Here is a 94,263-nt window from a genome sequence, read left to right on the forward strand (position 1 = left end):
GGTTCATGGATCGCATACAATTGGCTGCTCGGTTCTCATAGGAATTGGCAAAACACATCGTCTGCCTGCGTAGTGCAGATGATTATGGACACATGGCGCCCGCGTGGATCAAGCTCGTGGTAGTGCGTGCCATACAACTAATGTTACGTCGACTTCTAGCCGATTGCCGCCCTTCACGAGAGACCGCTATGGGTCGAAAGCGGTCTGTCGCGAATGGCAGCTTTCGACCCATAGCTGCCCTTCGTGGAGGACAGCTAACGGCCAATTGCGGACATCAGCAATTAGCCTCACAGCGCGATATTCAACAGCCCGCCCAGGACGCCGCTGCCGAGTACAATCAGCCACGGCGGCAACTTCCAGAACATCAACGCAACTAGTGCCACAAGGGCCAGACCAAAGTCCTGTGGGGCGTGAATTGCACTCGTCCATACCGGCTGATATAGAGCGGCAAGCAACAGACCCACCACAGCCGCGTTGATGCCCAGCAGTGCCGCTTGGGTGCGGCTGTTGCGGCGCAGATGCTCCCAGAACGGCAAGGCGCCCATCACCAGCAGGAAAGAAGGCGCGAAAATCGCCAACAAGCAGATCAGGCCTCCAAGCCAACCGCTAGGCGCCTGGTTCATCGAGGCGCCAAGAAATGCTGCGAAGGTGAATAGCGGCCCAGGGACGGCCTGAGCTGCGCCATAGCCAGCCAAGAATGCATCGTTGTCGACCCATCCAGAAGGCACGACTTCAGCCTGTAATAGAGGCAGCACCACATGTCCGCCACCGAAGACAAGCGAGCCGGTACGGTAGAAAGCGTCCACCATCGACAGCATCTGACTTGGGAACAGCTTTACTAGGAGCGGCAGCCCGAGTAGCAAGGCAAAGAACAGGGCCAACCAGAATAGGCCAGCGCGACGCCGGATGCTAATGGGCAGTGGATCATAGGATTCGTCCGGTTGGGGCTTAAACAGCAACAGACCAATGATCGCGGCAATAAAAATGACTCCCACTTGCCCTAAAGCGGACGGCATGAGCAGCACGAAGCAGGTCGCTGCCGCCATGATGGATGTACGCGGCGCATCGGGGCACAAATTACGCGCCATACCCCATACCGCCTGTGCGACCACCGCCACGGCTACCACCTTCAAACCGTGCAACACGCCAGTGGGCACGGCATCGCCATAGCTGGCGATGCCCAAAGCGAAGAGGATCAGGGCAATCGCGGAAGGTAAGGTGAATCCCATCCACGCAGCCAGTGCGCCGCCATAGCCTGAGCGAGACAGCCCAAGCGCGATGCCAACCTGACTGCTAGCAGGCCCCGGTAGAAACTGGCAAAGGGCGACCAAATCCGCATAACTGCGCTCGCTTAGCCACTGTCGACGCACAACGAATTCATCCCGGAAGTACCCTAGGTGAGCGATTGGGCCACCAAAAGAAGTCAGGCCCAATCGCAGAAAGATTAAGAAAACAGTCCAGTGGCTGCGGTCAGCCTGGGGGGTATCGCTCATGTTCGTTTGATCCATCATTGGCAAATTCACCAGACGATAATCGAAAATCGTAACGGAATATGATGAACCTAGCTGCGCAACCTAATGATGCAGAGTTCTACTGCACCTTGACGCGTAGCGGGTTGAGTCCCACCGCATCAACCGCTTAGAGAAAGCTCCAATAGCTCATCAGCTTTGACAAGTGACCGATTCCAACCGATAGCTGCCTGTCGCGAAGGACAGCTTTGGGTCGTTAGCTGCCCGTGGTGAAGGGCAGCTTTGGGTCCAGGCTGTGTGAAAACCCTCGAGGCTGTCTAACCTTCTGTTCGTCGTGATCGTGGCGGGGATAATCATGAAGCGATTCATCGAGGGTGAGGCTCGGACGCAAGTCACTTTGCTGCCGGAGTGCCTGGACGACTACGTCACTGATGAAAATCCAGTGCGTGTGGTCGACGTCTTCGTCGACGAACTCGACCTGAGTGCGCTCGGTTTCGCAGGCGTCGATCCAGCAGTAACAGGCCGCCCGGCCTACCATCCAGCGGTCTTGCTGAAGATCTTTATCTACGGCTACCTCAACCGCATTCAGTCCAGCCGCCGACTTGAGCGTGAAACCGAGCGCAACGTCGAATTGATGTGGCTCACAGGACGTCTGGCTCCAGATTTCAAAACCATTGCCGACTTTCGCAAAGACAACGGTAAAGCCATTCGCAGCGTCTGCCGTCAGTTCGTGATCCTCTGCCGTAACCTCAATCTTTTTTCTGAGTCGGTCATCGCCATCGACGGCAGCAAATTCAAAGCAGTGAACAATCGCGACCGTAACTTCACCCAGGCCAAGGTGAAGGCTCGCATGCAGCAAATCGAGCAGAGCATTGAGCGCTACCTGGCAGCGATGGATTCGGCAGACCGAGCAATGCCGGAGGTGGCCATGGCCAAGGCCGAGCGGCTGAAAGAGAAGATCGAAAAGCTGAAACAACAGATGCAGAAGCTCAAAGATGTCGAAGCGCAACTACTCCAAAGCCCAGACAAACAAATTTCTCTCACAGATCCCGATGCTCGCTCGATGTCGGCTGGCGGTCGGGGCAGCGGGACAGTTGGCTATAACGTACAAACTGCCGTTGACGACAAGCACCATCTGATCATTGCGCATGAGGTGACGAATGTCGGTCATGATCGCGGGCAACTGAGCAACATGGCGAAGCAAGCACGCGACCAAATCGGTGCTGAGTCGCTGACGGTCGTTGCTGACCGAGGCTATTACACAGGCACGGAAATTGTTGCATGTGAGCAAGCTGGAATCTCGGCCTTCGTACCGAAACCGCTGACCTCTAGCAGTAAAGCCGAAGGTCGATTTGGCAAGCAGGACTTCCTGTACGTCGCGACCTCGGATGAGTATCGATGCCCTGCGGGAGAATTACTGACCAAGCGTTACTCGACGCTGGAGGATGACATGCTGATGCATGTCTATTGGTTCTCGGGTTGCCAATCCTGCGCAATGCAGAAGCAATGCACGACGGGTAAAGAGCGGCGGTTGAAGCGCTGGGAGCATGAAGCGATCGTTGACGCGATGCAGGTTCAACTGGAGCACGATCCAGGGAAAATGAAAATCCGCCGCCAAACCGTTGAACACCCATTTGGAACGCTCAAGTACTGGATGGGAGCTACCCACTTTCTGACCAGAACTCTGCCAATGGTCAGTACAGAAATGAGCCTTCATGTGCTCGCTTACAACCTCAAGCGAATGATGAGTCATCTTGGGCATCAGGGGGCTGCTCGACGTGATCAGGGCGTGACCTGGCCTACTTAGGCGCCGGCATGCGTGCCCAAAAGGCCTCAGGAACCGCTCATAACGCCACATGGGCCTTAGCAAGGCCAATTGGGCTAATCCGCACAATCTCTTGCCAGCGTTGCAAGCAGCGTTGCCTCCCCCCAGCCCCTGCAACATATTCAGCGCGTTTTCACACAGCCTGGGTCGATAACAGCCATTCATCAAACCCCAAACCCATCCTGGCCAGACCTTCTGGTTTCAAATCCGTACACCCGCCTAGCCACAGCCCCGATTCCCCCTTACCATACGCCCAACTCGTATTACCGCGGCTGCTGAACCCGGTACTCACGAGGAAATGAACATGGAAAGAACCCGCGCCTGGAGACGTTCACAGGCCCGTAAAAACGGCAGGAGCAAAGCGGTGCATCCGCTGCAGTTCAAGCCGCAAAAGAACTGGAAGCTGCTGTATACCCGAGGTGACAAGCTGATAAGGGCACGCCAGCTCGGCATGAACTATCCCATTCGCTCCACCCGCCAACTGTTGGATCAAGAGTGACAAACCTTCTGTTCGTCTGCAGCCGCAACCAATGGCGCAGCCCTACTGCGGAAACGATCTGGCGCCGTCGTCCTGGCTTCACTGCCCGTTCGGCGGGTACCAGCCCGAACGCCCGCAAACCCATCGGCCCAGCGGACATTCGCTGGGCCGACGTGATCTTTGTCATGGAACGTAAACACCAGCAGCGGCTGCAGGCGCAATATGCACGCCTGCTCGAACACAAACAGCTTCATGTGCTGGAAATTCCCGACGATTTCCACTACATGGACCCGGAGCTTGTGGCCATGCTCGAAGACACCGTGACGCCCTACCTTACGAGCGACGCCACCGATTCAGCAGCACCTGGCCGATAGAATGAGCCGAATCGCCGAGTGCCCGTCGATCATCGAAGTACTTCGTCGCATCACCCTCGGCGGCCCGGAATGGGCCCATCGTAACGTCACCCTGAGGTTTCCCGGCCCATCCAGTGCCTGGGTTCTGGTCTATCCACTTGAGGACGCCAGCACCCGCTACTTTGACTTCATGTACACCCGCACCGAGCCGCCTCAACAAGCCCTTGGCGCACTGCTGACAAAATACCCCGCGTGCAGCGTTATCGACTGGTCGCCCGGCCGCCTGGCCTGCATCAGTGCCCCAGGTGTGGATGTTGAAACACTGGCCGACATCATCCGCGAGGTCGCTGAAACTGCTTGGGACGAACCTGTCACGGTAGTCGAAGCCTCGTACGAGGAAATGGGCCGCGCGTAACTTTGTAGCGACCAGCCGCAATACCAAGATCAACCCGGGAACGGAAGTTGCGCCAGGATCCCGACGATCACGTCGGCGTATCGTCCATCAGGGTCAAGGTCCGGATCAAACACCGTAACCGTCATGCCCCGGCAGCGTCGATCTGCCACGAAGGGCGTGATGATGCTCACCAGGTCGTCAGGCGCGATACCCGGCGACCCTGGGCAATCCACAGCCGGCATGATGGCCTGGTCCAGCACATCGACGTCTAGATGAATCCAGAAACCTTGCTCAGGGACCTGATCGAGGGTGTCGCTGATACGCTGAACAACAGCCGCAGGACCAATCGCCAGCGCCTGGAAGACATCGATCCGGTTGATGGCCGTGTGGTTGATGTCAGGCCATGCAAAATCCTCGTCGAAGCATTCGCGCTCACCCAGTTGGACAACCTGGGCGTCGGCAACGAGCGGTGCATCTACACCGGGCCAGTCCGTTGCCAGTGACTCGCCACGGCCGGTCGCCAGGGCAAGGTCCATGCCCGCCACTGCGCCCAGTGCCTGCCCTGGGTCATAGTTGCCGGGATGGCGGAAATCGCTGTGCCCATCGATATGAATCAGTGAAAGCGCACCGCTGTGGCGCGCGCCTGCAAGGGCACCCAGTAGAATCGAGCAGTCTCCGCCGATCACAAGTGCAAACTCGCCTTGCTGCCGGGCTTGTTTGACCAGGTCTGCCAGGGCGAGGTTGAACGAACGCATGGCGTGGCCATTACGCAAACCTGTACCGACTTGCGCCTCTGGCGAATAGGTCGGGCGCGGCAATTGCGTGAAAGACCTTGCGGTGATCGCATCCAGCAAACCGGCAGTCAGCAATGCCGCTGGGGCACGCCATGTACCGGGCTCGTGATCAGGCCGCAGAGGGCTGAGCCCGAGGTTCGAAGGTGCCGCGATTACCTGCATGGGAAAGTGTTTTGCATTCGTCGTTTACCTTTCAATGCCCAGGCTCCGGGCTATCGGTTTAGCAGAGTAGCACTGGTTCGTTCGAAGGCTGAGCGCACATCAACCCGCGTCCGCCTCATCCCCTGTGAAAGCGTATGATGGCCGGCCGCCAATGCCGAGAAGGAAATCACCATGTCCCCCAACAAGGCTTGCCCCGTAGTGCTCTGCGGCTCGTCGGCGCCCAGGATTCTGCTATTCCGGCATCCTCTGGCAGGGGTGCAACTGGTCAAGGGCACGATCGAGAACGGCGAAACACCCGGCCAGGCGGCCTTGCGCGAGTTGATGGAGGAGTCGGGTATCAGCACTGCCACGATCCAGGACGACCTGGGCTGTTGGGATGCCGGCCATCTCGCCCAGGTCTGGTCGTTCCAGCTGTGCCAGGTGCAGGGCACCCTACCCGAGCACTGGTCTCACCAGACCCTCGATGACCATGGCCACCTTTTCGAGTTCTTCTGGGCCTCGCTCGAGCAGTTGCCTGTTGTCGAGTGTCACCCGGTCTTCCAGCGAGCACTGGTCTTTTTGTGTGAGGCCCTGCAAGCACGTGGTCACTGGCCAGTCGAGCCTTGCCGAAATTGACGAGCGCCATACGCCTTACTCCCACCACTTGCAGAACAACGCATTTGTCCAGGTGCGTGGGCCAACACCCAGGCCCACGGCGATCACCTGTGACCGGGAAAGGATCTTCTTGACCTCTGGATAGATGTTCATGGCGCACAAGTCCTGCATCTCTATGCCGAACTCGGCATCTGCCCCGATGTTTGCGCGCATCGTCTCCTTGAAGGTGTCATAGATCGCATACCCCTCCTCACCGGTACCATTGACGGGGTCAAAGGTGGTCATGAAGAACGAATTCATGAACATTTGCGCATGGCTGCCCTGCTCCATGAACTCAAGGTAGGGCTCGGCATAGTTGCCACAATCGATACACGCACTGGCAATACGTAACTCGGGTGCATTGCAACCACTGCAGTCTGCCGTCGGCTCGACCATCCGCATCGCGTCGGCAACCGTCAGGTTGGCATTGTCGGTACGCGTGGGGCGGCCATCCAGACTAAACAGCTGATCAAGGGAAAAATTACACGGCCTCCTTTGCCCAGGCGCCAGAGCATCCTTGTCTTTGTCTCCCGCACTTTCTACCCATTTGAACAAGTCCGCAGACAAATACGAGACGGCATCGTCGGTGTATTCCACCCTTACGCCACACCCCTCCAGTTCATACACAAACTGGCCATGTTCCTTTCTCGTCGCCGGGGCGACCTTGGCGTCTATCAAGTCTTTGGGTTTGCCGATGGTGTCTCTGTTGACGAGGTCCTTGAGTGCCCAACAAGGCGCCTTGGCACAGGCTGCAAATGTCGCCTCGGAAATAGCCTCCACACCTTTGCCCGTGCGATCGATCGCCTCGATGTTGCGTTCCATCTGCCGGGTGTTTTCGACCGAACTCTCTCGGTCCTGCTCATAGGTGTAGATAGAGAATAAAAATCCGATAAGGCCGGTGATCGCCAGTATCCCGGTAACCAGTGGATGTCGGCCGACCAGCTCGATCGCGTTCTTCGCGAAGTTGCCCCAGTCTCGAATGTTCACTGCATGTCCCCCTGCATTGCAAGGCGCTTGGCTTACTACTCGGACGTTCCCGCTCAACTATTCAACATAATCATTCTGGCGGGTTTTGCAAACGCAGCCAGCCTCCGTAGTTCTTTGGATAAACCTTCCTCGGGATGCGATCAAAACTGCTTTTGGTTCTTCCGCAAAACCTGCACAATCGCCGGCTTTTTTTCCCGACAAGGTAGTCCTGCATGCAACGGATCGTCATTCTCGGCAACGCCGGCAGCGGTAAATCCACCCTCGCCCGTGCCCTGGGCAAACGCCTGGACCTGCCGGTGGTGCACCTGGACAGGCTGTTCTGGGAACCCGGCTGGGTCGAACCCGATGCCGAACAGTACCGCACCCGCGTGCGCCAAGCGGTGTCGCAAGAGACCTGGGTGTGTGAAGGCAACTATGCCCGGCGCACGTTCGACCTGCGTCTGCCGCGGGCGGACCTGGTGATCTGGCTGGACACACCGCGCCTGACCTGTTTTCTTCGGGTCATCAAGCGCAGTGTCTTGAACCGCCCTCGGCCTGACCTGCCGGACGGTTGCAGTGAGAAACTTGACCGGGCGTTTTTGACATTCTTGAAGTTTGTGTGGGGTTTCGACCGTGGCTATCGCCCGGGGATCGAAGCGGTGCGCGTTGCTATCGGGCCGCAGGTGCCGGTGGTGCATTTGCGTGGTAGCCGGCAGATTGCGGCGTTTGTCGAAAACCTGGCCCCTGGCAAGCTAACGCCAGGTTCGTTCTGATCTCCTATGCTCAAAGCTCGCCTTCAGCAGGGTATTGCCCCTGTCCCTGAAGTCGAACCAGCAGCAACCACACCACAGAGGAGCAGCGAACATGGCATTCGTTACCACCAACGATGGCGTTGATATCTTCTACAAAGACTGGGGGCCGCGCGATGCCCAGGTGATTTTTTTTCACCACGGCTGGCCGTTGAGCAGCGACGACTGGGATGCACAGATGCTGTTCTTTCTTGCCAAGGGTTACCGGGTCGTCGCACACGATCGACGGGGCCACGGGCGTTCGGGCCAGGTCTGGGATGGCCACGACATGGACCACTATGCCGATGACGTATTGACGCTGGTCAAGCACCTGGGTGTGCAGCAGGCCGTGCATGTCGGGCATTCGACCGGTGGCGGCGAGGTGATTCGCTACATCAGCCGTTACCACCAGGAGCGGGTGGCCAAGGCGGCAATTATCGGCGCAGTGCCACCGCTGATGGTCCAGACCGCAAGCAACCCCAACGGCCTGCCCAAATCAGTGTTCGATGGCATGCAAGCGCAGCTGGCAGCCAATCGCGCGCAGTTCTATCACGACATCCCCTCCGGGCCGTTCTACGGCTACAACCGCCCTGGGGCGACGCCTTCGCAAGGGGTGATCCTGAATTGGTGGCGCCAGGGCATGATGGGCAGCGCCAAAGCCCACTACGACGGGATCGTCGCCTTCTCACAGACTGACTTCACCGAAGACTTGAAGCGAGTCACCGTGCCGGTGCTGGTGATGCACGGCGATGATGACCAGATTGTGCCCTACGAGAACTCGGGGCCGCTGTCGGCCAAGTTGCTCAGCAACGGCATCCTGAAGACCTACAAGGGCTACCCCCACGGCATGACCACGACCCATGCCGATACCATCAATGCCGATCTGCTGGCCTTCATACTCACCTGAGCCAACTGAGCAATCAAGGCTCAAGACCGATGCCGCGCAGGATCACACTGGTCACCGTCTGTACCGCCCGCTCGAACTGCAGCTCCGACAGCGGCTGGTGATCATTGAGCAGCCCCACCTGATGGCTGAAGTCCGCGTAGTGCTGGGTCGAGGCCCAGATCATGTACAGCAGGCCTGACGGCTCCACCGGCAAAATCCGCCCGGCCTCGATCCACTGGCGGATTTTTGCCTCCTTCATTTTCGCCCAGTCGTACAGCGGGGCATCCAGCGCCGCCCCCAGGTTCGGCGCGCCATGGATGATCTCGTTGGCCCAGACCTTGGAGCCATGGGGCCGCGTACGCGAGTGGTTCATCTTGGCGCGGATGTAGCTGCTCAGCACGATGCGCGGGTCGTCATACAGCTCGAAGCACAAGGCATCTTGTTTCCACACATCGAGCAGGCCGAACAGCACCGCCTGATACAACTCGGCTTTGGTGCTGAAGTAGTAATGCACGTTGCTGCGCGGAAGCTGCGCGGCCTCGGCAATGTCGGCCATGGCCGTGCCGGCGAAGCCTTTTTCGGCGAACACCTGTTCCGCCGCCAGAAGGATGTTGTCAACGTTGCGTTGACGAATGCTGAGCTTGTGCTGGGCCATGGGCGAATCCGTTGCGACTGACCCTTGCAAGGCTACCACTGCCCGGGTGTTCGTGCGCTGTGGGATCAACGACGCTGATTACGGTAATCTGGGCAACAGACCACCGCCTGCAGACATACCCCACCATGGAACTGCATATCAGCCTGCAAGGGCGCAAGGGCCTGGCCGAGCAGCTTTACCAGCAACTGCGCGACGGCATCGACAGCGGTCGCCTGGCCGCCGGCACGCAGCTGCCGCCTAGCCGCCTGCTGGCCGAGCAACTGGGGGTGTCACGCAAGACCGTGGCCGAAGCCTATTCACGCCTGACCTACGACAACCTGCTCAGCGGCCAGGTCGGCAAGGGCAGCTTCATCACGCCTGCCCCCCACCCACAGCCCTGCACCCGCCGCCAGCATTGCCCTGGCCAGCGCCGCGACCCTGGCCAAATGGCGGGCCCGCGCCAACCCGCTGGCCGACCTGGCGCTGCCGACTTTGCGTTACGACTTCATCGGCGGCGCCTCTAGCAAGGTGCAATTTCCTTTCGATGACTGGCGTCGCTGCAACCAGTATGCCCTGCGCCAGATCCGCCACAGCAGCGCCCGCTACAGTGCCCATCAGGGCCTGCCGGAGTTGCGCGAAGCCATCGCCCGGCATATCGCCTTCGCCCGCGGCGTGCGTTGCAGCAGCCAGGATGTAGTGGTGTGCAACGGTGCCCAGCAAGCCCTGGACCTGATCGCCCGGGTGCTGATCGAACCCGGCTGCCAGGTGGCCATGGAAGACCCCGGCTACACCCCGGCGCGCCAGTTGTTCCTGGCCCAGGGCGCTGAGCTGCAGTACGTGCCCGTGGACGCGCAAGGGATGTGTGTTGAACAGATCGGCGCAGGCACGCGGCTGATCTACGTCACCCCCTCGCACCAGTTTCCGTTGGGCATGCCGATGAGCCCGGCGCGGCGCCAGGCCCTGCTGGAGCGTGCCGCGCAGCTGGGGGCGATCATCATCGAGGACGACTACGACAGCGAATTTCGCTACGAAGGGCGGCCCACCGACTCGCTGCAAAGCCTCGACCAGCATGGCCTGGTGGCCTACGTCGGGACCTTCTCCAAGACCCTGCTGCCGGAGTTGCGCCTGGGCTACTGCATCGTCCCGCAGGCACTGCGCGAAGCGGTGTGCATCGCCAAGCAACTGACCGACTGGCACACCCCGACCCTCAACCAATGGGCCCTGGCGCAGTTCATCAGCGAGGGCGCGCTGCTCAAGCACATCCGCCGCGTACACGAGGTGTATGCCGCACGCCGCGAACGCATCCTGAGGCGCCTGCACGGAGATCTTGCGCCCTGGTTCGAAGCCGTGCCGGCCACCGCCGGCTACCACCTCAGCGCCCTGGCCCGGAGCGACCTGGACGTGGAATTTATCATCAGCATGGCGCGCAAGGTCGAGGTCGGCTTGTATTCTCTGGCGCCCTTCCATGCCCGGGTGCCGGTGCGCCAGGGCCTGCTGCTGGGCTTTGGTGCCATCGAGTTGCTGGATATCGACCCGGCCCTGGACCGGCTGCGCGACATCCTCCAGGCCCTGGGCTGATTGGCCTCCTGAGAAACCGCCGAATTGGCTATTCGGGCCCACCCGGCCCGGGGGTAAGGTAGTGCCATCGCCGCCTGCCGCGGACCTTACCGGAGAGCAACAATGAACAACCGTATAGAATGGGCCAAACACTCACCAGAAGCCTACAAAGCCATGGTCGGCCTGGAAATGGCCCTGGGCAAGTCGGGTCTGGAGAACTCGCTGCTGGAGCTGGTGCGCCTGCGCGCCTCGCAGATCAACGGCTGCGCCTACTGCGTCAACATGCACGCGAACGATGCGCGCAAAGCCGGCGAAACCGAAGCGCGCCTGCAGACGTTGAGCGTTTGGGAAGAAACCAGCTTCTTCACCCCACGCGAACGCGCAGCCCTGGCCTGGGTCGAAAGCCTGACCCGGCTGCCCGAGCGACATGCGCCCGAGCATCAGTACCGTGCCCTGCTTGAACACTTCAGTGAAACCGAAGTGGTCAACCTGACTCTGGCCATCGCCACCATCAATGCCTGGAACCGCTTTGGCGTCGGCTTTGCCATGGTCCCAAGCGCTGTCTGAGTTCAGATAACTATCTACCGCCTTGCATCCGGAAATGGCCGTTAACTTGAAGCTTCCATAGACAAACGAGACACTCCGATGCCTACCGACCGCCAGCTTTCCTTTGTTGCCAATGTACGCCTGACAACAGAAAACAAAGCACTCTGCGCCGCCGAAACCTATTTCGGTCGCCCGTTCATGTCGAAAATCACCCGCAGTAGCGGCGTTGTCAGCAAAGTCAAGAACCTGTCCAACCTGGTCTCCATCTGGGACAACTCCAGCAAGTTCCTTTCACTGTACTTGCGCCACACCAACGGCGGCTATCACCTGTACGTCCGCAGTGCCGATCAGCGCGGCCATGGCCTGTACTTGAACAGCGAGGGGATGTTGTTCCTGAGAGAAGTCGACCGATCACCGGATGTGTTCCAGCTGTCCGATGGCAAAACCCACAATCTGCTAATAGACCCTGACGCGACAGGAGGTACGTCTCAACTTTACCTCTATCATCGAACGCTCAAACAGTTGATCGGCTCGAAAACCTACCGGCAGTCCGCCAGTACCTTCACGGCCGTACAAGCCGGTGGAACGCCATTGCCGCTGGACATCGAGGTCATCGAAGTCAACTCTCCCTACCTTGGCAATCCCAACGAAGTCTGACTGCATACCGACATCGCCCCGAGCCCCCCGGGGCGGCGTCCTGAGTGTGTTGCTCAAGGCATCACCGGCGGCGTGTACTGCAAGGTGGTGCCCAGGATCCACAGCAGGAACAGCACCAGGGGCACGTGCACCAGCAACTGCACGAACGAAAAACCAATCAAATCACGCGCTTTGAGCCCCAGCACGCCCAGCAGCGGCAGCATGTAAAACGGGTTGATCAGGTTCGGCAGCGCCTCGGCGGCGTTGTAGATCTGTACTGCCCAGCCCAGGTGATACTGCAGATCGTTAGCCACCAGCATTACGTACGGCGCTTCGATGATCCACTTGCCACCGCCCGAGGGGATGAAGAAGCCGAGCACCGCCGAGTACACGCCCATCAGCAAGGCGTAGGTGTCATGGGTGGCGATCTGTACGAAGAAGGTCGAGATGTGGTGCGCTAGGCTCTGGGCATCGGCGCCCTGGACCTGGGTCAGAATCGCCGCGATCGAGCCGTACAACGGAAACTGGATCAGCACCCCGGTGGTGGTCGGCACCGCGCGGGCCACCGCATCGAGGAAGCTGCGCGGGCGCCAGTGCAGCAAGGCACCGGCCATGATGAACAACAGATTGTAGGTGTTCAGCCCGGAAATCGCGGTGATCGCAGGCTTGGTCGAGAACTCGTTGTACAGCCAGCCGGCCGCCAGTGCCACCAGCAACAGAATCAGGATCGGGCTGTACTCCAGCCACTCGCCCGGGCGGGTACGCTGGGGCGTGGGCGGTGCCGAGAAGCTTGGGTCAACGCCACAGGCTTCGGCGCTGCGCGCGCTGTTCGGGCCCGGCGCGGTGGCGTAGGCCACCACCAGCGACACCACCACCAGGGCGGCGAGCATCACCCCCGATTGCCAGAGGAAGATGGTCTCGGTGAACGGGATCACCCCGGTGATCGCCAGGATTGATGGTGGCAGGCTGTCCGGGTTGGCCTGCAACTGCGCGGCCGAAGACGACAGGCCCAGGGCCCAGACCGCGCCCAGGCCCAGATAGGCGGCAGCACCGGCAGCGCGGTAGTCCATTTTCAGGTCGGTGCGCCGTGCCAGGGCACGCACCAGCAAACCGCCGAACACCAGCGACAGGCCCCAGTTGAGCAACGAGGCGACCATCGAGATCAGCGCTACCCAACATACCGCCGAACGACCATTCTTCGGGAGGCGCGCCAGACGGTCGATCAGCTTGACCGCAGGTGGCGAACTGGCCACCACATAGCCGCCGATGACCACGAAAGCCATCTGCATGGTGAACGGGATCAGGCTCCAGAAACCATCGCCAAAGGCCTTGGCGGTGTCGGTGGGCTTGCCGCCCATGGCCATGGCTGCGACCGACACCAGCACCACGGCCAGAGCGGCGAACACCCAGGAGTCGGGGAACCAGCGTTCGGCCCAGTTCGAGCAACGCAGGGCAAAACGGGCAGAGCGGCTGTCTTGGATATCAGCGGCCACGGGATTTTCCTTTTATTGGTTTTATCAGAACGGCACAAAGCCCCATCGCTGGCAAGCCAGCTCCCACAAGGTCCTCTGTACAACGAACCCGTGGGAGCTGGCTTGCCAGCGATGAGGCCAGCAAGGTCTACAAGAAACTCAATTCAGAAGGTCATTTCTTTAACATCATCCGCCACGATCAGTTTGCCTGCGGTCTTCTCGATGATCTCTTCAACCGTCACCCCCGGCGCTGTCTCACGCAGGATGAACGCGCCGTTCTCGATTTCCAGGTAAGCCAGGTCGGTGAGCACCTTGCGGATGCAACCGGCACCGGTCAGCGGCAGGCTGCAGCGCGGCAGCAGCTTGGACTCGCCATCCTTGGAGGCATGGGTCATGGTGACGATGATGTTGTCGGCGCCAGCCACCAGGTCCATGGCCCCGCCCATACCCTTGACCAGCTTGCCGGGGATCATCCACGAGGCGATGTTGCCTTCCACGTCCACTTCAAAGGCACCAAGTACCGTGAGGTCGACGTGCCCGCCACGGATCATGGCGAAGGATTCGGCCGAGTTGAAAATCGAGGCGCCAATACGGGCGGTGACGGTCTGTTTGCCAGCGTTGATCATGTCGGCGTCCAGCTGCGCTTCGGTGGGAAATTCGCCCATGCCCAGCAGGCCGTTTTCCGATTGCAGCATCACCTCCATGTCGGCCGGGACGTAGTTGGCCACCAGGGTCGGGATGCCGATGCCGAGGTTGACGTAATAGCCGTCCTTGAGTTCACGGGCGACACGTTGGGCCATTTGTTCGCGGGTAAGTGCCATGCTCAGGTTCTCTTTGTTGTTCTGGGGGCCGGGTCAGGCTTTGACGGTGCGTTTTTCGATACGCTTTTCGAACGTGCCGACGATGACCCGGTCGACATAGATGCCCGGGGTATGGATTTCAGTCGGCAGCAGCACACCCGGCTCGACGATCTCTTCGACCTCGACCACGGTGATCTTGCCGGCGGTGGCGGCCAGCGGGTTGAAGTTCTGCGCAGTGTTGCGATACACCACGTTGCCGTAGTGGTCAGCCTTCCAACCCTTGACGATGGCGAAGTCGCCGGTGATGGCTTCTTCAAGGATGTATTTGCGGCCGTTGAACTCGCGCACTTCCTTGCCTTCGGCGACCGGGGTGCCGTAGCCGGTGGCGGTGAAGAAGGCCGGGATGCCGGCGCCGCCAGCGCGCATTTTTTCGGCCAGGGTACCTTGCGGAGTGAGTTCGACTTCCAGCTCGCCACTGAGCAACTGGCGCTCGAACTCGGCGTTCTCGCCAACATACGAGGCGACCATCTTGCGGATCTGGTGGTCTTCGAGCAGCACGCCCAGGCCAAAGCCGTCGACACCGCAGTTGTTGGAGACCACGGTCAGGCCCTTGACACCACGGCGCTTGATTTCGGCGATGAGGTTTTCCGGGATGCCGCACAAGCCGAATCCACCGGCCAGTACCGTCATGTTGTCGGTCAGGCCTTCAAGGGCCTGTTCATAGGTTGCTACACGCTTGTCCAGTCCGGCCATGCTGATCCGCCTTTTGTAGTTGTTGAACCGACGGGGTGTCGGTGAGCGTTTGCCTCATCTTCACCCCTGAGCACTTATTTGTTAATTTTGTTTTTATGATGATTTAATTAGTTTTTCAAAAGAATGAATTCACCCGATGAACCTCAAACAGCTGCGCGCCTTCGTCACTGTCGCCAAGTACCAGAGCTTTGCCCAGGCCGGTGAACACCTGCACCTGTCGCAGCCGGCCCTGAGCCTGACGATCAAGGCCCTTGAGGACAACCTCGGCGGCGCCCTGCTCAGCCGCACCACCCGCAGCGTCAGCCTGACCCCGGAGGGCGAGGTGCTGCTGCCGCTGGCCCGGCAACTGCTGGCTGACTGGGACAACACCGAAGAGCTGCTGCGCCAGCGATTTACCCTGCAGCTTGGACGGGTGTCGATTGCCGCCATGCCAGCCTTTGCCGGCAACCTGCTGCCGGCGGCGCTGAAGGTGTTCCGCCAGCGCTACCCGCGGGTCAACGTCACCGTCCACGACGTTATCAATGAACAGGTGCTGGAACTGGTCCGCCACCGGCGCGTCGAATTGGGCATCGGTTTCGAACCTGAAGCCAGTGCGCCCCTGCGTTTCGAGGCGCTGTACCTGGACCGCTTCGTCGCGGTGGTGCCAGCCGACTCGCCCCTGGCGCAACAGCCGCAGGTGAGCTGGCGCGACTTGCTCGCCGAAGACTTCATTGCCCTGCAACGGCCCTCGGCAGTGCGGCTGTTGCTGGAACAGCACCTGGCCGCCGAACACGGCAAGCTGGCGGTGGCCTTTGAAAGCCATCAGCTGTCGACCGTCGGCCGCATGGTCGCCAATGGCCTGGGCGTCAGCGCCGTGCCAGCCTTGTGCATCGGCCAGATGCAGGAGCTCGGCGCACGTTGCGTGGCGCTGGTGGAACCGAGTATAGAACGGCGTATCGGCGTAACCGTGCTGGCCGACCATAAACTCTCGGCAGCGGCTCAGGCGCTGCTGGAGGTACTGCTGGAGTGCAGCGCCGACAATCCGCCGGGCTCGGCAGGTTCACTCAAGGCAAGTCGGCGACATAGGTCACCTGAGTGACGCCGCTGACGATGCTCGCCGGCGAGTAACCGCCGGCCTTGATGCGCGCATCGACCGATTCATGTACCAACAGAGCGCTTGGCAACACCCTGGGGAACGGCTGGCGAATCGGCGGCATGGCGCCAATCACCAGCTTGCGCCGGCCTTTGCTCCATACCAGCCGCGGCACCCATTCGGCGACCCGCCAGGCCGGCTTCATCGAGTCATGGGCATCGGCCAGAGGGTCGGGGGCAACGCCGGCCAGCGGGTTCAATTGTGCCTGGCAAGCCTGGGTATCCAGCGCCAAACCGGCCGCGCCGGCTTGGGCGAACATCCAGCGCAGGGGCACCAGGGCCAGTTGCGATTCGCTCACTGCATAGCCGCCGCCGACATCGCAGTGCACGCCGCGAAAAAACACCTCTTTGACATCTGTCGGATCCGTTGGCTTGGCGCGCCACAAATGCTGACGGAAGAAACAGCGCCGCTCATCGAGCGACACCGCGTGACGCACCTTCAACACACTGGGGTTGCTGGCGGTGTAGGGAATACTGACCGGGTCATAGATCCAGCCCAGGGATTTCACCGTATCGAACAGGCCCAGGAAGTTGATCTCCAACGTGCGTCCGAAGGTCTGCTTGAACTGGTGCTGCAAGGCAAAATCGGGGCGCTTGTCCTTGTCCCGGGCCAGGAGCATGGACCAGGCATAATCGAAAAGATGGACTTGATGGGCCGCGACCAACCCCAGCCCATGCACCAGTGCAGCCAGGGCCCTGGCCGCATAGGCGCCGCGCGAGAAGCCGAAAATAAACACCTGGTCGCCTGGCCGATACTGTTCGGCAAGAAAACGGTAGGCACCCTCGACATTGCGCTTGAGCCCCCAGCCGAAAGCCAGGCCAAAGATCCGCGCCGGCAACTTTTGCCATTCGAACAGGGTTTCCTTGAGGCCAAATGTGCCGACACCCTGGTCATAGTAAGACAGGACGTGCTGCGGGTCAGGATCGAGCGCCCGGACCAGTCGCAGAATGTGAGTCGGTTGCAGACTGAAACGGTTGTTCGTCCCATCCAGGCATATCACCAGTTGCCGCGCCATTTACACAACCTCCTGTGCTGAGGCTTTGACTATAGGTCAATGATGCTTTATCGCCATCAGTGCCGTTTCAACGGCTATAGTCAGGAGATTATGCACAGCAGTCGCCCCCACCTCACTGGAGCCTAGCCAGATGATCAGGATTGAACGCGGGCCAATGCCAGAGGTGTTTTCTTCTGCGGCGTTTATCCGGTTACGCAGTGATGCCGAGGCGTTCTACCGCCAGCCTGCGGCGAAAAGGGCCCAGGCGCGCTTTGGTTTCCAGCGCATTGCCGCACGCCTGCACCCGGATATTCGTCTGCTCTGGAGCGAGCGCCAGGTCAACAAATGTGCTTATTGCGAACAATTGGTAAGCCGCCCGGAAATCGAACTGTTCAGACCACGCTACGGCAGCACCGACTTCAGTGGCGGCGTGTCCGATGACCACTATTGGTGGTTGACGTTCGAGTGGAGCAATTATCTGCCCAGCTGCGCCGAATGCAACGCACTCAAGGGGCCACGTTTCCCGGTGCTAGGGCCACGGGCCAAAGTGGGTAGCACCGGGGAGGCCCTGCGCCAGGAAAAGAACTTGCTGCTTGATCCCACAGAAGATGACCTTGATGGCGTGTTCCTGTTTCTGAGCGACGGCAAAATCACCAGTGAAACCGAGCGCGGCCAGGCCACCATCGATGTACTGGGCTTGAACCGCAGCACCCTGATCAAGGCCAGGTCCGATGACCTGCGCAACCTTGAGCATCTGCAAGCGCTGATGAAGAACAAGCGCCCCGACTCAAAGAGCCTGGAATACCTGGCGCAAATGGTCAGGCCGCAGAGCCCGTTCTGCGCCATGCGGCGCCAGTTTGTCAGAGCTTGGGCTGAAAAAACGGTTGTGCAGTTCCCCAGCAGCCAAAAGCGCATGGCTGAGTTCCTAACATTCAACACAGCACTTGCCTCGAACAATGCCGACAGCAGTAAAGCACTGCGCGATGCGTCCAGAAACCTCACACAAAGAACCAAAGCGCTGGAGTCATTCTCGATCGAGCAATCGCAGCCGCCCGAACAACTGTATCGAATGTCCCAGTACATCGAGCGCGTGGAGTTCAAGCATATTCGCGCCATTGACCACCTTCAACTCGAGCCCTCGTTCAGCGATGGCAAGGTTGGCTCCTGGTACATGCTGCTCGGCGAGAACGGCACGGGCAAGAGCACCTTGCTCCAGGCATTGGCGTGTGCACTGATCGGGCAAAGTGGCGTAGAACGGTTGGGCGTACAGGCCACCGACCTGCTGCAAAAGGGCGCGGCCCGTGGTGAGGTGCGAGTCGAGTTGTCGGGCATGTCGGAACCTATCGTCATGACCCTGACCCGACGCGGCAACAAAATCAGCATCACGCCACCGGAGCCTAAAGTCATGGTGCTGGCTTATGGCGCAACGCGCTTGATGGGTAAACCGCAACCTACCGACCCGTCTGCTGCGGCCAGGAGCAAAGTGGAGAATCTGTTCGACCCGACACGCTTCCTGGACAACGGAGTCCCTTGGCTCAATACCGCCACTTCAGCAGCGTTCAACCGCTTCGCCCGCTCACTGACATCGTTGCTGCCCAGCGCCGACGGCGTCGAACTGGTTCGCCGCAATCATCAGATCATCGTCAAAAGCCCCTCCGGACAAGATACCCTGACCGCCGTCAGCAGTGGCTACCAAGCCGTGCTGGCACTGGCCATGGACATCATGAGCATCATGCGCCTGGGCTGGCAGGATATGTCTTCGGCTGAAGGCATTGTGCTGATCGACGAAGTCGACGCCCACCTGCATCCACGTTGGCGGATGCGCATCGTGCAGCGCTTGCGCGAAGTGTTTCCGCGGGTCCAGTTCATTGCCACCAGCCATGAGCCGCTCACCCTCAGGGGGCTGGACAGCAGTGAAATCGCCGTACTGATCCGCACGCTCGATGGCCCGGTCACGGCCATGACCTCAAAGAACACTGAACTGCCCTCCCCGCGTTTCATGCGCGTCGATCAGTTGCTGGCCTCAGAGTATTTCGGCCTGCATTCGACCGAGGACGTGGAGATCGATCGGCTGTTCGAGGAATACTACCGCCTGTTGGCCATGGAGCAACGCAGCCCAGGCCAGCAAGATCGCCTGCAGGCCATCAGCGAGCAGTTGCAGGGCAATAACAAGATGGGCCTGACGCCACGGGAACACATGGTTTTCGAGGCGGCCGACAAATTTCTGGCTGAGCGCATGGCAAGCGCCCGCAAGCTGCCGGCCGAGGATGAGCATGACGCGCTGATTGAGCTCCGGAGCCTGTGGGAGGAAATCCAGCTTGAACCCGCCCAGCTTGCGGCAAACGGCGGAAAAGGGCCTGAATCATGATCCGGGTACAACGCGGCGCCCCTCCGTCTGTGCTCAACGGGGAGCAATCCGCCGGCCAGGATGAGACCCGCCGCGCCATCGCGCATGTGCTCAACACCTTGCCTGGAGCCCCGTCCACACCCTTCGAGTTCAGCGTCTACAAGGACCCGCAAATCGTCGAAGCCCTGCGCACGCTGTTCCACAAGAAATGCGCCTACTGCGAATTCAATTACGCTGCCGGTGGGCCGGAAGACATCGAGCACTTTCGCCCCAAAGGCGCAGTGATAATCAATGGCAAGATGAGCAAACCCGGCTACTACTGGCTCGCCGCCGACTGGGACAACCTGCTACCGTCGTGTATCGATTGCAACCGTAAACGCGGCAAGACCTTTGCCGATGACAGCACGGGCATGTCCGGCAAAGCCAATTTGTTCCCTGTAGCCAATGAAACACTGCGCTGGCGCAACCACGCCGCGCAAAAAAATGAAATAGCGCTGCTGCTCAATCCTTGCATGGATACCCCCGAGCAGCACCTGGAGTTTCTTGCCCAGGGCCTGGTCCGCCCCAGGACAATCCAGATAGCGACCAACCTGGTACCCAGCCCGCAGGGACAAGTCTCCATCGAAGTGTACGGTTTGTTGCGTCGCGACCTCGTCGAACAACGCCAGCTCAAGGAAAAGCGCGTCAAGGCGGCCCTGGAACGAGTGCTCAAAGCCATTGAAATGATGCGCCAGGCTGATGATCCGGCGCTCAAGCAAGATCTAAAAGAGCACGCTCGGCAACTGCTCGAAGATGCCAGGAGCCACCTGGCACCACACGAGCCTTTTCTGGCCGTTGCCCGCACCATTTTCAAGAACTACGGACTCGATTGCTGATGACTGCAAATATGCTGTAAGGCTTGTTGCGTTCTTGAGATCGAGCGCGCAGCGGTCGTCATTCAGGCAACACCTGAGGTGCTGGCTGTACCGGCCTCATCGCCGGCCCACCTTTAGTGGAAATCCCGGCTCCGCACATCCAGCCCCTGTAACAGCGGGCTCAGGTCCTCCAGGCGCTGGGCAATCAGGTGCCGCACCCCACTCTCGCATTCCAGTCGCCCACTCACCCGCATCAACTGCGAGCCCACCAGCACCCGGCGCTGACGCTCGGCCAAATCGCGCCAGACCACCACGTTGACGTTGCCGAACTCGTCTTCAAGGGTCACGAAGGTCACCCCGCTGGCCGTCCCCGGGCGCTGACGCCCGGTCACCAACCCCGCCACGCTGACCCGGTCGCCATGCCCGGCCTGTTCCAGCGCCTGTGAGCTACGGCAACCCAGGGCATTGAGACGGCGGCGCAGCAAGGTCAGCGGATGCGGGCCCAGGGTGGTGCCAACGCTGGCGTAGTCGGCGAACATGTCTTCGCTCAATGACGGTTGAGGCAAGCCCACCGGTGCTTCCAGCGGTGCCTCGATGCCGGCGAACAACGGCAGTTGCGCCTGCACCGCCGCAACGCTCCAGCGCGCCCGATAGCGGTCGCTGGCAAGGCCGCGCAAGGCCCCGGCATCGGCCAGCAGCTCACGGGCGCGGGTATCCAGGTGCGCCCGCTCGCACACATCACTGACATCACGCCAGCCGCGCTCGGCCCGGGCCTGTTCGATGCGCAGGCCATCCTGCTGGCGAAAACCACGCACCTGACGCAGCCCCAGGCGAATGGCCAGGGCCTGCCCTGCTCCCGGCTCCAGGCTGCAGTCCCAGTCGCTGTGGCAGACATCCACCGGGCGGATCTCGATACGATGCCGGCGGGCGTCCTGGAGGATCTGGTCGGGGCTGTAAAACCCCATGGGCCAGCTGTTGATCAGCGCGCAGGCGAAGATCGCCGGCTCATGGCACTTGAGCCAGCAACTGGCGTAGGTCAGCAAGGCGAGGCTGGCAGCGTGGGACTCGGGGAAGCCATAACTGCCAAAGCCCTTGATCTGCTCGAAGATACGTTCGGCAAATTCTGCGCTGTAGCCGTTGTCGAGCATGCCCCGGGTCAGCCGTTCGCGGTGCGGTTCAAGGCCGCCGTGGCGCTTCCAGGCGGCCATGGCCCGGCGCAACTGGTCGGCCTCGCCCGCCGAGTAACCGCCAGCGACCATGGCCAGTTCCATCACCTGCTCCTGGAACAACGGCACGCCGAGGGTGCGCTCGAAGACTTTTTTCAGCGCCTCGGACGGATAGCTCACCGGCTCAAGCTTCTGGCGCCTGCGCAGGTACGGGTGAACCATGTCGCCCTGGATCGGCCCGGGGCGCACGATGGCCACCTCGATCACCAGGTCGTAGAAATTCTGCGGTTTGAGCCGTGGCAGCATGGCCATCTGCGCCCGCGACTCGATCTGGAACACCCCGACAGTATCGGCGCGGCCGATCATTGCGTAAGTCGCCGCGCAGTCGGCCGGGATGCTGGCCAGGGTCAACTCGCGACCACGGTGGCGATACAGCAGGTCAAAACAGCGGCGCAAGGCGCTGAGCATGCCCAGGGCGAGGATGTCGACCTTGAGCAGGCCGACCAGGTCGAGGTCGTCCTTGTCCCACTGGATCACCGTGCGCTCTTCCATGGCGGCGTTTTCCACCGGCACCAGGCTGTCCAGTGGCTGCTCGGAAATCACGAAACCACCCGGGTGCTGGGACAGGTGGCGGGGAAAACCGATCAGCTCGCCGGTCAAGGCCAGCACCCGGCGCAGCAACGGGCTGTGGGGGTCGAAACCGGCTTCGCGCAGCTGCTCGGGCGGCGGCAGGCGGTCGCTCCAGCGCCCGCAACAGTCGGCCAGGGCGTTGATCTGTTGCACCGGCAAGCCCAGCACCCGGGCGATATCGCGCACCGCGCCGGCGGCGTGGTAGGTACTGGCCACTGCCGTGAGCGCCGCGCGATGACGGCCATAGCGACGAAACACGTACTGCAGCACCTCTTCGCGGCGCTCGTGCTCAAAATCGACGTCGATGTCCGGCGGCTCGTCGCGCTCGCGGGACAAAAAGCGCTCGAACAGCAGGTGGCTTTTCATCGGGTCGAGTTCGGTGATACCGAGCACGTAACACACCACCGAGTTGGCCGCCGAGCCGCGCCCCTGGCAGAGGATGCCCTGACCCCGAGCGAAGTTGACGATGTCATGGACGGTGAGGAAGTAGCTTTCATAATTGAGCTCGGCAATCAGTTCCAGCTCATGCTCAAGAGACTGGCGAGCCTTGTCGCCGATACCTTCAGGCCAACGCCAGCGCTGGCCCTGCTCGCACAGGTGACGCAGCCAGGTGCTGGCGCTCTGGCCGTCGGGCACCAGTTCACGGGGATACTGGTAGCGCAACTGGCCAAGGTCGAACTGACAGCGCGCGGCAATGCGCAGGCTTTCTTCGAGCAATGCCGGCGGATACAGCTCGGCCAGTTGCGCCAGCGGGCGCAGATGCCGCTCGCCGTTGGCGAACAGGCGCTGGCCGGCCTCGGCAACGCTGCAGTGATGACGGATGGCGGTCATGCTGTCCTGCAGGGCGCGGCGACCACGGGCATGCATGTGCACATCGCCGCTGGCCACAGCGGCGATGCCCAGACGCTCAGCCAGGGCCAGCAGCTGCTGCAGGCGCTGCGGGTCGTCCGGGCCGCGGTGCAACTCCACCGCCAGCCACAAGCGCTCGGCAAACACTGCGCGTAACCAGTGGCCGGTGGCCAGGTCGTCTTCGCCGCCGTCCGGCACCCACAACGCCAACAGGCCTTCCAGGGGCCTGGCGAAGTCCTCGCGCAGCAACTGGTATTCGCCCTTCTTCGCCCGCCGCCGGCCCAGGGTGATGAGCTTGCACAGGTGCTGGTAGCCCGCGAGGTTCTCCGCCAGCAGCACCAGCTTGGGGCCATCGTGCAGGCGGATTTCGCTGCCGACGATCAGCGCCAGTTGCACAGCCCGGGCCGCCTGCCAGGCACGGACGATACCGGCCAGGGTGCACTCGTCGGTGATCGCCAGGGCCTGGTAGCCATGCTGGCGGGCGCGCTGAAACAGCTCCTGGGCACTGGAAGCGCCACGCTGAAAACTGAAGTTGGACAGGCAATGCAGCTCGGCGTAACCCGGCGCGCTCATGCGAACCAGCCCTGCAGCCACAGCGGGCCCTCTTCACCGAGGGTGCGGTAGGCCCAGCCCTGCAGGCCGCTGGCAGTGCGCACCCGATAGTAGTCGCGGCGCACATCGCCGCCGTCCCACCAACCGGACTCGATACACTCGGCGCCCGTCAGCAGTTGCACGCCGATGCCGGGCAAGGCCTGGGGCTCGGCCAGCAGCCAGCCCGGGCGCGGCGCACTCGTCAACAGCGGCGCCTGGCGCGGCGCCTCGCCACGCTGCCAGGCGCATTCGGGGCGGTGATCGGCCTGGGCCGCAAGACCGCCCACCGCCTCGTCGCCAAGGCGCGCGCGCAGGCGTTCGCGCAGTTGCTCCCAGGGCTGGTTCTGCTGCGGGCGTGGGTCAAACAATTCGCTGCGTTGCGGCACGAAGGCCGGCAGGTCTTCGGCCAGCAGGCGCAGGTTGCGCACCGGCGCGCCAATCTGCAGTTGCTCAAGACGGCCACGGGCCAGCTCGAAGAGCATCGACGGGTCGCGCCCGGCCGCCAGCAGGCCGACCGGCACACAGGTGTCGGGGCCCTGGGCATGTTCCAGGTGCAGGGCAAAACGCTGCACGCCACTGTCGCGCCCGGCGAGGAAGGCGGCAAGGTCGTTGATCAGCCGGCGCAAGGGGAACAGCAAGGCCTGATGGGACTCGACATCGAAGTTCAGCTCCAGCCGCGCATCGAAGCGGTCCGGCGGCAGGTAGAACGCCAGGGCCATGGGCCGGCGCCCGAGCAGGCGGTCCAGGTGCAGTTGCACCGGCGCGGCAAAGCGCCGGGCCAGGGCCTCACGCGGCAAGGCCAGGACCTGGCCAAGCTGGCGCAGACCCATGCGGGCAAAAGCACTGGCGGCCTCGACAGGCAGGCCGACGCGTTCGATGGGCATCTGCTCCAGCGCCGCACGGGTTTGCTGCGGGCAGTCAAGGGCCAGGCCATCGTGGGCATTGGCAAGCATGCGCGCCGCCACCGGGTTGCTGGCCAGGACGATGCGGTGACGAAAACCCAGCGCCCTCAGCTCGGCGCGCAGCCGCGCCTCGAAGGCCGGCCAGGGCCCGAACAGGCCAAGGCTGGATTCGACCTCAAGCAGCAGTACCCGTGGGTAATGCAGGCTGACCTGGGAGCTGAAGCGGTAAGCCCAGGCGGCCAGGAACTGCTGCAACTGCTCGATGGCGGCCGGGTCGTGCTCGACACAGGTGAAACTGCCGGCCAGGGCCTGGGCGGTGGTCAGCGTCTGCCCGGCACGCAAACCCAAGGCAGTCGCTGGCGGGTTGACCGCCTGCAGCACCCGGCGCTGGGCCGGGCCGCTGAGCAGCACCAGCGGCGTGTCGGGGTCATCGCGGTGGCGCAGCACCGCGTCGAGTGCCAGTTGCGGCAGCAGGATACAGGCCCAGAGCATGATCCATCAGCCTCGCCCGGGGCAGGCAATGGCCGTGGCCGGGGCCAGGCCGCCACGGCACTTGAGCACCCGCCATTGCGCCGGCTGGGCATCGACGGCAATGCGCAGCGCCGCCGGTGACGGGTTGAGCGCGGCCTGTTGCGCTCGACAGGCGAAGGCCAGGGTCTGGCCGCTTTCGGCAGCCACCTGCAAGCGGCGCAAGGCGCGGTCATCGGCTTTATGCGGCCAGCACAGCACAGCGCCACAGCTGCCCGAGCGCAAACACTGCTCGGCAGCCCACAGCACCTCGCCGGCAGTGGCCTGGACCACCGTCAGCCAGTGCAGGTCGACCCCGGCCGCCTGCCAGGCCGGTGGGTAGGGAATCAATGGCGGGGCAATCAGCACCACCCGCTCGCCGGCCTGGGTCAGGCGCGCCAGGCTCGGCCACAGCAGTTGCAACTCGCCACAGCCCTCGGCCGCCAGCAGCAGCTCGGTCAGCGCCCCGGCCGGCCAGCCACCACCGGGCAGCACCGCATCCAGGGCGGCATGGCCAGTGGGCTGCAGGCCCTGGGGTTGAGCCTGCGGCCGGCCCTTCCAGAGCCGTTGCTGGTCGAGCAGGCCGTCGAGGCTGACCACCGCGCCCATCAGCCGCGCCTCACCAGGCCACAGAACACCCCTTCGATGACGAAGTCGTGCTCCGGGCCCACCTCGATGGGGGCATACGCCGGGTTGCGCGGCAGCAGGCGGTAATGCCCGCCGGCCCGCTCGAAGCGCTTGATGGTCACCTCGCCGTCCAGGCGCGCGACGATGATCTGCCCGTCACGGGCGTCGGCCTGCTGCTTGATGCCGACCAGGTCGCCGTCGAGGATGCCGTCGTCGATCATCGAGTCGCCACGGACCTTGAGCAGGTAGTCGGGGGAACGGCTGAACAGGTGCGCGTCGAGCATCAACTGCTCGTGGATATCCACGTCCGGGCCGATCGGCCGGCCGGCGGCCACCTGGCCGAGCACCGGGATTTCCAGAACCTCGGGGCGGCGCAAGGCACCGGCCAGACGAATGCCACGGGCCTGGTTGGGGGTCACCTCGATGAAGCCGGCCTCGGTCAGCGCCTGGATATGCTTGCGCGCAACACTGCGCGAGGCAAAACCGAAGGCCGTGGCGATATCGGCCAGGCTTGGCGGCTGGGCCTGATCGGCAATGCGCTGGCGAATGAAATCGAGGATAGCGCGGCGTTTGGGCGATAGTGTATTCATGGAGTACATTTGTACTCTTTTCCTGCGAGTCTGACCAGCCCCGCTGATCCGGTTATCATGTGCGGCCACTGCAGCGGATGCCGACCATGCTTGATGCCCTGTTGTTCGACCTCGACGGTACCCTCACCGACACCGACAAACTCCACCTGCTGGCCATGCAACAACTGTTGCTCGAAGAAGGCCGGGTACTCACCCAAGCGCAGTTCGACGCCCACGTCAGCGGCCGGGCCAATGCCGACCTGTGCCGTTACCTGTTCCCCGACCGGCCGCTGAGCGAGCACCAGGCCTTTGCCGACCGTAAAGAAGCTCGCTTTCGTGCCCTGTCGCCGACCTTGCAGCCCACCGCCGGCTTGCTGAAGCTGCTCGAGCATGCCGAGCGCCTGCGCATCGGCGTTGCCGTGGTCACCAATGCGCCACGGACCAATGCCGTGCACATGCTCGGCGCCATGGGCCTGAACCAGCGTTTCGAACATGTGCTGGTGGCCGAGGAACTGGCCCGGGCCAAGCCCGACCCGCTGCCCTACCTCACCGGCCTTGAGCGCCTGCAGGCGCGGGCGGCGCACTCGCTGGCGTTCGAGGACTCGGTGCCGGGGGTAAAGGCGGCCAGTGGCGCGGGGATCTTTACCGTCGGGCTGTCCACCAGCCAGCGACCTGAAGCACTGCTGGCCGCAGGTGCTCAACTGGTGGTGAAGGATTTCGAGGATGAGCAACTGTGGGCGTTGATCGAGCAGATGTCTGCCTGAGGACCGCGTCGCCCCCATCGCTGGCAAGGCCAGCTCCCACAGGTTCCGGTGTATGCAGATCTATAGTGGGAGCCGGCCTTGCCGGCGATGAATTCACCACCGTTCATCGCCCTGCCCCCATCCCTGTCGAATCCCCACCCCGGCAATCGACCATGAGTACATCCCCCAGCGGAGCGTACTCCATGGACAACTATCAGAACCCCCAGGTGGTCACGCGCAGCGAATGGCTCAGCGCCCGCCGCCAGTTGTGGCTGCATGAAAAGGCCCTGACCCACCAGCGCGATGAACTGAGCAAAGCCCGCCGCGCCCTACCCTGGGTACGCGTCGAGCAGGACTACCGCTTCGAAGGCGCCAACGGGCACCTGAGCCTGGCCGAGCTGTTCGCCGGGCGCAGCCAGTTGCTGGTCTATCACTTCATGTTCGGCGAAGGCTGGGAAGAAGGCTGCCCCGGCTGCTCGTTCCTGGCCGATCATTTCGACGGCGCCAACCTGCACCTGGCCCATCACGATGTATCGCTGGTGGCCGTCTCCCGCGCGCCTTACGCCCAGTTCCAGGCGTTCAGGCACCGCATGGGCTGGAAATTCCCCTGGGTCTCATCCCATGCCAGCAGTTTCAACCAGGACTTCGGTGTTGGCGGCAAAGGCAGCGATCAATACAACTATGAGCCGTATTCGGGCGATGAAACCGAGCTGCCAGGCCTCAGCGTGTTTTACCGCGACGCCACCGGCACGCTGTTCCACACCTACTCCAGCTACGCCCGCGGCCTCGACATCCTGGTCGGCGCCTACAACTTCCTCGACCTGATGCCCAAGGGTCGCAACGAGGACGGCACCATGGACTGGGTGCGCCACCATGACCGCTATGAAGGCACCAGCCAGGTACCTGCGCACTGCTGCCACGACTAGCACAGCCGGACTGTATCCTGGCCAGACTTTGCCCTACAGTAGCGCGCACAAAGCCCCGCGCTACTGTACAGGTTCGCCTTGCATGATCATCCAGCCGCAAAAACCTTCCATCCGCGTCCTGCTGTTCTCGCTCAAGGGCTCGATCATCCCGGCGATCTGGCGCAAGGTGCTGTACACCGTGTTGATCAGTTCGGCAGTGGTGGCCACCCACGGCACGCTGTTCGAGTACAAGGTAATCCTCACCGCCACACCCTTTACCCTCTGGGGCCTGACCCTGGCGATCTTCCTCGGCTTTCGCAACACCGTGGCCTACCAGCGTTTCTGGGAGGCGCGCACGCTGTGGGGCGAATTGCTGATCGTCAGCCGCAACCTGACCCGCCAGACCCTGAGCTTGCTGCCCAGCCTCGACGCCAGCCAGCGCCGCGCCCTGCTCGACCCGCTGATTGGCTTCGCCTACGTGCTGCGTGACCAGTTGCGTGGCACCCCGGCCAGCGCCGATCGCCAGCGCCTGCTCGACACCCCGACGCGCACCGCCCTGGCCAGCAGCGATGCGCCGGCCAGCCGCCTGCTCGGCCTGCTCGGCCAACGCTTCATGGCCCAAGCCCGCGAAGCCGGCGCTGGCGAGGTGATCCAGGCCAACTTCGATCAGCAGCTCAACCGCCTGTCCTACGTGCTGGGTGGCTGCGAGCGGATCAAAAACACGCCCATCCCTTACCCCTACATCCTCATGCTGCACCGCATCGTCCACGTCTACTGCTTCTTGCTGCCGTTCTGCCTGGTCGACAGCATCGGCTGGTTCACGCCGTTTGCCGTGTGCGTACTGGCTTATACCTTCTTCGGCCTGGATGCCCTGGGCGACCAGATTGCCGACCCGTTCGACACCCAGCCCAACGACCTGGCCCTGGATGCCATGTGCCGCAACCTGGAAATCGCCGTGCGCGAGCTCGAAGGCGAAGCGGCGCCGGCGCCCTTGCAACCGGTCAAGGGCGTGCTGCTGTAAAACCCTGTACATCGAAATTCCCTGGCCGGCCTGATACCCTTGCGCCCATCTGTTTTGCCTCTTGCCAGAAAAGGAGTTCCCATGGCAACGCTCACCGTCCGCGACGAGTCGGTCTCGGGCGAAGTCTTCGACGATTTCGCCCTGCACTTTGCCACCGACACCATCACTGTGCGCCAGTTGATCCGCGAGCGGGTTCATCAGGAAGTCCTGCAGCGCAGCAGCGATACCGCCCCCCACAGCCGACGCCAGCGCCTGGTCAGCCCCGAGCCGCTGGAAGCTGCGCTCAATGGCGAGCGCCCCAGCGAACGCCCGACCATCGACTGGCGCAAGCAGGTCGAGGTTGCCTACGACGCCTTCGTGCGCAATGGCTTTTTCATCCTTCTCGACGAGCGTCAGGCCGAAAGCCTCGACGAAGTCCTGACCATCCGCCACGACAGCGTGGTCAATTTCATCAAACTGGCCCCGCTGGTAGGAGGCTGAACCATGGCACTGGAACAACTTCAGGCGTTTCGCCACGACCGTCCGCAAACCGAACTGGGCCCGGTCGAACACATCGGCCCCGATGGCTACCCGCTGCTGGCCGGCTCCGAGTTGCGCCACGAGCATGGGTTGATCAGCGAACTGCTGCCGCTGCTGCAAAACATTCATGGCCGCCCCGATGCCATGGTCTTCGCCTTGAGCAAACTGCCTGCGGTCATCGCCCTGGATGCTGACCCGGCGTCTCGCACCCGGCTGGTGCTGGCTTTGATCGAACGGGTGGTGGCCTACAACGGTGAGCTGAGCACAGCCAGTGCCGGCCATGCTTTTTCCCACGTCTTCGACTATGGCGTGCTGCCGGCATTGATGTCCTGGCTGATGGAGAACGGCGCCCAGGTCGGCCCGTTGGCCGAACCGGTGCTGCAGTGGTTCACCAGCTACCGCTTCGCCTATTACGGCACCCTGCCGACCTTGACCGTGGCCGACTGGGTCATCGCACAAAACTTCCCGAAAGTACCCGACGACCTGCGTGAGCTGCTGATTCTGCTGCGCAGCCAGTGTTCCGACTTGGGCCACTACGGCAACTTCGGCGAGCAACTGCTGGCCAAGCTCGACCCGCTGCTGGGCAGCGGTGCCTGGCAGGTACTGGCGCCGTGCGAGCACTGGACCCAACTGGCCCTGCAAGACCTCGAACAACTGGGCCCCGAGGTACGCGAAGACTGGTTGGCTTTGTTGCGTCAGGCCGCTGGGGCGACCTCGGCGCGGCCATCGGCGAAATGGTTGAAGAACGCCCAGGCGCTGCTGCTCAAGGTCGGCGAGGCGCCACTGCGGGCAGCCCTGCTGCGCTGGTTTGCACGGGTCGATGCCGGGCGCAGCGGCGCCTTGCTCAACGTCGGCTGGGAAAGCAGCGATGACCGCGCGCGCATGCACGATGGCAACGCTACGGTGCTGCGCGGCCTGCTCTGGATCAGCGCCGCGCTGGCCGACAGCGAACTGACCCGGGCCATCGCCCGCCTGGCCCTGAGCGCCTACCGCAAGGTCCGCGGCATCGGCCCGCGCGCGCCGAAGGTCGGCAACGCAGCGGTGTTCGCCCTGTCGTCGATTCCCAGCCACGAGGCAGTCGGGCAACTGGCCCTGCTCAAGGTGCGGGTCAAGTTCGGGACCGCGCAGAAGGAAATCGAAAAAGCCTTCACCAGCGCCGCCCAGGCCCTGCAATTGCCCCGCGACCAGATCGAAGAGCTCGGGGTGCCGACCTATGGCCTGGAGCAGGTTGGCCTGCGTCGGGAAAGCTTCGTTGACGGCGCCTTTGTCGCCGAGCTCAAAGTCGATGGCAAGAGCGCTGCCCTGAGCTGGTTCCGCGCCGACGGTACGCCGCAAAAATCGGTGCCGGCCAAGGTCAAGGCCGAGCACAAGGACGAACTCAAGGAGCTGCAAGGCGCGGTCAAGGATATTGGCGCCATGTTGCCAGCCCAGGCCGAGCGCCTGGACAGCCTGTTCCTGCTGGAAAAGCACTGGCCGTACGATCAATGGCAGGAGCGCTACCTTGATCACCCGCTGATTGGCACCCTGGCGCGGCGGCTGATCTGGCTGATCAGCGAAGGCGGCCAGCAGCACGCCGTGGTGTTCACCGAGAACAGCCTGCAAACCCTCGACGGCAAAACCGTGACACCGTCCAGCGAAGCCGAAGTCCGCCTCTGGCATCCGATCGGCCGTGCCCTGGAAGAGGTCCTGGCCTGGCGCGAGCGTATTGAAGCGTTGCAGATCACCCAGCCGTTCAAGCAGGCCCACCGCGAGGTCTATCTGCTGACCGAAGCCGAGCGCAATACCGCCATCTACTCCAACCGCTTCGCCGCGCACATTCTGCGCCAGCATCAGTTCCACGCCCTGGCCGCCGCCCGCGGCTGGCGTAACAAACTGCGGCTGATGGTCGATGACAGCTACCCGCCGGCCACGCGTGATCTGCCGGCCTGGGGCCTGCGCGCCGAGTTCTGGATCGAAGGCATGGGCGATGACTATGGCGTCGACACCAACGAAGCCGGCGCCTTCCTGCGCCTGAGCACCGACCAGGTGCGCTTCTATGCTATCGACGCCGCACAGCGTTACTCCCATGCGGGCGGCGGCGGTTATGCCCCGGAGCACTGGCGTGACGGCGAAGATGCCACGCCCCTGGCCCTGGATCAGGTGCCAGCGCTGGTGCTCAGTGAAGTGATGCGCGATGTCGACCTGTTCGTCGGTGTCGCCTCGCTGGCCAACGACCCGCAATGGGCCGACGGCGGGCCGGATGGCCGTTACCGCGATTACTGGCACAAGCACTCGTTTGGCGAGCTGGGCGCCACCGCGCAAACGCGCAAGCAACTGCTGGAAAAACTGCTGCCGCGCATGACCCGCCTCAAGGACAAATGGACCCTGCACGGGCGCTTCCTGGAAGTCACCGGCAAGCTGCGCAGCTACAAGATCCACCTGGGCTCAGGCAACATCCTCATGCTGCCCAACGATCAGTACCTGTGCATCGTCCCCGACGCCAAGGCGCGCCAACAGACCACACCGCAGTACCTGCCGTTCGAGGGCGATGGCCTGCTGTCGATCATCCTCTCCAAGGCCTTGTTGCTGATCGATGACGACAAGATCAGTGACCCGACCATTACTCGGCAGTTGGTGTTGAAGTGACCGGCAGCTCAGCTCGGATGACCAAGGAAGGAATGCGAATGACGTATACCCATTACGCGATGATCGAAGATATTCTGTTCGATGGACCTGATGCCATGGTCATCCTCGATTGCATCACTGCTTCTGCCGCCGCACAACTGCGTACCCGCAAGTGGGCACAGACCCAGCCCGAAGATCAGTACCTTGAACAGACAATGCTGCTGTCTGTCCGCCTGAAAGACCTGATGTACGCCATGCGAACTGATCTGAAGCAAATCTACGATGCACCAAAGTCATGGATCAGCTTCGACCTGCAAGACAGCTATCCGCCTTTTAAGGAAGGTTCGATCGGCGCCACGTTTTTCAGCCTTGGCGATCAGAACCAGGAAGCATCGCCCAGCTTCGCCATGGCCAATGTCCAACTTGCATCCCCACAGTTGCAACAACTGGCATTCCTCGGTGGCCTTTCGGTGCGCCAGACGCAAATTTTCGACACCCTCGAAGCCGCCGCTAGCCAAGCGGGTCAATCACGGTGGGTAGTGGCCTACGATGTTGGCCAGGGTAACGCCAATGCCCTGATCGACGATAACGGCCACCCCTGTCTGTTTTTTGACCTCGGCTGGCCGACCCGTCCGAACACCCGCACCCGACCATCGCCCCGGCCTGCATTGTTAGCCGCTGAAAGCTGTTGCCGCCGCCGATTTACTGCTCCCGTGGTGCTGTCTCATTGGGACTTCGATCACTGGGCCTATGCTGTAAGCAACATGAACTACAGCACCAAAAACAGGGCCGCAAATATAAGGTTCGACCCGAATGCAGTGAATCGGCCATGGATCATTCCGCGGCCACCCGCGCGCCTGAGAGGCAAAGGTCTGGGTCCAACGCATTTACGTTTCATTGCCCAATTACGCCAACGGTTGGTCTGGCCAAACAGGCTCCGGCGCGTCGCCTTCAGTGCTGGCGTCATCACCCGTACCGACCCAGCCAGGGACCCACATGATCGCAACAACCAAGGACTGGCTTGGTTCGTGATGCAAAACGCCTCCCACACACTGGCGACCCTACTGCCGGGCGACGTTGAATACAGCAAACTCCATTGGCCTACGTTTACGCCTGAACTGGTGTCGCTGGTGGCCAGTCACCATGGTGGATGGGCAGGAATGCCCCCGGCAGCGACAAAATGCACTCCCGCTCACCTGATACTGTCGGTCGGCTACGACAATGTTCATAGCCACCCCAGTGCGGCAGCCATTGGCAACCATTGGATCATGGGCTGGCCCGACCCTCTTCTTACCAGCACTCGCCCGACATCCCCAGGCTCGCCACTGACCAATGGTTCGGTACTGATCCCTTTGGACCCTTCAGCACCCAGGCCCACATTCAGTTGCCCGACACTGATTGCCAGCCAGCTGGTTCCAACCCAATAACGCTCCATCAGCAAAAGGACCGCCCATGATCGCCCAACTGCTGATCTGCGCCAGTGCCGCCATCGTCCTGCTGCTGGGGACCCTGCATCTGGTCTATACCTTCGCCAGCAACAAGTTCCAGCCGCGCGACCCGGCGTTGGGCGAACAGATGCAAAAAGTCGCCCCGGTGATTTCCCGGCAAACCACGGTGTGGCGCGCCTGGGTGGGCTTTAACGCCAGCCATAGTCTGGGCGCCATGCTGTTTGGCCTGGTGTATGGCTACCTGGCCCTGGCCGCGCCCATGGCGTTGCTGCGTGACGGCTTTCTACTGGGCCTGGGCGTGCTGTTTCTGGCGAGCATGGCGGTTCTGGCCTGGCGTTACTGGTTCCGGATTCCACTGATCGGCATCAGTTTGTCGCTGCTGTTGTTTGTCACTGCGGTGGTGCTGCAGGCGTTGCCGCTATGAGGCTTTTGCTGCTGAGTCTGTTGCTGGTCGGCACGGTTTGCGTGGCCGATGATGAAGACTATCCGGACCCGCTGTACGGCTTTGTGGTTGGGCCTTACGCGCTGGTCGGCAAAGAACCGGACAACGGCGCCACTTATTCCGCTCGAGCCACCCTGCGTTATCTGGATGGCCAACTGGTGCTGGCAAAAACCATCGACGGCAAGACCCTGACCGCCATCGGCAAAGTCGAGGTCGCGACCATTGCCCAGGCCAAAGTACTGCGTTTTACCTGGCCCGGGCACCACTCGACCTGCCTGATCCACGGGGACCTGGACAACTACGCGCGGCTGACTTGCTACTGGCAGCGCGAAGGTGTCGAGCACAAGGAACCGGGTATGGAAAGCTACTTCCCGACCGCCAGCTGGCCGGAGAATCGCCAATAGTCACCGGGCTGCAAGGCTGCCAGCCTTCGCGCTGCAGCCCGTAACCGCCTTCAGCAACCAGACCTTGAACGCTGTCATCGCCGGGCTTTCGGCCTTCGATTGCAGGCGCGTCAGCCAGTAGCTGCCGGTGCTGATATTCAAGTCAAACGGCTGGCGAATGGCATCGCTGGCCAACAATCGTTCAAACATCAGCGGCGGTGCCAGGGCGACGCCCGCGCCCTGCACGGCGGCTTCCATCATTCCCAAAGACGAATCGAAGACCATGGTCCTCGAAGGCTGCAGCGCGCCCGGCAGCCCTGCGGCCTGGAACCATTCGGCCCACTCATCGCTGCGATAAGAGCGCAACAGGGTTTGCTGCAAAAGATCGGCAGGTGTATGCAGTTGCCCGGCAATCGCTGGCACACACAACACCGACAACGGCGCCTCCAGCAGTGGCTGCGCATCGATGCCATGCCAGGCGCCGGTGCCAAAGCGGATAGCGTAATCCAGGCCTTCGGCAGCTATATCGACACGGTTGTTGTTGGTCGACAGGCGCAGGTCGATAAACGGGTGCAGGGCCTGAAACTCGGGCAGGCGCGGCAACAGCCAGCCAACGGCAAAGGTGCCCACCGCGCCCACCGTCAGCACCTCGCGGTAATGGCCGCCGTCAAAGCAGTCGAGGGTGTGGGCGATGCGGTCGAAGCACTCGCGCAACACCGGCAGCAAAGTCTCGCCCTCGCTGGTAAGCATCAGCCCGCGCGGCAGGCGCTTGAACAGGGTGACTTTGAGCTGGGCCTCGAGGCTTTTGACCTGGTGGCTGACTGCCGCCTGGGTCACGCACAACTCGATGGCCGCGCGAGTAAAGCTCAGGTGCCGGGCCGAGGCCTCGAAGGCGCGCAGGGCGTTCAAGGGCAGGTGCGGTCGAATCATGCAGACTCCCAAATTTTTCTAATGGCTGCTGCGAAATATCATCGTTTGTCGTGCCTGGGCAAAACGCCTAAATTGGCGCTCCCTGCTGCAGCCAGGCCCACAACAGTCCACTTATGGAAAGGTTGCCGATCATGCACCAAAAAACCAACCTCAAGCCAGGGATTCTGGCCGCCTTCACCCTTAGCCTGGCCTCCGGCTACAGCTTCGCCCAGGCGCCGCTTGAATCAACAGTGAGCGCTGCCATCCGCCCGCTGATGCAACAACAGGCGATCCCCGGCATGGCCGTGGCCATCAGCGTTGACGGCCAGCAGCACTACTTTAACTACGGGGTAGCGTCGAAACAGAGCGGCCAGGCGGTGAACGCCGACACCCTGTTCGAAATCGGCTCGGTGAGCAAGACCTTCACCGCAACCCTCGCAGGCTTTGCCCAGGCCAACGGCAAGCTGAGCCTGGGCGATGCGGCCAGCAAGCACTGGCCCGCGCTCAAGGGCACGGCGTTTGATGGTATTACCCTGCTCAACCTTGGCACCTACAGCGCCGGCGGCCTCCCCTTGCAGTTCCCGAATGAGGTCAAGGGTGAAGCCGACCTGCCCGGCTACTACACGCACTGGAAAGCCGACTACGCGCCAGGCACCCGCCGGTTGTACTCCAACCCCAGCTTGGGCCTGTTCGGCTACCTTGCGGCAAAAAGCCTGGATCAACCCTTTGCCCCTCTGATGGAAAAGCAGCTGCTGGCGCAAATGGGCCTGCAGCACAGCTACCTGCAGGTGCCTGCCACGCAGATGGGCAATTACGCCCAGGGTTACAACAAGCAGGATCAACCGGTGCGCGTCAGCCCCGGGCCGCTGGACGCCGAAGCCTACGGCTTGAAAGTGACGGCCATGGACCTGTTGCACTACCTGGACCTGAACATGCAGCCGCACAGCCTGAGCAAGCCCTTGCAACAGGCCATCGCCACCACCCAGACCGGCTACTACCAGGTGGGCGAAATGACCCAGGGCCTGGGTTGGGAGCAGTATGCCTACCCGGTCAGCCTGGAACAGTTGCAGGCCGGCAATGCTCCAACGATGGTGCTGGAGCCGCAACCTGTGACGTGGCTTAAACCGGCGCGGCCGCTGCCGGCCAACACCCTGCTGAACAAGACCGGTTCGACTGAAGGGTTTGGTGCCTATGTCGCGTTCGTGCCGTCAAAACGCATTGCCATTGTCTTGTTGGCGAACAAGAACTACCCGATTGCCGAGCGGGTGAAGGTGGCGCATCAGATCCTGACGGTTTTGGATCAGTAAGATCGCGGGGCAAGCCCGCTCCCACAGGGGTGGTGGAAATCCAGTGGGAGCGGGCTTACCCCGCGATGAGACCTCACGGCAATCCATTGCGCCCATGCAAACGATAGCCCTCGCGCTCGCTCAAACGATCGTAGTACGCCTCGACCGCCGGCAACGCCGGGCGCTCAAGCGGGGTCTGCAACCAGCGGTTGACCGACAGGCCGATGGGAATGTCGGCCAGGGAGAAGTCCGCGCCACTCACAAAGGCCCCGGTACGCTCCAGTTGCCGCTCAAGAATGGTCATGTTCCTCGCCCAGTTGCGGCACCCCGCCGCCAGCGCGTCAAGGTCCTGGTGGGTCGGCGCCTTGCGCACCAGCGAAACAAAAGCGTAGCTCCACGCACCGTTGAGGTCGGTGGCCTGCCAATCCATCCATTGATCGACCCGCGCCCGCACCTTGGGCTCGGCCGGGTACAGGTGCTGGCCGCAGTACTGCGAAGCCAGGTAGCGGATGATGCTGTTGGATTCCCACAACACAAAATCGCCGTCTTCAATCACCGGCACCATGGCGTTGGGATTCAGCGCCAGAAACGCCTCATCCGCAGTCGAGCGAAAACCCGAGCCCCAGTCCTCGCGCTCGAACGGCAGTTGCAGTTCGGCACAGGTCCACAGCACCTTGCGCACGTTGATCGATGAAGCCTTGCCCAGTATCCGCAGCATCACTCACTCCTGTTGGTCGTGTTGTCCCAGGTGTTGCAAAAACAGGCTGAACAGCTCCGATTGGGACGAAACCCCAAGCTTGCTGTACAGGTTGCGCCGGTGCACCTTGACCGTCTCCTGGGAAATGTCCAGGCGCTTGGCGATGGCCTTGCTGGAGTTGCCGCGCAGCACCAGGCGGGCGGTTTCCAGCTCGCGGGCCGACAGGGTGTCGCTGCCAAAATGCTCCAGGGCACGCTCCACCGGTGTCGAATGTTCTGTGACCTGCTGTGGATGCTGCTGGTGCCAGTGCTGGCGCATCAACGCCAGCAGCCACGGTGCCAGCAGGGTCAGCTGGCCGATGGTCGCACTCTGGTAACGCTGGTTGGCGCCCAGGGAGATGGCCAAGACCTTGCCCGCCTCAAGGTTGAGGATCAACTGCAGCTCATCCTCGCCGACCAGGGCGCGAAAGTAGTTGTTGAAGTAGTCGCTCTTGCGAAACTCGTCCGGTGCCACCTCTTCCATGCGGTACACGCCATCGGCCAGGCCATCGCGCATGGCCTGGATAAACGGGTCGAGCAGGTACAGGCCACCCAGGTACATCGGCGCGGCTGCAGGCGCATCGCGAAAACCGCGGTCGAACTCCTCCAGCACCGTCGGCGCGTCGTCGCGCTCGACCAGCAGGGCCAGGGCCGTGTCGCAGGGCACCAGTTGTTCGAGCAACACGATCAGTTGATGCCAGAACCCCGGCTTGCCCAACTGCTCGATGGCCCGGGCCAGGGCATGGTGATGGGCGACGGCTTCGAATAGCAGGTTCACCGGTAACTCCTAGGGGGTAACGATTGGGGGGAATCGCCAGCGGCAGGCCGAGTTTCTAGACTCTGTTCACCGGCACGCAGTATTGCGGTTGCTCGAACACTTGTCATGCTGTGCGAGCAACGGCCATCGCGGACCCTTCAAAACCTTAAGCAGGAGTTGTGAATCAATGCGTGTACGTGATCTGGGCATTCGTATCGGCACCGGCACCCCTGGCGCGTTCAACGCCATCACCGATGTACCAGGGGTGCGCGTCGGCCATCACACCGTACAGCGCGGCAGCGGTGAAAACGCGGTCAATACCGGCGTCACGGTGATCGAGCCGCGGGCCCAGGCCGCCAGCTTGCAGCCGTGTTTTGCCGGCGTGCACGTGCTCAATGGCAATGGCGATGCCACCGGCCTTGAGTGGATTCGCGAAGCCGGCCTGCTGACTACGCCGATTGCCTATACCAACACCCACAGCGTCGGCGTGGTTCGCGATGCGCTGGTAGCGGCCGAGCGCGAGTTGGGCAAGGCCCGTACCTACTGGTGCATGCCCACGGTGCTGGAAACCTACGACGGTGTGCTCAACGATATCTGGGGCCAGCACGTCACTGCCGAGCATGTCCATGCAGCGCTTGCCGCAACGCAGTCGGGACCGGTGGCCGAAGGCTGCGTCGGTGGCGGCACCGGGATGATCTGCCATGAATTCAAGGGCGGTATCGGGACTTCTTCGCGGGTACTGCACAGCGATGCCGGTGGCTGGACCGTTGGCGTGCTGGTACAGGCCAACTATGGCGTGCGCGGCGCCCTGCGCGTGGCCGGCTACCCCGTCGGCCAGGTGCTGGGCGAGGTGCATTCGCCGTTCAGCGCTGCGCGCAATGTCGGCGAGCCGGGCATGGGTTCGATCGTCATCACCCTGGCCACCGACGCGCCGCTGCTACCCCACCAGTGCACGCGCCTGGCGCAACGGGCCAGCGTCGGCCTGGCGCGGGTCGGCGGTGGCACCGAAGACTCCAGCGGCGACATCTTCATCGCCTTCTCCACCGGCAACGCGCGGCCTGCAGCCAACTTCGGCCATCCCGGGGTGCCGACCAGCACGGTACAGATGGTCAATAACGACCATATCTCGGCGCTGTTCAGCGCTGCGGCCGACGCGGTGGAGGAAGCCATCGTCAATGCCCTGCTGGCCGCCACCGACCTTGAGGCCCATGGCAGCAAGGTCCTGGCGCTCACGCCCGAGCGCTTGCGTGAAGCCCTGCAGGCGGTCGGCTGGAAGGCCTGACAGCGAAAGGCACTCGTTGCTGCGACAATTTGCCGGTATGGTGGTGTTCTGAAGATGGACGTTTACCCGCTCACAGGAAACCCAGAATGCCCCAACGTGAAGTTATCAATGCATCTGTCAGCCCAAAAGGCAGCCTGGAAACACTGTCTCAACGTGAAGTACAGCAACTGAGTGAAGCCGGTTCCGGCAGCCTGTACACCCTGTTCCGCCAGTGCGCGCTGGCAATCCTCAACACCGGCGCGCACGTCGACAACGCCAAGACCATCCTCGAAGCCTACAAGGACTTCGAAGTGCGCATCCACCAGCAGGACCGCGGCGTGCGCCTGGAACTGCTGAACGCACCAGCGGATGCCTTCGTCGATGGCGAAATGATCGCCAGCACCCGCGAAATGCTCTTCAGCGCCCTGCGCGATATCGTCTACACCGAAAGCGAACTGGCCAGCCAGCGCATCGACCTGGAAAGCTCCCAGGGCATCACCGACTACGTCTTCCACCTGCTGCGCAACGCCCGCACCCTGCGCCCAGGTGTCGAGCCGAAGATGGTCGTGTGCTGGGGCGGTCACTCGATCAGCACCGAGGAATATCAATACACCAAGAAGGTCGGCCACGAGCTGGGCCTGCGCAAACTGGACGTCTGCACCGGCTGCGGCCCGGGTGTGATGAAGGGCCCGATGAAAGGCGCGACCATCGCCCACGCCAAGCAACGCATGAGCGGCAGCCGTTACCTGGGCCTGACCGAGCCTGGCATCATCGCCGCCGAGGCGCCGAACCCGATCGTCAACGAGCTGGTGATCCTGCCGGACATCGAAAAACGCCTGGAGGCCTTCGTCCGCGTCGGCCACGGCATCATTATCTTCCCCGGTGGCGCCGGTACCGCCGAGGAGTTCCTCTACCTGCTGGGCATCCTCATGCACCCGGACAACCGCGGCCTGCCGTTCCCGGTCATTCTTACCGGGCCCAAGAGCGCCGCGCCGTACCTGCAGCAGTTGCATGCATTCGTGCGCGCCACCCTCGGCGACGAGGCGCAGGCGCACTACCAGATCATCATCGATGACCCGGCCGAAGTCTCCCGGCAGATGGTCGAGGGGCTCAAGCAGGTCAAGCAGTTCCGCCGCGAGCGCAACGACGCCTTCCACTTCAACTGGCTGCTGAAGATCGAAGAAGGCTTCCAGCGCCCCTTCGACCCAACCCACGAGAACATGGCCGGGCTCAAGCTCAGCCGCGCGCTGCCGGCCCACGAGCTGGCTGCCAACCTGCGTCGGGCGTTCTCCGGGATTGTCGCCGGCAACGTCAAGGACAAGGGTATCCGCCTGATCGAAGAGAAAGGCCCGTACGAAATCAAGGGTGACAGCGCCGTGCTCGAACCGCTGGGCCACCTGCTCCAAGCCTTCGTCGACCAGCACCGGATGAAGCTGCCGGGCGGCGCCGAATATGTGCCCTGCTACCGCGTCGTGAGCTGATTCAGCTACACCTCCCCGCTTGCGGGCACACCCTGTGCCCGCAACATTTCCTGCCATTTTCCTACGTCACTCAGTGAACCAGCCTATAGAAATATGGTCTTTCTGCAGGCGACCTACGCGCACGCTCATCTTCACCGGCCCAATCATCGGGCTTTTTCTGTTTATTTCACGCGAAGACCATCATGCCTATCACCCGTCCTGTTTGCGCGACGCCAGCGCTGTTTTCCTCCTCGAACCCAGGCGCACGCCGCGTGCTGGCCGGTGGCCTGATAGGCGCTTTGCTGGTTCTTGCCTCCCCGCTGCACGCCGAAGAAGCCGCTCCCAGCAGCGAGCGCTGGGTCAGTGACAGCCTGAGCACCTACGTGCGCAGCGGCCCGACCGATGGCCACCGCATCGTCGGCAACCTCAAGTCCGGGCAGAAGGTCACCCTGCTGACCACCCAGGGCAACTACAGCCAAGTGCGCGGCGAGTCCGGCGACACCGTATGGATCACCAGCAGCGACCTGCAGGCCGTACCCGGCCAGCTCGAACGTCTGCCGCAACTGAGCGAGCAGGTAGCCCAGCTCAGTGAGCAACTGAAAACCATCGACGACAGTTGGAAAACCCGCGTGCAAGGCATGCAGGAAACCCTGGACTCGCGCAAGGCGCTGATCGAAGAGCTTGAAGCACGCAGCAAGGCGTTGAATGCCGAACTCAGCGATACCCAGTCGGAACTGCGCAGCACCCAGGCGCGCCTGGGGGACGAGAACAAGCAGGTGCTGATGCGCTACATGGTTTACGGTGGCGCCATCGCCGGCGCCGGGCTGCTGGCCGGTTTGATCCTGCCGGCCTTGAGCCGTGGGCGCAAACGCAACGATCGCTGGTTCTGACCGGCACCTGTGGGGCAACTGGGCAATCCGATCACTCAAGCCGGGCGCTGCATCAACACCAAGCGCAGCGCCAGCAACGCCAGCACACTGGCCAGTAAACGCGGCTGCAACCTGGCCATGCCCCCCTGGCCACTGAAACACCGGCTGATCACCCCGCCACAAGCCCCCAGCAGCACATGAAACAGCAGGGCAATCACGCTCAGCACCAGCCCCAGCAACAACAGCTGCTCGGCGACCGCGCCCTTGGCCGGCACCACGAACTGCGGCAAGAACACGATAAAGAACAACAACGCCTTGGGGTTGAGCAGGCTGTTCAGGGTGGCCGCAACGAACACCGCCGCCAGTGACGTTTCCCGCCGACCTTGGCCCTCGCCCGCCTTGCGCGGCTGCAGCAGCTTGAAGGCCATCCACAACAGATACAGCGCACCGCTGTAGCGGATGATGTCGAACGACGGCGGCCAGGCGGCGATCAGCGCGGTGACGCCGGTGGCGGTCAGCACGGTCAGGATCAGATCGGCAACGCTGATCCCCAGTGCTGCAGCCAGACCTCCGCGCCAACCCATGGACAGCCCGTGGCTGATGACAAAGGCCATATTCGGCCCGGGCGACAGCAGCAACAGGATCACCGCACCGGAAAAGATCAGCAGCGTTTGCATGTCGAGCATCGCAGGCCTCCTGGCTGGGTTGCGAGTGTCGACAGTAGCGGGTTTGCCGCCGGGGAAAACGCTACAGCGTGGTGAATTTATTGCGCAACAGTTCGGCACAAGGTAGATCGCATCGCGAGGCAAGCTCGCTCCCACCAGGGTGTAGGCCGTCCAAAGTGGGAGCGGGCTTGCCCCGCGATCAGGCGTGCACCCACCGCCGATGCAGGCCACGGGCCAGGGCATCGAGCATAAAGCCCAGCACGCCGATCAACAGCACCATCGCCATCAGCTCCGAGTACGCCAGGCGGTCGCGGGTGTCGAGGATGAAATAGCCCAGGCCGGCACTGACCCCGAGCATTTCGCACGGCACCAGCACGATCCACAGGATGCCAATGGCCAGGCGTACGCCGGTCAGCACATGGCCGATGACCCCGTGGATGATCACCTTGCACAGGGTTTCCCAGCGGGTCGCGCTCAAACTGCGGCTCAACTGCAACCAGCGTGGATCAAGCTGGCGCACACCGGCGGCGGTGTTGAGCAAAATCGGCCACAAGGCGGCAAAGGCCAGCAGAAAATAAATCGGCTGGTCGCCGACGCCCATCAGCATCACCACCACCGGCATCCACGACAGCGGCGAGATCATCCGCAAGAACTGGAACGCCGGAGTGGTCGCCGCTTCCAGATGCCGGTAGCTGCCCACCAGCAGGCCCAATGGCACGCCGATGAGCAGGGCCAGCAGCAAGCCGATCAGAATGCGCTTGAGGCTGACCCAGATATGCTCGTAGACCTCGGCCTGGCCGAGCAACTCGATCAGGCTGCTGAAGGTGGCCTGGGGCGAAAAACGCGCCGACAGGCCATCGGTCGCGCCAAACAACTGCACGCCCAACCACCAGAGCAACAACAAACCGAACAGGCCGGCAACGCCCAGGGCGCCATGTACTGCATGCTTACCCATCAGATCGCGAACTCCTCGCTACGCTCGAAACTGTCGGGCAAACCGAAAGCCTTGAGCCCTCCCACTGCTTCGATACTGTTGCGTACGAAGCGGTCGTCGACCAGGTCGCGGGCGGTCTGCTGCGGGTCGAGGCTGGCGAGAAAGCCTTTGTCGCCTTCGATCAGGGTGTTCTGCAGGCGGCGCACCAGTTCTTCGGTGTAACTGGGGAACGGATACGGCTGAAAATCGATGCGTTGCTCGTCCCACTGCCCATGCTGGATGGCGCCACTGGCGATGTAGGCGTCGCGGGCCGAGGCTGCGGGCGCCAGCACCTGGCTGAGCACCTGCGGGGAGTGCGGGGTGTATCTGTTCGGCCCGCTCTTGGACAGCAGCGCGGCGGCTTCGGCACGGTGATCGCAAGTCCACAGCTGGGCCTTGACGATGGCGTTGACCACTTTCTGTGACCACTCTGGGCGGTTGTTGAGGTCATGCTCGTGCATGAACACCACGCAGCAGGCATGGTTGCGCCAGATGTCGCCGGTAAAGCGCTGCACGCGGCCGACCTTGAGGTCTTCGGCCAGGGCGTTGAACGGCTCGGCGACGATGTAGCCGGCGATGCGCTTGCTGGCCAGGGCCGGCGGCATGTCCGACGGCGGCAGCACCACCAGGTTGACCTCGTTGGCGGCGAGCTGGGCCGTGGTGGCTTTGGACACCGGAGTCAGGCCGTGATCGCGGAACAGTTGCTGGACCACCACATTATGGATCGAATACCAGAACGGAATCGCCACACTCTGCCCACCCAGCTGCTTGACCTCGGTGATGCCTGGGGCCACGGTCAGGCCCGAGCCGCCGACGTGGTTCCAGGCCACTACCTTGGCCGGCACCTTACTGCCGTAACGGGCCCAGACGGTCATCGGCGACAGCAGGTGAATGACGTTGACCTGCCCGGAGATGAACGCCTCGATCACCTGCGCCCAACTGCGCAACAGCACCGGGCGCTCGGCCTTGATGCCCTCGGCCTCGAACAGGCCATTGTTGTGCGCCACCAGCAGCGGCGTGGCGTCGGTGATCGGCAGGTAGCCGATGCGCACCGGCGCATCCGGCTCGCTGGCCGCGCGCGCTTGCAGGCTGCTGAGCAGCGGCATGGCGCCGCCAGCCGTCAGCAAGGCGCTGAGTTTGATGAAGTCACGACGAGTGTGAGTGAAGTCGTCCAGGCACATGGGCAGTCTCCGGCGGCAGCGGCATAGGTTGGGAATCAGGTTCGGGTGTGCGGCTGGCCCGCCGAAGGGTTTTGAGTATGTCGATGCGCAGCGCGCCCAGTTCCTCGACCTGCTGCTCGCGGGGCTGCGGCAGGTCGATGTGCCATTGGCCGAGGGTGCGCGCTGGGTGGTTGCCCAGTAGCAGCACGCGATCGGACAACAGCAGGGCTTCGTCGATATCGTGGGTAATCAGGATGGCCGCGGTGTTGTGCCGGGCGATCAGTTGCAGCAGCAGTTGCTGCATGTCGGCGCGGGTCACTTCATCCAGCGCGCCAAACGGTTCATCGAGTAGCAGCACCTGGGGCTGGCGAGCCAGGCAGCGGGCCAACGCGGTGCGCTGCGCCATGCCACCGGAGAGCTGCGCCGGGTACTGTTCACGGGCGTGCTGCAGGCCCACCGCCTCGATCGCCTGATCGATGCGCGCACGCCGTTCGCTGGCAGCCAGCTTGGGCTGGCGGGCGAAATCCAGGCCGAAGGCGACGTTGCTCTCCAGGCTCAGCCATGGCAGCAGGCTGGGGTCCTGAAAGGCCACTGCCAGGCGCGGATGCGGGCCTTGCAGCGGCTCGCCGAGCAGGCTCACGCTACCGCTGCGCGGCTGTTGCAAACCGGCCAGCACCCGCAGCAGGCTGGACTTGCCGACGCCGCTGGGGCCGAGGATGGTGATGACCTCCCCCGGCGCCAGTTGCAGGTCAAAGTCTTCCAGTACGCTGTGCCAGCCTTGCTCGCGTGGGTAGCCAAGGCTGATACCGCAGGCGTGAAGTAACACCTCGCTCATGCTGCTGGCGCCTGGCGTTGCAGCTCAGCGCGCAGTTGCACCAGGCTCGGGGTGACGATCGGCACGAAGGCCGACTCACGCCAGCGCCGGGCAAAACCTGCGCCATGCGCGCTTAGGTAGGCCTTGCCACCACTGGCCTGCAACTCCAGCTGCACGGCATCGGCGGCGGTTTCCGCCAAGGTGATGCGCAACTTGAACAAGTCCGCCGGTTGGGTCAGAAAGCGCCCGTCGAGCAGGCCCTTTTTCAATTCGCTGACAGTATTTTCCAGGCGTTCGCGCAGCACTTGCAGCGCCTCACCGAGGAACGAGCGCATACCTTGCAGGTGCGCCTCGACCTCGCTCAGGGCACGGCGCGCCAGGCCTATGGCCATGCCGCATTGCAGGCCCAGGAACGACGGCCGCACGGCCGGCAGAAACTGCTTGGCGTTGTCATGCAGCAGCCAGTCGCGGCTGATCGACACTTGGTCGAAATTCAAGGCAGCGGTGTTGCTCGACTGCAGGCCCATCAGTTGCAGGTCATCGGAACGGCTCAGCCCACTGGCGTTGTCCGGGATGGCCAGGACGAACGGCGCAGCACCCTCTTCTTCGATCGCAGCAGCGACCACAAAACCACCCTGGCGCAGGTTGGTGACCCAGTGCAGGCGACCGGCGAGGGTCCAGCCCTGATCATCACGCAGGCCTTTGACCTGCAGCGCTTCGATGCCCGACAGGTACTTCATGGCGTTGGACAGCCCCGTGGCACCGGCCAGTTTGCCGCTGAGCAGGTCGGCCAGCAGGCGCTCGCGCAGCCCGGCGTTGGGGCTGTGCAGCAGGTATTCGATAAAGGCGCGCTGGCCCCAGAACACGAAGGCGGCGGCCAGGGAATGGCTGGCAACCTGGGCCAGCGTCTCGACCGCGTCGGCAACCGTGCCGCCGCTGCCGCCCTGGGCCGGGTCGATGCCCACGCGCAGTACCTGCGCCGCCGCCAGTTGCCCTAGCACCGCCTGCGGGTCGCAGTGGCCCTGGTCAAGGGCTTCGGCCTGAGCATCCAGCCACGTGACCAATGCGGGATCGAGCATAGCGTTACTCCTTTAAAAAATGCGCCAGCACAGGCTGGCGCCAAGGGTCATCAGGCCGAAGGCTGCCAGCGGTACTTGCTCAGCTCGTCATTGAGCGGCGTTTGGGCGAACACATTAGCAAAATTGCACAGGGTAGCGAGACTCACGCCGAGGATCACTTCAAGGGCGTGGCCTTCGCTGTAGCCCGCCTCGCGGAACGCGCCGTAGCCGGCTTCGCTGACATTGCCACGAGTGGCGATCACTTCGCGGGTGAACGCGGCCAGAGCTTCGAGCTTGTCTTGCGGCAGTTCGCCCTTGGCACGCAGGGCATCGACCACCTCCTGCGGCAGCTTGGCCTTGTTCAAGGCCACGGCGGTGTGGCCGGCCACGCAGAAGTCGCAGCCGTGATTGGTGGCGGCCACCAGTTGCACCACCTCGCGCTCAGCCAGGCTCAGCTCGGCCTTGCCGTTGAGGGCCGACACCGTGACGTAGGTTTCCAGCGCCGCCGGGGCGTTGGCCAGCACGCCGAGCAGGTTGGGAATGAAGCCTGAGGCCTTCTGGGCGTTTTCCAGGTAAGGACGGGCAGCCTCTGGGGCGCTTTGCAGTGTATGGACAGTGACACGCGACATGGAGTGGACTCCTGCTGACTAAGGGTGTGCCACAAGTCTGTTGGTTATAAGAATTACCTGCCATATTCTGCAGTCGCTATTACTTGCTCCTGAGTCTTTTCATTAGATGATTTCATCCAGCCCCCTCGTCGATTGGTTATTAGAAAGCCTTGAGCTAGACGCCAGCCTGTTCCATGTCGGGCGTTATTGCGGCGGCTGGCACGCCAGCACCCACGGCCTGGCCCGAGCCAGTTTTCACCTGGTGGTCCAGGGCCATTGCTGGCTGCATATCGACGGTCAGGCCGAGGCCATTCGCCTGCAAGCTGGCGATGCGGTGTTCCTGCTGCGCGACTTCAACTATCGGCTGTCCAACGCCGCAGAGTGCGAACTGGCCCAACAACAACCGCGCCAGGTCATGCAGCCACTGGACAGTGACGCCAGCGACGGTGTGGGCCTGGTTTGCGGGTTCTTCCACTTTCAGCCGGGCTTGTCGTCGCTGATCATCGAAGGCCTGGACGACTGGATCATCCTGCGCGCCGGTGACCCGGCGCTCAGTGCTGCGCGGGCGCTGTTCGAGCTGATCCTTGCCGAGTGCCAGCGCCTGCCGGCGCCCTCCTCGGCCTTGCTCGAACGCTTAAGCCATCTGCTGTTTTTGTATGTGCTGCGCCAGCGCGTCAGTGATGACCAAGGCATTCGTGGCCTGGTGGCACTGGCACGTCACAGCAACTTTGCCAGCCTGCTCGAGCAGTTGATCGAGCAGCCCGAGCAGCCCTGGTCGCTTGAAAGCATGGCGGCATGCACCGGGCTGTCTCGTTCGGCGTTCTTCAAGCGCTTCAGTGAACTGGCCGGGCAGTCCCCGGGGCAGGTACTGCTGGCCCTGCGCATGCGCCATGCCTGCCAGTTGCTCAAGGCCAACAACACCGTCGAACAGGTATGCGCGGCCGTGGGGTATCAGTCGATTGCCGCCTTCACCCGCGCCTTCAGCAAGGCCGTCGGGGTGCAGCCGGGAGCGTATCGGCGCCAGCATGAGGGGCGCTGAGGTAAACGACGCGGCACAGATCATCGCGGGGCAAGCCCGCTTCCACCGGGCCTGTGGGAGCGGGCTTGCCCCGCGATCAACCTAAACATCCACCAAAATCCTGAAGCCACCGAAAATCATCCGCATGCCATCAAACGGCATCGGATTCTTGTCCGGCTGCAAGCGCGGATCCTGCATCATCTTCTGCATCCCCGCATCGCGCACCTCGCGCGACGGCCAGAGGATCCAGGAGAACACCACCGTCTCGTCGTCCTTGAGCTTCACGGCCATGGGAAACGAGGTGATCTTGCCGTCCGGCACATCATCGCCCCAGCACTCGATCACCTTCAGCGCGCCGCACTCCTTGAACACCACGGCGGCGGCCTCGGCGTGCGTTTTGAACGTATCGCGGTTGGCGGTAGGGACTGCGAGGACGAAACCGTCTACATAGGACATGGGAATGCTCCTGCCTTGGGGGTGTGCAGGATGGTCGATTGGGCAGGGGGAGGATCGACAGGCCTGCGTGCAGGTCCGACCGGTGGTTATCAGGTTTACGACCTCAACACACGCTCTCGCCATGCACCAAGGCTCACGACGCCGCTCTAACAGGCCATGGCACGTTGCAACAAATGTGGGAGCCGGCCTTGCCCGCGATGCGCCGCGCGGGCGGCGCTCGATCTCAAGGGCGCTACAAACCTTGCGGCGTACACCGGGTAGGCTTTACCCCATCTCAAGTCATGCGCCTTGACGCCTACACATCCTCGACAGATGTGTAGATACCTATGCCGCAATGAGGCCAGTGCAGCGAGCACACCAGGTGGCGGTTGGATTGCGACCGCTTCGCGCACGAATCGTGGGGCAAGCCCACAGTTAATAATGGTTCATACGGTAGACACTCACCGATCAAGATCGGCCAGAATCTCTGCCCTTGTCGTAACCTGACGAAAATGATGCTTCCACAGATCGATGCCCAGACGGCCCGACCTGTCCAGCGACGAGCCCACCGTCAGGTCGGTCACCAGCGTTGGTGATAGCCCTGCATCGAACAGCGCAAAGCCTGCGGCGAGCACGCAAGTTTCGGTCTGGATGCCACACACCAGCACGCGCTCAACGCCCAGCTGCTTGATGTACTCGATCGTTTCCACGCTCTGCCCGTAGCCGTGCTTGATAAACACCCTGTCGGCCTCGACCAGGCTCTCGTCTTCGGCCGCCGGATGCCAGCCGAGTTGTTTTTCAAACGGGGTTACCCGCTCATCATGCAACTCGACCGAGGCAATGGTCAGGATCCTCTCTGACAAGGCCCGCACACCATCGACCAGCCACTCGGGCGGGCTGAACGTGGACTGGACATCAACGATAAGCAAAACCTGGCGCATAAACCTCTCTCTCGCACTGACCAATGGCGCTGAGTATATCGACTTGGTACGGATGATTGGTCCTTTGCCTTGCATCTCATGGCCTGGATCACCGCTGGCACGATCGTCGCTAGTCTAACGGGGCTTGCCACCTGCCTTGACCAGCAGCCATGATCCAGCAAAACAACGCGGACCCCTGGCCTATGCCCGTAGACCTGCAAACGCTCTACCCCAAATTGATCCACCTGATGCTGGACACGGTGTTCGTGGTCGACCGGGACAACCAGATTGTGTTTGTCAGCGATGCCTGCGAAACGCTGCTTGGCTACCGTGCCGACGAGCTGACCGGCACACCGATCACCGACTACATCCACCCTGACGACCTGGCGGTTACCCGGACCTCGATTGTCCGGGTCATGAATGGCCAATCCCACGTCGACTTCCGCAACCGCTACATCCGCAAGGATGGCAGTGTCGTGCACATACTCTGGGCGGCGTTCTGGTCCGAGGAGGTGGAGGCGCGAATCGGCGTCGCGCGGGATGTGACGGCCTTGAGGCAAGCTGAGGAAGAATTACACTTCCTGGCCCATCACGACCCCTTGACCGCCCTGACCAACCGCTCGCTGTTCAACCATCGACTGGAGTCGGCCCTGCACACGGCGCACCGCCAGCAAAGTAGCCTGGCGTTGCTGTTTCTGGATATCAACGACTTCAAGGGGATCAATGATATCCACGGGCATGCCATGGGGGATCGTATCCTCTGCATGATTGCGCGGCGCCTGGAAGGCTGCGTGCGTGAGACCGACACGGTGGCGCGCATAGGTGGCGATGAGTTCACTGTGCTGTTGCCGGGTATCCATTCGCAGGAGGCCGTTCATGCGAAGATCGAACAGATTCGCGCAGTCCTGGCCGAGCCGCTGGGTGCTGAATTTGGCGGGATCAAGATGCCATCCTGCAGTGTCGGCGTAGCCTTTTATCCCATCGATGCCGAGGATGCCGACACGCTGCTCAGCCATGCCGATAGCGATATGTACCGGATCAAGAAACATCGCTCCGCGTAGCTGATATCATTCCGGCTTTTACAATTCCGAGTAAAAAAGTGAACCGTCAAAAGAAAATCAAGCATCTGTTGAAGGCCCACGCCAAAAAGGCCAGTGCCAAATTGGCGCCCAAGAGCAAGCCTAAATACATTTGCAAGGCTGACCGGCTGAAAGTGGACGCTGAAGCCAGTCCTGACGCCATCATTGCACCGAGCGCTTGACGATACATCAACCGGCCTGTTGCTCCGCTACGCACTGTGCATAGCCATCGGCGAACGCCGCATCGAAGCGCAGCTTCACCGGCTCTTCAAGGTCCGCCGAGGTGTTGAGCAATTCGCGGGTAGCCGGGGTGTATTTGATCCAGCCGATGGTGCCGGTGCCATCGGTGTCATACAACAGCTTGGCTTGCACGGTTTTGCCGTCGTCCTCGTCAATCAACAGGTTGACCTTGTCCTTGCCGACATAACGAAAATAGACCCCGTCATTGCTACGCGGCAAGTTCGATGTAGCTCGACTCCCCGCCCCCCGTCGCACCCGACAACCAACCCCAGACGAAGCTCAGCGTGGTGCGCCCTGCCTGATCAACACCGAGCGTGCCGCGCGACCAGCCGCAGAGCAGTTCGTCATCGGTGGTCAGGCAGTGGAACAGCAGTTCGATGGTATCGGGGCCCGTTGCGCGCCCGACCTGATGACCCAGGCGGATGCGGCCGCCCTGGTAGGTGCTGGAAATGGCATTGCCCTCGACCTGGTAGTGGAAGACCGTACCTGCACCGGAGAGCCCATGGGCATTGTTGGCAACTGCGAACCGGCGATTATGCAAGCGCTCGCTTACTTGAGAGAAGTGACTATCCATCGATGTCGGGTCCTTGAGGTCGGATGATCCATTGCAGTTGGGGACGATCCTATCCCACTTTCTTCGGGTAACAATAGGTATTGCCGGACTACGAGCGGACGGAACTGCCCGGATCGCGGGCAAGCCCGCGCCCACACACTCAAGCTTGGCAATCCGCCGCCGATACCTTTGAACAAGTATGGATACTACGGGTAACGACCATGACTCCAATCAGCGCAGGATTGCGCATTGCCCCTGCCTACACGGCCGTCCAGCCGACACCGGCGGTTGTGAGCACCGCTGCCAAGCCACTCGCACCGATTGCCAGTAGCACCGTCAGCCTGGGCCAGAGCCCCCGTGAAGAGGACACCAGCACCTATTCGTCCCGCGGGGTCATCACAGTACCCCTACGCTACGCGCTGGAACATGACAGCCAGACCAAGCTCAGCACGAAGCTTCTAGTCGGCGTCCAGTCTTCGGCTATCGGCTCGCGTTTGCATGGCCTCGGCGCTGCCTTGCTCAATGAATTAGTGGCCAATGGTGGGCAGTCATTCACCCAATCGGTGTTCGCCTTCGCCGAGGGTAGCCAGCCAAGTGCCGAGGCCCTGAAGCTTCAAGGCAACAACTTGCGCCAACACCCGGCCAATGCCGTGAACCTGAGCCTGACCACCGCGTCTGGTACCTCCATTGCCCTGACCCTGGCCAGCAATGAGCAAGGCCTGGCAGTCAGCGCCGAGGTGCAGGGAGGCCAGCTCACGAGCGATGAGCTCAACGGCCTGGCGTCGCTGGCCGACAGTTTTCAGGCAGCCATCACCGGCCTGAGCGAGGAGCCACCGCGCCTGCAACTAGGCAAGCTGGCGACACTCGACCCGGCCCTGTTCAGCTCGCTGCAGATGCGAACCAAGCTGGACACGGCAAATGGTGAGCCGTTGTCCTTCGACCTGAAACTGGACGACAGCACGCGCAAACTCAGCCTGCAGGGCCCTGCCGGCAATGTGCAGTTGAACCTCGATACCCGCGACAGCTCACTGCTGGGAAAAAGCGCCCAGCGCCAGGCCGCGATCAGCAATTACCTGAGCCAGTTCGATGCGGCGCAGAGCCGCGGCAAAGGTGACAAGAACCTGGTGAGCCTGCTCAAGGACGCCTTCGTTCAGCTCAATAGCGCGGACGACATCGGCAGGCCATCGACCGGCCGTATCCCATTGCTGGCTGCCAAAGACACCGTTCTGCTCAGTGGTCTGGCAGACTTCAGCGCATCGATCAGCCAGACCAGCCAGCAGCCAAACTCGCTGCGGCCGACAGAGATGGACCACTTCGACTACCAGGTGTCCCAGTCCACCAAAGCCAGTGGTGCGTCCCCGGCGAACCGTTCGGTGCAACAGGATCAGCAGGCGCAGCTCACCGCCGCCTACCACACCAGCCTCTACCCACAGGAGTCGCTGGCCAACGCTCTGTTGTCGCAGAACTACCGTTACCACCAGATCAGCGACCAATCGAGCAGTAGCACGCGCCTGAGCTACGACAACAATGTCCTGGTGCAAGCCAGCGCCACTCAGCAGGCGAGCCAGAACGAGCGTGTGCGCACTTACGCCAATGGCGCGCTGCAAAGCGACCTGAGCACACCACGCTCCGTCTCCGAATCGCGCAATCTGCTGGGCCTGCTCACCGACCTGTTCGAGCGCGAACGCATCTCCCTGCGCGATCGCGGCCTATCGATCCTGGAAGCACAGCTGCAGTCGCAACGCAGCCAGTGGCAATTGCAGTCCGATCCAGCGCAGCTTCGCCAGCAACCAGCCCAGCAATAAACCGGCCTACGCCAGCAGCTCGGTAATCCACCGAGCTTGCCGGGCGACTTGCTGAACCTTGTCCTCGGGCACGGCCTGGCGCGCGCGGGCGAAGTTGGCCAGGGTCTGCTGCTTGCGCTGCAGAATGCTTTGCCACTTGGCCAGGAAGGCCGGGCTGCGGGCCTGCATCTGCAACGGGCCGAAGTACAGTTGCTCTTCGGTATAGGCCACCGGCCCGGCCCGCTCGGCGACGATGACTTCATAGTCAAAGCGATTTTCCCGCAGGATCTCCTCGTGCAGGATGCGGTAGCCGTTGTCCATCAGCCACTGGCGCAACGGTTGTTCGCCGCCGTTGGGCTGCAGGATCAGCCGCTCTCGGCCGCTCAGCCGGGCCTTGCCGCTGTCGAGGATGTCACGAATGCTCTCGCCGCCCATGCCGCAGATGCTGATCGCGTCGATCGCATCCGCAGGCTCGATCGCCGCCAGGCCATCGGCCAGGCGCACCCTGACCTGCTGCTCAAGGCCCTGGTCACGGACGGTGCGGCAGGCGGCGTTGAACGGCGTCAACGCCACCTCGCCGGCTACCGCTGCGGCGATCGCGCCACGGCGCAGCAATGCCACCGGCAGGTAGGCGTGATCTGAGCCGATATCGGCCAGGCGCGCACCGGCCGGCACTTGCGCGGCCACACGCTGAAGGCGCATGGACAAAGTCTGTTGGTTCAACGGCAGCCTCTTTGAGCACGAACGTCCGGCACCGTTGGCCGGATCGGGGCGCGATTCTGGCGGGCATTGCGCGCTAATTCAACTTTATCGGCCGCGCGGACACCTGTTTACAGATAGGTAAACAGTGACTGCGCAGGCAACCTCGACTTGGGCAGGCCGGCGTTGAAGTCTTCGCTGCTGCGGTAGCCGAGGCTGACCAGCACCAAACTGGTGAAACCCTGCTCACGCAAGCCCAGTTCGGCATCCAGCACCTTGCTGTCAAAACCTTCCATGGGCGTTGCATCAACGCCCAGCGAGGCCGCCCCGAGCAACAGCGTGCCAAGCGCCAGGTAGGTCTGCTTCTCCATCCAGTGCTGCAAGTCTTTTTGCTCGTAGCGGTGCAGATCGACATAGCCACGTCGGCTGCCGTCCTGCCCTGCCCTGGCCTGGTCGGTATGAAAACGTCCGTCGCAAGCCTCCTGGGCCAACACCGCCTGCAAGTGCTCCTCAGGCATGTGGGTGCGTGTGCAAAAGACAATGACGTGGGAGGCATTGAGGATTTTTGCCTGGTTGTAGGCAAAGCCGTTCTCGGTGCCCTTGGCAATACGCGCACGGTCCTGGTCGGTTTGGGCTATGACGAAATGCCAGGGCTGCGAGTTCACCGAGGACGGGCTGTTGCGCAGTTGTTCGAGCAAGGCCTGCAGCGTGGCGGCCGGGACTTTGCGGGTGGCATCGAAGGCCTTGGTGGTGTAGCGGTGTTGAGCCAGGCTGACGAGATCCATGGGTGCATTCCTGATTGAAGAAGTAAGGTCGAGGCATAGTTTTACTTTCCCCGTGGTAAAGAAAAACCGGCAAAATGCGCCAACACTTTCACTGCAGGAGTGAAAATGATCCGTATTGATGATCTGGGGATGTTTGTCCGCAGCGCCGCCCTGGGCAGTTTCACCGCTGCGGCGCTTGAGGCCGACCTGCTACCGGGCCAGGTGGCGGCAGCGATCAAGCGCCTTGAGCACGAACTCGACGTGCGCCTGTTTGCCCGCACCACCCGCAGCCTGCGCCTGACGGCGCAAGGTGAGCAGTACCTGCCGACCGCCGTGTCGGTGCTGCAAACCCTCGAGCAAGGGCGCGACAGCCTGCGCGGTGACAACGCCCCGCTGCAAGGCGTGCTGCAAGTCGCCGCGCCCTCGGATCTTGGGCGCAACATTCTGCTGCCTTGGCTCTCGGCGTTTCGACGCGAACACCCGCAACTGAATCTGCGTCTGTTTCTCTCCGACCAGATCGCCGATCTGTTTCGCGACCCAGTGGACATCGCCATTCGCTATGGGCTCAACGCCGAGGCCAACTATGTGGCGCTGCCGCTGGCACCGTGGAATCGGCGGGTGCTGGTGGCCTCGCCAGCTTACCTTGAACGCCATGGCCGTCCATCGGCCCCAAAGGACCTGCTCGCCCACGACTGTTTGCTGTACCTGCAACACGGCCGCGTCTACGACAAGTGGCGGGTGGGTTCGCAGACCCTTCAGGTTTCAGGGCCACTGTTCAGCGACGACGCCGAGGTTGCTCGCCGCTGGGCGATCGAGGGCGAAGGTATCGCGTTCAAGTCCTGGCTGGATGTCAGCGCCGATGTGCTGGCCGGGCGTCTTGAGCTGGTGCTGCCCGACTGCCCTGGCGAGGTGCTGCCCTTGAGCCTGGTCTGCCCGCATCGCAAACAGCTCTCGCCGGCGGTGTCGCAGTTGCATGCCTGGCTCGTCGAGCAGTTCAGGACGTTGCAGCCGATGTGAGGCTTTGCAGAAACCCGGCCTGGCTTTATCCTGCGCCTCTTTGCCCAACGGCCCTGGGAAGTTCCAATGTACATTGATGTACCGCGCCGCCTGGTGTTCTTCGACAAACACGACAGCATCCGCCCGACCCGCCTGAGCCAATACGATCCGGACAGCGGCGCCGTTAGCTACCCGCTTGGCCCGCAGGCCGACGATAGTGTCAGTGACATCAGCGCCGATGGCCGGCGCATGGCCCTGCAAGGGATCGACTGGCTGGTGCTGCGCGGCGCCAGTCGCTCACGCTTGAGCTTTATCCAGGACGGTGCGCCGCTGCAGGCAACCGACAGGTTCCTGTCGTACTGGGCGCGTTTCGACCCCAGCGCCAAGTACGCGCTGGTCAGTGTCGGCAACGGTAAAAAACGCCCCGTGGTCATCGACCTGGACAGCGGCGAATGCAGCGAGCCTATCGCTCGCGATGTCGACGCCAGGTTCGGCAGCATCGACCCCGTGCAGGGTAAACTCTGGGCCCCCGATGAGCGCGCCAGCAACAGCGTACTGGTCGTTGACTGCGCCAGCGGCGAGATCAGCAAGGTGGCGGTGTCGCTTGCGGCCAAGGTGAAAAACCTGCGTTTTTCTCGCGATGGCGAATACCTGTTCGTCGTCGGCGAAAACCACCGCCTGCTTTGCTGCGACCGCGACGGCGCGGTGCGCTGGGCCAGGGACATGAGTGAGTACGGCCAGACCGGCTCCGGGCAGATCTTCTTCAATGAGTCTGGCAGCCACCTGTGCCTGCCCCTCTCAGCAACCCAGCGCTCCGACTGGGGCGAAGACATCATCATTGCGACGGACAGCGGCCAGGTCGAAAACGCCGTTGTGCGGCAAAACGGCCCACCTGCCCGGCTTGCGGCCGACTGGTTTGGCGATCGGTTGTTGACCCATCGCCTGGAGGTCGTGGACTTCTTTACCGGCGCAGTCATCGACACGATACATCTGTAGGAGCGGGCTTGCCCCGCGATAGCGGTCTGTCAGTCACATCGCTTCGCGGGGCAAGTCGGGTCGCCGCATCGCCGCTCCCACAGAGATCGCGCAAGCTTTTTAGATTTTCATCAAGACAGTTGCTCCCACCTAAATTGCTCAGCGGCGAGTGATAACGACTTCCAGGTACTCGCTGGGCACCACCAGCGAACCTTGCGCCACATTGCTGTCGTTCAACAGTTGGCTCAGATCGCTTTCCAGGGCGCTGGCCTTGTCACCCTCCAACGATGCGAATGCCTTGTGCACCGGTCCATACCAGGTCCTGAACACGTCGATGAAATGCGCTGGCGAACGATAGCGGAAGTTGAAGTGTTCCCGGTTTACCTTGATCGAGCCGATAGCATCGGCAAACAGAGTGTGCAGCTGTTCCTCATCGCCCCAGCGCGACGGCGGTAGCGCACCAGCCGGTGGCGGGACGTGGCGACCGAGGGTCTTGAACATTTGCCCGACAAAACCTTGTGGGGTCCAGTTCGCCAGGCCAATACGACCGCCCGAGCGGCACACACGCCCCAGCTCCCTGGCCGCCTGGGCCTGGTCGGGGGCGAACATAACACCGAAAGTCGAGACCACTGCGTCGAACGCTCCCGCCTGGAACGGCAAGGCTTCAACATCGGCGACCTGAAACACAACATTGCTCAGATGTTCGGCCCGCGCGCGCTCTTCGCCACGCTTGAGCAGCTCGCCGACATAGTCAGTAGAGGTGACCTGGCAGCCACGCCGGGCGGCGGCCAGGGTGGCGTTGCCGTTGCCGGCGGCGACATCCAGCACCTGTTCATCCCAGCGCAAGTCGCAGGCTTCGGCCAGGCGTTCGCCAACCAACTGCAAGGTGGTGCCAATCACCGCGTAATCGCCACTGGCCCAAGCCGCCTGCTGGCGGGCCTTCAAGGCATTCATATCCAGAGGTGTGCTCATGGTCTGCACCTGATGAGGTTGTTCACACGAACGCTCAGCTAAACGCCAACCTGATGATCCGGCAAGCGGCGCCGTTTCAGTGGCAAGATTCGTTGGTTACAGGGCTATAACCTGGATGCATAAACACAAAAAAAGCACCCGAAGGTGCTATTCTTGTTTACGCGTCTTACCGAGACAGGTTGGCCACCTTGGCCCGCGCCGCGTGCAGCTTTTTGTAGCTGTCGACCAGGCGCTGGTGACGCTCGAGGCCCTCGAGCTTCATGCTGGTCGGCGTCAGGCCGTAGAAGCGTACGCTGCCGTCCACCGAACCGAGCACCGCGTCCATGCGCGGGTTGCCGAACATGCGGCGGAAGTTGACCTCGTAATCGGCCAGTTCCAGCTCATCGTCCAGCGCCACTTCGAGCACCACATTCACCGCCTGATAGAACAGACCGCGCTCAACGGTGTTGTCGTTGAACTGCAGGAAGGTTTCGACCAGCTCTTTGGCGGGCTCGAATTGCTGCAGGGCAAGGTGAATCAGCAGTTTCAATTCGAGGATGGTCAACTGGCCCCAGGCGGTGTTGTCGTCAAACTCGATGCCGATCAGGGTGGTGATGTCGGTGTAGTCATCCAGCTCGCTTTCTTCCAGGCGCTCGACCAGCGCATGCAGTTGCTCATCCTCCAGACGGTGCAGGTTGAGGATGTCTTCACGGAAGAACAGCGCTTTGTTGGTGTTGTCCCAGATCAGGTCATCTACCGGATAGATTTCCGAATAGTCCGGTACCAGGATACGACACGCCGTGGCGCCCAGGTGCTCGTACACCGCCATGTACACTTCTTTGCCCATGTCCTGGAGAATGCCGAACAGCGCTGCGGCTTCTTCGGCGTTGGCGTGTTCGCCCTCGGCGCTGAAGTCCCACTCGACGAACTCGAAGTCTGCCTTGGCACTGAAGAAGCGCCACGACACCACGCCGCTGGAGTCGATGAAGTGCTCGACAAAGTTGTTCGGCTCGGTCACCGCGTGGCTTTCGAAGGTTGGCTGCGGCAGGTCGTTCAGGCCTTCAAAACTGCGGCCCTGGAGCAATTCGGTGAGGCTGCGCTCCAGCGCCACTTCAAAGCTTGGGTGCGCGCCGAACGAGGCGAACACGCCGCCCGTGCGTGGGTTCATCAAAGTCACGCACATCACCGGGAAGGCACCGCCCAGCGAGGCGTCCTTGACCAGCACCGGGAAGCCCTGCTCTTCCAGGCCCTGGATGCCGGCAAGAATGGCCGGGTACTTGGCCAGCACTGCTTGCGGCACATCCGGCAGGGCCAGTTCGCCTTCGAGAATCTCGCGCTTCACCGCCCGCTCGAAAATCTCCGACAGGCACTGCACCTGGGCTTCGGCCAGGGTGTTGCCGGCGCTCATGCCGTTGCTCAGGTAGAGGTTTTCAATCAGGTTGGAGGGGAAGTACACCACCTCGCCATCGGACTGGCGCACGAACGGCAGCGAGCAGATACCGCGCTCGATATTGCCCGAGTTGGTGTCGTACAGGTGCGAGCCACACAACTCGCCATCGGGGTTGTAAATCTCGCGGCAGTACTCGTCGAGGATTTCCTTCGGCAGTGCATCTTTGCGCCCAGGCTTGAACCAGCGCTCGTCCGGGTAGTGGACAAACTCTGCAGTGGCGATGTCTTCGCCCCAGAACTGGTCGTTGTAGAAGAAGTTGCAGTTCAGCCGCTCGATGAATTCGCCCAGTGCCGAGGCCAGCGCGCCCTCTTTGGTCGCCCCCTTGCCGTTGGTAAAGCACATCGGCGACTGTGCATCACGGATATGCAGCGACCAGACGTTGGGCACGATGTTGCGCCACGAGGCGATCTCGATCTTCATCCCCAGGCCTGCGAGAATCGCCGACATGTTGGCGATGGTCTGCTCCAGCGGCAGGTCCTTGCCGGCGATGTAGGTGCTGGTGTCCGAGGCCGGGTCGAGCATCAGCAGGGCCTGGGCATTGGCATCGAGGTTTTCCACCTCTTCGATGACAAAATCGGGGCCGGTCTGCACCACCTTCTTCACCGTGCAACGGTCGATGGAGCGCAGGATGCCCTGGCGGTCCTTCTCGCTGATATCAGCCGGCAGCTCGACCTGGATCTTGAAGATCTGCTTGTAGCGGTTCTCCGGGTCAACGATGTTGTTCTGCGACAGGCGAATGTTATCGGTGGGGATGTCACGGGTCTGGCAGTACAGCTTGACGAAGTACGCCGCGCACAGCGCCGAGGAGGCCAGGAAGTAGTCGAACGGGCCTGGCGCCGAGCCATCGCCCTTGTAGCGGATAGGTTGGTCGGCCACCACCGTGAAGTCATCGAACTTGGCTTCAAGTCGAAGGTTGTCGAGAAAGTTAACCTTGATTTCCATGGGGGATTACCATACCGAGCAAAACGATTTGGCCGCCATTATCCGGGTTTTCGCTGGGATGTCTTGTCCTTCAAACCGGTAAGGCGACGCTCCCCTGGCCGAGCGATGTTTATAGAGAGAGAGAAAGACAACCCGGTCACCCCGGGCTGCCCTCCTGTTACGCCGGTTTACACGCTTTCCAGCTCGGCAATCGCCGTCCGCAGACGGTTTCGGCTGTGCTCGCCGAGATCCTTGTGGCTCTGGTGAGTCTCGGTCGGTGCCTGGCGCACCTTGGCGTGGGGCACCACGTGCCAATCTCCACCATCCAGGCGCAGGTAGCGGTAGGTGGCGGTCCCCCTGGCCCAGTCAGCGTCGAGGATCCCGTGCAGGTGGAAGGTCTGCTCAAGGGTACTGAACGGGCCGCTCGGGCTGCCAGTGAGGTTAAGGACGATATGGCCCTCGCCTTTGAGGCCGAGCTTGAGGTCTGAGTAGTCACCCCAGACATCGGCGTGGAAGTTCAGCGGCGGGTACGTAGCAGTGAAGATGCTGGCTACGCCGCTGATCCTCTTCTGCACGGTATTGACCAGCAGATCGAGGGTCAGGACCGGCGCGCCGAGCAGGCCGGTGCGCACGTTGAGGCGAGTGTGGAACAGTCCGATTGCAGGCATGGTACGACTCCTTGTCTGGTCAGGCGCGGCTGGACTTGCCGGCTTTGCCGGAAGCGCTGTTGGTCGAATCGATGGCGGTATTCAGCGCCTGGCCGGCGTCACCGGCGGCCAGGGCCTTGAGGTGCTCGACATCGCCTGTGGCAATCACCGCGTCCAGGGTAGTGGCGTGCAGCGGTGCCTGGATGTCGAGGTTGCCGAAAGTTTGGATACGGGTTTCTTCCCGGTGCGCGGGGGCTTCGACCACGATCCTTTGCCCTTGGCTGTTCAGGTAGCTATAACCCGCCAGGCCTTTTTGCCAGTCGGTGCCGACCGCAAGATTGAGGTAGAAGGTGATCGGTGAATTGGCCGTCTTGCCGCCATGGTTGCCTTGCAGGGTAATAAGGATTTTGCTCGAGCTCGGTGGCAGGAGCGGCTGATAGCTGAAGGTGCCCCAGACGTCCAAGTGCTGGTCCAGCGGTGGGTTGGTCGCCTGGGTGAGCTGGGCGACGCCGCGCAGGGTGCGGTCGGCTGGATGAACCAGCAGGTCGAGTACCAGGCGCTGGGCGCCGGATGCCTCGGTGCCAATAACATAAGACAGTGGGAACAGTCCGATTACAGGTGCTTGTAGTGAGTCAGTCATGGTGCCTCCATTGCAATCAATGAGTGGAAACAAGCGCGTAGGCTGTTTCTGGCCGGTGACTTCCTTGGCGCACAGTTGGAGATAGGCGAATGGCGTTGCGACCTCCGTGATGGCGTCACGCGCAGATTGCCTGCGGCGAAGACGCTGCGGTCCGGTACAACCCTGCCGGCGATGGGCAAGGCTTGCCGAGGTGCGACGGTATTGAGCCCTCCCTGGGCGCATAGCTGCCTGCCTGGCAGCCCCTTGCAGTTAAGCAGGGAAAACCGGGGTGGCCAGGGGATGGTGGCGAAAGTGCAGTATGGGCGACGGACGGTTGAGGCACAGCTATCTGTTATTGGAGTGGGCTTGCCAGCGATCGTAAACCAGGCAACAAATTAATCACTCAACACTGATAACCTGCGCGCCATTCAAAACACTCGGCACGGCAGATTATGGACGATCCACGCTACTACCCCTTCCACCTCTTCGCCGCCACCTTCCAGAGCGAAGACCAAGCACGACAATTTGCATTCGAGCAGTGGCAGCCCGAGCCGCCCGAAGATGCGAGCCCGGCTCAATACACGGCATGGGAGAATAACAACCCGAGCTGGCTCCTGGTCCAGGAGCTTGAGTTCTTTTTGGATTCGGACTTTGTCGAGCTGGATGAGTCGCTGGCGTACGTACAGAGCCTGGTAGCCAGCGAGGCGCAGAAAGCGCTGCTGTGTTCCCGGTCTCTGGAGGCTTTCAGTCATTTCATCATCGTCGGCGACAACGCGATCAATGGGGATCGCCGTGCGCCTGATCACGCGCCTCTACGACAGCCGCAAAGCACGACCACACTCACCTACCTCGGGCATTTCAATTGAACCGCCTGCAAGTTGTAGTGATTGACCTGAACAAGGTGACAAGCGCCGAGGACCTGCACTACCTGTTAAAAGATGCCCTCGCCTTCCCCGATTGGTATGGCTGTAACTGGGATGCGTTCTGGGATGCCATTACCGGGCTTGTACAGATGCCTCTACAGTTGCAGATCAGTGGTTGGGACGCATTCTCCAGGCGGTTGCCCAGAGATGCCGAACTGATGCAAAAATGCCTGGCCAATATGCAGGTTGAGTATCCGCAACTGGCTGCGGATTTGTTGTTCGAGTGATCCAGGCGATTATCGCGCTCCCCATTTCAAAGGAATGAAGATGCACACGCTACTCTCCGTCTACGCCCTGTGCGTGGTCGCGCTGTTTGTGAAGATGTTGGCGATCTCCTGCTATCAGGGCTTCTATCGCATCAGCCGGCTGACCTTCAAGAACCCTGAAGACGCAAGCCTGGTCGGCCGCGAAGCCAGTGCCCAGGAGTTGCCGCAAGTGCGCCGCGCAGCCCAGGCCTGGGCTAACGATCTGGAGAACATTCCGCTGTTTTTTGTGTTGGGCGCGCTGTGCCTGGTGTTCAACCCGCCGTTCATGCTGACGGCCGGGCTGATGGTGCTGTTCACCGCTGCACGCCTGGTGCACACCCTGGCCTACCTGGCGCGCTGGCAACCCTGGCGCACCCTTGCCTACGTCGTAGGCATCATCTGCCTGCTGGGGCTGGCGGCCATGGCCGGCATGGGCGCCGTGCGGTATCTGTGAACGAGCGTTTTATACCGCCCGAGCACTCAACAAGCGCACACCCAGGCCGATGAACAGCGCGCCAGTGGCACGCTTGAGCGCCGCCACCAGGCGCGAGGCTTTCACGTGTTTGCTAAAGCGCATGGCACTGAAGCTGTAGAACGAGTGCACGCCGCAGACGATGGCGGCGCTGGTCAGGTACATGACCGTGAACTGCTCGGCGATCGGCCGGCCATGGTCGAGGAACTGCGGCAGGAAGGCGCAGAAGAAGATCAGGGTCTTCGGGTTGCTGGCAGAGACCAGGAAAGCCTCGCTGCCAATGCGCCACTTCGATTGTGTCAGGTGCTCGGGGGCCTGGGTTGCGGCCACCGCTGACGCTTTGCGGGCGAACAGTTGACGTGCACCGAGGTAGATCAGGTAGCCCGCGCCGATAACCTTCAAGGCCAGGAATGCTGTCGGCAAGGCTAGCAGCATTGCCCCCACACCCCAGGCCACGGCGCTGATCACCAGTAATTGCGCCAGCAGGTTGCCGAACAAAGTCACGCCCATGCCCGCCGGGCCATGGCGCAAGGCGTTGCGCACGGTGAGCAATACGTTGGGGCCAGGGGTCAGGGAGGTCAGCAGGTATGCGAAGGAAAAAGTGAGCCAGAGGTGCAATGCCATGGACGGCAGTCCTTGCCAGGGAGAAGAAGTGGCAACGATGACAGTAAATTGGCAGGAAGCCAATGGGCATTTCGAGTTGAGGTTATCGCGGGGCAAGCCCGCTCCCACGGAGCCAAAATCACAACCGGTGGGGAGGATACAACGAGAGAATGGCAGGGGCGGCTGGATTCGAACCAACGCATGGCAGGATCAAAACCTGCTGCCTTACCGCTTGGCGACGCCCCTGTAACTGTAGCGATGAGTGCCTGGCACTCACTTGCGAACTGGGCGCTAATTTAACAAACATCGATGCTTCTGGGAAGCCCCCTACTGCACAAATTGTTGTTAAAACAGCTACTTACTTTGAATCGAGGCGCCAGCAAGGCGCCTCGACCCTTTACCGCAGGGTGAAACTCAGTTCCACGGACGGTCGCCGTTCTCGTCCTTGACCCGCGTCGGCAGGCCCATCACGTCCAGCGCCTTGAGGAACGGCTCGGCCGGCAGCTCCTCGACGTTGACCATGCGCTGCACATCCCACTCGCCACGGGCAACCAGCAGCGCCGCCGCTACAGGCGGCACGCCTGCGGTGTAGGAAATGCCCTGGCTGTCGGTTTCGGCGTAAGCCTCTTCGTGATCCGCTACGTTGTAGATGAACACTTCTCGCGGCTGGCCGTCCTTGGTGCCTTTGACCAGGTCGCCGATGCAGGTCTTGCCGGTGTAACCCGGTGCCAGCGAGGACGGATCAGGCAATACGGCCTTGACCAGTTTGAGCGGTACCACTTCCAGGCCTTCGGCAGTCTTGACCGGTTGCTCGGACAGCAGGCCAAGGTTCTTCAGCACAGTGAACACATTGATGTAGTGCTCGCCAAAGCTCATCCAGAAGCGCACGTTCGGCACGTCGAGGTTCTTCGACAGCGAGTGCACTTCGTCGTGACCGGTCAGGTACAGGTTTTGCGAACCGACTACCGGCAAGTCGTCAGTGCGCTTGACTTCGAACATGGTGTTGCTGGTCCACTGGCTGTTCTGCCAGCTCCATACCTGCCCGGTGAACTCGCGGAAGTTGATTTCCGGGTCGAAGTTGGTGGCAAAGTACTTGCCATGGGATCCAGCATTGACGTCGAGAATATCGATCGACTCAATGCTGTCGAAATACTGTTGCTTGGCCAGGGCTGCATAGGCGTTGACCACGCCCGGATCGAAGCCCACGCCAAGAATGGCGGTAACGTTCTTTTGTTGGCATTCCTCGAGGTGTTTCCACTCGTAGTTGCCATACCAGGGCGGCGTCTCGCAGATCTTGCCCGGTTCTTCGTGAATGGCGGTGTCCAGGTAGGCCACGCCAGTATCGATGCAGGCACGCAGCACCGACATGTTGAGGAACGCAGAACCGACGTTGATGACGATTTGCGATTCGGTTTCGCGGATCAGCGCCTTGGTCGCTTCAACGTCCAGCGCATTCAGCGAGAAAGCCTTGATTTCTGCGGGTTGCTTGAGGCTACCCTTGGCCTTGACGCTGTCGATGATGGCCTGGCATTTGGAGATGTTGCGCGACGCGATAGCAATACGACCGAGTTCGTCGTTGTGCTGCGCGCACTTGTGGGCCACCACCTTGGCGACACCTCCTGCACCAATGATAAGAACGTTCTTCTTCAATTTCTCTTTCTCTCCTTTACTGCCAGCTTACGACAGGCTGGACACGTAGTCTTCGAACCCGAACTCGCGAACCACCTCGACACTACCGTCGAGTTGTTTCACTACGATGGACGGCATTTTCAGGCCGTTGAACCAGTTTTTCTTGACCATGGTGTAACCCGCTGCGTCAACAAACGACAGCCGATCGCCGATGGCCAGCGGACGATCGAATGGGTATTCGCCGAAAATATCGCCGGCCAGGCAAGATTTTCCGCAGATCATGTAGGTGTGTTCGCCCTCGCTTGGCGCAAGCTTGGCGTTGAGGCGGTAGATCAGCAGGTCAAGCATGTGCGCTTCGATCGAGCTGTCGACCACGGCCAGGTGCTTGCCGTTGTAGAGGGTGTCGAGCACGGTCACTTCCAGCGACGCGCTCTGGGTGATCGCCGCTTCGCCCGGCTCCAGGTAAACCTGCACGCCATACTTCTCGGAGAATGCCTTGAGGCGCGCGCAGAAAGCGTCCACGGCGTAGTCTTCACCGGTGAAATGGATGCCGCCACCGAGGCTGACCCACTCGACCTTGTGCAGCAGGTGGCCGAAGCGCTCTTCGATGGTGCACAACATCTGGTCGAACAGGCCGAAGTCGCCGTTCTCGCAGTTGTTGTGGAACATGAAGCCGGAGATCATCTCGATGACTTCTTCAACTTTCACCGGGTCCCACTCGCCCAGGCGGCTGAACGGGCGCGCCGGGTCGGCCAGCAGGTAGTCGGAGCTGCTCACCTGCGGGTTGACACGCAGGCCGCGGACCTTGCCTTCAGACGCTTGGGCGAAGCGCTGCATCTGGCCGATGGAGTTGAAGATGATCTTGTCGCAATTGTCGAGCATCTCTTCGACTTCATCGTCGGCCCAGGCCACGCTGTAGGCGTGGGCTTCGCCGGCGAACTTCTGGCGGCCAAGCTTGAGCTCGTATAGCGAGGACGAGGTGGTGCCGTCCATGTACTGCTGCATCAGGTCGAACACCGACCAGGTGGCAAAGCACTTGAGTGCCAGCAGGGCCTTGGCCCCGGACTGTTCGCGCACGTAGGCGATCTTCTGCATGTTGTGCAGCAGCTTGGTTTTGTCGATGAGGTAGTACGGCGTTTTGATCATTTCGAGGCCCCCGGCCAGGCCGGCCAAAAAAAGGACACGCATTGTGCCCTCCCTTGCCCCAAGTCGAAAGAGCGAAAAGCGCTTTTCCCTCAGTCAGTGGTCACTTTGCCGTCAAACCACCCGGTTTTGCTGGGTTAGTCGCGCAGTCTTGGGCAAACACCGGGCGAAAGAACGAACGCTCGTAACTGAGAATGCAGCGGGTGTCCTGGGCGTACTGGAAGGCGGCCAGGCACTCGGGGTCGTTCATCGAGTCCTGGCGATAGCGTTCGTACTCGGCAAGGCTGGGGAAGCTGAACATCGCCAGGGCGATATTGTTGGCGCCTTCGGACGGCAGAAAGTAGCCGTGGTGCTGGCCGCCGAAGCGCTCCACCAGCGGGATCCAGAGTTTGCCGTAATACTCGAACTCGGCGAGTTTGCAGGGGTCCAGGACGTAGCGCAGGTAGCAAGTGATCATCGGTGGTTCTCGCTCAGGTTGCTCGGCCCCCGAGCATGCACGAATCCTGCAGTACCCGCATCAGTCTTGAGGGCCGCTGATTTCGTCCATGAAGCCTTCAACGAACAGCTCCAGGCGCCGGTGCCGCTCGGCCGCCAGGCGTGCGCCCTCCTCGGTCTGAAAGCCCGAGGCCAGCTTCAGCAGCTTGGTGTGGAAGTGTTCGAGGCTGAATTGACGGTCCTGGTACTCGCGCCCGGCTGCAGTGGGATTACTGAAATCGTACAGGGCAGAGCCCATACGCCCACCAACGTAAAAGCAACGGGCCACGCCGACCATGCCGATAGCGTCCAGGCGGTCACTGTCCTGGAGGATTTTTGCTTCCAGGGTTTCAGGCTGCAGGCCGGCAGAAAAACTGTGGGTGGCGACGGCATGGGCGACGGCGCTGATGCGTTCACCCGCCCAGCCCAGTTCAGCCAGTATCCGCTCGGCCCTTTGCGCAGACAGGGTCGACGCCTTTGCGCGTAACGGCGAGCTCTTTTCGACCGCGACGCAATCGTGCAGCAGCGCGGCGGCCAAGAGGATGTGCAGATCGCCGCCCTCCTGGGCCTGAATCCGCCGGGCATTGCTCCAGACCCGATGGATGTGGGCCAGATCGTGTGAGCCATCGCCATTGTCCGCAGGCAAGTGCGGCAACAGAACGTCGGCGAGGTCTTGGCAGGGGTGAAAGGGCTGGGCTGGCATCGGCAATGGCGTCTTGAGGCTGGGTATCGAAAATACGCCAGCGGCGCCCGGATTGCGACCGCATTCAGCGACGAAGGGTGGCAGAGCGCCCATAAACCAGCAACTCGCCACTGGTGGCGATCACCAGGCTCAAACCGGTATAGGAAAAACCGAACGCCCGCACCTCGGTCTCGATCGCCAGGGTATGAAACTGCCAGGGCCGGTTATAGCGGGCGCCATGCAGCCACGAGCCCGGCTCGACCAGCAGCAGGTGCTGTTCGGGCCAGGCCAGGGTGATGTTCTCGACCACCCAGCCATCGCAGGTACTGATCGGCAGGCTGCCACCCTGGATACCGGCCATGCGGATCACCCGGCCTTGTAGCGGGCCGATACCGCGGGTTTCCAGGTAATGATCGCTGCCCAGATTGTCGGTACGGTCGCGGGCGATTTTCTCACCGGTACGGCAGTCGACCACACTACGGCCTGAGCTTGAAGCCACCAGCAGTCGCTCACTGTCGCGGTCAAAGCCGATTTCCAGCAAGCCGGCGATGGTGAAATGCCCGGTCAGTTTCCATGGCACAGGCGCAGGCGCAACCGATTGTTGGCCAATGGCCTGGCGCAAAGGGTCGAGGTGTCTGCTGGTCATGGCGCCTTCCACTGCTGCTGCGTCAGCCGGTACACACGCACGGGCCGGTCGTGAAACTGCACGGTATCAAAGCGATTGAAACCGGCTTTTTGTACCACGCGCAAGGAGGCGACGTTGGCAGGTTCGATGATAGCGATGACGGCAGGCTGCAATTGCTGACTGAACACATGCTGCAGCACGCCTTTCACCGCTTCGCTCGCGAGCCCCTGACGCCAATAACGCGTAGCCAACCGATAGCCCAGGCCGGGTTCCTCAACGCCTGCGACCTGCTCGGGGCTGACCCCGCAGAACCCGACCAGCGCGCCGCTGGCCTTCTCCTCCAGGGCCCATTGCCCCATGCCGTAGCTTGCGTAGCACTGCACGCACCAGTCGATGAAATCGCCCGTGACCTGCTCGTCGCAGACGCCCCGCAATGAGTACTTCATGACCTCAGGATCGCTGAGGATGGCGGTCAGGGCCGACCGGTCCTGGCGCGAGAGTTCACGGACCAGCAAACGTGGGGTTTCGAACAGCGGCATGGGCACTTTCCTTGTACTGATGCAGGCGCAACGCTCTGTGGTGAAAGCAGTGTCGTTACTACAATTGCTGCCTGCGACTGCCCCGTCAACCTGATTGCCATTGCCGGCCCGACAATATCTGGCATGATCGCCACATCCTGCCAGATCGCGGAGTCGACCTTGCCCACCCCACGCCAGTTCAGCAAGAAATCCAGCACCAGCAACATGCTCAGCCTCAAACACCCCGAAGCTGCCTCGACCACGGTGTGCCAGGTAGGCTTCCTGTTGCTGGAGAACTTCTCCATGGCCAGTTTCACCGTGGCCATGGACGTGCTGGTAACGGCCAATCTGCTCCAGAGCCAGCGGTATGCAAGCACGCCGTTCTCCCTGGGCGGCGAGCGCGTGGTCAGTGACCTTGGCCTGGAGATTTATGCCGCGCCTATCGACCGCGCAACCCTGGGCAACCTCGATATCCTGATCGTCTGCGGCGGCTTGCGCACCCCGCTCAAGTATCCGCAACTGGACAAGCTGCTGTGTGACGCCGCCGCGCTCGAGCTGGCCCTGGGCGGGCTGTGGAATGGCGCCTGGTTTCTGGGGCGCGCCGGGGTACTGGAGGGCTACAACTGCACCATCCACCCCGAACAGCGCGCCAGCCTGGCCGAGCGCAGCCCGCAGTGCACCATCATCCCGGCAAGCTTTGTACTCGACCGTGAGCGCCTGACGGCCGCCAGCCCCAACGGCGCCCTGGAGTTGATGCTAGCGCTGCTCAAGTTGCAGCACGGCGAAGCGCTGGCCGAGGGTGTCGAAGAGATCCTGGCGTTTTCCAGTGCGCGTTTTCGTCGGGTCGACAGCAGCCAGAAAAAAACCATGAGTGCGCCGCTGCGCACCATCGTCGAGCTGATGGAAAGCAACTTGGAAGAAACCCTCAGCCTCGATCAGCTGGCTGCCTACAGTGGCCGTTCGCGACGGCAGATCGACCGCCTGTTTCAGGCCCAGCTCGGCACCTCGCCGAGCCGCTATTACATGGAGCTGCGCATCACCAAGAGCCGGCGTCTGTTGCAGTACTCCGACCTGCCGTTGATGGATGTGGCAATTGCTTGCGGTTTTGTCTCGGTCTCGCACTTCAGCAAATGCTATTGCGCCTACTTTGGCTATCCGCCTTCGCGCGAGCAGCGGCTGGGCGAGTAACTGCGGCGGTTGCCGTTGAGGCTCAAACCGCCCTCCACCACCAGCACCAGCACTGCCAGCCAGATCGCCAGGTAGGTCGGCCACTGCGCCGGGGCGATGCTGTCGCCCAGCAGCACCGCAGCGACCACCAGCAGTACCGGCTCGACATAGATCAGCAAGCCGAACAGGGTCAGGTTCAGCCGCGGCGCCGACAACGCCTGCAAACCCAGGGCCGCAGCACTGATCGCGCCCAGGCCGAGCACCAGCCAGGGCAGGTTCGAGGCCAGCCCGCCCACGCCAAGCAGCACCCCGCCCTTGAACACGAAGTACAAGCTCACCGGCAGGCTCAGGCTCATGTCAAACCACAGCCCACCCATGTTGTTGGTGTCGGTGACTCGGCGCAGCCAGAAGTACAGCGGGTAGCCCAGGGACACCACCAGCACCGGCCAGGAGATCGCCTTGGCGATGGCGATCTGGTTGATGATACCCAGCGCCGCCAGCGCGCAGGCCAGCAGTTGCAGGCGGCTAATCGAATCCTTGAACGCCAGGCGGCCGACAATCACCATCACCAGCGGCATCAGGAAGTAACCCAGCGACACATCCAGGCCATAGCCGTTGATTGGTGCCCACATGAACAGCCATAGCTGCACGCCGAGCAACGCCGCCGAGACCAGACGAATCGCCCAAAACCCGCGCTCCTCGAACAACCGCTGGAAGATCCGCCGCACCTGCGGCCAGTGCCCGCTGGCAATCACCATCAGGGTCAGGCAGGGCACGGTCAGCAGGATCCGCCAGCCATAAATCTCGGCGCCATCCAAGGGCGCGAGCAGGCTGGTGTAGGCGTACATCACCGCGAACAGCACCGAGGCAAGGACATTGAGCACTACGCCCAACGTGGAATTATGCGCGGTCATGGGAAATACCTTAATCAGGGTCAACAGAGGGTGATAATTTATTCCGCAGCCGCTGATAAGTGCCCTCGTTTTTACCGCTCACGATGAGAAATTTTTGCATATGGACCTGGATGAATTCGACCTTGCCCTGCTCGCCGCCTTGCAGCGAGACAACAGCCAGCCCCTGCGCGAGCTGGCCGAACAGGTGCATTTATCCACCGCCTCGGTGCAGCGGCGGATTCAGCGCTTGAAAAAGACCGGAGTGATTCAGGCCAATACGGCGGTCATCAACCCGGACAAAGTCGGCCAGGTGATTACCCTGATGGTCGAGGTGCATGCCGACCGCACCCAGTCGGCGGACCTTGAGGTAATGAAGCGCGCCTTTTCCGGGCCGGAAATTCAGCAGTGCTACTACGTCACGGGCGATGCCGATTTTTTGCTGGTGCTCACCGTGGCCAGCATGACCGTGTTCCAGGACATCGCCCAGCGGCTGTTTCACGATAACCCTAATGTGAAATGGTTCCGGACCATTGTGGTGCTGGATCGGGTCAAGACGACGCTGCAGGTGCCGCTCACCCACAGTGAACGCTGAACATGCAGGAGCGAATTCATTCGCGGATAAATCCGCTCCCACCAGCGCTCTATCCAGCAGATTTGGTCAAAGCGTCCAACGCCGCCGTCAGTTCCTCGGCACTGGCATACTCCTTCTGCGCCACCACCTTGCCCTGTTCCAGCTCGATCCACAGCACCTTGTCCTCAGCCCCCGGATACCGCGCAACCACCTTGCCGTCACGGTCCAGCACCACCCGGTAGCTGTAATCGCGCATGGCCGGAATCGCGAACAGTTTGCTGATCAGCGCCGGCATGCGCTGGATATCAGCGACGAACACCGCATCACGCGCCTCCAGGTAGCCTTTGGGCTGCTCGCCCACTGCGGCGCTGACCAGCTTGGCGCCGTCCATGTTGCGCGCCACCAGCAGCACACGGGTCTGCTCGTTGAGGCTGTAGGCCTGGTCGTGCTGGTCGAGCAAGGTAAACGGCGCCAGGCGTTCGCCGACTTCGGCGGCGCTGGCCAGCAGCGGCATCAGGCTCATTAACAGGGCAATGGCATATTTCACAGGTGACCTCGTTGTCAGTGCAGGACTGTTGATCCTAGCGTGGATGACGGAGCTACAGTACCTTTTACGCTCGTATCAAGGCAGCCAAGCGCTGCTCAGTTGCACGTACCAGCGCATCACGATCTGCCAGGGCGTATGCCTCATCAGCCTGATAACTCAGCACTGACGAGCGCACACCAAACTGAATCACCAGCACATCACGCTCAAGCCTGCTGCGATTGGGCGCGCCTCCATGCAGCACTTCGCAATGGAGTGCCAGACCGGCGCCAACAGGTACATGCGGGCACAGGGCGTGTTCAATAGCTGCCTCCTGGCACCGATGCGAGCCTGGCACCACCGCCGTACCAGCATTTTCAGCGGACATTGCCTGCAGCGGTATCAACAGGCGCAAGGTTCGTTTGTCTCGGCTGGCGAAGTAGCGGTTGTCAGCATCCCGATGCCAGCCAACCGCTGGCCCTGTGCTCTGCGGCTTGCGCGTGAGGTTGCAGAAATGCAGGACAACCTCTTCGGTTTCACAACCCAGAAGTGCAGCGACGCTGGTCCACACCGATGCAGCACTCAGAACGCTGGTAAAACGCGGCTCAAGCGTCATCAGGTCACCAATGATAAAGGGCTCGAGCATCCAGTCTTGCCCTTGCACTCCCGGGTTGCGCTCAGGGTGCTGCTGACTGACCGAAGCGATGTTCACAGATGCTGCCAGCACCGTTGCTTCACCCGCGCGATGGCGCTCGACCAACTGTTGGGCCAGTTGCTGGAGCAAGGTCTGCAGTTTGACATCGAGCAGGTCATAAATGACCGCATAGCCGTGCTGGGTGAAGTTTGCGGGTGTGTCCATGTAATGTCCTTCCTGGATATCAGCTCAACCGGCGCGCGACTGTTTGGTTTTACTGATCATCCCTGTTGGCTACCGGCACCGCAAGTTACAGCCGCAGCTCCGCCAGGGGCGACGAACGACCAGGAACAGGAATAGACTGGCCTGCCAATTCAGGAAAATTTCATAAGTCACGGCAGACCACATGACAACCCGCTTCGAGCTTGAAACCCTGAAGATACGTATCAACGACATCGAGTTCGCGGCGCTGGACCTGCACCAGCGCATCCAGCGGGCCCTGCGCGGGCTGATTCTGGAAGGCGCACTGGCCGGCGGCATCAAGCTGCCCGCCAGCCGCGCGCTTGCCACCTCATTGGGGGTTGCCCGCGACACTGTCGAGAATGCCTATGTGCAGTTGCAGCGCGATGGCTACATCCTGCGCCGCAAGGGTTCGGGCAGCTATGTGGCGGACCGCCTTGGCGCAGAATTGCGCGGCACTGCCCAGCGGCGGATCAGGGCCCAGGCACAAAAGCGCGGCAACCCGGAGCCCGGCGAGGGGCTGAGCCTGCGCGGGCGAACGCTGTTCGACAACGGCGGGGTCAGCGATCAGCAGGCGATCAAGGCCTTCGCCACCGGCCTGCCGGAAACCCGCTCGTTCCCGCTGCAAGTCTGGGAACGCCTGCAGCGCCAGGCGCTGAAGGAGCACCGTGGCAACGTCCTGCTGCACGGCGACCCGCAAGGCAGCGAGGCCCTGCGCAAGGCGATCGCCACCTACCTGAACCTGGAGCGCGGAGCCAAGGTGGCGCCCGAGCAGGTGCTGGTGCTCAGCAGTACCCGCCAGGCCTTGTTCCTGTGCGCACAGATGCTGGTGGATGCCGGCAAGCCGATCCTAATGGAGAACCCTGGCTACTTTGGTGCAAAGAAGGCCTTTGAAGCGGCGCAGGCGCGGATCGCACCGATCGATGTCGATGCCCACGGCATCCGCACCGACCTGCTGCGCGCCGACCGCAGCGGCGCCAGTTGTCTGTACCTCACCCCTTCCCATCAATACCCGACCGGCGCGACCTTGAGCCTTGAGCGGCGCCTGGAACTGATCCATTGGGCTGCAGAAAACGGCAAGTGGATCATCGAGGACGACTACGACAGCGAGTTCCACTACGACGGTCTGCCGACCGCCTGTGTGCAGGGCCTGGACCCAAACCGGCGTACCCTCTACATCGGCACCTTCAGCAAGACCCTGTTCCCTGGCCTGCGCATCGGCTACATGGTGCTGCCACCCGAGCTGGTGGCGCCCTTCAGTGCCGCGCGCAGCATCATCGACGGGCACACCCCGCAAACCCTGCAACTGACCCTGGCGCGCTTCATGGGCGACGGTCACTACAACGCCCATGTGCGTGCCATGCGCAAACTCTACGCCGGGCGCCGGGCGTGCCTGCTCGAAGCGATTGGCACGCATCTGGCGGGCATCGTTACCGCCCTGCGCCCGCCAGGTGGCCTGCAGATCCCCTGCGTGCTCGAGCCTGGCTGGTCAGAGCAACAGACCCAGCGCCTGGCCGCCCGCGCCGGTATACAGCTACCCGGGCTCAGCCGCCTGTATGCGGGCGAGTACAAGCAACAAGGTTGGTTGCTGGGCTATTCCTCGTTGACGACCAGTGAAATCGAAGCGGCGATCCGCCAGCTGGCCAAGGCCCTGAAGTAAAGCAGGACTGCTACGCAGCCCATCGCCGGCAAGGCCGGCTCCCACAATGGCCCGGTGCACACTGCACCTGTGGGAGCCGGCCTTGCCGGCGATCGAGCGCAAAGCGCTCGCTAAAAAGCCCGCCGCAACCGCTCGATCACCTGTCCGACCGAAGGCCCTTCAACCGCAGGTGGTGTCGGGCTCTCACCAAACTCGCGCCAGATGAACAAGGTCAACTCGGCGCCATCGGTGGCCGTTGCCGGGCAGTCAGTGCCGGCAAATGCCTGCAACAGCCGATAACGCTCATCCTGCCAGAACAACGCCTCGACCCAGGGGTATACCGGGATGAAGTGAAAGTGCAGCGGCAAGCCCGGCATATGGCCGTAGCGGCTGATATACAGCCACTTCGGTTCGAGCATTGCCTCCATTACCCGCTGGGTGCTGGCAAGCAAGCCCCCCAGTTCGGCCAGGGCCGCAGGCGCCAGGTCGGCCAGCGAACTGGCACCGCATGTTGGGCCGAGCATCAAGTAACCGGGCAAGGCCGAGGCTAGATGATGATTGAGAACCCAGTGCTCGGTCTGCTGGATGATATGCGACGACGGTATTTCCATGAGGGCATCCCTGCAAGTGCAGTGCGCAGGATAACAAGCCCGCTGCCCGCCATCACCCCGCCTGCCCGTCACGCTCCTTGAGCAGTTGCTGGATCACCTGCTCCTGGGTGTCATAGGCGCCCTCGCCAAAGTGCACGTAGCGCACCTGGCCGTTGCCATCGACGATGTAGTGCGCCGGCCAGAACTGGTTGCCGAAGGCGTTCCAGATCGCATAGTCGTTGTCGATGGCCACCGGGTAGCCGATATCCAGCTTCGCCACTTGCTCACGTACATTGGCCACCACCCGCTCTTCAGGGTATTCGGGGGTATGCACGCCGATCACCACCAGGCCCTGGTCCGCGTAACGCTTGGCCCACGTATTGACGTGCGGCAGGCTGCGGCGGCAGTTGATGCACTCGTAGGTCCAGAAGTCCACCAGCACCACCTTGCCCTTGAGTGCTTGACGGTCCAGCGGTGGCGAGTTCAGCCATTGCACGGCGCCGCTCAGTTCCGGCATCGGTCCCAATGTTTCCAGGCTTGAAGGCGTACCGGCGAGCAGGCGATTGCCCAGGCCTGCCGCCGCCAGCAGCACTGCAAACAATGCGGCGATACCCAGGGCCCGGCGGCGGTTTGTGTTGAAACTGATACTCATGGACGAACCTCCCTGATCGATGACTCAACTGCCGTCATGGCAGTCGCTGGCGAATTTCTGGTACTGCAGGCGGTGTTCCTTGCCCTGGGAATCAAGGTAGTCCATTTGCGCATTGACCACGCCGCAGCCAATGCGGCTGTCCTCGCGCAGGGCGAGGACCTTGTGTACGTCCAGGTGCTGGCCATAGCGATATTGCTGCACCGGCACCTCGTCGTTGGCCTGGGCAGCGACGGCGCCGAGGCTGAGCAGGGTTAACAGACTGGCAATGGCAAGGGTTTTGATGTTCATGGCGGTACTCCTGAAGCGGTGTGCAAGGAGGTGGAGACCTCCACCCCGTTGCCGGCTATTTCAGACCCGCCAGGTATCGTCGATGTGTCCGGATCAGCCCGCTTTGCTTCCCCAGGTATCTACGGCCACAACAGATACACTGCAATACAAAGCCCGGCAGGCAAGCACTACCGGGCTCGGTACACTCGCCCCACCACCACACTGGGAGCCGGACGATGGAGCATGTCGATCACATCCTGGTCGTCGATGACGATCGCGAGATCAGAGAGCTGGTAGGCAACTATCTGAAGAAGAACGGTCTGCGCACGACCATCGTCGCCGATGGCCGGCAGATGCGTGCCTTTCTCGACGCCGATGTGGCCGATCTGATCGTGCTCGATATCATGATGCCCGGTGACGATGGCCTGCTGCTGTGCCGCGAACTGCGCGCCGGCAAGCACAAGGCCACGCCGGTACTGATGCTGACCGCCCGCAACGACGAAACCGACCGCATCATCGGCCTGGAAATGGGCGCCGACGACTACCTGACCAAACCCTTCTCGGCCCGCGAGCTGCTGGCGCGGATCAACGCCGTACTGCGCCGCACGCGCATGCTGCCACCGAACCTGACCATCAGCGAAAGCAGCCGCCTGATCGCCTTCGGCCATTGGCGGCTGGATACCACCGCGCGCCACCTGCTCGACGCCGACGGCACCCTGGTGGCCTTGAGCGGCGCCGAATACCGCCTGCTGCGGGTGTTCCTCGATCACCCGCAACAGGTGCTCAGCCGCGAGCAACTGCTCAACCTCACCCAGGGCCGCGAGGCAGATATCTTCGACCGTTCCATCGACCTGCTGGTCAGTCGCCTGCGCCAGCGCCTGCAGGATGACGCCCGCGAGCCGGCCTACATAAAAACGGTACGCAGCGAGGGCTATGTGCTTTCCTTGCCCGTGCAACTGGTCGAGGCCTGAACATGGGCACGCTGCTGCGCTGGCCGCGCACCCTCGCTTCGCGCCTGGCGCTGATCTTCTTCACCGGCCTGGTACTGGCCTACGGGCTGTCGTTCAGCTTCCAGTTCTACGAGCGTTACCAAAGCTCGCGCTCGATGATGCTCAACAATCTGGAGCTGGATGTCGCCACTTCCGTGGCCATCCTCGACCGCCTGCCCGCCGCCGAGCGCGCCGCCTGGCTGCCACGCCTGGAACGACGCACCTACCGCTATCGGCTGGATGACGGGGCCTCGGGGCTGCGCCTGAACATGGATGAAGCGCCCATGGCGGCGCTGTCGATCAGCAAGGCCCTGGGCACGCATTACGCCCTGAACTACCAGAATATCCCCGGGCCCAACCCGCATTTTCAAGTGCACTTGCGCCTGGCCGATGGCCAACCGCTGACTGTCGACGTGACACCGGCACCGGTGCCGATGTCCAGCTGGTTGCCCGTGGTGCTGCTGGTGCAATTGGCGCTGCTGTTGCTGTGCACTTGGCTGGCAGTGAAAACCGCGATCCGCCCACTGACCCGCCTGGCTGAAGCAGTCGATAAACTGGACCCCAACGCGCCGGGGCCACAACTGGATGAAAGCGGGCCGCGCGAAGTGGTGTACGCCGCTGCAGCCTTCAACACCCTGCAGGCGCGCATCGGTGCTTACCTCAAAGAGCGCATGCAACTGCTGGCGGCGATCTCCCATGACCTGCAAACGCCCATCACACGCATGAAACTGCGAGTCGAAGCCATGGACAGCAGCAGTGACAAGGACAAGCTCTGGCACGACCTGGAAGCCATGGAGCACCTGGTGCGCGAAGGCGTCGCCTATGCCCGCAGCATCGATGGCAACAGCGAGGCACCCTGCCGGGTCAACCTCGATGCTTTTCTCGACAGCCTGGTCTGCGACTACCAGGACAGCGGCCAGCAGGTCGAGCTGCAAGGCAACAACGGCGCACTGATCCAGACCCGCCCGCAAGCCTTGCGCCGGGTGCTGGTGAACCTGATCGACAATGCCCTGAAGTTCGCTGGCGCCGCACAACTGGTAGTGCGCCGCGGGGCCAAGGGCAGCACGCTGATCAGTGTGCTGGACCAGGGCCCGGGGATCCCCAGCGCAGAGCTGGCTGCTGTGCTGCAACCCTTCTACCGTGTCGAGAACTCGCGCAACCGCACCACCGGCGGTACCGGCCTGGGTCTGGCCATCGCCGCGCAACTGACCCAGGCCATCGGTGGCCGCCTGACCTTGAGCAACCGCGACGGTGGCGGCCTGTGCGCGCAGATCGAACTGCCTTGAAGGCCGGCTCAGCCTTGATCCACTGCGCCAGCCCTGCGGCGAGCGGGTGACGGCACGGCGGTGATGCTGGCGAAGGGAATGTAGCGGCACTCGTCGTCACAGGCGAAGTACAGTTTCAATTGGCAACTGCACCAATCGATGCTGCGCACGATGCCGGATTGGGTTTCCATCACCCCGTACTCGGCGGCAAAGCAGCCGTAGAGCACGACGCTATCTCCAGGTTGATACAGGCGAAGGCGCGCTTTGTTGTTTTCGTCCATGACGGCATGGCTCCGGCCCTTGAGTCGGCATCATCACCAACGGCAAGCCGCTGCGCTACTGGCAAAAATGTCAGGTCCAGCGCAGCGCCCTTCACGCCGTTTTTTGTTGCGCCACCAGGGTGACCCAGTAACGGCTGCGCGCCTGCACTGCCAATGGCAGGCTGGCAGCCAGCAAGGCCAGGACCCGGTCAGTGTCATCCAGGCGAAAGGTACCGGTGACCTTCAATGATTCGAGCGCCGGCTCCCAGCGCAACCAGCCCGGACGGTAGCGCGACAGCTCACGCAAAAACTGCCCCAGTGGCTGGTTGTCGACGCTCAGCACACCATCGCGCCAATCTGGCTGGCGCGGATCGAAACGGTCCATGGCGCCACTGCCGTCGACGTTGACGGTCAATTGATCGCCAACATGCAAGGCCAGTTGCGCGCCGTGCAGCGGTTGCACCTGCACGGTCCCCTGGAGCACGGCGATTCGGCACTGCTCGGCATCGCGACGCAAGCAGACCTGGGCCTGACCGACGCTCACCTGCGCCATGCCCAGGTCGACGTGCAAGGCTTGCGCGCGGCTGACGCTCAGGGCGATCTCGCCGGTAACCAGGGTCAGGCGCTGTCGCGCCAGGTCGAGGTCGACGGCGCTTGCAGTGTTCAGTTGCAACAGGCTGCCATCGGCCAGGCGCAGGCCACGGCGCTCGCCCACCGCAGTGCGCAAGTCGGCGCGCAAGGCCAGCAGCGGCGCCTGCTGGCTCAGCAGCCAGCCTGCGGGCACTACCAATGCCAGTGCCAGGCCACGCTTGAGCAAGGTACGCCGCTGGCCGTCGGGCCGATCCAGGCTGGCCATGGCCAAGGCCGCTGGCACCTCATGAAAACGCTGGCGCAAGCCTTCGGCGCGCTGCCAGATTTGCTCGTGTTGCGGGTTGGCGGCGCGCCAATGCTGCAATTGCACAAGATCGTCGGCGCTGGCACGGCCCGAATCGAGCAAGGCCAGCCAGCGCGCCGCCGTGCGCGCCAGTTGCCGGGACTCGCGGGTATAGGTGTTCATGCCGCAACCAGCAGGCAATGCTCATAGGCCTGGGCCATGTAGCGTTTGACCGTGCGCTCGCTGACCGCCAGGCGCTCGGCGATCTGCGCGTAGTTCAAACCCTCGAGCTGCGCCCAGAGAAATGACCGACGCACGGCCGTCGGCAATCCATCGAGCAGTTCGTCCAGAGCCTGCAGGGTTTCCAGCAGCAACCAGCACTGCTCCGGCGAAGGCACCAGTGCTTCGGGCAGCTTGGCCAGGGCCTCGAGGTAGGCACGCTCCAGGCTACGGCGCTTGTGGAAGTTGACCAGCAAACGCTTGCCCACGGTCAGCAGATAGGCCCGCGGCTCGCGCAACTCGCTGAGTACCTGAGGGCTGGCCAGTACCCGCAAAAACGTATCCTGGCTGAGATCGGCGGCATCCCAGCGGTTGCCCAGGCGCTGGTACAACCAACCTTCGAGCCAGCTGCGATGCTGCCGGTAAAGGCCATGCAGAGTCTGCTCGTTAGGGCCCGCCGCTTCGCTCATATCAACGCACCTGGGTTAACCGGAACCAAATGAGATTGATTCTAATTAATACCCTGATGCAAACCAAGTGCTATTGCAGGGCTTTTTAATCTGCCGGCGCTGGCACAAACAGGACTCGCATGGGCTCATGAGCAGGATTACTCGCTGCGACGCGCCAGGCCAGAGACAATGGCTACCATCAACAGGCTGATACCCCAACCGATCAGAATTTCGAGCCAGATCACCAAACGTACAAAGTGCTTCCAGCCAAACGACGTGAACTCGTCCCAATAGCCTTGCTTGGGGGTCGGCACCAGCGGGGCCCAATCCGACTCCTGTTGCAGGTCGACCAGTGGCATTAGCACGTCCAGAGAGTAAGCCAGCGGGCTGAAACCGGTGTACTCCTCACGCAGGCTGTCGCACAGGTACCAGTTGCCGTGGCCAATGTAGTTCGCTGGCAGTTCCTTGCCTGGGTTCAACTTGCGCCAGGCATCTGCACGGTCGGGGCGGCACTCAAGGTAACTATCGCTCTGGAACACGATCGGGTTACTGGGTGCAAACACCCCTTTTTGCGAAGCCGCGTACCAGTAAACTGCACCGCAGAACAACCAAATGCCGGCAAACCAGATCAGCAACTGCATGGGCCGGTATCCAAATCCGGTCAGCTTTCCATAAAGAAAATGCAAGCCTCTGCTGGTGTTGGAGTACACAGAACGCACCCAAGGCCACCAGTTGGTCGGGGGTTGGCCAACATGCCCGATTTCTCGCAATTTATGTTCGTAGGCGATACCCAAGTCCCGCGCTTGCGCGGAATGCCCCATCTCTTCCAGAACTTTCTGCAAGTGCCGCCAGGGCTGCGGGCGAAAATCGTTATCGGCATCGATGACATCATCAGGTCCTTTCAGAGAGGGAATTTGGCGACCCAACCATGCTGCCCTGAACGCAGGGCAAACCGGCGCCCGCGCAGAAAGGGCTTTATAGACCAAACCGTTGAGCGCTATCTCTTCACCCCAACTGTTCTCGTCATCATCCAACTCCCCTACTCGCGCCCCCACGAAAGAGGAACTGCTCAGCTTCTTCTCGATGTTACGCAATGCCAAGGTGCCATCTATCTGCGCACCATCGAGGACTAGCGCTCGCCCTCGCTCTCCAGTCAGGCAGGCACCTGCACAGTTGAAGTCACCGGCAATTCTGGAACGAGCAAAGTTTACCGAGTGCCATGCATCAAACCCTTCCCTAAGCCTAACTGTCCCGGTAATCACGGCACCGGTGGCCATGAGTGAATGGCGCGCATCACCTTCAAGAACGGCATCTTTGCCGATCAGGTCACCTTCAATCTGTGCACCATTGAAGCGGACCTGACCTTTAGCCCTGAATCCACCCGTGAGCAATGCATTTCCCGTCAGCACAAGACTACTGGCCGTCAGCGCGATGCCTGCGTTGCCCTCAAACTCAGCCCCCCGGCAGTTGAATTGCCCGGTGATGCGCGCGGCAATAAACCGTACCTGCCCCTGTATCAAGCATTCATCGACCAGAAAAACCCCTCCGCGGACGACGATTCCGTCCGCAGACAGCGCTGCGCCCTCGCTAACCTTCAGGTGCCCCCTGCAAACCAGTTGCCCTTCAACACGAGCACAGACGAGACGGACAGCGCCCTTGGCCGTGAACCCCTCACCGAAATTGATATCGCCTTTAACCTGCAATCCGTCGGCACCCAGGGCAGACTCGCCGCGGCCGTCCAGCCGGGCTCCTGCGAGTTTGAACTGGCCATCGATCCGGGCCCCGAGACAGCGGACGGTTCCTTTGGTGTGAGCTGCTCCTGACAGATAGAGGCTACCGTTGATATGTGCAGAGTCCAGGATCAGTGCCTCACTACCCTTGCCATCAAACTTTGCATCAGAGCAATAGAGGGCACCTTGCGTTTTCATCGAAACGCACCTGACCGTTCCTTTAGCGCGAAAGCCTGCGCTTAAGTAGACGTCCGCATTCACTGCAACCTGATCGAGGATCAGAGCGATTTCGCCCTTGCCATTGAATCGTGCTCCTCGACAATTGATCTGCCCAGAGACACGCGCACCTTCAAATGACACGCAGCCGCGGCTTCTGAACCCGTCGGCCATCAACAGCGCCCCCCGGATTTCCACTCTATCGGCCAGCAAGGCATCACCACCATTGCCATCCAGGTCGGCACCGCTCAGGTACAGGCCGCCACCTATCTGGGCATCTTCAAGATCGACTCTGTCGCTGGATCGAAAACTGCTCAGGTCCAAGGCACCGCGGGTGACGAGACGGTCCGCCAACAGGCCCGGGCTTTGACAGTTGGCCAACACCAGCGTCCCTGAAACCTTGGCATCGGTGAGGTTCGGAGCGTACTCAAACAAGCAATCCACCAGGCTCAGTGGGTGTGACAGTGTTGTCCCGCTCAGATCCAACTGCCCTTCGATACAGACACCTTCAAGGCGAACACCGCGTTCATGAACCGGGGCAGCCGCATCCCCGCCCAGTAACAGAAATCTCAATAAATCTGCGCGCACGCACTCGCCAGCTTCACTACTGTCAGGACAACGCTCGTGAATGCGAACCACCTCACCCTTGCGACACGCGGCCAACAAGGCGTCTTCCACATCGTTCAAATCGACGAAATCGCTCAGCGACCTCCCTGTGGCTCCCATGAACTTTCTCTCTACGTCGGTCAAAATAGGCAGATGGTAGAGAAGCCTTCGCGCGCTATCAATATGACACCAATGAAGGTGCGGGCCTGCACCTAATGTGGCGCAGCGGCGATCCCTCGCCGCTGCCAAGGCGTGTTATCGCGTTGACTGAAAACGCGAACACTGGCCTTCGAGCCGATAACGCATCGTCACCAGCTGGCCGCTGGAATCCTCGAAGGTCATCAACATTGGCGCGGCGTCACAGCCGCGGGCCAGGGGGGTCTGCTCGATCAGAAGGGCGACATCCATGGATTTGCCGTAGGCAAAATCCTGGATTGCGGGGACGGTCTTGCCGGTTCTTGCTGCATAGGCCTGCACTGCCTGCTCATGGGCAACCAGACGCGCATCCTTTACCGCTGGTGCCGAAGCCTGCACGCTTTGGCCGGCCAGCAGAACCACTGCTGCCATTACCAAACCTTGCATGCGCTTCATTGGCGGGTACCTCGAATGAAGTGAATTAACAACGGGGACAACGGTTTCGAGCTTACGCCCCTAATGGCATTTCAGCTACAAAGTGATATCGAGCGCCCGACGCAGTTGCTCACCCCGGCTGTCGGATGCGGCGCTGACCAGGGCGTAGTTGTAGTCACCGTGCGACCAGTAGCGTGCCTGCAGTTGGCCGTCGACTCGTTCACCGCTGGGCATGCGCGCATAGTGCTCGCCCGGCGAGCGCAGGAACAGGCTGACCCGCTGGCCCTGGGCGTCCTCGAACAGCACCAGCGCCGCCGGCCCTTGCTCGTTGCTCAGCAGCCGCGCCCCCACCGGGGTGAAGCCGTAGGCCGAGAGGTCTGGCAGGTTGTCGACGTGGGCGAAGTGCTGGCCCAACCAGGCTTGCAGACGCGCCGGGTCCTGGGCGCTGAGGTCCAGGGCCTTGCTGTCGGCAAACAAGCGATGGGCCTGCACGGCATCGGCCATTGGCGGGTTGTTGGCCAACAGGCTTGCCTCGCGCACCTGCCAGCCGCCCAGGCCACCAATGCCCAGGGTTACCAGCAGCACGGCAGCACTGGCCCAACGCCGTTGCCGCCGACGGCGCAGCGCGCGGCGCACATTGAGCGGGTCCAGGCGCGGGTTGGGCGCAAGCCCGGCAAAGCCGGACAACGCCGCGCGCAATTGTCGGGCATCGTTGCGCCAGGCCTCGACCCGCGCCGCCTGCTCGGGGTTGGCGGCCAGGTACAGCTCAACCGCCCGGCGCCGTTCGGGGTCCAGACGCTCATCGACATAAGCGTGCAGTTCGTGTTCAGACGGGATCAAGCTCATTTCAACCTCCGCAAGGCCGGGGGCGGCGTATTGCCCTCGGCCAGTTCGCGCATGGCCGCGCGAGCGCGCGACAAACGTGACATTACCGTACCGATCGGCACATCCAGGGCCTGGGCGGCCTCTTTGTAGCTCAAGCCTTCCACGCTGACCAGCAACAGCAAGGCGCGCTGCTCGCTGGGGAGTTGCGCGAACGCGGCCAGGCCAGACTGGGCAAGCACAATGTCTTCGGTGTTGCTGCCCACTTCCTCAACGCGGCCGAACCAGGCCAGCCAGCGTGCCTGACGGCGCTCGCGACGTTTGCCATCGATAAACTGCCGGTACAGGATCGAGAACAGCCAGGCGCGCAGGCTGGCGTCCTCGCGCTGCTGGCCGCGACGGCTCAAGGCCCGCTCGATCGTGGCCTGGACCAAGTCGTCCGCACTGCTGGCGTCGCGCGTCAGCCACAGGGCGAAGCGGCGCAAGCGCTGCAGCATCTCTCGCAATTGCTCGTCATCTAGCTCGTTCATTGGCGCAGTCTTGGCCTGTAGGCGATCAGTGTACGAGGCAGACGCTCGAGATGAAGATTTATTCCAAGGCGTTGGAATAAACCTTTGCCCCAGGCGTCGTACCAGCTCATTCACTGACCCGGATCAGCGCCATGACCACTCCGTTACACGGCCGTCCCCGCGCCTTGCGCCTGGCTGCCATCGGCCTTGGGCTGACCGCCCTGGCCGCAGGTTTTGCCTATACCGCCGGCTGGATCGGCAACGAACGGCTGACGCCAAAACGCATTATCGACACCTTCGAAGCGCAGGCCGGACACCACCCCGGTTACCGTAAGAATCACGCCAAGGGCCTGTGTGTCAGCGGCTATTTCCAGAGCAGCGGCGAGGCGGCGGGACTTTCCAGCGCACGAGTATTCAGCCAGGCCAGGGTGCCAGTGATCGGCCGCTTCGCCATCGGTGGCGCCAACCCGCACAGCCCGGATGCCAGTGTGCCGACCCGCAGCCTGGCGCTGCAACTGAGCAGCGACGATGGCCAGCAGTGGCGCACCGGCATGAACACCCCTCCGGTACTCGCGGTCGGGACCCCTGAAGCCTTCTACCAACAGGTGCTGGCGATGACGCCGGACCCGGCCACCGGCAAACCGGACCCGTCGCGCCTGCAAGCATTTTTCGCCGCACACCCGGAAAGCGCAGCCTTTCGTCAATGGGCCAAGGACTACAAAGCCTCGGACAGTTTCGCCAACTCAAGCTACAACAGCATCAACGCCTTTGCCTTGATCGATGCCGAGGGCAAAGCCCGCTATGTACGCTGGAGCCTATTGCCACAAACACCCTTCGCCGCCTTGCCCACCCAGGTCGAGGACAACGACTACCTGCAGCATGACCTGCGCCAACGCCTGAGCCTGGGGCCGTTGCGCTGGACCTTGCAATTGACCCTGGCCGCAGCCGGTGATGCCGTCAATGACCCCAGCCAGCCCTGGCCCGGGCAACGTCCCACAGTTGACGCCGGCACCCTGGTGATCGACCAGGTCGATGCCGCGCAACAAGGCGCCTGCCGCGACCTCAACTTCGACCCATTGATCCTGCCGACCGGTATCAAGCCTTCGGCCGACCCAATCCTCGCCGCACGTTCGGCGGCCTATTCGGAATCCTTCAACCGCCGCAGCCGTGAAGCCGCGCAGCTGGGAGCTCGCCCATGAAACCTGTTGCCTTTCACCCCCTGGCCCGCCTGCTGCACTGGCTGATGGCGGTGCTGATCCTGGCCATGCTGTTCATCGGCGTGAGCATGGTCAACGACCTGTCGCCGCGCCATACCTGGCTGGTCAGCCTGCACAAGGCCATTGGCCTGGCCCTGTTGCTGCTGGTCCTGGTGCGCATCGGCCTGCGCCTGCTGCTACCGCAACCGCCGTTGCCCAACGACCTGCCGTCGCTGCAGCGCCGGGCCGCGAAGGCTTCGCACCTGCTGCTGTACGGCTTGATGCTGGCCATGCCGCTGCTCGGCTGGGGCATGCTTTCGGCCGGAGGTTACCCGTTGCCGCTGCAACTGCCGGCGCTGCTGCCCCATGACCTGCAGCTGTATGCCCTGCTGCGCCAGGCCCATGGCTGGCTGGCCTATGTCCTGTTCGCCATTGTACTGGTGCACTTGGGGGCGGCGCTGGTACATGGCCTGGTGCGCCGTGACGGTGTGCTGCGCAGTATGTGGCCGGGGCCGTTGCGCAAGGATTAATATCTTCATTATTTTTTAGCAAATATATTTCAGTCAGAAATGGGGCTATTCATAAATAAAGATAATATGTTAACAATATAGGCAGAGACACCTGGCACCCGCCGCCCACAACAACAAAAAAAGGTAGCCCCATGCTTCTGCCCCGTTCCCTGACGGTGAGTGCCGGCCTGTGCGCCGCACTCACCCCGCACATCGCCCAGGCCGAATTCATCAAAGACAGCAAGGCCAGCCTGGAAACGCGAAATTTCTACTTCAGCCGCGACTTTCGTCAGAGCGGCGCGCCGCAGAGCCAGGCACGTGAATGGGCCCAAGGCTTCATCCTGAAAATGGAGTCGGGCTTTACCGAAGGCACCGTCGGTTTCGGCCTCGATGCCCTCGGTGAACTGGGGGTCAAGCTCGACTCCAGCCGCGACCGCCGCGGCACCGGCCTGCTGCCGTTTGGCGCGAGCCAAGAGCCGGTGGACGACTACAGCGAACTGGGCCTGACCGCCAAGCTGCGGATCAGCAAAACCACCCTCAAGCTGGGCACCCTGCAACCGACGCTGCCGGTGGCGGCCATCAACGACGTGCGCCTGCTGCCCTCGACCTACAGCGGTGGTCTGCTGACGTCGCAAGACATCGACAGCCTGACCCTGAACCTTGGCCGCCTGGAAAAACAGAACCTGCGCGACTCCTCCAGCAACGACGACATGAGCTACGCCGGGGTCCAGAGCAATCACCTGGACCTGGCCGGCGGCACCTACGCGCTCAATCCGCGCCTGGCCGTCAGCTACTACTACGCGCAGATGCAGGACATCTACCGCCAGCACTACGCCGGGCTGGTCCACGACCTGCCCCTGGCCGAAGGCATCAACCTGCGCAGCGACCTGCGCTACTTCGACACCCGCGAACAGGGCAGCCATGACCTGCGCAGCGCCTCGCGGGTCGACGGCGGCAAGATCGACAACCGCTTCTTCAACGGCATGCTGACCCTGGGCGTGGGCGGGCACAAGTTCGGCCTCGGTTACCAGAACCTTTCCGGCGATGGTGATTTTGCCTACCCGGGCCTGGATCCTTACTCGGTCAACCTGGTGACCGTGAACGTCTTCACCAAGGCGCAAACCGATGCCTGGCAGTCACGCTACGACTACAACTTCGCCGCCCTCGGCCTGCCCGGCTTGAGCTTCATGACCCGTTACGTCAATGGCAGCCATATCGAAACCGCCAGCGTCAGTGGCGGCAAGGAATGGGAGCGCGACACCGACATTGCCTACGTGGTGCAAAGCGGGCCCCTAAAAAATGTCAGCGTGCGCTTGCGCAACGCCACCTTCCGCTCCAGTAGTGGCCTGACCACTGATATCGATGAAAACCGGCTGATCGTCGGTTACACCCTGGCACTCTGGTAAGCCGTTGTGCGGCGCGGTGAAATCAGTCCTTTATTAGTTTTTTGGGAATGCTTATCATCTGCATCATTTTTTCGGGATGCAGCCAGGATGAGCGCACCGCCGTCACCGCCCAATGCCGAGCTCGGCCAGCTCTACCAGCACCATCATCTGTGGCTGCAACACTGGCTGCGCCGCCGCTTGAGCTGCCCGCAGCGGGCGGCGGACCTGATGCAAGACACCTTCGTGCGTATCCTCGCCTCTTCCGAGGCACTGGAGCTGGTGCGCCTGCTGCGTGAACCGCGCAACTACCTGGCGACCGTGGCGCGGCGGGTGATGATCGATCATTTCCGCCGTCAGCAACTGGAACGTGCATACCTCGAAGCCCTGGCAGCACAACCGGAGGCCGAACAGATCTCCACCGAAGAGCAAATAGTGATTCTGCAAACCCTGCGTGAAATCGACCAGTTGCTCGCCGGCTGTGGCGCCAAGGCGCGCAAGGCGTTTCTGATGGCCAACTGGCTGGGCATGACCTATGTGGAAATCGCCGCCGCCCTGGGCGTGTCGCTGACCACGGTGAAAAAATACCTGATCAAGACCACCGAGCGCTGCCTGCTGCTCGCCTACGATGCCCAGCCATGACTGACCGCGAACGCCAGCGCCTGGCCTTGAAGGCTGCGGCCCGCTGGCATGTGCAACTGGCCGCCGGCGATGCCCCGGCCGACCTGCAACAGGCCTGGCACGCCTGGCTGGCCAGCGCCGCCGAGCACCGTTGGGCCTGGGAACGGGTCGAGCAGTTGCAAGGGCGCCTGGCCAGCGTGCCCGGCGCCCTTGCCTTCGACACCTTGCAGCGCAGCGACAGCGACGGCCTGCCCCGGCGCAGCGTGCTCAAGGGCCTGCTGCTGGCCACCGGCCTTGGCTTCGGTGGCTGGGCCAGTTACCGCAGCCAGTCGGCGCAGCACTGGCTGGCCGATGTCCGCAGTGCCACCGGCGAAATCCGCCACCTGAGCCTCGCCGATGGCAGCCTGCTGGTGCTCGATACCGCCAGTGCCGCCGACATCTGCTTTGACCGGCAACAACGGCTGATTCGCCTGCGCCACGGGCGGTTGTTCCTGACCAGCGCCAAGGACAGCCAGCAACGCCCGCTGCGAGTCGAAACCAGCCAGGGCGTGATCGAGGCACTGGGCACCCGCTTCAGCGTCGATCAGCGCGCTGCCGGCAGCCAGGTCGAGGTGTTCGAGCATGCGGTGCGCATCAACCCGTACCAGGCACCGGCACGACGGCTCGAGGCGGGCCAGCGCTGCCAGTTCGACAGCCATGGAGTGCATGCCCCGCAGCGCCTGATGGCCAGCGAGTCGGCCTGGACCGGTGGGCACCTGATCGTCGAGGACTGGCGTCTGGGTGATCTGCTCGACGAGCTTGGCCGCTACCGACCGGGGTTGTTGGCCTATGCAAGCGAGCTTAACGGGCTACGGGTTTCGGGGACCTTCTCGCTCACCGACAGTGATGCAGCGCTGTCCGCCCTGGCCACCTCGTTCAAGCTCCAGGTACGCCGCTACAACCGTTATTGGGTCAGCATTGACCTGAGTTGAAATTTTCTTCACCCCCGGGGTGCCTGTTTTTTTCCGTTCGTCCGCCTCTGTAGGAAATAATCTTATTTGCGAACGAAGAGGATCTCCATGCAACCCCGCTTCCCCCGTGCCCTCCTGCCCCAACTGATTGGCCGCCACCTGCTGGCCGCTGCCCTGGGCCTGCCCCTGCTGCCCGTCGCCGTTGCCCAGGCGGCAGAGACCGACAGCGCCAGTTACGGCCAGGTATTTACCCTCGAAGCGGGCTCCCTGAGCCGGGTGCTGGGCAGCTTTGCCGCAGCGGCCGGGGTCAACTTGTCGTATGACGCACAACTGACCGCCAGCCTGCAGAGCCCTGGCCTGCAGGGCCGCTTCGGGGTGCTCGAAGGTTTGAGCCGGATCCTTGCCGGCAGTGGCCTGCAGGCCTATCGCCAGGCCGACGGCAGCTACTCGATCCGCCCGCTGCCGGCCAGCAACGGCGCCCTGGAACTGGGCGCCACCACCATTGGCGCCAGCACCCTGAGCAGCAGCACCGACACCACCGACAGTTTCACCGTGCGCCAGGTCAGCATTGCCAAGGGCGAACACTCGCTGCGCGAGACGCCGCAGTCGGTCACGGTAATTACCCGCAAGATGATGGATGAGCAGAACCTCAATACCCTGGAACAGGTGATGGAGAAAACCCCGGGGATCACCGTGCACGACTCGCCCATGGGCGGTAAGTACTTCTACTCGCGTGGCTTCATGCTTGCCGGCCAGTACCAGTACGACGGCGTGCCGCTGGACCTGGGAGGCAACTACGTACAGGCCAACAGCTTTGCCAGCGACATGGCCTACTACGACCGAGTCGAAGTGTTGCGCGGCGCCGCAGGCATGCTCAAGGGTTCGGGCAGTTCCGCCGGCGGCGTCAACTTCATCCGCAAGCGTGGGCAGGAAAAGGCTGCTACCAGCGTCAGTCTCTCGGCAGGTTCCTGGGACAACTACCGTGCTCAACTCGACACCGGCGGCCCGCTCAACGCGTCCGGTAGCCTGCGTGGCCGGCTGGTGGTCGCCGGGCAGGATCGCCAGTACTTCTACGACATGGGCAAGCGCGACGACCAGGTGGTCTACGGCGCCCTGGATTACGACTTCAACGATGCCACCACCCTCGGCGTCGGCGCAGCCTACGAGAAGCTCAATGCCACCCCTTGCTGGCAAGGCCTGCCGCGCTACAGCGATGGTTCGGACCTGAAGCTGTCGCGCGCCACCTGCCTGGGCGCAACCTGGAACAGCTGGGAAAGCCAGCGGGTCAACCTGTTCGCCGACCTCACTCACCACTTCAACGACCAGTGGCTGATCAAAGTCGCCGCCATGCACAGCCACAACACCCAGGACATGCAGTACGCCATGACCCTGGGCAGCGTCCCAGTGGGCGCCAGTTCGGCCAGCAATCAGGTGTATTCCGGCGTGTTCGACTACGACCAGCACGACTACGGCATGGACGCCTACCTGGACGGCAAATTCACGGCTTGGGGCCTGGAGCACGAGCTGATCGTCGGCGCCAACGCCAGCCGCGCCAAGGGCAGCGACAGCTACGCGCTGATCAACATGACCCAGTTGCTCGGCGTGACCATGGACCCCTTCGCCCCCGACCGCGACATTCCCAAGCCCCCCGACAGCCTGTACCAGACCGCCTCCTACCGCGGCGGCCCGTTGCCGGTGGAAAGCGACACCCGGCAGATCGGCACCTACGCCACCTTGCGCCTGAAACTGGCCGAGCCACTGACCCTGGTGCTCGGCAGCCGGGTCAGCTGGTACCGCAGCCAGCGCGATTCCTACACCCAGGCCTGGGATTACTGGCAGCATGACCGCAGCCAGGAGAACGGCCAGGTCACCCCCTTCGCCGCGCTGATCTATGACCTGGACGATACCTGGTCGGTGTACGGCAGCTACGCCGATATCTTCCAGCCCCAGGGCACCTACAGCGATGCCCAGGGCAGCCCGCTGCAACCCAAGACCGGCGCCAACTACGAGCTGGGAATCAAGGGCGAGTGGTTCGACGGCGGCCTCAACGCAGCCTTCAACCTGTTCCGCACCCTCGAGGCGCACCGTGCCGAAGCCGACTATGACTCGGTCTGTGCCGGCTCCTCCGACGGTTACTGCTACAGCGACGAGGGCAAGGTCCGCGCCCAGGGCTTCGAGGCCGAACTCAGCGGTGAGCTGGCCGAACGCCTGCAGGTGCTGGCCGGCTACACCTACACCGAGCTTGAATACCTCAAGACCAACACCAACAGCCAGGATGCGACCTTTACCGCAAGCTACGTGCCACGCCACCTGCTGCGGGTCTGGGCCGACTACCAGCTCGACGGTCCGCTGCAACGCTGGAGCCTGGGCGGTGGCGTCAATGCGCAAAGCGACAACCACTATCAGGACCGCGCGGCGAAAACCGTACAACCTGGTTACGCGATCTGGAACGCGCGCCTGGGTTATCGCCTGGACGACCATTGGAGCATTGCCGTCAACGGTAACAACCTGTTCGACAAGCACTACTACTCCAGTGTCGGCGCCCTGGCCTGGGGTAACTTCTATGGCGAGCCACGCAATTTCACCGTGACCCTCAAAGGCGATTTCTAAGGCAGGTGATTGGCGGTCGACAGCGATAGATGACAATCGTTATCATCTTCTCGAATATCGACCGCCTCACTCTCATCTGCCCCGGATAGCCCATGACCACCGCAACGGACCCTGCCACGCTCGCCCCCGCCGCACGCTCTACGTTTGACCTGCGCCCGCTGCTGGCGGCCAACATGGCCTGCACCATGGCGTTGATGGCCTTCGTCTCGCTGATCGGCCCGATTGCCCGCACGCTGAACCTGGCCACCTGGCAGGCTGGTGCTGCAGTGACCGTGGCCGGGGTGATCTGGATGCTCCTGGCCCGGCCTTGGGGCCAGGCCAGCGACCGTCTGGGGCGGCGCAAGGTTTTGCTGCTCGGCACTGCAGGCTTCACGGTCGCCTACTGGGCGTTGTGCCTGTTCATCGACAGCGCCTTGCAGCTGCTGCCCAGCGCCGCCCTGGCCTTTGCCGGGCTGGTGATTGGCCGCGGCTTGATCGGCGCTTTCTATGCTGCCCTGCCGGTCGGCGGTGCAGCGCTGATTGCCGACAATATCGAACCCCAGCACCGCGCCAAGGCCATGGCGTCGCTGGGGGCGGCCAATGCCTTGGGCCTGGTCGTCGGCCCGGCACTGGCGGCGGTGCTGGCCCGCCACAGCCTGAGCCTGCCGTTCTACGTGATGGCAGTGCTGCCGATGCTGGCTTTCTTGGTACTGCTACTCAAGCTCAAGCGCCAGGAGCTGCACCTCAAGCAACCGCCGCGCCCGGTACGCCTGGCCGACCCCCGCCTGCGCCGGCCGTTGCTGGTGGCCTTCGTCGCGATGCTCAGTGTCTCGGTGGCGCAGATCACCGTCGGTTTCTTCGCCCTCGACCGCCTGGGCATGAGCCCGGCCGACGCTGCGCAAACCGCGGGTGTGGCCCTGACCATGGTCGGTGTAGCGTTGATCCTCTCGCAGATCCTGGTGCGCAAGCTTGAGTGGCCACCGCTGCGGATGATCCGCGTCGGCGCCAGCATCGCGGCCGTCGGCTTTGCCGCCAGTGCCTTGGCCACCAGCGACGTGGGCCTGTGGGTGTGCTTCTTTTTCTCGGCCTGCGGCATGGGCTGGATATTCCCGGCATTCTCGGCCCTGGCGGCCAATGCCATGGACGCCTCCGAGCAAGGCGCCACGGCCGGTTCCATCGGCGCGGTGCAAGGCCTGGGCGTGGTCATCGGCCCCCTGGCCGGGACCTTGATCTACGCTGTCGACCCGCGCCTGCCGTACCTGATTGTTGGCGCCTTGCTGTTGCTGGTGAGCGTGTGGCCGATGCCACGGCGTCAGGGCTGAGCGGGATGCAGTGGCTCATAGGGCACAGAGCTGAACGTTGTCAGCTGCTATTCGAACTGATACTGAAGTCTTCGCAGACAATCGAAGAAATCATGTCTTCATTGCGCACGCGAAAACTTCCAGTGATCCGCTTCGGAAGCGTGCCCTCGCCTTTTTCCACCTGCAAATTGATTTCTCCGTAGGGCAAAACGAACCCACCTTCCAAGATAAAATATATACTCTCGCCGTCCTTTTCCAAGTCGAATTTGTATGACCCTGAAACCGGAATTTTAGACTCATCGATTGATATGAACATTGTAAACTCAGCACGAAAAAACAAAAATACCGTGCCCGGGCCTTGACTGAGATTGAACTCGCGAGCTGTCCACGTGGATGTTTGGTAAGAAGATCGCCGAGTCGCCACCAGACGGTTTTCCCGCCCGTCAGACTGGACGCCTGATTCTACCGGTCGACCGCTATTGGTAAAGAGAAAGTTCGAACACCTAAACAACGTCCCCCAATGCTCTAGAGTGATATTGAAAAAGCCTTCATAGCTTGCCGTTGGCTGCCCAGCAACACCCGTTACCTTGAGATGTAGGTCTCCACGATTAACCGGAACGACCCTCCCTCCCAGCAAGATTTGAACGTCTTTCTGCTCATGTAAGTTGAATACAAATTCTCCTGCGACTGGAAGCAGCGTCAGAGGAATGAGAAGCCCGACGGGCTGAATGCCGCCGCGGGCCGTTAAAAGTATGTGACCCGCAAGTTCTGTCACACTAAACGACTGAGCGCTGATGTGATATTCCTTTTCCCAGATCGACAGCACAGCGTTTAAATGTGAATTGCGTTGCGACTGTTCAGTGAAGGCAGAGTGGTCGACGCCGCCAGGAAACGCTAAAGGATCCATATGTGACCTCCGAAAGTAAATAGTGAGTGGTTCGGCCGTTGAAATATAGGTAACTCTTAGCGCAGATAAAACTGGCACTTTTACTAGGTGACACGTGGCCTGGCTGCGCAATAGGCCGGGCACAACGGTGATCGGGGGCGTACCAGGGCAACTGGGCACAGCGCCGAAAACAGCCTCATTGCACGTGGAGCGCTAAAGCCCGGTCGAATGTGTTTTAATGCCTCGCCCAAAATTTTTGATACATAAGGCGGCTATGGACACGGGGACACGACTCAAACTGGTGCGTGAACGCAGCAAACTCTCCCAGCGGGAGCTGGCGCGGCGCAGCGGCCTGACCAACTCGACGATTTCGCAGATCGAGCAGAATCGTGTCAGCCCTTCGGTCAGTTCCCTGAAAAAGCTGCTTGAAGGCATTCCGATGTCGTTGGCGGAGTTCTTCAGCTTCGATGAACCGATCCGCGAAGAGCGCTTTGTGTTCCGCTCCACCGAGCAGCCAGACCTGGGTAACAGCGGCCTGCGCATGCTGCTGGTGGGTGCCAGTGTCGAAGGCCGGCAGATGCGCATGCTGCGCGAGCTGTATGCCCCGGGCGCCGATTCCGGTGAGCCGATCGTGCACGCCGAGGGCGAAGAGTGCGGCCTGGTGACCCGTGGCACCATCGAGCTGCGCGTCGATGGCCAGGTCAGTGTCCTCAACTCCGGTGACGGCTACTACTTCCCCACCACCCTGCCCCACAGCTTCAAGAATATCGGCCAGGATGAGGCCGAGATCATCAGCGCCAACACCCCGGCGAACTTCTGAACCTGATCGCGGGCCAAGCCCGCTC

98 protein-coding genes, 1 tRNA gene and 1 pseudogene are annotated in these 94,263 nt (G+C 62.1%); 47 read left to right on the forward strand and 53 right to left on the reverse strand.

The window, feature by feature from the left end:
* Window positions 1-287: 287 nt before the first annotated feature.
* A complete protein-coding gene (chrA, locus tag M5G17_RS15170) occupies window positions 288-1,493 on the reverse strand; it encodes a chromate efflux transporter (RefSeq protein WP_273893714.1) in 1,206 nt (401 codons plus the stop codon).
* A gap of 331 nt (window positions 1,494-1,824) precedes the next feature.
* Here chrA and M5G17_RS15175 point away from each other — a divergent pair, with 331 nt between their 5' ends.
* From M5G17_RS15175 to M5G17_RS15190, 4 genes are all read left to right on the forward strand, one after another.
* Window positions 1,825-3,276, forward strand: a complete 1,452-nt coding sequence (locus M5G17_RS15175) for an IS1182 family transposase (protein WP_273893715.1) — start codon at window positions 1,825-1,827, stop codon at window positions 3,274-3,276.
* A 322-nt stretch (window positions 3,277-3,598) separates the two neighbouring features.
* Entirely contained in the window at window positions 3,599-3,793 is a 195-nt protein-coding gene (locus tag M5G17_RS15180; protein WP_273893716.1) for a hypothetical protein, read from the forward strand.
* Window positions 3,790-4,146, forward strand: a complete 357-nt coding sequence (locus M5G17_RS15185; RefSeq protein WP_273893717.1) for a low molecular weight protein tyrosine phosphatase family protein — start codon at window positions 3,790-3,792, stop codon at window positions 4,144-4,146. The genes M5G17_RS15180 and M5G17_RS15185 overlap by 4 nt, the downstream gene beginning before the upstream one ends.
* Before the next feature lies 1 nt (window position 4,147).
* Window positions 4,148-4,540: a hypothetical protein gene (locus tag M5G17_RS15190; protein WP_273893718.1), complete on the forward strand. Its 393-nt coding sequence runs from the start codon at window positions 4,148-4,150 to the stop codon at window positions 4,538-4,540.
* Window positions 4,541-4,569: 29 nt separating this feature from the next.
* On the opposite strand, the gene M5G17_RS15195 is transcribed toward M5G17_RS15190, so the two are convergent.
* Complete coding sequence (locus M5G17_RS15195) at window positions 4,570-5,475, reverse strand: arginase family protein (RefSeq protein ID WP_273893719.1); 906 nt, start codon at window positions 5,473-5,475, stop codon at window positions 4,570-4,572.
* A gap of 171 nt (window positions 5,476-5,646) precedes the next feature.
* On the opposite strand from M5G17_RS15195, the gene M5G17_RS15200 reads away from it, so the two are divergent.
* Window positions 5,647-6,090: an NUDIX hydrolase gene (locus tag M5G17_RS15200; protein ID WP_273893720.1), complete on the forward strand. Its 444-nt coding sequence runs from the start codon at window positions 5,647-5,649 to the stop codon at window positions 6,088-6,090.
* Window positions 6,091-6,105: 15 nt separating this feature from the next.
* On the opposite strand, the gene M5G17_RS15205 is transcribed toward M5G17_RS15200, so the two are convergent.
* Window positions 6,106-7,095 carry a hypothetical protein gene (locus M5G17_RS15205; RefSeq protein ID WP_273893721.1) on the reverse strand — a complete coding sequence of 330 codons (990 nt, stop codon included), beginning with the start codon at window positions 7,093-7,095 and terminating at the stop codon, window positions 6,106-6,108.
* Between the two features lie 212 nt (window positions 7,096-7,307).
* Here M5G17_RS15205 and M5G17_RS15210 point away from each other — a divergent pair, with 212 nt between their 5' ends.
* Together M5G17_RS15210 and M5G17_RS15215 are read left to right on the forward strand one after the other, a co-directional pair.
* The gene (locus tag M5G17_RS15210) at window positions 7,308-7,847 is read left to right on the forward strand and encodes a P-loop NTPase family protein (protein ID WP_273893722.1); all 540 of its coding nucleotides are present in this window, start codon (window positions 7,308-7,310) and stop codon (window positions 7,845-7,847) included.
* A gap of 91 nt (window positions 7,848-7,938) precedes the next feature.
* A complete protein-coding gene (locus M5G17_RS15215) occupies window positions 7,939-8,769 on the forward strand; it encodes an alpha/beta fold hydrolase (RefSeq protein ID WP_273893723.1) in 831 nt (276 codons plus the stop codon).
* A 13-nt stretch (window positions 8,770-8,782) separates the two neighbouring features.
* On the opposite strand, the gene M5G17_RS15220 is transcribed toward M5G17_RS15215, so the two are convergent.
* A complete protein-coding gene (locus M5G17_RS15220; protein WP_130265091.1) occupies window positions 8,783-9,403 on the reverse strand; it encodes a TetR/AcrR family transcriptional regulator in 621 nt (206 codons plus the stop codon).
* A gap of 125 nt (window positions 9,404-9,528) precedes the next feature.
* Here M5G17_RS15220 and pdxR (M5G17_RS15225) point away from each other — a divergent pair.
* From pdxR (M5G17_RS15225) to M5G17_RS15235, 3 genes and pseudogenes are all read left to right on the forward strand, one after another.
* Window positions 9,529-10,960 (forward strand): annotated as a pseudogene (gene pdxR / locus M5G17_RS15225) (MocR-like pyridoxine biosynthesis transcription factor PdxR).
* A 102-nt stretch (window positions 10,961-11,062) separates the two neighbouring features.
* Window positions 11,063-11,506, forward strand: coding sequence for a carboxymuconolactone decarboxylase family protein (locus tag M5G17_RS15230; RefSeq protein WP_273893724.1), 444 nt, complete (start codon window positions 11,063-11,065; stop codon window positions 11,504-11,506).
* A gap of 78 nt (window positions 11,507-11,584) precedes the next feature.
* Complete coding sequence (locus tag M5G17_RS15235; protein WP_273893725.1) at window positions 11,585-12,142, forward strand: hypothetical protein; 558 nt, start codon at window positions 11,585-11,587, stop codon at window positions 12,140-12,142.
* Window positions 12,143-12,195: 53 nt separating this feature from the next.
* On the opposite strand, the gene M5G17_RS15240 is transcribed toward M5G17_RS15235, so the two are convergent.
* From M5G17_RS15240 to M5G17_RS15250, 3 genes are all read right to left on the reverse strand, one after another.
* Window positions 12,196-13,614: a short-chain fatty acid transporter gene (locus M5G17_RS15240; RefSeq protein WP_273893726.1), complete on the reverse strand. Its 1,419-nt coding sequence runs from the start codon at window positions 13,612-13,614 to the stop codon at window positions 12,196-12,198.
* A gap of 143 nt (window positions 13,615-13,757) precedes the next feature.
* Entirely contained in the window at window positions 13,758-14,414 is a 657-nt protein-coding gene (locus M5G17_RS15245) for a CoA transferase subunit B (RefSeq protein WP_273893727.1), read from the reverse strand.
* A 33-nt stretch (window positions 14,415-14,447) separates the two neighbouring features.
* On the reverse strand, window positions 14,448-15,146 hold the full coding sequence (locus tag M5G17_RS15250; protein WP_273893728.1) for a CoA transferase subunit A: 699 nt from the start codon (window positions 15,144-15,146) through the stop codon (window positions 14,448-14,450).
* A gap of 136 nt (window positions 15,147-15,282) precedes the next feature.
* Here M5G17_RS15250 and M5G17_RS15255 point away from each other — a divergent pair, with 136 nt between their 5' ends.
* Window positions 15,283-16,224: a LysR family transcriptional regulator gene (locus tag M5G17_RS15255; protein ID WP_273893729.1), complete on the forward strand. Its 942-nt coding sequence runs from the start codon at window positions 15,283-15,285 to the stop codon at window positions 16,222-16,224.
* Here M5G17_RS15255 and M5G17_RS15260 read toward each other — a convergent pair.
* A complete protein-coding gene (locus M5G17_RS15260; protein WP_273893730.1) occupies window positions 16,190-17,293 on the reverse strand; it encodes a phospholipase effector Tle1 domain-containing protein in 1,104 nt (367 codons plus the stop codon). The genes M5G17_RS15255 and M5G17_RS15260 overlap by 35 nt on opposite strands.
* A 130-nt stretch (window positions 17,294-17,423) precedes the next feature.
* Here M5G17_RS15260 and M5G17_RS15265 point away from each other — a divergent pair, with 130 nt between their 5' ends.
* Together M5G17_RS15265 and M5G17_RS15270 are read left to right on the forward strand one after the other, a co-directional pair.
* Window positions 17,424-19,640, forward strand: coding sequence for an AAA family ATPase (locus M5G17_RS15265; RefSeq protein ID WP_273893731.1), 2,217 nt, complete (start codon window positions 17,424-17,426; stop codon window positions 19,638-19,640).
* Window positions 19,637-20,494, forward strand: a complete 858-nt coding sequence (locus M5G17_RS15270; protein WP_273893732.1) for an HNH endonuclease family protein — start codon at window positions 19,637-19,639, stop codon at window positions 20,492-20,494. Before M5G17_RS15265 ends, M5G17_RS15270 begins: the two co-directional genes overlap by 4 nt.
* A gap of 113 nt (window positions 20,495-20,607) precedes the next feature.
* Here the strand turns inward: M5G17_RS15270 and M5G17_RS15275 are convergent, their stop codons facing one another.
* Genes M5G17_RS15275 through lexA form a run of 4 tightly spaced genes read right to left on the reverse strand, consistent with a single transcriptional unit; the run spans window position 20,608 to window position 26,344 of the window.
* Entirely contained in the window at window positions 20,608-23,712 is a 3,105-nt protein-coding gene (locus M5G17_RS15275) for an error-prone DNA polymerase (RefSeq protein ID WP_273893733.1), read from the reverse strand.
* A complete protein-coding gene (locus M5G17_RS15280; RefSeq protein WP_273893734.1) occupies window positions 23,688-25,103 on the reverse strand; it encodes a Y-family DNA polymerase in 1,416 nt (471 codons plus the stop codon). Before M5G17_RS15280 ends, M5G17_RS15275 begins: the two co-directional genes overlap by 25 nt.
* A gap of 6 nt (window positions 25,104-25,109) precedes the next feature.
* A complete protein-coding gene (gene imuA, locus M5G17_RS15285) occupies window positions 25,110-25,727 on the reverse strand; it encodes a translesion DNA synthesis-associated protein ImuA (protein WP_273893735.1) in 618 nt (205 codons plus the stop codon).
* On the reverse strand, window positions 25,727-26,344 hold the full coding sequence (gene lexA / locus M5G17_RS15290) for a transcriptional repressor LexA (RefSeq protein ID WP_177414027.1): 618 nt from the start codon (window positions 26,342-26,344) through the stop codon (window positions 25,727-25,729). Before lexA ends, imuA begins: the two co-directional genes overlap by 1 nt.
* A gap of 77 nt (window positions 26,345-26,421) precedes the next feature.
* Between lexA and M5G17_RS15295 the strand changes: the two genes are divergently transcribed.
* The 8 genes from M5G17_RS15295 to M5G17_RS15330 all read left to right on the forward strand — a co-directional run bounded on the left by M5G17_RS15295 (window position 26,422) and on the right by M5G17_RS15330 (window position 34,400).
* Complete coding sequence (locus M5G17_RS15295) at window positions 26,422-27,078, forward strand: HAD family hydrolase (protein ID WP_273893736.1); 657 nt, start codon at window positions 26,422-26,424, stop codon at window positions 27,076-27,078.
* A 182-nt stretch (window positions 27,079-27,260) separates the two neighbouring features.
* The gene (locus M5G17_RS15300; protein ID WP_273893737.1) at window positions 27,261-27,983 is read left to right on the forward strand and encodes a DUF899 domain-containing protein; all 723 of its coding nucleotides are present in this window, start codon (window positions 27,261-27,263) and stop codon (window positions 27,981-27,983) included.
* Between the two features lie 82 nt (window positions 27,984-28,065).
* The gene (locus tag M5G17_RS15305; RefSeq protein WP_273893738.1) at window positions 28,066-28,983 is read left to right on the forward strand and encodes a bestrophin family protein; all 918 of its coding nucleotides are present in this window, start codon (window positions 28,066-28,068) and stop codon (window positions 28,981-28,983) included.
* Window positions 28,984-29,064: 81 nt separating this feature from the next.
* Window positions 29,065-29,463, forward strand: a complete 399-nt coding sequence (locus M5G17_RS15310) for a hypothetical protein (RefSeq protein WP_273893739.1) — start codon at window positions 29,065-29,067, stop codon at window positions 29,461-29,463.
* Window positions 29,464-29,466: 3 nt separating this feature from the next.
* A complete protein-coding gene (locus M5G17_RS15315; protein ID WP_273893740.1) occupies window positions 29,467-32,127 on the forward strand; it encodes a DUF4132 domain-containing protein in 2,661 nt (886 codons plus the stop codon).
* A 38-nt stretch (window positions 32,128-32,165) separates the two neighbouring features.
* Window positions 32,166-33,533, forward strand: a complete 1,368-nt coding sequence (locus tag M5G17_RS15320; protein ID WP_273893741.1) for a ComEC/Rec2 family competence protein — start codon at window positions 32,166-32,168, stop codon at window positions 33,531-33,533.
* A gap of 25 nt (window positions 33,534-33,558) precedes the next feature.
* Window positions 33,559-33,978 carry an LIC_13387 family protein gene (locus tag M5G17_RS15325; RefSeq protein ID WP_273893742.1) on the forward strand — a complete coding sequence of 140 codons (420 nt, stop codon included), beginning with the start codon at window positions 33,559-33,561 and terminating at the stop codon, window positions 33,976-33,978.
* Window positions 33,975-34,400 (forward strand): hypothetical protein, encoded by a 426-nt coding sequence (locus tag M5G17_RS15330; RefSeq protein WP_273893743.1) that lies wholly within the window; start codon window positions 33,975-33,977, stop codon window positions 34,398-34,400. Before M5G17_RS15325 ends, M5G17_RS15330 begins: the two co-directional genes overlap by 4 nt.
* Here the strand turns inward: M5G17_RS15330 and M5G17_RS15335 are convergent, their stop codons facing one another.
* Window positions 34,401-35,309, reverse strand: a complete 909-nt coding sequence (locus M5G17_RS15335) for a LysR family transcriptional regulator (RefSeq protein WP_273893744.1) — start codon at window positions 35,307-35,309, stop codon at window positions 34,401-34,403.
* A gap of 131 nt (window positions 35,310-35,440) precedes the next feature.
* Here M5G17_RS15335 and ampC point away from each other — a divergent pair, with 131 nt between their 5' ends.
* A complete protein-coding gene (ampC, locus tag M5G17_RS15340; RefSeq protein ID WP_273893745.1) occupies window positions 35,441-36,595 on the forward strand; it encodes a class C beta-lactamase in 1,155 nt (384 codons plus the stop codon).
* A 73-nt stretch (window positions 36,596-36,668) separates the two neighbouring features.
* Here ampC and M5G17_RS15345 read toward each other — a convergent pair whose 3' ends face one another.
* Both M5G17_RS15345 and M5G17_RS15350 read right to left on the reverse strand, forming a co-directional pair.
* Entirely contained in the window at window positions 36,669-37,292 is a 624-nt protein-coding gene (locus tag M5G17_RS15345) for a glutathione S-transferase family protein (RefSeq protein ID WP_273893746.1), read from the reverse strand.
* A gap of 3 nt (window positions 37,293-37,295) precedes the next feature.
* Window positions 37,296-38,087: a helix-turn-helix transcriptional regulator gene (locus M5G17_RS15350; protein ID WP_273893747.1), complete on the reverse strand. Its 792-nt coding sequence runs from the start codon at window positions 38,085-38,087 to the stop codon at window positions 37,296-37,298.
* A gap of 166 nt (window positions 38,088-38,253) precedes the next feature.
* Between M5G17_RS15350 and M5G17_RS15355 the strand changes: the two genes are divergently transcribed.
* The 3 genes from M5G17_RS15355 to M5G17_RS15365 all read left to right on the forward strand — a co-directional run bounded on the left by M5G17_RS15355 (window position 38,254) and on the right by M5G17_RS15365 (window position 41,677).
* Entirely contained in the window at window positions 38,254-39,348 is a 1,095-nt protein-coding gene (locus M5G17_RS15355; RefSeq protein ID WP_273893748.1) for a DmpA family aminopeptidase, read from the forward strand.
* 86 nt (window positions 39,349-39,434) lie between these two features.
* The gene (gene ppnN, locus M5G17_RS15360; protein ID WP_273893749.1) at window positions 39,435-40,808 is read left to right on the forward strand and encodes a nucleotide 5'-monophosphate nucleosidase PpnN; all 1,374 of its coding nucleotides are present in this window, start codon (window positions 39,435-39,437) and stop codon (window positions 40,806-40,808) included.
* 182 nt (window positions 40,809-40,990) lie between these two features.
* Window positions 40,991-41,677 (forward strand): TIGR04211 family SH3 domain-containing protein, encoded by a 687-nt coding sequence (locus tag M5G17_RS15365; RefSeq protein WP_273893750.1) that lies wholly within the window; start codon window positions 40,991-40,993, stop codon window positions 41,675-41,677.
* Between the two features lie 35 nt (window positions 41,678-41,712).
* On the opposite strand, the gene M5G17_RS15370 is transcribed toward M5G17_RS15365, so the two are convergent.
* From M5G17_RS15370 to M5G17_RS15395, 6 genes are all read right to left on the reverse strand, one after another.
* Complete coding sequence (locus M5G17_RS15370; RefSeq protein WP_273893751.1) at window positions 41,713-42,342, reverse strand: LysE family translocator; 630 nt, start codon at window positions 42,340-42,342, stop codon at window positions 41,713-41,715.
* Window positions 42,343-42,520: 178 nt separating this feature from the next.
* Window positions 42,521-43,276, reverse strand: a complete 756-nt coding sequence (locus M5G17_RS15375) for an ABC transporter permease (RefSeq protein ID WP_273893752.1) — start codon at window positions 43,274-43,276, stop codon at window positions 42,521-42,523.
* The gene (locus M5G17_RS15380; protein WP_273893753.1) at window positions 43,276-44,475 is read right to left on the reverse strand and encodes an ABC transporter substrate-binding protein; all 1,200 of its coding nucleotides are present in this window, start codon (window positions 44,473-44,475) and stop codon (window positions 43,276-43,278) included. The genes M5G17_RS15375 and M5G17_RS15380 overlap by 1 nt, the downstream gene beginning before the upstream one ends.
* On the reverse strand, window positions 44,441-45,289 hold the full coding sequence (locus M5G17_RS15385) for an ABC transporter ATP-binding protein (RefSeq protein ID WP_273893754.1): 849 nt from the start codon (window positions 45,287-45,289) through the stop codon (window positions 44,441-44,443). Before M5G17_RS15385 ends, M5G17_RS15380 begins: the two co-directional genes overlap by 35 nt.
* Window positions 45,286-46,347, reverse strand: coding sequence for an acyl-CoA dehydrogenase family protein (locus M5G17_RS15390; protein ID WP_273893755.1), 1,062 nt, complete (start codon window positions 46,345-46,347; stop codon window positions 45,286-45,288). Before M5G17_RS15390 ends, M5G17_RS15385 begins: the two co-directional genes overlap by 4 nt.
* A gap of 50 nt (window positions 46,348-46,397) precedes the next feature.
* A complete protein-coding gene (locus tag M5G17_RS15395; RefSeq protein ID WP_273893756.1) occupies window positions 46,398-46,955 on the reverse strand; it encodes a carboxymuconolactone decarboxylase family protein in 558 nt (185 codons plus the stop codon).
* Window positions 46,956-47,061: 106 nt separating this feature from the next.
* Here M5G17_RS15395 and M5G17_RS15400 point away from each other — a divergent pair, with 106 nt between their 5' ends.
* On the forward strand, window positions 47,062-47,973 hold the full coding sequence (locus M5G17_RS15400; protein WP_273893757.1) for an AraC family transcriptional regulator: 912 nt from the start codon (window positions 47,062-47,064) through the stop codon (window positions 47,971-47,973).
* Between the two features lie 81 nt (window positions 47,974-48,054).
* Here M5G17_RS15400 and M5G17_RS15405 read toward each other — a convergent pair whose 3' ends face one another.
* Together M5G17_RS15405 and M5G17_RS15410 are read right to left on the reverse strand one after the other, a co-directional pair.
* Window positions 48,055-48,408 carry a DUF1428 domain-containing protein gene (locus M5G17_RS15405; protein ID WP_273893758.1) on the reverse strand — a complete coding sequence of 118 codons (354 nt, stop codon included), beginning with the start codon at window positions 48,406-48,408 and terminating at the stop codon, window positions 48,055-48,057.
* Between the two features lie 440 nt (window positions 48,409-48,848).
* The gene (locus M5G17_RS15410) at window positions 48,849-49,328 is read right to left on the reverse strand and encodes an isochorismatase family protein (RefSeq protein WP_130265130.1); all 480 of its coding nucleotides are present in this window, start codon (window positions 49,326-49,328) and stop codon (window positions 48,849-48,851) included.
* Between the two features lie 182 nt (window positions 49,329-49,510).
* Here M5G17_RS15410 and M5G17_RS15415 point away from each other — a divergent pair, with 182 nt between their 5' ends.
* On the forward strand, window positions 49,511-50,368 hold the full coding sequence (locus M5G17_RS15415) for a sensor domain-containing diguanylate cyclase (protein ID WP_273893759.1): 858 nt from the start codon (window positions 49,511-49,513) through the stop codon (window positions 50,366-50,368).
* Between the two features lie 38 nt (window positions 50,369-50,406).
* Window positions 50,407-50,568, forward strand: a complete 162-nt coding sequence (locus M5G17_RS15420; protein WP_273893760.1) for a DUF2986 domain-containing protein — start codon at window positions 50,407-50,409, stop codon at window positions 50,566-50,568.
* A 7-nt stretch (window positions 50,569-50,575) separates the two neighbouring features.
* Here M5G17_RS15420 and M5G17_RS15425 read toward each other — a convergent pair whose 3' ends face one another.
* Both M5G17_RS15425 and M5G17_RS15430 read right to left on the reverse strand, forming a co-directional pair.
* Complete coding sequence (locus M5G17_RS15425) at window positions 50,576-50,845, reverse strand: hypothetical protein (RefSeq protein WP_273893761.1); 270 nt, start codon at window positions 50,843-50,845, stop codon at window positions 50,576-50,578.
* On the reverse strand, window positions 50,835-51,200 hold the full coding sequence (locus tag M5G17_RS15430; RefSeq protein ID WP_273893762.1) for an avidin-fold protein: 366 nt from the start codon (window positions 51,198-51,200) through the stop codon (window positions 50,835-50,837). Before M5G17_RS15430 ends, M5G17_RS15425 begins: the two co-directional genes overlap by 11 nt.
* A 200-nt stretch (window positions 51,201-51,400) precedes the next feature.
* Between M5G17_RS15430 and M5G17_RS15435 the strand changes: the two genes are divergently transcribed.
* Window positions 51,401-52,984 carry a hypothetical protein gene (locus M5G17_RS15435; RefSeq protein WP_273893764.1) on the forward strand — a complete coding sequence of 528 codons (1,584 nt, stop codon included), beginning with the start codon at window positions 51,401-51,403 and terminating at the stop codon, window positions 52,982-52,984.
* 6 nt (window positions 52,985-52,990) lie between these two features.
* Here the strand turns inward: M5G17_RS15435 and M5G17_RS15440 are convergent, their stop codons facing one another.
* Both M5G17_RS15440 and nfsB read right to left on the reverse strand, forming a co-directional pair.
* Entirely contained in the window at window positions 52,991-53,686 is a 696-nt protein-coding gene (locus M5G17_RS15440; RefSeq protein ID WP_337993350.1) for a tRNA (adenine(22)-N(1))-methyltransferase, read from the reverse strand.
* A gap of 107 nt (window positions 53,687-53,793) precedes the next feature.
* Window positions 53,794-54,447: an oxygen-insensitive NAD(P)H nitroreductase gene (gene nfsB / locus M5G17_RS15445; RefSeq protein WP_273893766.1), complete on the reverse strand. Its 654-nt coding sequence runs from the start codon at window positions 54,445-54,447 to the stop codon at window positions 53,794-53,796.
* A 105-nt stretch (window positions 54,448-54,552) separates the two neighbouring features.
* On the opposite strand from nfsB, the gene M5G17_RS15450 reads away from it, so the two are divergent.
* Window positions 54,553-55,443: a LysR family transcriptional regulator gene (locus M5G17_RS15450; RefSeq protein WP_273893767.1), complete on the forward strand. Its 891-nt coding sequence runs from the start codon at window positions 54,553-54,555 to the stop codon at window positions 55,441-55,443.
* Between the two features lie 66 nt (window positions 55,444-55,509).
* Complete coding sequence (locus M5G17_RS15455) at window positions 55,510-56,418, forward strand: YncE family protein (RefSeq protein WP_273893768.1); 909 nt, start codon at window positions 55,510-55,512, stop codon at window positions 56,416-56,418.
* Window positions 56,419-56,556: 138 nt separating this feature from the next.
* Here M5G17_RS15455 and M5G17_RS15460 read toward each other — a convergent pair whose 3' ends face one another.
* From M5G17_RS15460 to M5G17_RS15475, 4 genes are all read right to left on the reverse strand, one after another.
* A complete protein-coding gene (locus M5G17_RS15460) occupies window positions 56,557-57,369 on the reverse strand; it encodes a class I SAM-dependent methyltransferase (RefSeq protein WP_273893769.1) in 813 nt (270 codons plus the stop codon).
* 166 nt (window positions 57,370-57,535) lie between these two features.
* Window positions 57,536-59,740: an OsmC domain/YcaO domain-containing protein gene (locus tag M5G17_RS15465; RefSeq protein ID WP_273893770.1), complete on the reverse strand. Its 2,205-nt coding sequence runs from the start codon at window positions 59,738-59,740 to the stop codon at window positions 57,536-57,538.
* A 167-nt stretch (window positions 59,741-59,907) separates the two neighbouring features.
* Window positions 59,908-60,387, reverse strand: a complete 480-nt coding sequence (locus M5G17_RS15470; protein ID WP_273893771.1) for a DUF1842 domain-containing protein — start codon at window positions 60,385-60,387, stop codon at window positions 59,908-59,910.
* A gap of 19 nt (window positions 60,388-60,406) precedes the next feature.
* A complete protein-coding gene (locus M5G17_RS15475) occupies window positions 60,407-61,006 on the reverse strand; it encodes a DUF1842 domain-containing protein (protein ID WP_273893772.1) in 600 nt (199 codons plus the stop codon).
* A gap of 431 nt (window positions 61,007-61,437) precedes the next feature.
* Between M5G17_RS15475 and M5G17_RS15480 the strand changes: the two genes are divergently transcribed.
* The 3 genes from M5G17_RS15480 to M5G17_RS15490 are packed head-to-tail and all read left to right on the forward strand — an operon-like array spanning window position 61,438 to window position 62,607.
* A complete protein-coding gene (locus M5G17_RS15480) occupies window positions 61,438-61,851 on the forward strand; it encodes a hypothetical protein (protein ID WP_273893773.1) in 414 nt (137 codons plus the stop codon).
* Window positions 61,848-62,135, forward strand: coding sequence for a barstar family protein (locus M5G17_RS15485; protein ID WP_273893774.1), 288 nt, complete (start codon window positions 61,848-61,850; stop codon window positions 62,133-62,135). Before M5G17_RS15480 ends, M5G17_RS15485 begins: the two co-directional genes overlap by 4 nt.
* Window positions 62,136-62,175: 40 nt before the next feature.
* Window positions 62,176-62,607, forward strand: a complete 432-nt coding sequence (locus M5G17_RS15490; RefSeq protein WP_273893775.1) for an MAPEG family protein — start codon at window positions 62,176-62,178, stop codon at window positions 62,605-62,607.
* A gap of 9 nt (window positions 62,608-62,616) precedes the next feature.
* Here the strand turns inward: M5G17_RS15490 and M5G17_RS15495 are convergent, their stop codons facing one another.
* From M5G17_RS15495 to M5G17_RS15530, 8 genes are all read right to left on the reverse strand, one after another.
* Complete coding sequence (locus tag M5G17_RS15495) at window positions 62,617-63,249, reverse strand: LysE family translocator (protein ID WP_273893776.1); 633 nt, start codon at window positions 63,247-63,249, stop codon at window positions 62,617-62,619.
* A gap of 150 nt (window positions 63,250-63,399) precedes the next feature.
* Window positions 63,400-63,474 (reverse strand) — tRNA-Gln (locus tag M5G17_RS15500).
* Window positions 63,475-63,642: 168 nt separating this feature from the next.
* Window positions 63,643-64,878 carry a saccharopine dehydrogenase family protein gene (locus M5G17_RS15505; RefSeq protein ID WP_273893777.1) on the reverse strand — a complete coding sequence of 412 codons (1,236 nt, stop codon included), beginning with the start codon at window positions 64,876-64,878 and terminating at the stop codon, window positions 63,643-63,645.
* Between the two features lie 27 nt (window positions 64,879-64,905).
* Entirely contained in the window at window positions 64,906-66,003 is a 1,098-nt protein-coding gene (locus M5G17_RS15510) for a carboxynorspermidine decarboxylase (RefSeq protein WP_273893808.1), read from the reverse strand.
* Window positions 66,004-66,103: 100 nt separating this feature from the next.
* Window positions 66,104-66,457: an NIPSNAP family protein gene (locus M5G17_RS15515; RefSeq protein WP_273893778.1), complete on the reverse strand. Its 354-nt coding sequence runs from the start codon at window positions 66,455-66,457 to the stop codon at window positions 66,104-66,106.
* Window positions 66,458-66,517: 60 nt separating this feature from the next.
* Entirely contained in the window at window positions 66,518-67,177 is a 660-nt protein-coding gene (locus tag M5G17_RS15520; protein WP_273893779.1) for an HD domain-containing protein, read from the reverse strand.
* Window positions 67,178-67,241: 64 nt separating this feature from the next.
* Window positions 67,242-67,802: a hypothetical protein gene (locus M5G17_RS15525; protein ID WP_273893780.1), complete on the reverse strand. Its 561-nt coding sequence runs from the start codon at window positions 67,800-67,802 to the stop codon at window positions 67,242-67,244.
* Window positions 67,799-68,320 (reverse strand): GNAT family N-acetyltransferase, encoded by a 522-nt coding sequence (locus M5G17_RS15530; protein ID WP_273893781.1) that lies wholly within the window; start codon window positions 68,318-68,320, stop codon window positions 67,799-67,801. The genes M5G17_RS15525 and M5G17_RS15530 overlap by 4 nt, the downstream gene beginning before the upstream one ends.
* Before the next feature lie 159 nt (window positions 68,321-68,479).
* Between M5G17_RS15530 and M5G17_RS15535 the strand changes: the two genes are divergently transcribed.
* Window positions 68,480-69,487, forward strand: a complete 1,008-nt coding sequence (locus M5G17_RS15535; protein WP_273893782.1) for a GlxA family transcriptional regulator — start codon at window positions 68,480-68,482, stop codon at window positions 69,485-69,487.
* On the opposite strand, the gene rarD is transcribed toward M5G17_RS15535, so the two are convergent.
* Window positions 69,451-70,380, reverse strand: coding sequence for an EamA family transporter RarD (gene rarD, locus M5G17_RS15540; RefSeq protein WP_273893783.1), 930 nt, complete (start codon window positions 70,378-70,380; stop codon window positions 69,451-69,453). The two genes, M5G17_RS15535 and rarD, sit on opposite strands and share 37 nt — an antisense overlap.
* Window positions 70,381-70,480: 100 nt before the next feature.
* Here rarD and M5G17_RS15545 point away from each other — a divergent pair, with 100 nt between their 5' ends.
* A complete protein-coding gene (locus M5G17_RS15545) occupies window positions 70,481-70,951 on the forward strand; it encodes an Lrp/AsnC family transcriptional regulator (protein ID WP_273893784.1) in 471 nt (156 codons plus the stop codon).
* A gap of 49 nt (window positions 70,952-71,000) precedes the next feature.
* Here the strand turns inward: M5G17_RS15545 and M5G17_RS15550 are convergent, their stop codons facing one another.
* Window positions 71,001-71,477: an FAD/FMN-containing dehydrogenase gene (locus M5G17_RS15550; RefSeq protein ID WP_273893785.1), complete on the reverse strand. Its 477-nt coding sequence runs from the start codon at window positions 71,475-71,477 to the stop codon at window positions 71,001-71,003.
* A gap of 64 nt (window positions 71,478-71,541) precedes the next feature.
* Complete coding sequence (locus M5G17_RS15555) at window positions 71,542-72,312, reverse strand: phytanoyl-CoA dioxygenase family protein (RefSeq protein ID WP_273893786.1); 771 nt, start codon at window positions 72,310-72,312, stop codon at window positions 71,542-71,544.
* Between the two features lie 181 nt (window positions 72,313-72,493).
* Between M5G17_RS15555 and pdxR (M5G17_RS15560) the strand changes: the two genes are divergently transcribed.
* Window positions 72,494-73,987, forward strand: coding sequence for a MocR-like pyridoxine biosynthesis transcription factor PdxR (gene pdxR, locus M5G17_RS15560; protein WP_273893787.1), 1,494 nt, complete (start codon window positions 72,494-72,496; stop codon window positions 73,985-73,987).
* Between the two features lie 110 nt (window positions 73,988-74,097).
* On the opposite strand, the gene M5G17_RS15565 is transcribed toward pdxR (M5G17_RS15560), so the two are convergent.
* The 3 genes from M5G17_RS15565 to M5G17_RS15575 are packed head-to-tail and all read right to left on the reverse strand — an operon-like array spanning window position 74,098 to window position 75,496.
* Entirely contained in the window at window positions 74,098-74,577 is a 480-nt protein-coding gene (locus M5G17_RS15565) for an HIT family protein (protein ID WP_273893788.1), read from the reverse strand.
* A 52-nt stretch (window positions 74,578-74,629) separates the two neighbouring features.
* Window positions 74,630-75,208, reverse strand: a complete 579-nt coding sequence (locus tag M5G17_RS15570; protein WP_273893789.1) for a thioredoxin family protein — start codon at window positions 75,206-75,208, stop codon at window positions 74,630-74,632.
* A gap of 24 nt (window positions 75,209-75,232) precedes the next feature.
* Window positions 75,233-75,496 carry a DUF2790 domain-containing protein gene (locus M5G17_RS15575; RefSeq protein WP_273893790.1) on the reverse strand — a complete coding sequence of 88 codons (264 nt, stop codon included), beginning with the start codon at window positions 75,494-75,496 and terminating at the stop codon, window positions 75,233-75,235.
* 215 nt (window positions 75,497-75,711) lie between these two features.
* Between M5G17_RS15575 and M5G17_RS15580 the strand changes: the two genes are divergently transcribed.
* Window positions 75,712-76,446, forward strand: coding sequence for a response regulator (locus tag M5G17_RS15580; protein WP_273893791.1), 735 nt, complete (start codon window positions 75,712-75,714; stop codon window positions 76,444-76,446).
* Window positions 76,447-76,460: 14 nt separating this feature from the next.
* Window positions 76,461-77,750, forward strand: a complete 1,290-nt coding sequence (locus M5G17_RS15585; protein ID WP_273893809.1) for an ATP-binding protein — start codon at window positions 76,461-76,463, stop codon at window positions 77,748-77,750.
* 8 nt (window positions 77,751-77,758) lie between these two features.
* Here M5G17_RS15585 and M5G17_RS15590 read toward each other — a convergent pair whose 3' ends face one another.
* The 7 genes from M5G17_RS15590 to M5G17_RS15620 form a co-directional block, all read right to left on the reverse strand.
* Window positions 77,759-78,010 carry a hypothetical protein gene (locus tag M5G17_RS15590; RefSeq protein WP_273893792.1) on the reverse strand — a complete coding sequence of 84 codons (252 nt, stop codon included), beginning with the start codon at window positions 78,008-78,010 and terminating at the stop codon, window positions 77,759-77,761.
* Window positions 78,011-78,101: 91 nt separating this feature from the next.
* Window positions 78,102-79,046: a FecR domain-containing protein gene (locus M5G17_RS15595; RefSeq protein WP_273893793.1), complete on the reverse strand. Its 945-nt coding sequence runs from the start codon at window positions 79,044-79,046 to the stop codon at window positions 78,102-78,104.
* A complete protein-coding gene (locus M5G17_RS15600; RefSeq protein ID WP_273893794.1) occupies window positions 79,043-79,552 on the reverse strand; it encodes a sigma-70 family RNA polymerase sigma factor in 510 nt (169 codons plus the stop codon). Before M5G17_RS15600 ends, M5G17_RS15595 begins: the two co-directional genes overlap by 4 nt.
* 137 nt (window positions 79,553-79,689) lie before the next feature.
* Window positions 79,690-82,203 (reverse strand): polymer-forming cytoskeletal protein, encoded by a 2,514-nt coding sequence (locus M5G17_RS15605; protein WP_273893795.1) that lies wholly within the window; start codon window positions 82,201-82,203, stop codon window positions 79,690-79,692.
* A gap of 135 nt (window positions 82,204-82,338) precedes the next feature.
* Window positions 82,339-82,650, reverse strand: a complete 312-nt coding sequence (locus M5G17_RS15610; RefSeq protein WP_273893796.1) for a DUF2790 domain-containing protein — start codon at window positions 82,648-82,650, stop codon at window positions 82,339-82,341.
* Window positions 82,651-82,749: 99 nt separating this feature from the next.
* Window positions 82,750-83,499 (reverse strand): anti-sigma factor family protein, encoded by a 750-nt coding sequence (locus tag M5G17_RS15615; protein WP_273893797.1) that lies wholly within the window; start codon window positions 83,497-83,499, stop codon window positions 82,750-82,752.
* Window positions 83,496-84,005 (reverse strand): sigma-70 family RNA polymerase sigma factor, encoded by a 510-nt coding sequence (locus M5G17_RS15620; RefSeq protein WP_273893798.1) that lies wholly within the window; start codon window positions 84,003-84,005, stop codon window positions 83,496-83,498. The genes M5G17_RS15615 and M5G17_RS15620 overlap by 4 nt, the downstream gene beginning before the upstream one ends.
* A 131-nt stretch (window positions 84,006-84,136) precedes the next feature.
* Here M5G17_RS15620 and M5G17_RS15625 point away from each other — a divergent pair, with 131 nt between their 5' ends.
* From M5G17_RS15625 to M5G17_RS15655, 7 genes are all read left to right on the forward strand, one after another.
* On the forward strand, window positions 84,137-85,183 hold the full coding sequence (locus tag M5G17_RS15625; protein WP_273893799.1) for a catalase family peroxidase: 1,047 nt from the start codon (window positions 84,137-84,139) through the stop codon (window positions 85,181-85,183).
* The gene (locus M5G17_RS15630; protein ID WP_273893800.1) at window positions 85,180-85,710 is read left to right on the forward strand and encodes a cytochrome b; all 531 of its coding nucleotides are present in this window, start codon (window positions 85,180-85,182) and stop codon (window positions 85,708-85,710) included. The genes M5G17_RS15625 and M5G17_RS15630 overlap by 4 nt, the downstream gene beginning before the upstream one ends.
* Before the next feature lie 131 nt (window positions 85,711-85,841).
* Entirely contained in the window at window positions 85,842-87,095 is a 1,254-nt protein-coding gene (locus M5G17_RS15635; RefSeq protein WP_273893801.1) for an OprD family porin, read from the forward strand.
* Between the two features lie 87 nt (window positions 87,096-87,182).
* On the forward strand, window positions 87,183-87,713 hold the full coding sequence (locus M5G17_RS15640; protein WP_273893802.1) for a sigma-70 family RNA polymerase sigma factor: 531 nt from the start codon (window positions 87,183-87,185) through the stop codon (window positions 87,711-87,713).
* Window positions 87,710-88,663 carry a FecR domain-containing protein gene (locus M5G17_RS15645; protein WP_273893803.1) on the forward strand — a complete coding sequence of 318 codons (954 nt, stop codon included), beginning with the start codon at window positions 87,710-87,712 and terminating at the stop codon, window positions 88,661-88,663. The genes M5G17_RS15640 and M5G17_RS15645 overlap by 4 nt, the downstream gene beginning before the upstream one ends.
* An 87-nt stretch (window positions 88,664-88,750) precedes the next feature.
* Window positions 88,751-91,252, forward strand: coding sequence for a TonB-dependent siderophore receptor (locus M5G17_RS15650; protein WP_273893804.1), 2,502 nt, complete (start codon window positions 88,751-88,753; stop codon window positions 91,250-91,252).
* Window positions 91,253-91,344: 92 nt separating this feature from the next.
* Entirely contained in the window at window positions 91,345-92,553 is a 1,209-nt protein-coding gene (locus M5G17_RS15655; RefSeq protein ID WP_273893805.1) for an MFS transporter, read from the forward strand.
* A gap of 40 nt (window positions 92,554-92,593) precedes the next feature.
* Here the strand turns inward: M5G17_RS15655 and M5G17_RS15660 are convergent, their stop codons facing one another.
* A complete protein-coding gene (locus M5G17_RS15660) occupies window positions 92,594-93,439 on the reverse strand; it encodes a hypothetical protein (protein ID WP_273893806.1) in 846 nt (281 codons plus the stop codon).
* Between the two features lie 253 nt (window positions 93,440-93,692).
* Between M5G17_RS15660 and M5G17_RS15665 the strand changes: the two genes are divergently transcribed.
* On the forward strand, window positions 93,693-94,238 hold the full coding sequence (locus M5G17_RS15665; RefSeq protein ID WP_273893807.1) for a cupin domain-containing protein: 546 nt from the start codon (window positions 93,693-93,695) through the stop codon (window positions 94,236-94,238).
* Window positions 94,239-94,263 lie beyond the last annotated feature (25 nt).

Source organism: Pseudomonas rubra (assembly GCF_028656935.1).
GTDB lineage: Bacteria > Pseudomonadota > Gammaproteobacteria > Pseudomonadales > Pseudomonadaceae > Aquipseudomonas > Aquipseudomonas rubra.

Excerpts from the sequence above, each read along its gene's own strand:
- chrA (WP_273893714.1), bottom strand. The coding sequence starts at position 1,493 with ATGAGCGATACCCCCCAGGCTGACCGCAGCCACTGGACTGTTTTCTTA.
- M5G17_RS15175 (WP_273893715.1), top strand. The coding sequence starts at position 1,825 with ATGAAGCGATTCATCGAGGGTGAGGCTCGGACGCAAGTCACTTTGCTG.
- M5G17_RS15180 (WP_273893716.1), top strand. The coding sequence starts at position 3,599 with ATGGAAAGAACCCGCGCCTGGAGACGTTCACAGGCCCGTAAAAACGGC.
- M5G17_RS15190 (WP_273893718.1), top strand. The coding sequence starts at position 4,148 with ATGAGCCGAATCGCCGAGTGCCCGTCGATCATCGAAGTACTTCGTCGC.
- M5G17_RS15195 (WP_273893719.1), bottom strand. The coding sequence starts at position 5,475 with ATGCAGGTAATCGCGGCACCTTCGAACCTCGGGCTCAGCCCTCTGCGG.
- M5G17_RS15200 (WP_273893720.1), top strand. The coding sequence starts at position 5,647 with ATGTCCCCCAACAAGGCTTGCCCCGTAGTGCTCTGCGGCTCGTCGGCG.
- M5G17_RS15210 (WP_273893722.1), top strand. The coding sequence starts at position 7,308 with ATGCAACGGATCGTCATTCTCGGCAACGCCGGCAGCGGTAAATCCACC.
- M5G17_RS15215 (WP_273893723.1), top strand. The coding sequence starts at position 7,939 with ATGGCATTCGTTACCACCAACGATGGCGTTGATATCTTCTACAAAGAC.
- M5G17_RS15220 (WP_130265091.1), bottom strand. The coding sequence starts at position 9,403 with ATGGCCCAGCACAAGCTCAGCATTCGTCAACGCAACGTTGACAACATC.
- M5G17_RS15230 (WP_273893724.1), top strand. The coding sequence starts at position 11,063 with ATGAACAACCGTATAGAATGGGCCAAACACTCACCAGAAGCCTACAAA.
- M5G17_RS15235 (WP_273893725.1), top strand. The coding sequence starts at position 11,585 with ATGCCTACCGACCGCCAGCTTTCCTTTGTTGCCAATGTACGCCTGACA.
- M5G17_RS15245 (WP_273893727.1), bottom strand. The coding sequence starts at position 14,414 with ATGGCACTTACCCGCGAACAAATGGCCCAACGTGTCGCCCGTGAACTC.
- M5G17_RS15250 (WP_273893728.1), bottom strand. The coding sequence starts at position 15,146 with ATGGCCGGACTGGACAAGCGTGTAGCAACCTATGAACAGGCCCTTGAA.
- M5G17_RS15255 (WP_273893729.1), top strand. The coding sequence starts at position 15,283 with ATGAACCTCAAACAGCTGCGCGCCTTCGTCACTGTCGCCAAGTACCAG.
- M5G17_RS15260 (WP_273893730.1), bottom strand. The coding sequence starts at position 17,293 with ATGGCGCGGCAACTGGTGATATGCCTGGATGGGACGAACAACCGTTTC.
- M5G17_RS15265 (WP_273893731.1), top strand. The coding sequence starts at position 17,424 with ATGATCAGGATTGAACGCGGGCCAATGCCAGAGGTGTTTTCTTCTGCG.
- M5G17_RS15270 (WP_273893732.1), top strand. The coding sequence starts at position 19,637 with ATGATCCGGGTACAACGCGGCGCCCCTCCGTCTGTGCTCAACGGGGAG.
- M5G17_RS15280 (WP_273893734.1), bottom strand. The coding sequence starts at position 25,103 with ATGCTCTGGGCCTGTATCCTGCTGCCGCAACTGGCACTCGACGCGGTG.
- imuA (WP_273893735.1), bottom strand. The coding sequence starts at position 25,727 with ATGGGCGCGGTGGTCAGCCTCGACGGCCTGCTCGACCAGCAACGGCTC.
- lexA (WP_177414027.1), bottom strand. The coding sequence starts at position 26,344 with ATGTACTCCATGAATACACTATCGCCCAAACGCCGCGCTATCCTCGAT.
- M5G17_RS15295 (WP_273893736.1), top strand. The coding sequence starts at position 26,422 with ATGCTTGATGCCCTGTTGTTCGACCTCGACGGTACCCTCACCGACACC.
- M5G17_RS15300 (WP_273893737.1), top strand. The coding sequence starts at position 27,261 with ATGGACAACTATCAGAACCCCCAGGTGGTCACGCGCAGCGAATGGCTC.
- M5G17_RS15305 (WP_273893738.1), top strand. The coding sequence starts at position 28,066 with ATGATCATCCAGCCGCAAAAACCTTCCATCCGCGTCCTGCTGTTCTCG.
- M5G17_RS15310 (WP_273893739.1), top strand. The coding sequence starts at position 29,065 with ATGGCAACGCTCACCGTCCGCGACGAGTCGGTCTCGGGCGAAGTCTTC.
- M5G17_RS15315 (WP_273893740.1), top strand. The coding sequence starts at position 29,467 with ATGGCACTGGAACAACTTCAGGCGTTTCGCCACGACCGTCCGCAAACC.
- M5G17_RS15320 (WP_273893741.1), top strand. The coding sequence starts at position 32,166 with ATGACGTATACCCATTACGCGATGATCGAAGATATTCTGTTCGATGGA.
- M5G17_RS15325 (WP_273893742.1), top strand. The coding sequence starts at position 33,559 with ATGATCGCCCAACTGCTGATCTGCGCCAGTGCCGCCATCGTCCTGCTG.
- M5G17_RS15330 (WP_273893743.1), top strand. The coding sequence starts at position 33,975 with ATGAGGCTTTTGCTGCTGAGTCTGTTGCTGGTCGGCACGGTTTGCGTG.
- M5G17_RS15335 (WP_273893744.1), bottom strand. The coding sequence starts at position 35,309 with ATGATTCGACCGCACCTGCCCTTGAACGCCCTGCGCGCCTTCGAGGCC.
- ampC (WP_273893745.1), top strand. The coding sequence starts at position 35,441 with ATGCACCAAAAAACCAACCTCAAGCCAGGGATTCTGGCCGCCTTCACC.
- M5G17_RS15345 (WP_273893746.1), bottom strand. The coding sequence starts at position 37,292 with ATGCTGCGGATACTGGGCAAGGCTTCATCGATCAACGTGCGCAAGGTG.
- M5G17_RS15355 (WP_273893748.1), top strand. The coding sequence starts at position 38,254 with ATGCGTGTACGTGATCTGGGCATTCGTATCGGCACCGGCACCCCTGGC.
- ppnN (WP_273893749.1), top strand. The coding sequence starts at position 39,435 with ATGCCCCAACGTGAAGTTATCAATGCATCTGTCAGCCCAAAAGGCAGC.
- M5G17_RS15365 (WP_273893750.1), top strand. The coding sequence starts at position 40,991 with ATGCCTATCACCCGTCCTGTTTGCGCGACGCCAGCGCTGTTTTCCTCC.
- M5G17_RS15370 (WP_273893751.1), bottom strand. The coding sequence starts at position 42,342 with ATGCTCGACATGCAAACGCTGCTGATCTTTTCCGGTGCGGTGATCCTG.
- M5G17_RS15375 (WP_273893752.1), bottom strand. The coding sequence starts at position 43,276 with ATGGGTAAGCATGCAGTACATGGCGCCCTGGGCGTTGCCGGCCTGTTC.
- M5G17_RS15380 (WP_273893753.1), bottom strand. The coding sequence starts at position 44,475 with ATGTGCCTGGACGACTTCACTCACACTCGTCGTGACTTCATCAAACTC.
- M5G17_RS15385 (WP_273893754.1), bottom strand. The coding sequence starts at position 45,289 with ATGAGCGAGGTGTTACTTCACGCCTGCGGTATCAGCCTTGGCTACCCA.
- M5G17_RS15390 (WP_273893755.1), bottom strand. The coding sequence starts at position 46,347 with ATGCTCGATCCCGCATTGGTCACGTGGCTGGATGCTCAGGCCGAAGCC.
- M5G17_RS15395 (WP_273893756.1), bottom strand. The coding sequence starts at position 46,955 with ATGTCGCGTGTCACTGTCCATACACTGCAAAGCGCCCCAGAGGCTGCC.
- M5G17_RS15400 (WP_273893757.1), top strand. The coding sequence starts at position 47,062 with ATGATTTCATCCAGCCCCCTCGTCGATTGGTTATTAGAAAGCCTTGAG.
- M5G17_RS15405 (WP_273893758.1), bottom strand. The coding sequence starts at position 48,408 with ATGTCCTATGTAGACGGTTTCGTCCTCGCAGTCCCTACCGCCAACCGC.
- M5G17_RS15410 (WP_130265130.1), bottom strand. The coding sequence starts at position 49,328 with ATGCGCCAGGTTTTGCTTATCGTTGATGTCCAGTCCACGTTCAGCCCG.
- M5G17_RS15415 (WP_273893759.1), top strand. The coding sequence starts at position 49,511 with ATGCCCGTAGACCTGCAAACGCTCTACCCCAAATTGATCCACCTGATG.
- M5G17_RS15430 (WP_273893762.1), bottom strand. The coding sequence starts at position 51,200 with ATGGATAGTCACTTCTCTCAAGTAAGCGAGCGCTTGCATAATCGCCGG.
- M5G17_RS15435 (WP_273893764.1), top strand. The coding sequence starts at position 51,401 with ATGACTCCAATCAGCGCAGGATTGCGCATTGCCCCTGCCTACACGGCC.
- nfsB (WP_273893766.1), bottom strand. The coding sequence starts at position 54,447 with ATGGATCTCGTCAGCCTGGCTCAACACCGCTACACCACCAAGGCCTTC.
- M5G17_RS15450 (WP_273893767.1), top strand. The coding sequence starts at position 54,553 with ATGATCCGTATTGATGATCTGGGGATGTTTGTCCGCAGCGCCGCCCTG.
- M5G17_RS15455 (WP_273893768.1), top strand. The coding sequence starts at position 55,510 with ATGTACATTGATGTACCGCGCCGCCTGGTGTTCTTCGACAAACACGAC.
- M5G17_RS15460 (WP_273893769.1), bottom strand. The coding sequence starts at position 57,369 with ATGAGCACACCTCTGGATATGAATGCCTTGAAGGCCCGCCAGCAGGCG.
- M5G17_RS15465 (WP_273893770.1), bottom strand. The coding sequence starts at position 59,740 with ATGGAAATCAAGGTTAACTTTCTCGACAACCTTCGACTTGAAGCCAAG.
- M5G17_RS15470 (WP_273893771.1), bottom strand. The coding sequence starts at position 60,387 with ATGCCTGCAATCGGACTGTTCCACACTCGCCTCAACGTGCGCACCGGC.
- M5G17_RS15475 (WP_273893772.1), bottom strand. The coding sequence starts at position 61,006 with ATGACTGACTCACTACAAGCACCTGTAATCGGACTGTTCCCACTGTCT.
- M5G17_RS15480 (WP_273893773.1), top strand. The coding sequence starts at position 61,438 with ATGGACGATCCACGCTACTACCCCTTCCACCTCTTCGCCGCCACCTTC.
- M5G17_RS15490 (WP_273893775.1), top strand. The coding sequence starts at position 62,176 with ATGCACACGCTACTCTCCGTCTACGCCCTGTGCGTGGTCGCGCTGTTT.
- M5G17_RS15495 (WP_273893776.1), bottom strand. The coding sequence starts at position 63,249 with ATGGCATTGCACCTCTGGCTCACTTTTTCCTTCGCATACCTGCTGACC.
- M5G17_RS15510 (WP_273893808.1), bottom strand. The coding sequence starts at position 66,003 with ATGATCAAAACGCCGTACTACCTCATCGACAAAACCAAGCTGCTGCAC.
- M5G17_RS15515 (WP_273893778.1), bottom strand. The coding sequence starts at position 66,457 with ATGATCACTTGCTACCTGCGCTACGTCCTGGACCCCTGCAAACTCGCC.
- M5G17_RS15520 (WP_273893779.1), bottom strand. The coding sequence starts at position 67,177 with ATGCCAGCCCAGCCCTTTCACCCCTGCCAAGACCTCGCCGACGTTCTG.
- M5G17_RS15525 (WP_273893780.1), bottom strand. The coding sequence starts at position 67,802 with ATGACCAGCAGACACCTCGACCCTTTGCGCCAGGCCATTGGCCAACAA.
- M5G17_RS15530 (WP_273893781.1), bottom strand. The coding sequence starts at position 68,320 with ATGCCGCTGTTCGAAACCCCACGTTTGCTGGTCCGTGAACTCTCGCGC.
- rarD (WP_273893783.1), bottom strand. The coding sequence starts at position 70,380 with ATGACCGCGCATAATTCCACGTTGGGCGTAGTGCTCAATGTCCTTGCC.
- M5G17_RS15545 (WP_273893784.1), top strand. The coding sequence starts at position 70,481 with ATGGACCTGGATGAATTCGACCTTGCCCTGCTCGCCGCCTTGCAGCGA.
- M5G17_RS15555 (WP_273893786.1), bottom strand. The coding sequence starts at position 72,312 with ATGGACACACCCGCAAACTTCACCCAGCACGGCTATGCGGTCATTTAT.
- pdxR (WP_273893787.1), top strand. The coding sequence starts at position 72,494 with ATGACAACCCGCTTCGAGCTTGAAACCCTGAAGATACGTATCAACGAC.
- M5G17_RS15565 (WP_273893788.1), bottom strand. The coding sequence starts at position 74,577 with ATGGAAATACCGTCGTCGCATATCATCCAGCAGACCGAGCACTGGGTT.
- M5G17_RS15570 (WP_273893789.1), bottom strand. The coding sequence starts at position 75,208 with ATGAGTATCAGTTTCAACACAAACCGCCGCCGGGCCCTGGGTATCGCC.
- M5G17_RS15575 (WP_273893790.1), bottom strand. The coding sequence starts at position 75,496 with ATGAACATCAAAACCCTTGCCATTGCCAGTCTGTTAACCCTGCTCAGC.
- M5G17_RS15580 (WP_273893791.1), top strand. The coding sequence starts at position 75,712 with ATGGAGCATGTCGATCACATCCTGGTCGTCGATGACGATCGCGAGATC.
- M5G17_RS15590 (WP_273893792.1), bottom strand. The coding sequence starts at position 78,010 with ATGGACGAAAACAACAAAGCGCGCCTTCGCCTGTATCAACCTGGAGAT.
- M5G17_RS15595 (WP_273893793.1), bottom strand. The coding sequence starts at position 79,046 with ATGAACACCTATACCCGCGAGTCCCGGCAACTGGCGCGCACGGCGGCG.
- M5G17_RS15600 (WP_273893794.1), bottom strand. The coding sequence starts at position 79,552 with ATGAGCGAAGCGGCGGGCCCTAACGAGCAGACTCTGCATGGCCTTTAC.
- M5G17_RS15605 (WP_273893795.1), bottom strand. The coding sequence starts at position 82,203 with ATGGGAGCCACAGGGAGGTCGCTGAGCGATTTCGTCGATTTGAACGAT.
- M5G17_RS15610 (WP_273893796.1), bottom strand. The coding sequence starts at position 82,650 with ATGGCAGCAGTGGTTCTGCTGGCCGGCCAAAGCGTGCAGGCTTCGGCA.
- M5G17_RS15615 (WP_273893797.1), bottom strand. The coding sequence starts at position 83,499 with ATGAGCTTGATCCCGTCTGAACACGAACTGCACGCTTATGTCGATGAG.
- M5G17_RS15620 (WP_273893798.1), bottom strand. The coding sequence starts at position 84,005 with ATGAACGAGCTAGATGACGAGCAATTGCGAGAGATGCTGCAGCGCTTG.
- M5G17_RS15625 (WP_273893799.1), top strand. The coding sequence starts at position 84,137 with ATGACCACTCCGTTACACGGCCGTCCCCGCGCCTTGCGCCTGGCTGCC.
- M5G17_RS15630 (WP_273893800.1), top strand. The coding sequence starts at position 85,180 with ATGAAACCTGTTGCCTTTCACCCCCTGGCCCGCCTGCTGCACTGGCTG.
- M5G17_RS15635 (WP_273893801.1), top strand. The coding sequence starts at position 85,842 with ATGCTTCTGCCCCGTTCCCTGACGGTGAGTGCCGGCCTGTGCGCCGCA.
- M5G17_RS15640 (WP_273893802.1), top strand. The coding sequence starts at position 87,183 with ATGAGCGCACCGCCGTCACCGCCCAATGCCGAGCTCGGCCAGCTCTAC.
- M5G17_RS15645 (WP_273893803.1), top strand. The coding sequence starts at position 87,710 with ATGACTGACCGCGAACGCCAGCGCCTGGCCTTGAAGGCTGCGGCCCGC.
- M5G17_RS15650 (WP_273893804.1), top strand. The coding sequence starts at position 88,751 with ATGCAACCCCGCTTCCCCCGTGCCCTCCTGCCCCAACTGATTGGCCGC.
- M5G17_RS15655 (WP_273893805.1), top strand. The coding sequence starts at position 91,345 with ATGACCACCGCAACGGACCCTGCCACGCTCGCCCCCGCCGCACGCTCT.
- M5G17_RS15660 (WP_273893806.1), bottom strand. The coding sequence starts at position 93,439 with ATGGATCCTTTAGCGTTTCCTGGCGGCGTCGACCACTCTGCCTTCACT.
- M5G17_RS15665 (WP_273893807.1), top strand. The coding sequence starts at position 93,693 with ATGGACACGGGGACACGACTCAAACTGGTGCGTGAACGCAGCAAACTC.